The organism is Paenibacillus sp. FSL W8-0919 (assembly GCF_038003785.1).
Classification (GTDB): Bacteria; Bacillota; Bacilli; order Paenibacillales; family Paenibacillaceae; genus Paenibacillus_AQ; species Paenibacillus_AQ lactis.
The window spans coordinates 4,121,562-4,236,904 of the sequence record NZ_JBBOPV010000001.1 but is presented as its reverse complement, the minus strand read 5'-3'; the positions used below and the strand labels follow the sequence as shown (position 1 = coordinate 4,236,904).

Below are 115,343 nucleotides of genomic sequence, written 5' to 3'. Positions count from 1 at the left end.
GCCAGCAGCTCCGTATAGTAGAACACCAGGTAGATGGAACCGATGGTCAGCCCTCCTTGCCCGTTTTTCCATAGCAAAGCGCAGACGACAAAGGCAGCCGCATTGCCAAGCGCAAACACGAGAATCGTTGTACTCCACATCAGAAAAAATCCGATGAAAGCCCTCACCCGGACCGGCAGCATCCTCCTCGCCAGTTCGAAAAAGCGGTTCATGACATAACCCGCCGCCCCGTTGGCCCGGGTATCCTCCGTTCCTTCAAGATGCTCCCCGATGAAGCCGTAGAAATCCGCATTCAGCTCCCGCCACCGTTTCCAGACAGGTATGGCAAACCTGCGTATGTATTGGATGACATAAATACTGCCGATCACAAACGCTGTCATGACCAGGCCGATCCAGAAGCTCTCCCGGAACAAGAGAACCAGGATGCCGATCATTAACAGCAGATTGCCGAACAGGTGGATGATAAAGCTGGAGAAAAAATTGGCGAGCGCATTGACATCGCCGTCCACCCGTTCGATCAGCGAGCCTGACGTCTGCGTCTTATGGAAGCTCATATCCAGCGACAAGCAGTGCTCCGCCAGCTCGGCGCGCAGCTTGTTGGTGGTCGTCCAGCCCAAATTCTCGCTGAAATAAGCGGCTGCAACCGATACGCCCTGCTGCAGGAGTGAAAAGCCAATAAAAAAGCCCGCAGCGTAATACAATGCCGTCAGGCTTCCTTCGCCTTGAGCCGTATCAATAAAATAGCGGATGATCTGCGGGTTGATCAGCTGCAGTCCGATCGACAGTACCAACAGCACGGCAAGGCTCGCAAGCATTTTTTTATGAGGCAGCACATACCTGACCAGCATTTCCTTGTACATCCCGAGACTTGTCGTCCTTCGCTTCGTCCGGAATAACCGGTCCGTTCGCATATGTTCCAATCTCCTTCCCCTTGTTGGATCTTTGAAGCCCCGGATCACCTAGTTCTCCTTGTTAAACCGTAATAACAGCAGCCGCTGACGATTCATATCACCGTTAACTCAGTGTCACTGAGCAATGATATGATAATAATAATGGCTTAGGGAAAATATTACAAGAACATAAGTTCCTGTTCGGTGACGAAATTGACGAGAGAGGAATTTGCAAATTACAGTCGAAAATTATGTGATGGCTTATACCATGATCAAGAGAAGGGGATCCCTTTATGCAAGGATATAATGTGCTTATGATTTTTAGCCCGGATATGAACCGATTGCTCATGTGCAAACGACGTAAGGACCCGTACAAAGGGCTGAGCAATTTCGTCGGCGGCAAAATCGAGCGTGGCGAGTCGGGATTGGAAGCGGCTTATAGGGAGTTGGCGGAGGAAACCGGCATCGTGCAAGATAATGTGGTGCTGCAGCATGTTATGGACTTTACATATTATTGGCAGAATTGCTATGTTGAAGTTTATGCAGGCAGATTAAAGAACGATGTTAACCTGCAAGGAGACGAACACGAACTGTACTGGTCCAGTATGGAGCAGAACTTCTTCGATATGTCCCTGTTTGCAGGGGAAGGAAATATCGGCCACATGGTTGAGCAGGTCAAGATGAACAGAAACAGACTTTGGGAAGATTGATCCCGGGGCTTGCCGGTATGACTTGGAGGAAATGCTTAAAGGCCGCCTTCCAGGAAGGCGGCATAAGTATAAGTGTTCACTAAATCGAAAGCAGACCGCTTTCTCTTTCCTGTATGGGGTATTACGTATCGGAGACCATCGTCAGCACCTGGGCAAGCAGTTTATCGGTATTGCCTGGGTCGTTCCCGGTAATGCCGCGTTGGGCTTTATTGGCGGCATCCGCATGATGGACAGACTTGGCGGGAGTGGTATTGCCGGATGTCCCGGTACCGCTGCTTAGTCCGCTTCCGTATCCGTTTGCCCGGCTTTCCTGAACGACTTGCAAGGTATACCCGGAGGCTCCGCTGCGTGCAGAATCCAAGGCGTTTGCTTGTCCGCCTAATGCGTTTTGACTTCCTGCGAGCATGATCATCAGCAGCGTGCTGCCAAGACCGATCGACCATAAGTTCATGTTATTTGTTTTATTCATTAGTGCTGCTCCTTTCATCACCTATCGGGACATCATTAGTCTAAACGGCCAACCTTAGTGAGAAATGAAGACAACCTTAATTTCCATTTCATATTCATCACTGTTCACAATTGGTTTACATAATATTATTTATGTAATGTTCATTCAACATGCTATTCCCAAACTTGATCAAGCTTATCCGCATAAAACGAAATCGCCCGTCGATAAGACATAATCCCCTCATCATGACTCGTCTCGGCAAGCTCCGTCAGCAGCAGTTCCATCGCATGCTGATAGCTTCCTAAATTGTATAATGTCATCGCGTAAAATACGTTGAATTCCCTGGCTTCGGGGTATTCCTTCTTCGCAAGCTCAAGGACTTCTTTGGACTTGCCATACCGGCCCAGCGTCCGATACGTGGAGCCCAAGCCGAGCAGCGCTCCGCGCCGGTCCGCCCCCGCCAGCCCGGAGGAAATCGCCTTCTCGTAATAAGGGACGGCGGCGCCTTCGAGCCCGAGCATGTCATGGACCCATGCCAGCTGATAATTCAGATCGGGATCATCCGGCGTTTGGCCGTGAAGCGCCAACAACATTTCCTTCGCTTGCTCCGGCTTCCCTTCTTCTCTTAGCTTGATCGCATCCTGCAGCGTTTCCATCCATTTCACCTCTGATTCTGCGCATTTCATTCGCTTCCTCATCTTACCAATCGGTCATTCCCCATGTCAAAGCAAAACCACCCATGATCTCAAGCCTATGTTTAAAAATCGGGTGGCGCTCTAATTAACTTATTCTCACATAACCTCTACCCTCTCGATCTCAAGGCTGCTCAAATCGTGGATCTGTTCCTTCATGGCGCGAAGAAGGCTTAATCGTCCGGGAACTGAACGAACACGTCCCATCCATAAAAAACAGAGGTCTACTGAACTGTAAACCTCTGATTTTTTGCTTCGATGATTTAGTCACGAGCCATTAGTTCATTTCGTTCCAGAAAGCAATATCTTCAAGCGGAAGCCGGACGGTCGGACGAGCCGGCGACGCCGCTTTACCGATCGCGATTAACATAACGCTCCGGTACTGGGAAGGAATTTGGAATGCCTCGACAAATTTTTCTTTGTCATAACCGCCCATCGGCACCGTATCATAACCTCTCGCGCGGGCAACCAGCATGAGCTGCATGGAGATGAGGCCGGCATCGACATCCACAATGCTTTCTTTAACATCCTTATCCATGCCGGCATAAATGTTTTCCGCCGTGTAAATAAAACGCTGCTTGACCTCTTCGGTCATATACCCCGCTTCTTGGGACATCGTATAAATTTTTTCACCCTTCTCATACCATTTCATGTCCCCGAGCACGGCAATGACTGCAGATGCCTGAAGCACATGCGCCTGGTTGTTAGCGATCGGATGCAGCTTCTCCAGCAGCTCCGGCTTATCGATGACGAGGAAGCGCCATGGCTGAAGGTTGCTCGATGACGGTGCCAGCGATGCTTCCTTCAGAATTTCTTCCATTTCTTCTCTTGGGATCTTTACGGTTGGGTCGTAGGCACGAACCGAGTGACGTTCTGCAACAACCGTGTGAAAATCAGGCTTCGTTAGAGTTGACATGGTATTCCCTCCATTTTATATTGTGCAAATTAATGCACAGTTTATACCGCAAGTAAACTGTGATGATTTATGCACAGTATAATTCAGCGATCAATTAATTGTCAACTATTACTTGTGAATGAAAATCATACCGACCGCTCGACGATATCTGCGATCGTGCGGGATCTCAGCACACTCAGCGTGTTCTCTTCAATCTCGGACAGAATATCGGAGAAGGATTCTTTGATCTGATCGGCAAAACAATGCCCTGCCGTTGCGTCCAGCATGCTGTCGCTCAGCGAGCTGTGGACCTGAAGGGCCGTATATACCTCGGCCAGCGTAATCTGCTGGGCGTCCTTCTTCAGCCTATAGCCGCCGTCTCGTCCTTCTCGTGATTCGATCAAATTTTCTTGGGCGAGCGTCTTCAGGATGCGTCTGATTAACGTGGACTCCAAGTGCAGATAAGATGCAAGGTCGCCGCTCGAGCATTTGCCCGAATGGCGCTCAAGCGCTACCAGAGCCTGTACGGCAAGACTAAAGGTTTTATACGTGGACGGGCAGGCCATTGGCGCTTTTTTGTCCGCTGCTTTTTGTATACTCATGATCCTACCCCTTTCTAGTGCTTTCTCCATATTGTATCGTAATGCCGACAACCCTTCAAGCTGAACAGGCGGTAGCTTCATACGCTCTCGCCCTGATCCATGGCTTGCGTTTCGAACAAATTGGCTTCCCGGTAATTCACGTCCATTCTGAAGTGGCTTGCCAGCGTCCGGTCGATTTCCCCCTCCTCGAACTGCCTTTGAATCTCATTTCGCTCCGCCTGGATGGCCTTCAGCTCCAGCTCTCTTCGCTCATTATTCATCTTGCGCACCGTACGGCTCCACATCCGGTCATTGCACAGGTAAAGCTCCATCGCCCGGTAATCCGCCACGACTGCCTGTAATGCTGCCGGTCTCTCTGTTCGTTCCATGCTTTCGAGCTCATCTATAGCCGCATGGATGGCTGCGAGCTTGAGCGCCTTATACTCATCCCAATCCGGATGATCAGGCGACATGGCAGGATGCTTCGGCCGCTCCCCTCCTTTTAAGAGACGCATGACCTGCCTCCACAGTGATTTTATGGTTAAACGGGGCCTGTAACGGCTCGTAAGAAGCAGCTCGACTTTGTTCAAGGAGGCGATAAATTTCTCAGCAACCCTAGGAGCAATCCGCTTTTCCCCCAACCATTGTTCAGCAACGGCGCGCTCGGCCTCCAGTCCCATTTTTCTTATTGCGATCGTAGCTTTCCAGGCACCTTGGATGTCGCCCGTTCCAGCTAATCTCGTATGCTGAAGCTTCCGGGTGTAGACGAGCATTAATTGAAGGGCTTCCTCCTTATTTTCGTCATTCATCTCTTCACGCACCGTCTGCAAGCCTGCTTCCAGGACCCGGATTCTCGCTTCCCGATCATGGGTTTCCTGCCCGGCGGTCGCCTTGTTCTTCTCCCGCGTAAGCAAAGGAAGCAGGCTGCTGGCAAGGATAAGGGTCATTAAAATAACACCTGCGCAAATAAACAGAATGAGCGCCCGCTCAGGGAACGGACTCCCATCCGCAAGCGTTAACGGGATCGAAAAGGCTGCGGCGAGCGTCAAAGCCCCTCTTACCCCGGACAGAGCGGTCAGCACTGCCGATTTGATATTCCGGTTCGTAGAAAGCCATACCCAAACAAGCCGAAGCAGAATAAGGACGGCTGTAATTAAAACGATATACCCGATAACCTGGCCGTTATTGTAAGCGGGATCACTCCAAATCTGATTAATGACCCCAGGAATTTCATGTCCGAGCAGCAAAAAGACAAGGCCGTTTAGCGTATACAAAATGACGGACCAGGTGCTATCCGATACGACACGGAGCCTCATGGAGGCGGACCGCATCCGGTCTCTCTCCACCGCATGGGTAACCCCTGCCGCAACGACCGCCAGAATGCCGGATAGATGAAGTTCCTCGGCGATCAAATAGATGATGAACGGCGTCAAGATGATAACAAGCATATGCAGCGTTACGTCTTCCATCCCGAGTCTTCTCAGCAGCATCCTGAACCAAATGACGGCCAAACCAAGCGCCGCCCCGACCGCCAAACCACCGACCGCAATGACGAAGAAGCTTAAGGCGGCCTTCGGCAGCGAGAAGTAGCCGGTCACCGTTGCCGCAATTGCAAAATTGAAGGCAACAAGCCCGGAGGCATCGTTCATCAAAGCTTCGCCTTCCAGCAAATGCATGATTTTGGGGGGAAGCTTGGCCCTTCCCGATAATGAGCTGACGGCTACGGCATCCGTGGGTGAAAGAATCGCCGCAAGCGCGAAAGCAGCCGATATTGGAATAGTTGGTATCAGCCAATGGATGAACGGGCCGGCAATAAGAACCGTGGCAAAGACCAAGCCGAGCGCAAGCAGCAATATATAAGAGCGGAGCTTCCAGAGTTCCTTGCGAGGCGTTCGCTTCCCGTCGTTAAATAGCAGCGGGGCGATGAAGAGAACCATGAACAATTCGGGATTCAGCGGGACATGGTGAAATGACCGAACGAATGCTGCGGCAATCCCAAGGGCGATCTGGATCAGAGGCACGGGGACAAATGGGACAAACCGGTGGATCATGTTAGAAATGCCGATAAGCACGAGAAACATTAAAATCATCAGAAAAATTTCCATTATCTATCTGCCTCCATCCCAAACAGTACGATCTTTCTCAGGAGCACAACGCTGCTCGTTTACTGCCGCGCCTAGCCACGGAATAGGTTGTGTAGAATAATGGAAATTTATGAATCCGGTCTTTCTATTCTTTAAATTCGATCGGAGAGGATAATACGGTCATCGTTGAAGTGTGTCCATAAGCGCTGCATGTCATAATGAACGCTTCAAGGGATTGCATGGATTCCGTCATGATCTTCATGAGATAGTTATATTGCCCGCTCACCTGATACAGCTCAACAACCTCGTCTGCCTGCCTGCAAAATTCCAGCAGCTTATCGCATGAACCGGCTTGTATGAGAATAAACGCCGTAACGCCCTTTCCCATCTTATCGTGCGCAAGAATCGTCCGATATGCCTTTATGATGCCTTTCTCTTCCATTCTTCGTACCCGTTCCGTCACCGCCGGCTGGGTCATATTGATATGCCGTCCCAATTCGGAATACGACATTCTCGCATTGTTCGCCAGCAATTTTAATATGTTGTGGTCAATCTGATCCATCATCTCGCTCCTTTGCCAGTTGATTAGAATTTCAAATCAGTGGATGCGAATCAACTTTAATTTTCTAACCATTCCACTCCGGATGCCTTGAATTCCTTATGTAAATATATTCGCTTTAAACGTACAATGAATCCACAAGAACATTATTCAATCCATATCCATACTTAAGGAGGAATACGAATATGAGTACAAATGTACATGATCCCATACAGATTGGAAGCTTAACGCTAAGGAATCGAATCATCATGGCGCCGATGCAGCAAAACCAAGGCACCACTGAAGCCTATGCGACCGATTATCACGTAAAACACTACGCTGCCCGCGCCGAGGATGTCAGCCTCGTCATCATCGAGTCGACCGGCGTATCGCCGAACGGCCGTCTTTTTCCTGACGATATCGGCATCTTCACTGACCGGCACGTTGACCCCCTTCGGCGGATCGTGAACGCGGTTCACCAGAAAGGCACCCCCGTCTTTATTCAATTAACGCATGGCGGCCGGAAGTCCTGGCCATCTCTAACGAATAAGCTGATGGGGCCAAGCGCTATCGCCTATGACGATGAATATGGCATCCCCTTGGCGATGAGCTTGGACGATATTAGGACGGAAATCGAGCGATACCGGCTGGCAGCCCGAAGAAGCTTGGAGGCCGGTTTTGACGGAATCGAGCTTCATGCCGCCCATGGACACCTCCTGCATCAATTCCTTTCCCCGTTATCGAACATGAGAGAGGATCATTACGGAGGCAGTCTGGAGAACAGGCTTCGCCTAATTATCGAGGTGCTGGAGGCGATCCGCGCCGAAGTAGGGTCCGAGTATCCGGTGCAGCTGCGAGTATCCGCATCCGATTTTGCGGAAGGTGGACTCACGCCGGTTGAAGTGGCGACGGCATTGACGTACCTGGAATCCAAAATAGATGCCGTGCATGTTTCCTCGGGAGGGCTGGTGCCGAACGCTCCATTAGCGACGCCGGAAGGTTACCAATTGCCATATGCATCGGTGATTAAGCAGTATGTAAACGTTCCAGTGATTGCAGTCGGGAATATTCGCACGCAAGCTTTCGCCAATTTCATTCTAGCAGATCAATTAGCGGATGTAATCGCTGTCGGGAGGCCGTTAATGGAAGATACCCGTTTTGTTGAGAAAATGCTTGTTCATTCTTAATTGCATATCGATAACAGCACAGGGAACGGCTTTTGAAATCCTGCGATTTCAGCCGCTCCCTGCTTCGCTATATATTGAAAGATTCATACATTTAAAACATGACATCCAGCGTGCTCTCGACGATTTGAAGGGCACGGTCGCGATTCAAGGTGGCGGAGTTAAGGACCCGAAGACCGTAATAGCTGCTTAGAAAAAGCTGTGCCAGCTGAAATGCCGAATGCTTGTGGCTGATTTCACCGGACTGAATGCCATCCTCAATGGCTGCGATGATGTGCTCCTCAAGCGTCTGGAGATATTCGCCGAAGGTCCGCTCGACCATCGGATCCCGGCCGGCCCGCTCCATGCTGACATTGACAGCCAGGCATCCCCGGTGATTCGGATCCGCAAAGTCCATATCGATCGCCCATATGAACAGCGCCCGCAGCCGCTCCTTCACCGGAATGGGACGGCCAAGGATCTCGATGGAGCGATCCAGACCGATTTGACTGTATCGCCGAAGCACCTGCTCGAACAGCTCGTGCTTGCTGCCGAAAGCATTGTAGAGGCTTCCCTTGCCCAGCCCCGTCCGCTCGCACAGCTCTTGGGTGGAGCTCGCTTCGTACCCTTTTTCCCAAAATACCTCCATCGCCGCATCAATCACCGCTTCATCCTTGAATTCGCGGGGTCTTCCGTTCGTGCTCATAACACTCATCCCTCTATAATGAAATCGTTTTGTTGATTCGATTATAGGGTTTGTGTACCACTCAGTCAAATATTTAATTCTCTCTAAGTACCTCCCTTACCGTTTCATATGCAAGCTTCGGGCGACGATACTCGTCGACCAGGCCTTTGCTGTTTCGGGTGCATGAGCGGGATAGCAGCCACCCCAGCCCTTCCGTGACCCGGCAGTCGCTGAATTGCCAGATGAACATACCGGAAATGTAGTCACGTCGTATGTACGCCTCGAGGTTGCTGCGCAAAATATCAGCCTGCCGCTCCTCGGAGCCCTTCTCCCGATTCGGACTTCGAAAGCCATAGAAGCCGTCCGCCCCGAATTCGCTCAGTATCATCGGTTTTCCTCTCCCGCCGAGCGCATCGGCCCAAGCCCTTGCCTGATCCGCCAGTTCGCCGGGATCTTCATCTGTATACCATCCAGGATACAGATTAAATGACACGATATCCGCCAAATCAAAACATAGCTCCCGGTCCCGATGATGAGACGCAAAGGAACGGGGGCGGCTGGAATCCAGCTCTTTTATTAGAGTCAGCTGTTTCTCGTAATGCACCCTGCCTTCCTTGGTATCGCTGGCGCATTCATTCAGGACCGCCCAGATCAGAATGGAAGGATGATTGAAGTGCTGCTCCACCATCTCCCGGGTGACCTGCTCGCTCTGCCAAGCAAAATTCGGATTCATCATCTGCTCCAGGCTTAATCCCCGGGCATGGTTCTCCTCCCACACCGCTATACCTCGTTCATCGCACATATCCAGAAAACGTTCATCATACGGATAATGGCTTGTTCGAACTGCATTGCACCCCAGATCAACGATAAGCTCAAGGTCCTTTGCCATCAGCTGCAGCGGAAACGCTGCTCCTGCCAGCGCATGGTCCTCATGCCGGTTCACGCCTTTGAGCACAAGCTCACGGCCGTTCAGTAGCAGTTTTCCATTACAGGTTGTTATTTCTCTGAACCCGATCCGGTCGATCCAATCGTCGCAGTCGGATCCGTCCACCGTTAGGACAGCTCGAAGCTCGTATAGATTCGGTTGCTCCAGCGACCACTCCTGTACATCCGGGTATGACAACGTCACAATTAGTTCTCCACGTTCGCCAGGACCGACCACACAGATGCCCAGCGGCAAATTTGAACCTGCCAGTCTTCCCTGGACATCGGCCTTCCTGGTCACTTGACCGATATTGCGTATGATCACCTTCCATTGCCCTTGCCAGCTGCCTTGCTCTCTGTGAGGAGTGAACATGACGTTCTCGATGTACAGATCACCGATCTCTTCAAGCACGACCGGCCGGATGATTCCTCCGTACGTATAGTAGTCGTTCGGGACGTGAAGCGCAGAGGCCTCGCTGAAAGCATTGTCTGAGTAGACCAGAAGCTCGTGCTCCCCTGGCTCCACATCAGGGATGACCGCATCGAATGCGGTATACGCATTGTAATGACGGGCAACCAGTAGCCCATCAAAGTACACTTGAGCCGTGTGGCTGATTCCTTTAAAAACCAAACGTAAATGGGTCTTCTCTGTTAACTTGATCCGTTTTCTGTAGACCCCCGTCCCCCTGTAGGTTCCGAATTGGGGATGCAATTCCCAGCAGCCGGGAACGGGGAGCTTATAAGGAAAAGCTTCAGGACGTTCCCCCGGAGCGGCAGCAGGCGCAAATTCCCACATCCCCTCCAGCTCCTCGATCTTACGGATATGATGCGTATTAAATAGCCTGATCAACTTGATTCCTCCTCAGCGATTCATTAAGCTCCCAGCACATCCGAAATCATCACTTTACGGCCCGTCTTAGCACTTTCCAAGGCGGCGAGTACCATAGCCATGCTGTAAATGTTGTCGCTGCAATCGGTCTCCGGCTTGGTCCCGTTCAGAAGGGAATCGAACATATGCTCCAGGCATCCATGATGACCGGTCTTCGCCATGTCCGGGAGCACTCCATTTATGCGCTCATATTTCCGGACAAACTGGCCCGCCTGATCACCAGCGGCGACAACCTCCGCATAAATCTCGTCAAGTCCGTCCCAGATGGCGGTGCCCCTCTCTCCCGTCACCCGCCAGGCAGCTTCCCATGAGGTCTGAACCCCTTCCGCGCACCATGAGCCGCGGTAGTTGAACACCGAACCATCCGACATCTCATAGATGCACACGGCCATTGCATTGCCGGCATACCAGGACCCCGGCGGGTTAAATTCGTGACAGTATACGGATACCGGGTCCTCTCCGCTGATCAAGCGTGCTTGGTCGAACGTGTGGATCGCCATATCCAGCAGCAGCGGGCTATCCATGACATCCCGAAATCCGCCGAAATGCGGCCCTAGGAAAAAATCGGCTGCGATAAAACCCGGCTTTCCGATGGAACCGCTGTCAATCAGCTCTTTAAATGCCCGTATGCGCGGATCAAAGCGGCGATTTTGCATGACGGCATGCGTCCTCCCGGTTTCTTGAGCTAGACGCACGATTTCCAGACATTCCGGCATGGATTCAGCGAGCGGTTTTTCACTAAAAACATGACATCCATGCTTAAGGGCAGCCGTGCTGATTGCATAGTGGCTGGCAGGGACGGTTACGTCAAATACTACATTGGCTCCGGTTGATTGGATCGCGTCGGTGACATCGGTAAATACGGGACATACCAGGTCGTGGCGGTCTGCCATGGCACGGGCGAATGATTCCTGGATATCCACCAAACCTACGATTTCCGTATCTGCTCTTCCTTTTGCATAGTCCACCCATGTGTTCGACATATGGCCGCATCCGGCAACAACGACTTTAAATGGCTTGGTCATGATCTCATGCTCCCCACATCAGATTTTTAGGTGCTCCATTGCATCGCCGGGCAGATAAGATCGGACAATCTGTCCGCCTTAGTCGACTTCTCATTGAGATAAGCACCCGGTTGAAATCATTCGAATATTGGCTTACTGTAAATGAAGCAACTTCATTATATAAGCAGATTTTTTGTTAATCTCTATATAACCTTGTGCATTACCACTCTGATCTTGCGGTTTGAGGTGAGCCCATGTCCAATCCGAAAGAGCTGCACGAAAACACCAGGCTTGATTATAAGGCCTACCCGGTACAGGTCTTCCGCAACTTTAGTCCGAACGCGCGAAGTAGAGACTGCATCCTGTATCTTCATTGGCACGAGCACTTCGAAATCATTCGCATGCGGGAGGGGTATGCCGTCTTTCATATCGACACGGCGCCGTATGCCATGAAGCCCGGCGATGTCATGATAATTCCTGGCGGTTGCCTCCATGTCGGCTATGCAAGCGAGGATGGGGATGTTCGATTTGATTGTATCGTTGTCAACGGGTCGCTGTTCAACGACTTCATCCATGACCCGATCCATACCCGCTATGTAGCCCCGTATCTCGAAGGAAAGCTGAGATTCCCTATTAAGCCGTCCGAGGCCAATCCGGTGATCCATGATTACGGTAGACTGATCGAAGAAATCATCGACGAGTTAAGCTCACGTCCTCCCGCGTACCAGTTGATAGCCAAAACCAAGCTTTATACCCTTTTCGTAGAGCTTGCAAGAGCCTTTCTGCCCTCTCATCTGGCGGAGAAGCCAGCGGAGACGTATTTTGCCAATCGTGAGCGTTTCAAGCAGCTGATCAGCCGGATCGAAACCGAAATCGGCGAGAAAATCTCCGTGGAGGAGGCGGCCGCGCAGGTTGGTTTGAATCCTTTCCATTTCTGCAAAATGTTTAAAAGGCTTACCGGCCGGACCTTCGTTGACTTCGTCAACCTCACCCGGATGAACGAGGCTGAGAGGCTGCTTCGCGAGCGCACCTTAACCATCACGGAAATTGCCGGGATTGTCGGCTGCAGCAATCCGAATTATTTTACGAAGCTGTATAAACAGTACAAGGGGATGACCCCCTCTCAGTCCAGGTCTGCAGCGGAATAAGTGGGATGCTGGGCATTTGGAGGGGGACTTTTGGGGGTAACTTTGGAGGGCAATGCTCGGGAGTTACTTTTGGGCGCTCACTAGTCCCTTTTCGGGACTTGCTACGGGCGCGGAGCTGCTTTTCGCGCACACAAGTCCCTTTTCGGGACTTGCTGCGGGCGCGGAGCTGCTTTTCGCGCTCACTAGTCCCTTTTTGCTCTTCTGTCAAGAAAGTAGACACCTCTAAGCTAAGCTATACACTCGTAATAGCACTGCTCAAAACGCACCGGGGACATATACCCAATCGTACTGTTAGAACGTTTTCGGTTGTAAAAAAATTCAAGGTACCGGTACAGCTTCTGCCCGGCTTCCTCTTTTGTTTTAAACTTAGGTTTGCTGTAAATGAATTCTCGCTTTAGGATACTGTGAAACGCTTCAATACAGGCGTTGTCGTAGCAGTTTCCTTTGCGGCTCATACTGGGCTTCATGTTAAATTGCTTCAACTGTTCACGGTACTCTTTAGCGGCATATTGCGAACCGCGGTCGGAATGGTGAATCAATCCCTTCGGAGGCTTCTTAGCAGCATACGCCATCTTTAGGGCATCGAGGGTAAGGTCTGTGGTCATCCGATCGCTTAGCTTCCAACCGACGATTTGTTTGGTGTACAGATCCAGGATGCTCGCAAGGTAGAGTTTCCCTTGGCGGCAGGGGATGTACGTGATGTCAGCGACCCACTTTTCGTTGGGCTTTGTGGCTTTGAAATTTTGTTCCAACACGTTAGGGGCAATCGGGAGATCATGCTTGGAATCGGTCGTAACCACTCGGAACTTACGGGCCATGCATGAACGAAGGCCATGTTCGCGCATAATGAGGCCCACCGTACGTTCCGATACCGTCCATCCTTCCTTCACCAGCTCGTTTCGTATTCGGGGACTGCCGTAGGTTTCATCGGAGTCATAGAAGTGCCATTTCACACGTTCAGCCAGCGTTGCCTTACGTTTTTCCCGTTCAGAAGCTTCAGAGGTACGCCATTTGTAATAACCGCTCCGAGACACGTGAAAGAGAACGCACATCTTCTCCAATCGAAACTCGGAGCGATGATCTTCGATAAACTGGAACCTTAGTTCTTTTCTTTGCTGAAGATGTGCATGGCCTTTTTTAGGATCGCAATTTCTTCTCTCAAATCATCAATTTCGCGTTTCTGATCTTCGATAAGTTGGGTTTGCTGACGTAAGGTTTCCCCATGATTGACAGGCTCGTGCTCGAATGTTCGATACTTTTTGACCCAGTTGCGTAATGTGCCTGGATTAATGTTCAACTCATCGGCGATCTGCTCCAGCGTCTTCGACTGTTCTTGCACGTACTTTACGGTTTCACGCTTAAATGTCTCGTTGTAATGTTGTCTATTGCCACTCATTTTTTTTGACACCCTCTCGTCTGCTTTGTTTCATTATCGTTTTATCACTAAGGGGTGTCCACTTTTTATTCTAGCTGCATTTCGGGACTTGCTGCGGGCGCGGAGCTGCTTTTCGCACTCACTAGTCCCTTTTCGGGACTTGCTGCGGGCGCGGAGCTGCTTTTCGCGCTCACAAGTCCCTTTTCGGGACTTGCTGAGGGCGCGGAGCTGCTTTTCGCGCTCACTAGTCCCTTTTCGGGACTTGCTACGGGCGCGGAGCTGCTTTTCGCGCTCACTAGTCCCTTTTCGGGACTTGCTGCGGGCGCAGAGCTGCTTTTCGCGCTCACTAGTCCCTTTTCGGGACTTGCTGCGGGCGCGAAGCTGCTTTTCGCACTCACTAGTCCCTTTTCGGGACTTGCTCTGACCGCTGAGCTACTTCGGGCGCTCACTAGTCCCTTTTCGGGACTTGCTACGGGCGCGGAGCTGCTTTTCGCGCTCACTAGTCCCTTTTCGGGACTTGCTGCGGGCGCAGAGCTGCTTTTTGCGCTCACATGTCCCTTTTCGGGACTTGCTGAGAGCCTGGACTACTTATCGCCTGGACAAGTCCCTTTTCACCACATCGCCGCAAAGTTTCGCTAATAGAGCCTACTCTTTTACACACGCAAAGGCTCGCTGGAACAGCCGCTTCGCTGCCCATCGAGCCTTTGTTAAAACATGCACGCTCCATCCATGAATCTCATCCTACTATCGAATGAGGTATTTGTGCAGACCACTCGCACTCCGACACCGAATATTACCGATCCACCTGCCACCAACTAACCTGCTATCAGTCTTCTACCCGCACTGTACACCTGTATCCAAGCACAACCGTGGAACCGATACTTACACCGCCGAGTCGCCAGGTTACTGTTGCGTTGACTAGCCCTCGTGACAACCGCATTGCCGATCCACCGGACCATACCTGCAGGCTGCCAATCTCCTGTTCACCTGTACACCAACCACCGACTCTCCACTCACTTATTTCTGTTACCGAATCACCAAACCATCATGCATGGCTTGTCGTCCGAGCTTCGACGCTGATCATCGTGCAGCAGTCATCATTACACCGCGCGTCGGGAGAGGCACGCGGTAAGAAAACTCATCGCTCACTCGATTCCAATTACCGAATCACCAGAATACTAGTTATCTGTTCAATCTCACTTCAGCCTCGTGTCGACCTTTCAGAATGTCCGCCCAATTGTTGACCACCTCCGAGCCGCCTTACACTTGCCCCGTGGTTCACTCAGTATGCTTTTGGGACCACAACGCTTCTTGTCTTCCCGTCCTCGTTTGTGAAATAGAGATGAACGCCGTGATCCTGATCATCAAGAAAATAGGAAACGTACTTATTCTCGTCTTTTTTCATAGGAACGAGCAAAGTTACAATCCGGTGACTCCTCGCCACATTCGTTTCGGCATGCATATGCCACTGCGGGTCCAGCTCTTTAATCTCCTCCGGATCAACGCCGGTAAATTGATTATGCTGCGACAGTGTTAGATCGCCGGATGAACTGTAAACGAACCGGCCTTCCATTTCCGCCTTGATTCCCGCGACTCTGAAGGTCTGACCCGAAAGCTTCATTCGATGCAGCGTATGGAAGAGCCACTCGACGCGGGCCGGCTTAGCCAAGTCCACCGTATCGACAATGACGAAATAAGATTCGTCATAAAAGTAGATTTCCCGCACATACCTCTCCAGGTAAGGAACATGCTCGAAGTAAGCGTCTGTCGCGTTCATACGCGCATATCCGACTCCTTGTGAGGATTGGACCTCTTCTACCTTGCCGCTCGCCTCGATACAGCGCACCTTATCCTTGCCCGCATACTGGCCATGTCCATCGATCAGGATGTTGTTCGTGGAGCGGGTTTGCCGCCGCCAATTCATATGCATCGTGCTGCCATAAGCAATGTAATACCCGCTTTCGATCGCCAGCGGCTCGCCGAAGGCATGCAGCAGAAATCCGTTCTGGTCGCCATGGCTGTGACTGATCGAGCCGTACGGACTGCTTTTTGCCAGCAGCACAATATGCTCATCCGGATCATCCATGCGGTGATGCATGGCAACCCATCCGATGTCGCGGAACCATTTGACGGCGCGAATCGTACCCGTGCCGCTGACTGAATCTTCCCTCGACCACTTTTCAGAATTGTTTCCCTTGCTCCACCTCTCTGAATCTTCGATAACCTCTGCTTCAGACTGCCTTATAGCCTCACCTTCTGATTCCCACACCGCTATAGCGGGGGCTAACGCCTCGATCTGCGGGTAATCATGCCGATACAGCATATCGTCGAACCGGAAGTCCCACCAGCCATAATTGTAAAATTTCGAATCGGCGTCCTTGTCGGCTTTTGCCACCTGCTCAAAATACCATTGATACAACCCGTTACCTGTAATCCCGGCAAATTGGCGAATGTTATATGCTGTTTTCAAGCTGACCGGCTCCCCGAGATAGGACTGGTCGCCGAAGCTCGCCCGAATCGTATCCGGACTGCTGCAATACAGCGGAAAATCTCCCGTTCGCGCAAAGAACGGACGTTTATAGAAATCGATCGATATATAATTGCGGATCAAATTCAACGCATCGATAACAAAGGCCATACCGGTCGTCCAATAGAGCGGACCCTCCGCCCAGCCTCCATCCTCTCCTCCCCACGGGGAGTATAAGCAGGCGTAGTATTCCAGCGTGTAATCCAGCCATTGCTGCGCCTTCGGCTCTTCATGCAGCATGGCGATACAGGCGGGTACCAGCACGGACGATAGCGAGCGGACAGCATGGCTGTCGAAGGGAACATGATGAATTTTAGAGCGTTCCATTACATGATAAGCAACCTGCTCCGTACGTCGCAGTAACGCGCTTCGGACAAGCTTGATTTCTTCGGCTGACAGCATGTCATGCAGCCAGTCATAGCCCCATGCGAGCGCACCGACCATTCTAAACGCAGCCTCGTCGTTATAATCTCTCGACGTCGTCCCCTCCGGATCCCAGCCTGCCGCATGAAGCAGCCACTGTTTCGCTTTTGCAAGGATCTGATCATCCTGCAAAATAACGCCGGCCACGCTCAAATGCCGAATCGCGTACAGCGTCTCCTGGCAATCTATGTACATCCGTCTCCATAAACTCGCCACCCGCTTATGATCCGGATACGGCTTCGGCTCCGGAATGAGCGGCTTCTCCAGCCAGGGTACCACCGACTTCTCGTAAAAAGCTTTCCAGCCGCAATCATCATCCTCGCGCTGCAGCCTCTCGCGGAATGCGGTGATTCCGCTGCGATCCAACCACAAACGGGGATGTGACGCCGAAGTGTTCAGGTAACGGTCGGCTCTGCCAGGCAGAGGCGTTTCCGGTAGCCCCTCAGGCACCTCAAACCGACGGATTCGGCTCCATGAGGATCGTCCTCGCAGATCATCGGTCGGAGCTTCCCCTTCACTTTGGTTCATCAGTGCATATCTCCAGTAATACGTACCGGGGGCAAACACATGATCCGGCGTATACAGATTATACGGGATGTCCGTGAACGTCATCGTCACGCCAGGCTCGAACGACGGCGACGTTGATATTTGCAGAACATAGCAATCGTTGTCCAGCTTCCCCGGCATCCAGGTGAACCTCGGGGGATTTTCGAGCAGCCTGGTCTCTTCGTTCGGCTGATATGGCACAGACAGACGCCCGCTGTGCGGTTCGAATAAGGTCTTCATGATTGCACCATCTCCTTCACTCCTTGGCTGGTCATACGGAAGCTTCTTATAGATTTGCCATCGGACAGCGTCAGCCGACCGCCTTCCTTTGAAGCCTTCCATTGCAGCTCTACGGGCCTATTTCCGCTTCGGTATACTGCTATAAAACGGGACCTCTCTCCTTTCATGCGCAAGAGAATCCCTTCCATCTTCCGGCTTGGATCATCCGCGGTTCCAGGCGATTCCACCTGCACGCATTCCACGCCCTCAAACGGAACGAAGGACACGGAGGCGCTAAGGCCTGTTTCGCTCGTGATCCCCAAATCAAGCTGTTTCCGCCTAATTCTCAATCTTTGCGTGAGCTTTGCCGTAACGTAACCATAGCCATCTTCCGTTCCGAGTTGACGCGGCCAAACATCGTCTTCCGGCTCCTCGTCCGAGTCGCGAGTTTGATGATCGCCCCCGGCGTCGACCAGGTTCCCGCTCCCGATATAATGAAACCACCAATCCACTACCTCCGGCTTCTCCGTCTTCACCTCAAACCAATCCAGAAGCCACCCTTCGGTTAGCAGTAAATGGCGGTCCAGCACGGCATGCTCATAGGCTTCTTGCGTGCGGAGCCAAACGTAGGCGCAGCTTTGCGATGATTCATAGCGCACGCATGCGCCTTTGGATGGGAGCTGAGAACGTTCTCCAATGGATACCGTATTATGGCAGGCTGTATGAAGATACCACGCCTTTTTCAGTTTTGAGCCATAGGGTACGGTCCCACGATCCGGCGATAAAGGTGCTCCGTTGATATGAACCATAAGATTTAATTTGTCAAAATGGCCGTGTGAGCCGCCATGCGGTCCAAAATCGACAAGGGCCTGAATACCGTTCCGAGCCTCCGTTCGTAATAACGCAAATCCGCTGTGCGGAAGGATGATACTAGAGACTACAGGCCCTGCGGAAGCTGCAGACTCAGGTCCGACCATCGTTCCGTTCCAACTGCTTTTACCATAGAGGAGCGCCTCCAGCATGCCGATTCTCCCCTGTTCGCCGTTCATATCGCGATAAGCGGCGGCGAGCAGCCCGCGGTAGCTCCCATTCTCATACACCGTCAGGCCGATCTCCATAATTTCAGCGATTTCTCTGGCATACGGTACCCGCTTATAAGGACCGTCGTGCAAAGCCGGCAATACGCCGTTTCGGTCTGCCAAGCGGACAAGTACAGTCAGCATACCTTCCATGGACTGTCCATCTCCGCCAGTCAACGCATATACATCCTCGCCAAGTCTTGAGCCCATTTCGGCCGCAATGAGATAGGCCCGCAGAACAAAAACGTGATAATACACGCTCCGCTCGAACTCGAGCTGATCCGGCCGGACCGCGATGCTCATATGGTGCTTTAACCCGCCCTCACAGCGGATCAGCTCCCTCATTTTCAGCTTGTCGCCTTGCACCGCGTATATACAAAATAACGCCGCGATAAGCCAAGCGGTGTAATTGTTCTCCGGATTTCCCCGCTCCCGGGTCAACGCTCGATGGTATTCCGTCATGCTGCTCTCCAACATGTGAAGGAACTCGTTAAAGATCCGCGACTCCGCTTTATCGAAGCGCATGCCTTCATCCCGAAGCAGCAGGTAACCTCTTAGAATCGTTGTCGTCCAGATCGCTTCCGTCAGGGCCTGATGGAACGCCCTGCCTTTCAGCATCCAGGGCTGGGCATCCGGATGGACCGGATATAAAGGAAACTGCCTGGCATAACGGAGGAGCAGATGTTTGCCGAATTCGCTGTATCCTCTCTCACCCGTACCCGCGTAAACAGCGGCAGCTTGAAGGATATATCTGGCCATCGCCTGATGCTTAAACACGAACCACGCTCCCCGGTACGGCTCTCCCTCCCATCTGCAGCCATACGGGCAGCCATACACTCGTGCGTTCGCTTCCAGCGGGTCAAAGATCAATTCCGTATGATGAACGGGACACACATATTGATGCCACCAGCCGCCGGGCTCCTCTGGTACCTCCGGATTACTCGCAATGACCTCATCAAGCTCAGCCTTCAGCAGACGGAGGGTCTCCCGGCTCCATTCATACCGCCGCGATTTTTCCTGAATTCCCATAAACTCTCTCATCGCATAAACATGCCGCCGTTGATCTCGATTGTTTCGCCCGTTATGTAGGAGGCCAGATCCGATACGAGAAACAGGATCGATCCCGCCACGTCATCCGGCGTCCCTTCGCGCCCCAGCGGAATGCCTTGAACCGTTGCCTTCCGTGCTTCATCCGAGGTAAACGTGGCATGAAATGCGGTTTGTCCGATAAAGCCCGGGGAGACGGCATTGACGTTAATGCCGCTTGCGGCAAGCTCCTTGGCCAATCCTTTGGTATAGCTGATCACGGCAGCCTTACTGGCTGCATAAATGCTGGCTCCGGGTCCGCCGCCGTTATGGGCCGCCACCGATGTCAGATTTACGATGCGGCCGCCTCCGGCCGATTTCATGCCGGGAATCACCGCTTTACTCACGAACACCGTGCTTTTCATATTGACATTCATCACGTTGTTGTACAGCTCTTCCGTCATTTCGGCATTGGAGAGCCGCTGGACCAAATGACCCGCATTGTTCACCAAGATCGTAATCCTGCCGCCGAATGTGCTCTCCACCTCGCGAACGAGCCCCTCCACTTGCTCGATCTGCGTGACATCCGCACGGAACGCATGCGCCTCGCCGCCGCTGCTCCGAATGTCCATTACCGCCCTTTCTGCCGCTTCCTTGCTGTTCAAGTAATTCAGCGCCACCTTAGCGCCGCTTCGGGCCAGCATGATCGCGGCCGCCCGCCCGATGCCTCCGCTCGAGCCCGTTATTAAGGCAATGTTTCCCGATAAGTTGATTTGCATAAGAATCCCTCCTGATTGGTGTCAAGTTGATCTCCCGTTACCCACTCTGAAGCAGCGTCACGTTTGCAGCTGCTTCAGCCTGCTCTCCTGATCATTAACGCGTTCCATCCGCGGCATCGTCATCACGATCTTGGTTCCCGATCCCGGCTGACTGCGGATCTTGATGCCGTAATCCTCGCCGTACACCATCTGTATCCGCCGATGTACATTCACGATCCCGATCCCGCCTCTGCGGCGGGCATTCCGTCCTTCATCTTCGTCCATGAGACGGTTTTTCTCCAATCGCCGGCGCAGCCGGCCGAGCTTAGCCTCCGGAATGCCGGAACCGTTATCCTCCACGATCACCAGCAGCTGATCCCCTTCGATGCGGGTGTCAATTCGGATATAATGCCACGGCTCAATCCCCTCCGGAAACGCATGCTGAAAAATGTTCTCGACGATCGGCTGCAGGGAGAGCCGGACCATTTTTTCCAGCAGCAGCTCCGGCGGCGTTGCCACCTCGATTTCGAAGTCCCGTCCGATCCGGTGCTTCAGGATGATCATGTAATGGCGGACATGGTTGAGCTCATTCGCGATCGTGATCTCCTCCAAATTCGTCTGAATCGAATATCGGAGCATGAAGGCCATCGACTCCACCATCTCCGAAATTTCATCGGAGTCCTGCACGATCGCATAACAGTTAATCGTTTCGAGCGTGTTATACAGAAAATGCGGATTGATCTGCAGCTGCAGCGCCTGGAACTCCGCCCGCTGCCGCTCCAGCTGAATGTTCTGGAGCTCCAGCTGCGTTTTCTGATTGTGAAGCTCGGTATCGTATACCTGCTCGATCATGTCCGACAGCCGGCTGACCATCAGATTGTAGCTGTGGATCAGCCCTCCGATTTCATCCTCACGCGGCTTGGCGTCCGTAATGTGGGTCCAATTTCCCTTCTCTGTCTGGCGCATGCCGTTCTTTAAGTTCCGTATCGGATCGACGATGGATTTACCGAACCGGTATGCCAGGACAAGCGCTATAATCAATGTGACAAATCCAACAATCATCGTGGTCGATCGGATGCTAGAAATGGGCGCCCTTAGCTCCTCCAGCGGCATCATAATGACCAGGCTCCATCCCGAATAATCCGATTGCCTCGATATGATCATCGTGCGCTCGCCAAGCACCGGTTCAATGAAGCGTTTATCCCCTTCGGCAATAATGCGCTGCGGCAAGCCGCCTGCCGTAATCCCGTTCATATCAACGTGATCCGGTGCATAGACCACCTCACCCTCGCGGTCAAGGATGAAGAAAAAGCCCTGTTCACCCAGATCAACGCCATTCCATAGGCTCGACAGCTGGTTTTCATTAAACTCGATAGCGAGAACGCCCTTTACGTCATACGTGCTCATGCCGCGGATTTTCCGGGCGACCGTAATGACATTGCCGCGATCTTGTTCCAGCAGACTCGTCTTGAGAATGGCGATCTCGCCGTTGTCCGGCGTCTTCTCCATCAGCTCCTGCAGCCGATCCGACGGATCAATCGACATGGCGGAGAAATTTTGATTCTGATCGAAGATCGATCGGCCATGGTACCCCAGGATGTACATCATATGCGTTTGGGTCGGATACTGAATAAAGATTTTCTGAAATACGTCTTTTCGGATCAAATGGGTGAACCGGTAATGCTCGTAGCTGTCGGCCGGGTCCATATCCAGAAATTTTTTTACCGAATCCTGAAGGAGAATGGTATTGCTGATCCGCTCGAACATCTGCAGCTGACTATCCGTCTGGCGTGCGGCATTCGTTATGACAGTCGTCATATATTTCTCCACCTGTTCATCAATGGCTTCGGACGATTTGAGGTAGAAAAACACGCCGACGGTGGTCAGGGAGAATAGTACGACAATTAGGAAATACAGAAAGATTTGGCGGGACAAGCTCCTTCTCATTATTCGATCCCCAACAGCTCCCGGTATTCGGAAGGGGTGTATCCGGTAAATTTCTTGAAGGTTTTCGTAAAATGGGGATGATCCGCATAGCCCACCTCAAACGAGATGTCCGTTATTTTGTAATGCGGGATGGCAAGCAGCTTCTTGGCCATCTCCATCCTTTTCTTAATGCGGTAGTGCACGAAGGTTTCATCCGTCAATTGTTTGAACAGCTGGCTGAAGTAAGACGGATTCAATCCGAGCATATCCGACACCTCGTCTAGCGAAAGATCCTTGGACAAATTGCGCTCGATATAAGCTTTGGCTTCCTCGACGGGCTCTTTGGCATTGCCTTTGCGCTTTGCCCGGATCTGCTGGACGGTCTGCTCCACGGCTTGCCGGAATGCTTGAAACATATTCCCCGGATTGCCGGACTCCGCCTTAAGAAATCCCGCCATTCGCTCAAAAGTGTAGATATCCCTGCTGTTTAGCTGCTTGATTAGTTTCGCATACAGCTCACCCAGCAAATCCTGAAGCTGAATCGATTCGAGCTCTCGTTCCTGGCAGTATTCCTCGATTTCTTGAAGCCTTACCTGGATTTCGTTCATTTGCAAATGCCATACGGCGAGCTCCAACTGCTCAAGCCAAGCTTCCAGCTTGGATAATGGAAAATACCCCCGCTGCTTCTCAAGCAGTGCTTTCCGCTCCGTCATGAGCTTGCTGATCGCATGGTGCACCACTGATTTGGTAACCGGCTTCAGCAAATACTCCTTCACTCCATATGACATGCATTTCTGGGCGTACTCGAAATCCCCGTAACCGGAGACGACGACAACCGTGATATCGCCATAGTGCTCATGCAGCTGCCGGCTAAGCTCCAGACCGTCCATTTTCGGCATACGGATATCCGTGAAGATAAAATCCGGCCGGGCTTGTTGGATCGCTTCCAGCGCCTCGATGCCGTTGCCTGCGGTTTCCGTCAGGATCACGGAAGGATCCGCCTGAGTTATCAGTTTGGTAAGGCCCATTCTTATCATAGGTTCATCGTCAACGACCAGAATGCGGTACATTCCCATTCCCCTTTCGGATTAGCGAGTGTGTATAGGGTTAGCAAGATACTCCCCTGCAATGGATAAGCAGAGGAGTATCTTCCACACTATACTAAAACAAGCTCCACTTATTCGAAAGCGTTTTCTTTTTCGTTATATCGCTTCGTTGCCTCCTCGATGATCTCGCTGCCGCCCTTTGACAGGTACTCCTCCAGCACCTTGCCGTAATCCTCGATCGGCTCCCGGCCGTATACCATTCGAAGCACATGCTCGAGAATCAGCGGCGGGAGCTCGTCGGATTTCGGATTCAGCTCCGGATATTTCACCATGGCTTCCAGCCTCGGATCGAATTCAATTCCCCGGCGCCCTTCGCTTGCAAGCATATGATCGAACGCATCGATCAGCGCTTTGCCGGAATCGGACAGCTCGGATACGCGTTTGTTGTAAGTCGTATCCTGAACCATCCACAGCCAATAGTTTAGATACCGCATTTTATCCGCGCCGGCGGCATCGGTTGGAACCTCGAATATCGGCTTGCCGTCCGTTACTTGATAATCCTCGCCTTCAATGCCGAAGCTGAAGTACAGCTCCGCTTCTTCACTGACCATCCAGTTGAAGAACTTGACGATATCCGCTGCCTTGTCCTTGGCTTTTGCGTTGATGAAGAAGGACCGCGTAACCGGGTTATAATGGGCATATCCGCCCTTTCCGTCCGGGCCGACAGGCGACGGGATGAGCGCAACCTCCGCCTCAGGCACATTTTCTTTAAGCTGAGTCCCCCAAATCGGGAGTTCGTTCGCATTCATGGACCACATGCCAGCTTTGCCGCTCGTGACGATGGATTTGAAATCCGCGCTCTCGATCGTTGCGAACTCCTTGCTGATCAATCCCTCTTCATGCATCGTTTTGTAGATTTGGATTGCCTTCTTCATATTCTCCTCATCGAAGAAGCTAGGCTTTACCTTGCCGTCAGGGAATACTTTGAACTGGTTCAGATAACCCAGCACGTCATAAGCGCCGAAGAAGGTATCGGCATATTTAAAGTTCTGCCGGCCGGCATAAGGCTGCTCCACCCCCGCCTCCTTGAATGCGCGCAGCACATCCAGCGTCTCTTCAACGGTTGTCGGAACCTCCTTCCCGACCTTCTTCAGCAGATCGGTGCGAATCCATGTCGCGCGCCGGGACGGGTTAGACAGGATCTCCGGAATACCGTAGATATTGCCTGTCTTGGAATCCGTCATCCGCTTCCATGCCTCCTCCGGGATGAATTGGAGCAGGTCCTGACCATGCTCCTCGAGCAGATCATTCAGCGGGAGGAACACGCCGTTCTCTACAGCGCCCGCGAGCTCCGGACCGCTAATCCCGCCGGTACCTTGAACGACATCCGGAATGTCGTTCGTCGCGAACATCTGGACCATTTTATCCTGATACTCGTTATGCGGGATCAGCCGGATGTCCAGGTCCGTGTTCGTCATTTTCTCCAGCTCCAGCACGTATTTGTCCTTGTTGATATCCGGATTCTTCTCCACGTAGGATACGTTCAGCGTTCGCATGGAGATCGAGAATTTCGTCGGCCCTCCATCAGTACCCCCTTGCGTTTCGCCGCCCCCTCCGTTGGCTCCGTTACTGCCGCCGTTATTGCCTGAACAGCCTGCCAGCATGGCAAGCACCAGTCCGGCCGTGATCACACGTCTCCAGCGTTTACTCATAAATCCCCCTCTTTTCAAGCTAGAATGTCCGCTATATAATAGCGTTTTCAAACTTAACCTCAGTATAGAGAGCCGATATGGTAGTCACAAGGAATGTCTTTGGCCCGGTTTGTCGTTTTTTTAGAATCATTCTTTAATCGAACCGATCATCATCCCATGGATGAAGAAGCGCTGCAGGAACGGGTACAGGAGAATAATGGGCAGCGTGGCGACAAGAATGACGGCCATCTGAACGCCCTGCACGGATTGGGAGCTCGCTTCAAATGCCATGTTCCCCGTATCCGTCATCCCCTCGTTAACGAGCAGCTCCCTCAGCTTCACCTGGAGCGGATACTTTGCACGGTCGTTGATATAGTAGAGCGCATCCATATACTTGTTCCAGTTGGTCACCGAGTAGAAGATCCCCACAGTGGCAAGCGCCGGCTTAGATAACGGCAGCACGATGCTCCACAGCGTCCTAGCTTCGCTGCACCCGTCGATACGCGAGGAATCGATCAGTTCATTCGGAATTTGAGCGAAGAAGGTCCGCAGCACGAACAGGTTAAAAGCACTTATCGCCGTCGGCAGCATCAGGGACCAGAGGGTGTTCACCAGGCTCAACTCACGCATCAGAATAAATTGCGGAATGAGTGGAGCCGTAAAGATCATCGTCATTAGAATGAACACCATGATCGTCTTTCTTCCCACGTACTCCGGTCTCGAAAGCGGGTACGCAAGGGATGCGGTCGCCGCCAGATTGATGAATGTCCCCAGCAATGTGATGTAGACGCTGATCCCGAACGCTCGCCAGATCGAAACATCTTGGAACACATGCTCATAATACGCCAGCGTAAATTCTACCGGCCAGAACATCACCACGCCCCGATCGATCGCGCCCGGACTGCTGAACGATTGGGCAATGACGTTAAGAAACGGCAGCAGCATGGTCAGCGCGAGAAGGGTCAGGAACATATAATTGCCTGCGAGAAACAGCTTTCTGCCGGGACTATCGTATTTCACCTTCGTCACTCCCCTCTAATACAGCGACTCGCCGGTCGCTTTCTTGCTGATGGCATTGGCTATCGCGATCAGGAACAAACCCACCACGGATTTGAACAGCCCGATCGCGGTCGCGTAGCTGTACTGAAGCTGCTGCAAACCGGCCTTGTAGATATACGTATCCAGAATTTCGCTGGATTGAATGTTGAGCGGATTCTGAAAAACAAAGACGCGCTCGAACCCGTAATCCAGAAAATCGCCGGTCTTCAGCAGGAACAGAATCGTAATTACCGGAAGCAGCGCAGGCAGCGTTATGCTGAGCGTCTGACGCCATCTTCCCGCCCCGTCGATGTTCGAGGCTTCGTACAGGTCGGGGTTGATGCCTGCCAGCGCAGCCAGATAGATGATTGTCCCCCACCCGACATCCCGCCACAAGCCTGAACTGACCAGCACGGACCGGATATAGGAATCTTCGCCGAGGAAATAAATCGGCTCAACGCCGAACCATCCGAGAATGACGTTCACGATTCCCGAGCTCGGTGATAAAATCCCGACGAAGATACCGCTTACAATTACCCACGACAGAAAATGCGGCGCATAAAAAATCGTCTGAATGATTTTTTTGTACAGCACGAGTCTTACCTCGTTCAACAGCAGCGCCAGCACGATCGGTGCCGTAAAAGCAAACAAGATGTCGTACGTTCCCAGCAGAAGCGTATTGCGCAGGATTTTCAAGAAATCATAATGCGAGAACATCCGCTCAAAATGCTCCAGGCCGATCCACGGGCTCTTCGTAACGCCTGCGAACAGATTATAATTCTGGAACGCGATCACGGAGCCGAGAAGCGGCACGTATTTGAACAGGACGAAGAACAAAAGTCCCGGAAGCGAGATCAAGTACAGCGCCTTGTACTTCCACATGAAGCCTAATACGTTCTTGCGTTTATCATTGAGCGTCCCCAATCCAGCCGCATGATTTCGATCGGCCATCCTTCCTCACCTCTTGTTTCTCAAATTGGCCGGCGCATGCTCATCAATCGGAATCTCGTCAAACCGGATGCTGATGAACTCGGGCTCCCGTTCGATAATTCGGGACAGCTCCCTGGTAAAAACCTCGACGATTTCTTCCTTCTGAGCATCCGACCGCCCTTCGTACATTTTGATCGTAATTTGCGGCAACGGCATTCGCCTCCCTTGCTTATGGTGTGAATATGAATACTCATATCCTAAGAGCCCGGCTAGCTATGCAGCAATGGAAGATCATCGGCTCCTTTGTGTTTTTTTTAGGCGAAACCACCGGGCTTGTGTTTTTATAAGACGCGCTTGTCATTTTACTAGAAGTTCGATCGGAAGTATGGAAAAAGAAGGCTGCTTGTGGAACAATGAAGCAAACCCGAGCGATTATGATCGCATCAATCACGATCCGAACGGAGGTAAATCATGAGCGAAAGTCATACAGAGGGCCGCGTAATATCGGAGGCGGGCCGCCTCAGCCCGGGGCATGATGCCCATGCGGGGCTGTGGAGGCTGCTGGAGGATAAGCTGTCGAGAATGGCTGTCCAGCTGGCAAATAAGGTCCCGCACGCAGCAGTGAACGGCAAATACGATTCAACCCGCATTGACTGGTGGACATCGGGTTTCTGGCCGGGCATGCTGTGGATCATGTACGATATGACCAAGGATCCCGCGTATAAGGAACGAGCATGGGAGTGGGACGTCAAGCTGGAGCAGGCTTTCTTTTCACAGAACAACTTCCATCATGATGTTGGCTTTCAATTTCTGCCGACGGCGGTCATTAAGCATAAATTAACCGGTGATCCGGATGCCAGGCGCAGAGGACTACTGGCAGCTACGATGCTAGCAGGAAGGTTCAACCCGGCGGGTCGTTATATCCGGGCCTGGAACACGGTTGATCGGACGGCTTGGAACCACGGCAATGAAGGCTGGTCCATTATTGACTCCACAATGAATCTTTCCCTTCTCTTTTGGGCATCCGAGGAGCTGGGCGATCCGAGATTCGCCCATATCGCCTCCCAGCAGGCCGACACAGTGATCGAGCATTTCATTCGAGCCGACGGCTCTGTCAAGCATATTTGCATCTTCGATCCCGTAACGGGAGACTATATCGGTGCGCTTGGCGGCCAAGGCTTCGGACCGGACTCGGCTTGGAGCAGGGGGGCTGCCTGGGCTTTGCACGGCATGGCAAACACTTGCCGGTATACCGGCGACGCCAAATACCTTGATGCTGCCAAACGGGTTGCGCATTATTTTATCGCCGCGCTCGGTGAGGAGGGAGTTCCTGCCTGGGATTTCCGGACAGAGCTTGTAGAGGCTTCAACATCATCAGATACGGAGCTCGAGTCTCCGGACACCTCCGCTGCCTCCTGCGCCGCCTCGGGATTGCTCGAAATCGCCGCTCTCGTACCGAAGAACGAGGCTTCGCTTTACATACGACATGCCGTAAAAATCATGGACGCATTAACCAAGCGATACGCCGAATGGGACGATCCGGAGTACGAAGGCATTCTGAAAGGGGCAACCGGCCATAAGCCCGCGGGTCAAAATATCAATGTGTCGTTGATATACGGCGATTACTACTATCTGGAATCGGCCGCAAAGCTCATGGGCTGGAAGCAACGGATCTTCTGATCCGACCATGGAATTGTAATGCCAATGCTTCGCTTCCAATCGGCTGCTTCCTGCTTTGATCTTAATGCCTGTCCGATACGCACGATCGCGTCAAAACTAAAAACAGCAAGCGCCTTCCCTGGCGCTTGCTGTTCGTTATGCTTGTATCGGGACGGTACCCGTGCGTTCGATCGGCAATCGAATGGAGAAACAGCTGCCGTGATTCGCTCCTCGGCTCTCAGCCCATACCTGGCCGCCGTGGGCGGTTACCAGGCGCTTCACGATGGCAAGCCCCATTCCGCTTCCGCCGCTGTTCCGATTCCTTGATTTATCCCCACGATAGAATCTTTCAAAAATAAAGGGCAAATCGTCCGGATTGATGCCATGGCCGTTATCCTCGATACGCACCAGTACATGCTTATTCTCGGCTATAAGCTCTGCTCGCACACGTCCCCCCATAGGGGTATGTCGAAGGGCATTGCTCAGCATGTTCACCAGGACCTGGTGGATTCGATCGGCATCGACCATCGCAGGCATCGGCGGTCCGCTGGTATACTTCAGCTTCACCTGTTTTTCAAGATACATGGGCTTGACCAGCAGCACCGCCCGCTCCATCAGCTTCGACATATCCTGCCTGGCTAGGCAAAGGCGGAATTCGGGCGATTCCATATCATGCAGATCCTCAAGCTCGGTGACGAGATCGATCAACCGGTCGATCTCGTGCAAGCAAGTGCGAAACCGTTCAGCCGTCGGCTCCCAGATTCCGTCTTCCAATGCACGGGTATGGCTTTTTAACGTGGTTAACGGCGTACGAAGCTCATGCGCGATATCCTGGGTCATGCTTCTGCGAAGCTGCTCCTGCTTCTGAAGCTGCAAAGCCAACTCGTTAAGCGAACCTCCAAGCCCGGCGAGCTCATCTTCGCCATCTACATGAATTCGGGTGGCCAGATCACCTCGCGTCATCCTCTCAGCCGCTTGCTTCATTTGAACCAGCGGCGCGGAGATACGTCTTGCCACGTAAATGCCGGTCACCGTGGCAAGGGCGATCGACAGTATGCAGGTCAGTATGATCGACTGCATCTGAGCCTGTTCCAGATGGTAGTTCAGCTGGTCGATCCCGTGCCCTTCCGCGGTCTGCTGCTGATACATCGCGATATGATAATGGTTGGTCAAAATGCTGATCCCGGTAAACATAATCAAGATCCCGGTCGTGATGCTGATAATGATGGCAGCCAGCCGCAGATCCAGCCTTCGCTTCATGATTCCTCGCCTCCGAACCGGTAGCCAAAGCCGTACACCGTTATAATAAACCTCGGTTGTTTGGGATCCTGCTCGATCTTATGCCTTAGATTTTTGACATGCTGATCTATGGTGCGGATATCGCCGTCATAATCAAAACCAAGAACCCGTTCAACAAGCTCCTCACGGGAGAAATGACGTCCCGGATATTTCGCCAGCAGTACAAGGAGTTTATATTCGTTTGGCGTCAAGCTCACGGCCTGTCCATGGCAGGTCACCTCGTGCTTGCCCGAATGAATGACAAGGGCCCCGTGCCGATACACCGTAACATCTGACAGCAGCTCGGCATCATCGCCGGACCGTCTCAAGATGGCCTTGACTCGTGCAAGAACCTCCCTCGGATCGAACGGCTTCAGGACATAATCATCCGCTCCGGAGGAAAAGCCCTTGAGCCGGCTGCTTGCTGCGGATTTCGCCGTCAGCATCAGGATCGGAACCGGGCTGAATGAACGGATGTGGGCACAGAGCTGCTCGCCGTCCATGTCGGGCAGCATCAAATCCAGGATGATCAGGTCCACCTTTCCGTCCCGCATATGCTCCAATGCTTCCTTAGCATTTGCCGCCTCCAGCGTCCGGTACTGTTCTCTTTGGAGATACGACACAAGAACTTCCCGGATGTTCGGCTCATCATCGATGATTAATATCGTCCTCATTCCCGACTCTCCTTGCTGGAATTAATCTTCATGCCTTGAGTTGTTCTATTTTTATTTAGGGATGCTCCAGGCGTCCCGGATAATCCGAATCATCCGTTACGTCTGAACCGGTATCGAGGCGGGCTGAGCGGGTCTGCTCAGCTTCTTCATGCTTAAATAATACGCTGTTCCAAGCGGAATAAGCGCCCCCAGCCAAGCCAGCGGATTGGCGAGACATGCCCCGGGGAACCCGATCAGAGCCGACAGGAACATAGCGGCAACGACGCGCATGATCAGCTCCATAATGCCGGCGACGGTAGGGATGAAGCTTTGGCCAAGCCCTTGCAGCGAGAACCGGTAAATGAACAGCAAAGATAAGAGCAAATAGGTTGTTCCGTTCGCTAGGAAATACTGGCCGCTGAGATCCAGCAGCTGCTCCTGTCCCTGACCGACAAACAAAGAGACGGCGGCCGGACCTGCAACAATAACAAGCACCCCCACCAGGATGCTAAACGATCCCGAGAGCAAAATGCATTGCTTGACGCCTAGCCGAATCCGGTCGATCCGGTTCGCCCCGAAATTTTGCGCCGCAAAGGTTGCCATCGTAACGCCGAAGGAGTTCATCGGTTGGGTAGCGAGCATATCGATCTTCTGAGCCGCTGTGTAAGCCGCAACTGACAGTGCGCCAAGACCGTTCAGCGTAATCTGAAGAATAATCGCCCCGATGGCGATGATCGATGCCTGAAAGCCCATCGGGAAGCCCACCCGCATATGCTGGCCAATAAACGTCCAATCGATCGACCAGTCGGCCGTTTTGAACTGCAGCAACGGAACCTTTTTATGGATATAGATCAGGCAGAGCAGACAAGAGAACAGCTGTGAGATGACAGTTGCTAGCCCGGCACCCGCTACGCCCATCTTAAAGACGAGTATAAACACGAGATCCAGCACAATATTCAGAATACTTGCGATAACCAGAAACAATAGCGGAGTGCGGCTGTCCCCGAGCGCCCGAAGCAGGTTGGCCAGCAGGTTGAATAACACCGCTGCGCCGACGCCAGCATTGATTACGATCAAATACGAATAAGCATCATCCAATATTTCAACCGGCGTGTTCATCATGACAAGGGCAGGCTTCGTAAACACGATACTAAGGATGGTCAGGACGATCGTGAAAACGATACTGATCCAAAAGCTCGTGCCGACGCTTTTACGCACACCAGCAATATCCTTTGCCCCGAACCTCTGCGCGGTAATGATGGAGAGGCCTGCCGTCAGGCCTTGCGCAAAGCCGATAATAAAAAACATAATGCTTCCGGTCGAACCGACGGCCGCCAGTGCGTTCACGCCGATCGTGCGTCCGACAATGAGCGTGTCGGCCATATTGTAGAATTGCTGAAACAGATTGCCGATTAACAGCGGGATCGTGAACATGATGATCAGTTTAATCGGACTGCCTTGTGTCATATCTTTCATGAGTGCTCTCCTATGATGTGAAGTTCGCCATTCAACATCTTTTTTCTAATATGTATGGTTTCCTGCTGCACACCGGGTCGCTTATCGGGCGATGGGTCTTCCGGGCAGCACGAATGCTGTTTTCTTGTGTATCTTATCATGAACAACGGCAAAAGTGATGCAGGTTTATATTCAAAATCTAAATAATTTCCATGGCACTGCCTTTCCGATCATCGTATGGCCATTCGTAGATAGGGATCTAACGTATCCTCTTATGGAAAAGAGGCCAGCCGTTGGCAATCCGGCTGACCTCTCGCTATTGGGCAGTATTGCATTCTTCAAATGGATTTGATATCAAGCATAAGCGGATAAGGCGCACTTCGGAAGAAGGCTAACACCGTTATGCTTCTTCCACCCCAAGCTTGTCCAATGCCTGTTTGGCACGAGATCGCGCTTCCTCCACCTCGCCTGCGGTCGACAAGGCCACCGCTACTCTTCTGCCAGCCTTTGTCACAGGCTTGCCGAATAGACGAACCTGTGTGCTCGGTACCGCGAGCGCCTGCTCGGCGCCCGTAATCTTGTAGTTTTCAAGCTCACCCGGTGCTTTCAACGGACGGCTGGCGCCCGGGGTGATCAGCACGATTTCCGGAATCGGGTAACCGAGGATGGCCCGGACATGAAGCGCGAATTCGGACAGATTTTGCGTGACCAGCGTAACTAATCCGGTATCATGCGGGCGAGGCGATACCTCACTGAAATATACTTGATCCTCGGTCAGAAACAGCTCGACGCCGAACAATCCGAAGCCGCCCAATTCATCGGTAATGGCCCTCGCAATGCGCTCGGCTTCCTTCATCTGCTGCTCGGATATCGGATGAGGCTGCCAGGATTCGATATAGTCACCGCTTTCCTGCACATGTCCGATCGGCGGACAGAAGCTTGTCCCGCTCACCGAACGAACCGTTAACAGTGTGATTTCCGACTGGAAGGTGATGAACTCCTCGATGATCACCCGGCCGTTCTGTACGCGCCCGCCTTCCATTGCATTGTTCCAGCATGATTCAATGTCGCTCTCCGATCGGCAGACGCTCTGCCCTTTCCCTGAAGAGCTCATAAGCGGCTTAATTACGCAAGGAAAGCCCATCTCCCTTACCGCGACCTCGAATTGTTCATAGTTATCCGCAAAGCGGTATCCGGCCGTCGGCAATCCGAGCTTCTCCGAAGCAAGCCTGCGGATGCCCTCCCGGTCCATCGTCAGCTTGGCCGCTCTTGCGGTAGGAATGACGCGGAAGCCCTCCTCCTCCAGCTTCACTAACTCGGATGTGGCCAAGGCCTCAATCTCGGGAACGATCAGATCAGGCTGTTCCCGCTCGATGACTTCCCTCAGCTTGGCGCCGTCGAGCATATCGATGACGTAATGGCGATGCGCGACGTGCATGGCAGGCGCGTCGGCATATCGGTCTACCGCCACGGTCTCCAAACCTAACCGCTGCGCTTCGATAATGACTTCCTTTCCGAGTTCTCCGGATCCCAGCAGCAGCATTTTTTTCGTTTTATACATCGTTCTCCAGTCCCCTTTTCAAAATAGAAATATTAAAAAGAGGTAAGGGAAAATAAACTTCCCTTACCTCTGCCCAGGCGTACGGCTGTCGTCATCCATGTGCTCCCTCATGGTTCCCCCATGCAGCGCCAGTCACACATCGACCTACTCATTGTCAGCTAAATCATACTGAATATTGAGCATGAATGCAATATGAATGCAATATGACCGCTCATGACAATCACCGAAAGCGGCCACTGACCAATCCGTTCCATGCGCGCAAGTTACCAAATCTATCGCCCTTTCATTGATGAAAGCGCATCCAGCACATATAATAGGGGGGTGATCAAACCTTACAGTCAATTGAAAGGAGACTTGCCGTGCTCCCCTATTCTGTCCAGCGTCAGGACTTTGCTTTTGAACACGCCATCATCGGAATGGCCATCGTTTCAATCGACGGAGAAGTGCTTCAAGTCAATTCGGCTTTGTGTGAGTTATTGGGCTGCTCCAAACAAGAATTAATGGATGGAGCGCTGAAAGCGACGAACATCGGCGGAATTCAGGAAGTGATTAGGCACAAGACGGGAGATTTCCAGCTCAAGCCTTCTCAGGTGACCGCACTCCAAGTTGGCATGAAATACGAACATCCTGCCGGACGGAATCTGGATTTGAAGCTTCACTTTTCGGCATCCGCTGAAGCGCAATCGCCGTTCCGCCATTGCTTGGTCCAATTTGAGAATCTCACCCCTGTTTACGAGCTCCAGGAACAGCTGACACAGAAGGAGATGAAACTGGTTGAGAAGGAAGAAGGCTTCCAGCAGCTCCTGGAAGAGCTCCCGCTTTCCGCGCTCATTACAAAGTACGGCATGATCCAGTACGCAAATCAGGCGACGCTACGGCTGCTTCACGCCTCGAATGTCTCTGACGTGCTCGGAATTTCAACCGATGTCGTGGTTGATCCCTCTTCGCATCATAAGCTTGCAAGGCGAAGAACGCGTTATGCGGAATATCGGGAAATCGGACCCGTTACATATCTTATCCGCTGTTTGGACGGTCAACAAAAAATCGTCTCCGGTATCACGCTGGTCACCACCTATAGAGGCGAAAAGGCCGCACTTAGCATATTCAAAGATATCACAGAGCAGAAGATGGAAGAGGATCGCATCATGCAGTCCGAAAAGCTGACGACAGCAGGACAATTGGCAGCAGGAATCGCGCATGAGATCCGTAACCCGCTCACGTCAATTAACGGCTTCATTAAACTCCTTCGTTCGTCGGAGCAAAGCAATAAGCTGTATTTCGATATCATCGAATCGGAACTCAAACGGATCGAGCTGATCGTCAATGAACTGCTGGTGCTATCCAAGCCGGAAACCTCCCATGTCAGCAAGCCATTTGACGTGCTCGGCATCGTCGAACAAATCGTTACCCTGATGAAGGTCCAGGCTGCGCTGAACAATATCGAGATCATCCCGCGTTTCCCTGCCGAGCCTGTATACGTTCACGGCGAAGCGAATCAACTGAAGCAGGTATTCATCAATTTGCTGAAGAACGCCATGGAGGCGATGGATCAAGGAGGAACGATCACGCTGACCATTCAGCAAAGCGACAGCGATGTCCATATCATCGTCCAGGATGATGGTATCGGCATGACGCCAGAGCAGATCCGGTCGTTGGGACAGCCCTTCTACACAACGAAGGATAGCGGAACCGGGCTCGGATATATGATTACGAAAAACATCATCCATAATCACGGCGGATCGATCCATGTGGAGAGCTCCCCGGAGCAGGGCACCAGCTTTACGATTCAGCTGCCTGCTTTATAGATATTAGCGAAAAGGCGACAGCACGACATAACCGGTGTAATAAAACATCTCCCGAAGCAGGAATGGAACCTTGCTCCGGAAACTTTGATATGCACTTCGATCCGTTGGTGACGGATATGCCTTCATTCCGTAATCGTCCGCCATCGTCATCGCCCGCTTCATATGAAGCCGGTCGCTGACAATCAAATACGTGGACAAACCTTCTTGTTCACCGACCGCTTGGGCATGGGACAGGTTCTCTTCCGTTATCTTTGACACCGTTTCGATCAGAATGTCTGCTTCCGGAACTCCCCGGGCAATCGCGTAATCCCGGGCAACCTCGGATTCCGCCGACTCAAGGTCCGATCCCCGTCCCCCCGTAAAGATCAGCTTATCCACATACTGATGCTTATACAGCCATAAGGCATGATCAATGCGTCCCTGGAATACGGGGGAGGGTTTATCGCCCCACACGGCCGCTCCAAGTACAATGGCGGCATCGGATTTTACAGGCTCGGTCTTTGCTCCGTAAGTCCATATGGCGACGGCCGCATAAACCATATATGCCATGATAACGGCAGCAGCTGAGAGGACGATTCGCCGGATCGTCTTTCTTCGGCTTCCTACGACTTTGCGAGACCGATTTACATTATTCACAAACTCCCCCCCGATCTTCCTCGAAAGCCTTTTCGCAGCAAAGCGTTGATTTTTAAATTGATAGGAGCTGAATCCGTTCAATACGACTCCATTCTACCATACCGGTTCTCTCCCCCGGTATTTTCATTAGGTTATAAGCTCCTTTACCGGCTTAAGTCCACTAGGTGCGAGGATCAAGGACGGGTTAGATGTAAGCGATCGATGCACGAATTAGATATACGGATTAGATGAATGGGGCAGAGGTAAGATCGAGGTGGAGCGGCTCGAAGCCGGAGCAGCGACTAGATCGAGCTAGCCACGACGCTTGCCACGCAAAATGAAAAAACAGGGATTCAAAGCATCCCTGTTTAACCGTCGCCTTTAGCTGAGATTTATCCTTTCTTCTCATCCGAATACAATTCTTTTCAGCCATGACATTGCTAGCCCACGATCTCGTACTTCGGCTTCACGTTATTAAAGTCGGGATTTTCACCGCTAACCATCAGCCCCATCCCCCAATCAAAGTGAACATTGGCCGTCGGCAGATCCGATGCATCCCGATATTGGAACAACACGTTTCGCCTTGTTCGCTCGCTGCGGTTAACGTCCGACCCATGGATGGTCAGATAGTTGAAGAAGAGTACATCTCCCGCCGATGCCGGACAAGGTGTCCCTGACGATATCGGATATTCCTTGTGGTTCAGGTAATACGAGCCTACATGAGGAAGTATTCCTTCTTTGTGGGAACCGGGAACGACACACAAGCATCCGTTCTCCGTATCCGCATCATCCAGGTGAATGCTTGCCGCAAGCATGGTATGATCACGATGAGGGAAGTAAGGATAATCCTGGTGCATCGGAAAGGCTGCCCCGTTTGAGGGAGGCTTCACCAGCATTTTGGAATGATGAAGCTGCACATTCGGTCCGATAATTTGCTGCAGTACGGCGGTCATTCGCGGGTGGATGGCGGCGCGCATGAAAGCGGCATCATGATAGTGTACGTCATGAAACCCTTTCAGCACCAGCTTCTTCAGCTGCTCGGGAGGCAGATAATCGCCCTGCCAAGCGTGGTTCTGATCCGCCTTGGCGCGCGCCGCCCTCCGGATAATCTTCTCAACCGCTTCCCGCATCTCTTCCACTTCCGCCGGATCGAACACGTTCCGGACCAGCAGATACCCATAATCTTTGTAAAATTGGACATCTTGTTCATTAATCATGCCTTAGAAACCCTCCTCAATCTTGTTTTGGTTCTGGTTTCATTATAGGCAGCTCATGCATCGACGTATTTGCACAGCGAGGACCACAATTTGTACAATTACGCCAAGGAGGTGTTCATAACGATGATTCAATGGACCCACAGCGAGGAGCGGCTCAATCGGTATGCCGGGCATCTGCCGGGCGAGCGTCTTTCCTTTCTCGTACATTATTGGGGAAGCGTCCGGAATTTGGCTACCAATGCGATGCATAAGCATTCCTTCCTGGAGATTTGTTACGTTGACAATGGCGAAGGCATCTATACTGAAGCCGGCGTCGATTTTCCCTTGCGACAAGGCACAGCCTTTTGTTCAAGGCCAGATATTTACCATCGGATCCAAAATGTCGATCAACTGGATTTGTTATTCGTTGCTTTTGAAGTCAGAAACCATCCGGCTGAGGATCACGCCATGAACTACTTGCGTGTCCTGGAAGGAGGGCCGGTATGGATTGAGGATGCCCGCGAAGCGCCGTCAATCCATCTGTGGAAATCGCTGCTCATCCATGAACAGCCAGGCCAATCACTGCCGGTTACGCTCTTGCCGCCCCTCGCGCATGCGCTGCTTGAGTCTTTTTCCGTCATGTTCGGCAAAAAGGACACGCTCCCGAAAGGGCCGGAAATCTCCACCGGTTTCTCCCACTCCGCCCAGCTTGTTCAGCGGGCAAAGCTCTACATCAGGGATAACTTGGGCCGTCAGCAGCTGTCTTTAAGCGAGGTTGCACGATTTTTGAATATATCCCCTCGCCAGCTGTCGCGATTGTTCGCAACCTGCATCCATGAGTCATTTTCCAGCTTCGTCCGAACGGAGCGAATTCGAGCCGCTGAGCTTATGCTGACGATTTCTGATGAACCGATTAAGCTGATTGCCGAGCGTACCGGCTTTTCGTCCGTCCATTACTTCACGAGATTGTTTACCATGACGAAGGGCGTACCACCGGCAGCATACCGCGCTAAATTTAAAGCAGTCTTGGCAGCACGTACCGAATAACAGCTCATCGATTCGGCTTGATCGTTCTGCTGTTAACCCTCTGTATATCCGGTGGTGAACCATTGATTACGGTATGGGGCCGGCTCAGATATGGTTTCTCCCAGCTGCTCGGCTGCCGTCCGTGGCCAGAACGGGTCTTTCAGCAGGGCACGGCCAACCGCGATGAGATCGGCCTGACCTTTGCGGAGGATCTCTTCAGCCTGCTTCCCGCAGGTAATCAACCCGACTGCAGCGGTCGGCATTCCAATCTGACGGCGAATCGCTTCCGCATAGGCAACCTGATAGCCTGGATATACCTCCGGTTTTTGATCGGTTACGCCCCCGCTGCTCGCGTCGATGAGGTCGACCCCTTGCGCTTTCATCCGCTCGGCAAAGTCAAGGTGATCCTCGATATGGTTCCCATGAGGATGGTATTCTTCCGCAGAGATTCTCACGAATAGAGGACCGTTCCAAACCTGCCGCACCTTCTCAAGGGTCCTCCCGAGGAAGCGGTACCGATTCTCCCTTGAACCTCCATACATATCCTCTCTCTGATTGGTCAAAGGGGACAAAAAGTCATTGATGAGGTAACCGTGAGCGCCGTGAAGTTCTATGACGTCAACGCCTGCTCGCCTAGCACGGACAGCCGCGTTCCTGAAGGCCTCGATGACCCTTTCGATCTCCGCAATCGTCATCGGCTTCGTCCTTTTCCCCCGATACGCTGCCCCTGACGAAGAGAAGCCGGTGCCTTGCTCCTTCTTCCTGCCGGCATGACCCAGCTGCATGCCAACAGCCGTCCCTTGCCGGTGCAGCATGCTCACAAGCTCTCGAAGCCGCTGCTCCTGCCCATCATCCCATAATCCCAATCCGCCCGGATCTGCCCCCGTCCTCTCAACGGCCGTTACCTCAATCATGATTAATCCCGCTTGGCCGATCGCCCTCGCGCCGTAATGCAAATACTGCCATTCGGTTAGCTTCCCTTCTTGGTCTGCTGCTAACGTGCCCATCGGCGACATCATGATTCTGTTTTTTAACCGTACGCCGCGGATGGTAATCGGACTGAATAACATGGACATAACTGCTCTCCTCTCCGTTTTTTATGCTTTGCATCTCATGGCTTAATCCTATATGATGAAGGCGCAAGCGAGAATGGAAAGTTAAAGGTTTTTCATTATTTTCACCGCAATTTTCAAGGAAGTTTCGGGATTTACGCTTTATTTTCTAAGGAGGTGCGCATGTGGATCGAACGGATGTCCAAATCCTCGAATTGCTGCAAAATCATGCACGGCTTTCCATGACGGAGCTAGGCAAGCTCATCGGGCTGTCTCAGCCGGCCGTAACCGAGAGGGTCCGCAAGCTGGAAGAGCAGGACGTCATTATCGGATATCGGGCCGTCGTGTCGACTGAGAAGCTGAACAAGCACTGTATGGCGTATTTACTGTTCCATACGAAGCATTGCGAGAATTTCATTGCTTTCTGCGAGCAATCGAACGAGGTTGTCGAATGCCATCGTATCAGCGGTCAACATAATTATCTTATAAAAGTGGTCTGCGACTCGATGCGGGCACTCGAAGCGTTCATTAACCAAACAGGACAATTCGGCGATTCCACGACATTGATCGTCATGTCGTCCCCGATTGAGAACAGGGTGCTGCTGCCCTCACAGGTTGAAGAGTAGCCGGATTTCGGCAAGCGCCGAATCGGTTAATCAGAACCACCCGTCAAACGGGTGGTTTGCTCTTGGGGTATAACCCCTTGTTGCCAAACTGCGCCTAAAGACGCTAGCCTGACAATAAAATTGCTCAGGCTCAGTGTAATTTGTCACTTTCACTTACCAGTTAAACTGGTTTACTTCTTCTTGTTACTGTTTTTGCTGAATGGGTCTTCATACTCTTTCACACTCAGTTTATCAATTGCTTGGTCATGTGCTTCTTGCTCACGGATATATTTTGCCACGGTGGCTTCATTCAAGCCCACTGTGCTGACGTAGTATCCCTCCGCCCAGAATTTTCGATTACCATATTTATACTTCAAGCTAGCATGCTTCTCGAATATCATGAGTGAGCTTTTCCCCTTCAGGTATCCCATAAATGATGATACTGAGATTTTTGGGGGAATTGCTACCAACATATGTACATGATCGGGCATCATGTGACCTTCGATTATCTCCACTCCCTTGTATTTACATAATCGTTTGAATATTTCGATTAAGTCTTTCCTCACTTGATTATAAATCTCTTTCCGTCTATACTTCGGGGTGAACACAATGTGGTACTTGCACATCCACTTCGTGTGAGCTAAACTATAGCTCTTGTTTGCCATCTAAGACCATTCCTTTCATTATTGAGCCTGAACATCTCAATTTTATCGGAATGGTCTTGTTGGTCAAACCTCGATCTCTCCACCCGCATAGCGGGTGGTTTTTTGTTTCGCACGCTTCGCGAGCTCAACTGGCTAAAGCCGCAACAAAAAAAAGGTCTCCATCCTCTGATAGGACGAAGACCTTTTTCAATTGGCATCGTTTATCGGCTTCAAGCCGGTTCTACCATATCGTTAAGTTGATGCTGCATTTCAATCCCCACGCCTTGTGGAACTTCCTACTTCACATCCTTGCTGCTCCGGCTTGAACAGAGTACCCACTCCGACTTCAGCACCGCGTAATAGTATTCGTCCCACCAGGTACCGTCTTCCCTTGGGATGCACTGAATAAAATGCCCTTCCCGGCGCATGCCGATCTTCTCCATCACCCTGTAAGAAGCGATGTTATCCGGCTGACAAGTAGCCACCACCCGGTGCAACCCAAGGTTGGTGAAAGCGTAATTCAACGTGGAAGCAGCGGCTTCCGTTGCGTATCCTTTACGCTGATATCCGGGATGGAATACCCAGCCGATCTCGTACGTGTGCTCGCCGAACCACGGGTGAAATACGATATGACCGATCAGTGCTTGTCCCTCTCGAAGCGTAACCGCATAATTTTTGGCGTTCTTGCCCTGATGGAGCAGCACGAACTGCCTGGCTTTCTCTTCAGTAAATACGCCCTCTGGGATATATTTCATCACAACCGGATCTGCGGTGTATGCCAATACTTGATCCCAATCATCTTCAACGAATTCCCGTATGATCAATCTTTCTGTCACGATATGCATCTTAAAGCGCTCCTTATTAAAGTTATTTAATGATCTAATAACTTCAATAGAGTCGCAAATGCGTTTCGTCGAATAAAGCGATGTGCTTGAATAACTACGAATCAACCCCTTTTGTTCACCCTGCCATTGTTGGCATAACCATCATATTCGACATGAATATGATCATTCCCTTCGTACGCTTTCGCATGCTCATCTAATTTAAGGTAGAATATGTACAAAAGAGTCCTTTGGAGGACTTCTGCTTTGCCTTTTTTAGTACGTTACCCTATTTAGAATCGTCTTGATTTTGTCAAAATGCATGCCTTCATGGTAGAGACAGAAGCTTAGAAATTCTTCCACGGTCGTAAGCTTCAAGCCTTTGGAGGTCGTATACGGGGATTTCACGGTTTCTTGCAAACGATGGGCGTATCGCTCCTCGATCCGTCGAACCTGACCTTCAAGATGCTGGATGATCTCCTCCATCGACGGCCAAGCTGCCTCAATTTCTCTTGGCTTGGTCCCCGAGCGGAACAGCTTTTGGTAGGCCTCCGGCAGCTCCGCCGGTTCACCGTTCACAACGAAAGCAAACGATTCCAGCGTGTAATAAATATGCCCGGCATTCCACTTTATATGGTTGTTGATGCCCTCCGGGATCATCTCGGCTTCCGCGTCGGAAACCTGCCGGATGACATTCAATGTCTGATTCCGTACGAAATCTAAATGCTCAAATATAAAATCTCTCATGTTTGGCACCCCTTCTAAAGGAAAAAATAGTGTGTAGCGTAATTTCGCTTATTTCGATACTGGCGTCGTTTCCCTTCTAACGCTCGAAAAGTCGTATTTTGATGTTGTTATGAATGATCGATATTCTCTCTCCTCCATACTCGTAGTCGGCGCCCCGGTTATCCCGAGTGTATCGTATGGCATGAAAAAAGAATAATATGGATTTCAAGCGGATTCATAAAAAAAATGGATGAATCATAATTATTCGCATCTCATCCTTCGATGGTCTGGTCTGCCGTCCTTATATCGGATTGGATAAAGGAAATGAACGAGCGAATGACGGGCGATTCGGTCCCGTGCTTGCGCGTGCACACCCGAATTGGATGCGGCAGCTTCACACCTTTGACATGAATCCGCTTAAGCTGACCGGAAGCAAGCTCTTTCTTCACGAACAGCGAAGGCAGAAGCGCGATGCCGAAGCCTGATTGAACGGCCTCTGCCGTTTCTTTCAGGCCTTCGATCAGAATCGCACAACGGGGCTGGTCGTATCCGGTGGATCGAAATAACGTGAGCAGCTGGTCACGCGTGTAGCTCCCCTCCTCTCTCATGACAAAAGGCTCCTTCACCAGCTCATCGAGCGTAACCTCCCTCCCGGCAAGCCGGTGGCTGTCCGGGACGGCAAATATCAACTCATCCTCGAGGATGGTGAAATAATCCACGGCTTCATCCTCAATCGGCCAATTGCCGCAAACGATCGAAATATGTACTTGCTCATCCAGCAAGCGCTGCAATGCAGAGCGGGCTTGGCCCTTAAGAAGCTGGATCGCCACTTCAGGATGCTCAAGCTTATAGCCGGTTATCCAGCGATGCAGCAGCGTACGTTCAGGAAGTTCCGTCGCGCAAATTTTCAAGCTTCCTAGAAGGCCTGTTTTCATCGCAGCCATGACGCCCTCGATTTCAGCTTCCATTGCGAATAACCGCTGCGAATGCTGAGCCAGAAGCTCCCCTGCTTCGGTAAGACCGATATTCCTTCCCCTGGCCTCAACGAGCTTCAAACCGAGTTCGCGCTCAAGGTTTCGAATTTGCGCGGTGACGGCCGGCTGGCTTAAGAGCAGGTTCTGTGCTGAACGCGTGATGCTTCCTGTTTTGGATACGTCGTTAAATATTCGAAGAGCATGAAGGTTCATACGAATCCCCCCTTTATAATCCATTAACAGCTCCATAATCAATTAGATATCTTATATCCTACAGCAAGCCGATTTGTAAACCGGAAGTTTTTCAATTGGCATGAGGCCGTCCTAATCACATAAACAAAAAGATGAGGAATTTCGTTTTCCGTTTTTTTAGCGGACTGCAACCTTTGCATTTATTTGCCGTCTATGACTATGAATCCAGCACATTTTACCAAGAAAATCGTGCCTGGTTACTTCCTATCGCGTTAGGACAATCTACATAATAATGGAGGAGACCCGTAATGAACAAAATTTACAAAGTACTAGCAACGACAACACTTCTTGCGATGGCAGCCATGCCGGTTGTTAATGCGCAAGCAGTGTCTCCCGCCCCGATAACTTCCGGTCAAGGAAACTTACAGCAGCAAGTGAAGGTTGTGCCCGGAACGATGGGTTATATCACCGATTATGTAAATGACAGCAATGAAAAATGGATTACCGTAACCGGACGCGGGCTCGGGCCTACCGATCAGAGCGAGATCCGTTTGTCGGTGAACCAAGATACGAAGATCATCGATGCCAAAGGCAATAAAGTACAGCTGCAGTCGATCGTCGACAAGAACAAAGCAATCAAAGCATTTTACAGCCCGAATATCACCAAGAGCCTGCCCGCACAAGGTCAAGCATTGACCATCATCGCGCTGGACAGAGACTTCGCCGCGATTGACGGTACAATCTCTGAAATCAGCAAGGCCGGTATTCTTGTGGAAGGACGCAACCTCTACACATCCGATGAGGAGACCATATTGCTCCATCTGGATCCGAAAGCTAAAATCATTGACCAGAACGGAAATACGCTGGAGGAAAGCGAGCTTAAAGCCGGCATGCAGGTGAAGTCTTTCTATGGCCCGGCCGTTGCCATGAGTCTTCCTCCGCAATCGACAACCAACTATATCCTGGTTAACACCGAAGCTGCAGAACTGCCTGATCTTGACCAGCCTGCGGGAACGACCGGTATCATAACCGACACGACAGATGGCAAAATCACCGTCATTGGTCAGGCTCTTGAGACCGGCGGCGTCAACTACGTCATCTTAACGGTGGATGAAAAGACAGAGATTGTAGACAAGAACGGGGCTGCGCTCAGCCGTGACGTTTTGAAGGAAGGCGTGCGCATTGAGGCATTGTACTCCCAGGTGATGACGCTGATTTATCCTGCCCGGACCCATGCCGACAAGATCGTTGTATCCGATACGAAAGCTCCGAAGATTGAAGGAACCATCGCCGAGTCGGAGCGCAACTCAAAGGAACAGCTCTATATCAATGTGGGATCGGATTCCTCCACCGACAATGACGTGATCCTGAACATTTCGAAGGATACACAGATTATTGCGGGACTTGACCCGGATGCAGAGCTTGCACCTGGTACCAAAATTACGGCTTATCATTCGCCGGTAATGACGAAATCGCTGCCGCCAATTACGGCTGCCGAAGTGATTATCGTTCATCAGAATCAAGAGTAATAGGCCCCATACGTCAAATATGACGAAAGTGGATGGTAGAGTTGCAGTTAATGCAACGATTTTATCCGCCTTGTTCGCCTGGAAGCGCGTCATAACGGATTCGAATTCGGAGATGCCTTTGCTGGATCAACGCATGCAACTTCGCCGTCCAAAACTATGTCATGTGGAAACAGAGCATTAATTGAGCCGTTTATTTCGGGATATTGACGCGTACAATCGTTGTTATTTCGAGTGTATAGGCGAACGGTACCGTTCTGCTGCGAGTAGATCAAGCGGTGACCATCGATTTTAGGTTCGAATATATAGTGCAAGTCCGAGAACGGGGTTTTTGCTGTTGCGAGTAACATCGGTTCAATAAACATAAAAACGCCTCCTTATCGAATTATAGCGTTTTGCTAAACGATAAGGAGGTGGTAAATTTTAGAGATTAAACTTTTTACTTTTTTTCGTATATTAGATCACCATTAGCTGAAAAGGCCTCGAGTTTACTGTCCGCAGAGTAGGGTTCTTCTAATATGAGGTACCAGAAAGTTAGACCATCACTTAAGGTAATTTTATTTGTTACTTCTCCATTTACCTTAATCTGTTCTATATCTCCTTGATTAATTGATCCATAAACAATCCTAAACGGTACTGTTTCTGAATAGTCCCAAACGTAAGAAATTGGAATATCTTTATCAACTAAAGAGGCACTTCCACTACTATTAACCAATTTCCATTTCCCTGAGTTATATTCAATATAGCTCTCATTAAGACTGTCATCATGAGTGTAAAAAACAACAATTCCATTATCTACTACTTCGTAATGCAATATTTTGTCAAAGCTAATACTTGCTTTCTCTAGTACACTTTTTAACTGATTCTCTAGAGCAGGGCTATCTGGTGCTTTTGTGCAACCAGAAAGGATCGAGATTAACAGACACACCAGTAAAGTGAATTTAAGTTGAATTTTCATTTGATGTCAATCTCCTTGATGAAAAGGCGCATATATAGACGCCCGATTCCTTTTAATATGCTCTGCCTGTGCTAGTACGAGGGTAACGATTATTAACCGATTTATATGTGACAGTAAGTTGAGTATCTTTTAAACCTGTTCCTGAGATTGTTGCAGAAGCATCAAGTTTATGAGTTTTCCAGTTGTGTTCGAAGTCGAGAAAAACTTTGTTTGTAGAAGCTGAGCCTATTTTAGTAAAGTATAGCGTTGCTCTACCATGATCCGTATCATAACTTCTAATTAATATCGACTTGTCTGCAGCACTTCCACAAGACCAAGGAATACTAGATGAGTAAGCATTAGTATCATCAATTGTCCAGATAACTCCATTCGCAGTTTCTTTTTGCTTAGTTACTTTAGAATTGGCAATAGGAACTCCATTGTTATCGTAGCCAGATTGACTCTCTTTATATGATATCCTATTTGCCGCAGTAACGCTACCACAATAACGCGCTTCAACTTTAGTAGTAGTTGCGTATGATTTCACTATGCCAATCTGATTATTGCTTCTAATGGCTAAAACATCGTAAGTATCAGCATAATTATCCCATCCAGTGAGGTCCGTGAAGTTAAACTCTCCTGAAAATTGATATTGTTTTGTACTGGAGTTATACAAGATAGTTTCGTCCGTCATTGCCAACTGAGAAGGAGTTGAGAGCGGAGTAACAACATTTTCAGTTTCCGATACTTCGCTCCATCCATTCTCTAAAAGAAACTTTTTGTTCTCCTCTTTAGCTGCTTCCCGATACTTATCATAAATTGCCTTTTCATCTATGACTGCATTGTCTATATTCAAACTAATGCTTTTTCTCGTTTTTTCTTTCTCAATCTCTTCTTCTGCTTTTTTATAAGCATTCTCGTAAATTTGGTCTGTTATTTTTTGCGTTTCCTCAGCTTGTTGAATCTGCTCTTGTGTCGGGAGTTGCTCATTTCCTGCATCTGCAAAAGATATTGCACTTCCGCCGATAGAGAAAGCTAAAAGTACAGATGTCAAAGTGACTGCTATTTTCTTCATTTGAAACCTCCAGTTGTTAGTATGTACATCAATTTACAATTTTTGAGACAAACATACAATAGGAGTATTTAACTGTTTATTCCAATATAAAACCAAAAAATGGGACTTTCGTATCTAATTTGGATGTTTTGGAACTTCTCTATCTTTCACACGCTACTCAATAACCATCGCTATCATAGCGCCTCCATTTTGTAACGAAAATTTTAATTGATTCTCTTCTTAAACATTCAATTATTTCAATGAAAATATAATGCAAACTCTATAAGTTCATTAACGGGCTGGTTGTCTTTGCCAACTCAAGTATCTGCTCATCTTGAATTGACTGTAGATAACGATTAGTGATAACAGTCGACTCATGTCCTAATAATCTACTAAGACTGTAAACATCCAATCCTAATCTTAATTGTTTTTGAGCATAGTAATGTCTAAGTGTATGGGGACTGCAACGAATATGTTCTCGAACCTTAGCCTCCGCTCCAGCTTTTTTGACTATTACCTCAATTGCAACAACTGTAAGAGTTTTACCATTTTGAGATAAGAAAAAATTCGAATCAGTCATAATTTTATCTTTAAAATATGCCTCTTTTACTCTCTCGTATTTGATAATGTACTTTTTCAAAAGAGGTGAAATGTATAAATGTCTTTCCTTATTCCCTTTTCCATGTATCTTTATAACACTATCTCTTACATCAAGAGAACTAAGAGTACATAATTCCAAATTTCTGATTCCTAAGTCCACAAAGAACATCAGAATTAGCTTATTACGTAAACTTAAATAGTAATCCCCTTTAAAAACGTTAAGCATTCTCTTCACTTCTTCATCATTGAAAGTCTGAATCAGAACCTTTGGTTCCTTCATCCACTTCAAACCAAGAACAGGATTTCTTTTTTCAGCAATATATCCTTCTTCAACATTGAAACGGAAAAACGAACGAATGTTTTTTTGTATCCCATTGATGTAGGTTTCAGATAAACCTTTGTCTTTTAAGTTCCTAAGATAGGCTTTGATATGGGAAGTATTAACTTCTTCCACTTCCGTCACGTCATATTCATTAATTAAAAAATTTAAGAAGGCTCTGTTATTATTTCTGTATCCTTTTATAGTTCTGATACTATAATTCTTGATCTCCAAATCAAATAGAAACTCTTTGTAAACATCCTCTAATAACATAAAAAACTCACTCCTTGTATAGTCATACAAAAAGTGAGTTAAAATAGCGAGCACTTCTGGAAAAACGTACATCATCATAAATTTCATCAATCAACAAAATGTATACCATCGCTGATTGAGAAAAACGGTGAAATTCGGATATTTACCCATGTTTGAATCAGCAGTAAGAGCATCTAAACACTGAGTTTAAAGGATTCTTGTATCCTATTCCTCAAATTCCACGTTGTGATATACCTGCTGGACGTCTTCGAGGTCTTCCAACGCATCGATCAGCTTCTCGAACTGGGCTAAGCCATCTTCCGGCAAGGTGACGAAGTTTTGCGCCAGCATCGTCAGCTCGGCGACCGTAAACTCGGTTACCCCTGCATTCTTGAACGCTTCCTGAACCGCATGGAATTGATCCGGCTCTGCATAAACGATAACCGCCTGATCCTCTTCGATAATGTCACGGACATCCAGGTCCGCCTCGAGTAGAAGATCCATAACCTCCTCGGAAGTTTTGCCTTCTACGCCGAATACGGCTGTTTCATCGAACATATACGTAACCGATCCGCTGACACCCATATTGCCGCCGTTTTTATTGAACGCTGCGCGTACAGCGGAAGCTGTACGATTCACATTGTTCGTCAGCGCATCGACAATGATCATGGAGCCATTCGGCCCGAAGCCTTCGTAACGAAGCTCCTCATAGTTCTCATCGCCGCTGCCTTTGGCTTTCTCCAGCGCACGGTCAATGATGGCTTTCGGCACGTTATATGTTTTGGCACGCTCCAGAACGACCTTCAGTGCACGGTTGGATTCCGGATCCGGCTCACCCTTCTTCGCGGCGACATAAATTTCAACGCCGAACTTCGCATACACGCGACTTGTATTCGCATCCTTGGATGCTTTTTTCTCTTTAATATTATTCCATTTACGGCCCATACTTTTCCGCTCTCTTTCATCATTGAATCTGTAGCCGGTATTCAACAAATACCCTCGTCCATTATATCTCTATTAGAGAAGATGAACAAGTTAAGAGCGAAGATTAGGGGATGTGGAAGGATAAGCAGTCCTTCGGTCATCCCCTAGCCGCGTCCGATACCAAACTGGTCAATAGGGCGTAAAGTAACTCGGATATGGATGTTGAAAGTAACGTTAACGATACAAGTCCCTTTTGGGGACTTGCTGCGCCTTTGGAGCTCCGGTTCGCTCGTACTAGTCCCTTTTTGCAGCTAGAATAGAAAGTAGACACCCCTTAGTGATAAAACGATAATGAAACAAAGGAGACGAGAAGGTGTCCAAAAAATGAGTGGCCATAGACAACATTATAACGAGACATTTAAACGTGAAACCGTAAAGTATGTGCAAGAACAATCGAAGACGGTGGAGCAGATCGCCGATGAATTGAGTATTCGTGCACGAGTCTGTCAACCATGGTGAAACCTTACGTCAGCGGGGCAACCGGCAAGCTCTTCTCTTGTCTCCACTCCCACCATCCAATAAGGAAACGACCGTTTCTCCTAAGCGGGAAACGGTCGCTTCTTATTTTTATGGCTCGGTGGTTCTTCGGTCGTTCCTTTTTAAAACTTCAAATTACTTTCCGAACGCTTTTAATGTTAGTGCCAGGCTGTATTCCCGGTTCGCGTACAGGATATGCTCCGGATGAGGCTTTGCTCCCCAGCTGTCGTCACCGCCGACGCCCATTTGCTTCACCATGAGCCGGATAACGGTTTTGTCGGAAGCCGGCAGCTTATAGGCATGATCGCTCGCCTCGATTTCGGACGGCGTATACGGCAGCGCATTAAATTCAAACCTGGTGTTACCTTCGAACAAGAAGCCCGTTCCGGCTTTGTTCTCCACCGATGCCCATCGAACTTCCGTCTTGTTTCCGCATTCCTGCGGCCGCAAATATGGAACCCATTGATCTTTGACGAGCCCTTCATATTTACCGATCTTCGTTCCGCTGTTCCGGTCGGAATAATTCTCAAACGGGCCCTTTCCGTACCACTTGATTAGATCGAACGAGCCTTCCATTGCAAACAGCAAGCCGACTTCCGGGATTTCCGGCAAGCCCTCGCCGGGTGTGAGCCGCATCCGCACATCCATCGTTCCGTCGCCTTGAATGCTGTATTCCAAGGTACAGCTGGACTCCGGTACGGTCGGCAATGCATAGCGAACCCTGACATCTGCCGAAGCCGGAGCTGCACGATAGGAGAACTCGAGCAGCCTCCGCTCCATGCTGGCTGCGCGCCATATTCCGCTGCGCTCCTCCAGATTGTTCCCGCGGTCATTATCCACCATGGCCCGCCAGAAGTTCGGACGGAGCGGCACAGCGATAAGCTCTACGCCTGCGGCTGCGTAAGAAACCAGTTCCCCCGTGATTTTATCAAAAACAACCGCAAACTCCTCCCCTTTTACGGTAACCTGATCCTGTTTCACGTCCAGCTGTACCGGCTTCCCGGCAGGAATCGGGTTCACTCGAGTCTTCTGAACGGCCGGAAGCACAAACTGTCCGAAGGCAACCTCATGCCCTCGTTCAGCCCATGTCGTGCCTTCTTTCAACTGAAATCCGAAGGTTGCGATAAATTCATCACCGGCCGATCCAGCTTCCGTATGCTTCAGGATGTCCGTGACGTCAACCTGGATGACGTCGCCCGGCGCGCAAGGAATCACGCGTTCGCCTTCCGCGACTGGATCGCCGTTACGCATAAGATTCCATACAAAATCAAATTCCGAAAGATCCGTAAACAGATACTTGTTCGTTATGCTCAAGCGGCCTTCCGATAGCTTGCTTCCGTCAAATCGGACGCTTTGATAGCATTTTTTCACTTCAGCGATCTTCGGCGACACGGTTCGATCCGCAAAGATGAGGCCATTGCCGCAGAAGGTGCCGTCATGCGGCGATTCGCCGAAATCTCCGCCATAAGCCAAGTACTCCTCGCCGTCTTGGTTGCGGGTAAGAATGGATTGATCGATCCAATCCCAGATAAACCCTCCCTGAAGCACCGGATACCGGTCGAACAGCTCCCAGTAGGCGCTTAACCCGCCGCAGGAGTTGCCCATAGCATGGCTGTACTCGCACAGGATGAACGGTTTGGGCGGGTTGTTTCGGGCATAGCTCTCAATATAATCGAGCTTCGTATACATATGGCTTTCGATATCAGATGCCGCATCCGACCGGCGATCGTGGAACACGCCCTCGTAGTGCACGATGCGGGACGGGTCATTATCTTTGAAGTAACGGTACATATGAAGGAAATTGTCTCCGCCGAACGATTCGTTGCCTAGCGACCAGATCACGATCGACGGATGATTTTTATCCCGTTCATACATCGACTTGGAGCGGTCCAGCACGTTGCCTAGCCATTCCGGCTTGCTTCCGGGGATCGTATCCTCTTCATCTTTCTGTCCGTAGCGCCAAGTTCCGTGGGTTTCAAGATTCACCTCGTCAATGACGTATAAGCCGTACTCATCGCAAAGATCGTACCATTTCGGATGGTTCGGATAATGGGAGGTCCGGACCGCATTGATGTTATGTTCTTTCATCAGCTTGATATCCGTCAGCATCTCTTCGACGCCGATCGCGCGGCCCTTCAGCGGAGAAAATTCATGGCGGTTGACGCCCTTGAATTCCACCGTCTGTCCGTTAATCTTCATCAGCCCGTCTTGAATCTCAAACCGGCGAAAGCCTACTTTGCAGCTTACGTATTGAACGGGCTCGTTTCGTTCATTTTTCAAACAAACGACCAACGTATACAAATTCGGATATTCCGCGCTCCATAGCTTTGGAGAATCGACCTGGCCAGGCAAAGTGATCGTCTGCGCCTTGTCGGTGCCGAGCGTGAAGCCTTCCGATACGGCATTGCTCCACACCGGCTGCCGATGCTCGTCAAACAGCTGCATTTCCAGCGCCAATTCCCCTTGATGCTGTTCGCTATAATTGTTGATTCGCACGGCAACATTCAGAGAAGCATTCTTATAATCGTCATCCAGCTCAGGGAGCGCTTTAAAATCGTAAATATGGGCATCTGACGCCGTGTAAAGGTACACATCCCTGAATATGCCGCTCATTCTCCAGAAATCCTGATCCTCCAGCCAGCTGGCATCACTCCAGCGGTATACCTCGACGGCGAGCTTATTCTCGCCCTGCACCAGGTAAGGGGTAAGATCAAATTCAGCGGGCGTAAAGGAATCCTCGCTGTATCCAACCATCTCTCCGTTCAGCCAAACATAAAATGCCGATTCAACGCCTTGAAAGCTGATAAAAACAGGTTGGCCGCTCCAGTCGTCCGGAACTGCGAACGTTTTTATATAGGAACCGACGGGATTATATTTCGTCGGCGCGTAAGGCGGTTTCAAAATCTCCTGCTCGACCCAGGGATAACGGACGTTCGTATATTGTGGGTAATCATAGCCTTGAAGCTGCCAATGCCCGGGGACGGTAATCTCTTTCCAGTTCGACGCATCATAATCTCGTTTGTAGAAATCCTTGATCCGCTTCTCCGGATTTTCCGCCCAAGCGAATTGCCATGAGCCGTTTAAACTCAAATAGTTTCGGGAATCCTCGAACCTACCTTCGATAGCTTCCTCCAAAGTGTCATATGTAATGAGCGTGGCATGGGCATCCATACGGTTCAATTGAAAAATTTCAGGGTTATTATTCCATTCGGGATAACCGTTCGCTGGCGGGCTGTAGATCCACTTCGTCTTTCCCAAATTCCGTTCACTCCATTTCTGTTATAATTATATTCACATTATAGAGTGATGAATTTTCTTTTTTCCATTAAACGATATTCAGCATGATTTAAATATTTGAAACCGAGGTGCAGACTTCTATGGATATTATCCATTTCTGCCATCTGAGTGAATCGGACAGACGTCTTCCCGTGTATCTTACGTCAGCGGGACAATGGAACCACCAGGAGCCCGTTCATAGACCTGACGGCTTCGCATCCTACCAGTGGCTCATGATCTTGTCGGGTGAAGGAGCTCTCTATACAGACGACAGCGTTTATTCCGCCAAAGCGGGGCAGGCGATCTGCCTGTTCCCGGATGTTCCGCACCGCTATCACTCACTCCAGGAGCCATGGAAACTGATGTTCATTTCCCTGGAGGGCAGTCTATGCGGGCCGCTTCTCGCCCAAGCCGGAATTACGAAGTCGGGCGTGTATACGATGTTGGACCCGGATAAGATGCAGGCGGTTTTTTCAAGCATCATTGAGAGTGCCGGCTCAAACGACAGCCATGCCAGCGTGGAATGCTCCAAGCTGCTTTACGCTCTGCTCCTGGATATCCCCATGCAAATCCAGGCCAAGCAGCATACCCGGCATCAGCATTTCGAGCGGCTGCAGCCTGTCATTCGATACATTAAGGAATATTGTCAGCATCCGCTAACGCTCGATCTCTTGGCGGAACAAGCTGGCGTCACCCCGCAATATTTGTGCTTGCTGTTCAAAAAAGCTTTCAATTTAAGACCGATGGAATACGTAAATCGGGAGCGCATTCAATTAAGCAAAGAGCTTATGGTCTTGGAGCCGCATCTTAAAATCCAAAAGATTGCCGGCATGGCCGGATTTGAGCACACCAGCTATTTTTGCACGGTTTTCAAACGATTAGAGGGGGTTTCCCCTGAAACATTCAAGAAATCTCAAAGCTATTAGATTTCTGGATCCCGTGTTACTTGCTCGTTGCTGCGAACGCGTCAAGCTGATCCTGCAGCTCGGCCATAAACGTTCTGAAGCCGGCTTGATCCAGCTGCTGTACGGCATTCACCAAATCCGATTCGATATCGCTCGTCATCCCGACCGCTAAAGGCACGATATAACGGGATTTCACCTTCTCCATGGCTGCCATCTCCGCCGTGACTTTCTGCGGGTTCAGGACGAAGCCTGCGAGCGGGCTCAGGCCGTTCGCTTCAGCCCGCTTGAGGCCTTCCTTTTGTAAATACGTACTGATGGCCTGCCATTCATCGGGATATTTCTCCGGAAGGCTCATGTAGCCATCATGCAGTCCCGTCCAACCGGGCTTTTTGTTTTCTGCTTTAATGCCCTCATAGCTCACAAGACCGCCGTCGAGCTTGTAGTTCTCACCTTCGACACCATACATCAGCAAATTGTAATACGTTCGGTCCGTATGGGCTTTCTCGATCAGCTTCAGTGCAAGCTCCACATGCTCGGAGTGCGCACCCACCGAGATCATCGTCGTACTATCCGGGGCCATAAACGGCAAATAGGCTGGCGTATGGTCAAGAAAATAATCGAACCAGCCGTATTCATAATCCGGATGCAGCTCTTTCAGCACCCCTATGTAACCGCTGCTGACGGCTCCGAAATGATTGTTGAATTCAAGCGGCTTCTCGTCGGCTTTCATCCATTCCAGCGTTTCGCTGGTTGCATTACCCTGAGCGGCAAGGATGTCGCGGCTGACGATGCCATCCTCATACCATTTCCGGGCCCGCTGCAGAACCTGCTTGTACTCCGGTGTATCATATATGCTGACGGCTGTGTAAGGATCTTCGACCGAGACAACCGCATAGCCCTTTACCAGCTCGATATACTTGGAGCCTGCCGTCAGGGTCCAGATATTATCCGCGAAGCGTTTATCATTAATCATCGGGGTCTCCGGATATTCCTCTTTGGCCCGGTAAAGATACTGTTCTGCCGTATCCAGATCTTTTATTTCCGACAGTCCCCAAGCTTTGCGCAAATCCTCCCGGTACAACATGCCTTCGCCTCCCCCGCCCGGCTTGTTGTACTGCGGAATGCCATAAAGGCCGCCGTTGATCATGACGCTGTCCAGCGAGCCCTTGTAATGGTCGACCAGATCAGGGACTTGTCCGAGCAAGGGCGCCAGGTCGGCAAACGCATTTTTCAAGGCAAAGGTTGTAAAATCGGACCATGCCCCTCCCACGTAAAGGTCATATTCTTTGGATGCAATCGCTTTGCTGATCTGATTCATTTCATCTCCCCAGGGAATGTAATCGAAACGAATAGTCGCTCCAAGATCCCGGATCGTTAGAGCATCGAGCTGCTTATAGAAATTATCCATCCCATTGGCCGGCGGACGGCCCATGGTAATGGCCCTCAACTCCACAACCGGTGTTCCACCAGGTGTTGTTATCATATCCACCGTATCCACCGTCTGATCGACCGCTCCCGTGCCGGGTCCATCATTCCAGCAAGACGTTAAGACAACGGCGAAAACGGTCGCGAAAACGATGAAACAGGCCGCAGGCAAACTTCTGATCCGTATTGATTTCAATGCATTTCCCCTCCGTAATGACAGCGAAGTATTCTGCTGCCATAATCCATCCTGTACGTTATGAATCCGGTTCTTCCGTACCCTTCATTATGGCCGGAACGTCGATATACACGGTTGTCCCCGCTCCTTGGAGCGAGCGCAAATCAATCCCATTCGGCTCGTTAAAGTAATATTCCAATCGTTTCCGAATATTGTTCAGTCCATATCCGCTGCCGCGATGCTTCGAGGTGCGCGTATCCGCCGTTCCGATCCCCGGTCCGTCATCGCTTACCGTCAACTGCAATCTGCCATCCCGGGTGCTGCCTCGGATAATGATTTGCCCCTCTCCCTCAGGCTTTTCCAAGATCCCGTGCACGATCGCATTCTCAACGAGCGGCTGCAGCGTAATCTTCGGCAGCAGGCACGCTTCAGCGGACTGCTCCACCTCAATGGCAAATCGGATCTTTCCCTTGAACCGCTTCTGCTGAATGGCCGCATACATTTCGCACAGCCGCAGTTCATCCTTCACCGTAACGAAGTCCTCGCCCTTGTTCAGAATCAGCTTATAGTAATCGGACAGCGCATACACCACATGCTGAATGTTCTTCTTCTCATCCTTCTGCGCCATCCACACGATCATATCCAGCGTATTATACAGAAAATGCGGATTGATCTGGGATTGCAAAGCTCTGAGCTCCGCGCCTTTAATCTCCTGTCCGAGGCGGTATTGCGTATCCATCAGCTCCTTGACGCTGTTGATCATATAATTGTAGCTCGAGACCAAATGCCCGATTTCATCCTCTTGGGTCGCGATATCCAAGGTGCTCAGCCTACCTTGCCGGACCTGGCTCATCTTGTTCATTAGCAAGAAAATCCGCCGCGTAATGGATTTGGTTACCGGCATGATGCATACCAGTAGAGCCAGGCATACGGCCCCGTACACGATAAGCACTTGATTGCGAACCTGATTGACCGCTTGAGCGGCCAAATCGGCTGAAATGACGGAATGCAGAAACAGATTCGTCGATCCGATTCTTGAATCCCTAACCAGATACTTCTTGTTATCCGTTGCGACGGGCTCGAACCGCTCCCGTGTCACTTGTTTCGTAAACAACTGCTGCCGATGCTCCAGCTCATCTTGCCCGTTGCTGATCACGACTTCTCCGTCCTCGGTCTCCACGTATATCAGCTGCTCTACGGCCGTGTTCATGACGTAGGATTGAAGCTGGCCCAGCTCCACCCGAATCGTAACAATGCCTACCGGCGTCGAATAATCGTTGACATCCCACAGCACTCTGCCAAGGATCAGCTGCGTCTTTGAAGGCGAAGCCTCATCCTCTGCCAGGACCCACACCGCATCCCCTTTGGCTGCCATGATCTTCTGTGCCCATGGAAGGTCTTCTACTCTCCCGATTGGCCGGTACATAGCCGCCCGGGGACCTGTAACGACAAAGCCGTCATCAATGTAATAGACGATGCCGTTCATCTCCGAATTCGTCTGCAAGATCCGCGTGTAGTCCGTAATCCGCTCGAAGGCGGACAGCTGCTCCCATACCTGCATGTAATCCGGATCCTGAGAGAAGACGGCATTCATCTGCTCATCAATCATAATCATCGACGATACTTCCTCAATATGAGAGAACTTACTCGACAACAAGGAAAGGGTTTGTTCGAAGCTCTGATTCGCGGCATAGCTCTGCCGGCTGATCACGGAATCTCGGAGCTGCCCATAGGTAGCGAAAAACGTGATTACAAGCGGAAGGATACCGGCAAGCGCAAACAGGATCATCAGCTTCTTCTGCAGCGATAAATTGCCAAGCCACGCCCCCAGCTTCATCCGCAGCGCTTCTTTCGATATTCAACCGGCGTCAAGCCGGTGGACGTTTTAAATACTTTGGTAAAATAGCCCGGACTCGCATAACCGCACATTCGAGCTATATCGGCCATTTTGAAGTGCTCCCCCGCAACGAGCCGCTTCGCCAGCTCCAAGCGGTAATCGTTCAAATACTGCTTCATCGTAGTCCCCGTCTCTTGTTTAAAGAGTATGCCGAGATGAGCAGCGGACAGATGGACATGATCGGCAATCTCTCGAATATCCAGATCCGAGTTGCTGCAATGTCTGGATATATAGCACAACACGGTACGGACAACGTGCGAATAGGGAGAAACTTCTTCCGCTTCTTTTTGGTAGGCATGACAGATGCTAAGGATAAACTGCTTGACTTCCTGCATGGACCGGCAGGCATTCAAATGGTTCTCGATCTCTTGGAATTGATACACTTTACCGGTTGTCAGCAGCACTCCGCCTCTTTCGCTTAGCATCGCGTGTGCAAAGGAGAGGATCCATGACATAACCCTCGTTCTGGGCATATATCCGCCATTCATCAGCCGGTCGCAAAAGGATTCCATCCACCCGGTCAGTTCATTCGGGCTCTGCTTCAAATAGTGATAGAATTCCAAATAGATGTCGCCCTTGATCATATAAGGAATCCACGAGGACTTATCGTATACGATGATGCTGGTCCGGTGCCGAAAGAAGATAAGCTCCAGGGCAATCTCAGATTCATGGAAGCTTCTTGGCACTTCATCGAGATGCGAAACGACAGAGCCGACACCGATCCGAATCTCCCTCCCGCTCCCGCATAAGCGTTCTGCCGCATGAAGGACAGCTCCGCGCTCATTCGGGCTACGTAGCGGAACGATCATCAGCTGCCGGTTCTGATCAAGCTGTTCCGTTAAGACAGCTGGAGCATAGGTTCCCCAGTCATTGTCATTCGGACTCGTTATCGCCCATCCTTGGCCCTCTTGATCCCATCGTGATACGACCAAGCATACATAGCTCACATCCGCCGGAAACCTTGCCGCATCGCATATCCGCCTAATTTCATCCCCGCCAAGCGACTGCGTACGCAAGACATTGGCCAGTTTCGTTCGCTCCAGTTCAAGCTTTTGATCCAGCAGAACATGCCGTTCTCGTTCTTGCTGAATGAACCGGATCGTTTTCCGGATGGCCTCCTCCATCTCAGGCAGCTTGATCGGTTTCTCGACATAGTCTACGGCTGCGAGGCGGATCGCGCTTTTTAAGTAAGCGACGTCCATATAGCCGCTTATAAAGAGCACCTTGCTGTCCGGACAGGCTGCAACCAACCGTTCCGCGAATTCAATGCCGTTCAGCTTGGGCATTCGGATATCCGTAATAACAATTTCCGGTCGATGAATGGTCGCCTTCCGAAGCGCTTCAGCCCCATCCTCCACCTGAAGAACCTCGCTGACGCCATAATCCTCCCAGTCAATGGACTCCACAAGCCCTTCCCTCGTGTAAACGTCATCATCTGCAATCAGCACTTTCATGCGGATTCCTCCTAATATCCTATAAATTCTGAGATTTTATAAACTATGGATAGCGCTTTCATATAATTCTAATGAATACGCTCTGCTATTAATATACATGATGAAGCCTGGGTCTGGTATCAGTTCCGGCAGTGACTGGCTTAAGACATGAAAAAGCCGCGATCATCGCGGCTTCCATTCGTAAAAGTCTCAGCTTGGCTTATAAAGTTAATACCACTTTTCCTCGTCCGTGGCCGGTCTCTACCAGGCGATGCGCCTCCTGCGCCAATGCTAGCGGATAGGTTTGTCGGAGATGGATCCGAACGGCCCCTTCCTCATACAGATCGGTCAGCTCTTGGAGCCTGGCTGCGCTTCGCATGCCTTCCAGCGCAGGTACGCCAAGCTCGTCGGCGGTCTCGCTCGCTACCATCGTTCGTATCCGTTTCTTGTCCGGAACAAGCTCTACCGAAGCCCTAAGCGCCTCGGCTCCTGCGGCATCAAGTGCAGCATCTACGCCCTGGGGTGCAATCGCGCGTACCCGTTCCACAAGTCCTTCCCCGTAATGGACGGGGATGACGCCGAGTGAACGCAAATAGTCATGGTTTGCTTCGCTAGCCGTACCGATGACGACCTTGGCCCCCCAGCGCTTAGCCAGCTGGCAGGCCCATGTGCCGAATCCCCCTGCCGCGCCATGGATGATCACGGTATCGCCATGCCCGATGCAGATCGCCTTCAGGGCCATATGCGCTCCTTGGCCGTTGCCGGATAAACCTCCTGCAATATCCCACGGCATATACGGCGGCTTCGTTACGATTTGGTCCGCACTGACTACGATATACTCCGCATAGCTGTTGAATAGGGAGAAGCCTAGCACCTCCATACCGGCCTCGAACCCCTCAACCCCCTCGCCTACCTGATCAATGACCCCGGCAAACTCATTCCCCGGAATGATGGGCAGCGGTTTATTACGGACATAGGATATCGTTCCTTCCCGTACACGGCAATCAAAGGGCATCACGCCGGCAGCTTTCACCCGAACTCGCACGGTGCCGGGACCTGCGGAGGGGTTCTCCATTTCCATCAGGGTTAAGACTTCCGAAGGACCGAAAGTGGATACAGCCATGGCTTTCATATACAACCTCTCCTTTATACGAAATTAATTTTGACAGATATAACTTCCTTCGCCCTTTCCGCACCTGGACTTTCACCCTGTTGAGGAAGCATCGTGAAGCTTCTTCGACCGCCGTATGAACGCTGCTGCATAGATCATGACGACCGCCATCATCAGCATGGCCAGCAGCAAATAAATGTTGCTGAAGGTATTGGCTTCAGCGCTTTTCTCTCCAATCAAAGGGTTCCAGGCGGAACCGATCCCTTGGTCCACCATTCTTCCGTACAGGCTGGCAAAAACAGCTCCTGAAACAAAATTCAGCATCGACATCAACCCCAGGCCAACACCGCTTTGATCCTTCGGAAGGGCCAGCGATATGGTTTTGGTAAGCGAAATCGCCATAAACGCCTGGCCTACAGTGCCAAAGATTAGGAATAAGGCGATGAGAATCTGCGCACCCATTGAAAAAGAAGACATCATCAAGAAGCAGATCATGTATAGCGTCGAGGCTAAGAAGAAAAGAAAGCTGTTGCCCTTGTGATCCGCCGCTCGCCCTCCCGACTTGCTTAAGAGCGCTGCGAGGACAGCAGCGGGTACCAGCACCCAACCGGACCTGCCGTCTCCCATCCCATGCAATTCGAACAGCAGGGTCGGTGTCAGAAATGATAGCGAGTAGCCGATGCCGGTTGTCATAAAGACAATACCCAGGCCCAGCGCATAACGCCTATTCGAAAAAAGCCGGGGACTGATAAAAGGTTCTTCAGAACTCGTTATTCTCAGGAGCAGAGCCGACATAAGCAAAACGAAGCCAATGAATGTCCATGGTGCCACCGACGTTACGAACAGCAGCAGCATGGCAATCGTCCCGGCAAGCAATCCTCCTCCAAGCCAATCCATCCTTACCTTGCGGCCTTGCTGATCATCCTGTAAATATTTGTAGTAAAGCGGCAATAACAGCAGGGTCAGCACAGGCAGCAGGAACAATAGCCGCCAATGCACAACGCTCGACAGCAGGGCTGCCAACGCCGGGCCTGCGGCGCTGCCGACAGCGCCGCCCGTCATCGTAATCCCCAGGGCTCTCCCCCTCGTGGATGACGGAACATAACGAACAGGGATTATTCCTGATACAGCAGGGATTACAGCCGCGCCTGCGGCTTGCAGCATCCGTCCGGCAATGACCATGCCATAGGATAACGACAGCATCCCGACAAGCGAGCCCGCCGCAAAGGTAATGAATCCAAACGTAATCAGGGATTTTAACCGACAAGCATCTGCGAGTTTGCCGTACACTACGCTGCCGACCGCAAACACCAGCAAATACGTGGTGCTCACCCAACTGACCTCTGACATGCTTAGCTTGAATTCATGCCGAATCTCTGGAAGCACAATGTTGAACATCGTTGCATTCATAACCGTAACGGCAAGGGTGAGGGCCACTAAGACCATGAGGCGGTCCGTGGGTGACTTAATTGACCGTTTCTCCATGCATAACACTCCTGACTTAAATGGAATCCCCGATAAATAGAGGAATGACCTTCTGTTTCACTTGTATTTTATATGGCTTCTGGAATAAACTGAAATATATATCCTAACATGTTGATCATATACTTCAGTATATAGGGGGATGAAGATGGAGCTGCTCCAGCTGCGTTATTTTCAGACAGTAGCCAAAATGGAACATATGACGAGGGCCTCACAGGAGCTGCACATCGCTCAGCCTGCTCTTAGCAAGACGATTGCAAGGCTAGAAGCCGATGTCGGCGTCCCTCTTTTTGATCGCTACGGCGGACGGATTCGGTTAAATGCATTTGGTAAATTATATTTGGACAAGGTGGATCGCGCGCTGCGGCTGCTTGAGGAAGGTCAGAAGGAAGTAATGGAGCTGGCCGGTCTCGAGCATGGAAGCATCCACTTGGCAACCTCTACGCTCGACCTGCTGTCCGATCCGCTCAGCCGATTTATTGGACGATATCCCGACGTGAACTTCAAGATCTCCCAGGTCAGTCCGGATGAAATGATCCAACTGGTGGAAGACGGGCGGGCCGATATGTGCTTTACTGCAATAGCCCTGGAGCAGCCCTTTTTGTCCCAGGTTACCGTGCTGAGCGAAGACATCTATTTAGCGGTACCGGCGGGGCACCGGCTGGCGGGTCAAACGAGTGTCCGGTTGTACGAGCTGGGCGGAGAATCGTTTATTGGATATAAAGAAGATTTTATTTTTCAAAAGATGTATGACGAGTACTTTCGTGAAGCGGGAATCCGTCCAAAGTATGTATGCAGGGTGGATGAGCCGCCGGCGGTTGCCAGCCTGGTTCGAGCGGGGATCGGGGTTGCATTGTACGGATGCAAAAGCGCTCAGGACGGTAAGCTTACGCTGATTCCGATCACGGAACCGAAATGCAGGCGCGATTACCGGCTGGTCTGGCATAGCAAACAATATCTGTCTCTGGCTGCCCGCACATTTCGCGAGTTCTTGATGGATTATTTCAAGGATCCCGCTGGAATCACAGCCCTATAAACAAGCACAAAACAAAGAGCCACCCCTATCATCAAGGGAGTGGCTCTTATTTCGTCTATCTGTACGTTTAGGCGTGAAGCTGCAGGCCGTCCAGTACCTCCTGCACATAGCCTGCACGAACGATAATATCGCCGAAGTATACGCCTATTCCTCTGCAGCATCATAAACACGGAAAAATAAAAGCTTGTATTTTTATAGACACTTTATTATTATGTCTATGTATTAAACATCGTTCTGCGCATTCGTTTGTTTGATTACGTTATTTAGCTTGATTCATTCGATAGCCTAGAAAGGAGCCCTATTTCCGTGTCTAACAATCCCTACGTCCGCGTCATTTTGCTGTCGCGGGTGTTTCTCAACCTGGGCATTTGGGTCCGTAACTTTGCGATTTTGCTGTACGTTACGGATTTGACCCAAAATGACCCGCTGTACGTCTCGCTGATATCCGTTGCGGAATATGCGCCGATCTTCCTCTTTGCAATCATCGGAGGAACGTATGCCGACCGCTGGCAGCCCAAACGAACGATGCTGGGGGCTGATATGCTGTCCGCCCTTTCCGTATTTCTCGTATTGGCCGCCGTTCACCTCGGATCATGGCAGGCTTTGCTCGGACTAACCTTCTTCTCAGCGGTCGTCTCCCAATTCTCGCAGCCTTCCACGATGAAGCTGTTTAAACGTCATGTGCCGGAGGAGCAGCTTCAATCGTTGATGGCGATGTTTCAATCGTTGGTGGCTTTCTTTATGGTCATCGGCCCGATCGCCGGAGCTTTCGTCTACCAGCGGTACGGCATCGAAATATCGCTGGTCGTTACGGGCGTGTTATTCAGCGGATCCGCACTGTTCCTATCCCGTCTGCCAAGAGACGAGAAGAATGCCCGGCCATCTCATAAGCCTGATTTTAAACGAGAGTTGACGGAAGGGTTTCAGTATGTCTGGAAACGGCCCGCCTTGCGCTCTCTTGGCGCTACGTTTACCGTCGCCGGGCTGGCGGCAGGCCTGATCCAGCCCTTATTGCTGTTCGTCACGATCGAGAATCTGGGGAAGGACAAAGCGTTTCTTCAATGGCTGCTGACGGCGAACGGTGCGGCTATGCTCGTTGGCGGTGGATTCGTCATGTGGTTGGCGAAGAAGGTTTCCCCTCAAACTCTACTGGCCGCTGGACTTGCCGTCAGCGCCATCGGAACAATCGGTATCGGCTTTTCTACCCATATCCCGCTAACGCTGCTGCTTCAAGCCGTGAACGGTTTTTTCTACCCTTGCATCCACATCGGCATCAATACGCTGATCCTGAAAAATACCGACAGCTCCTTTATCGGCCGGGTAGGCGGCATTCTCACCCCGATGTTCATGGGCATGATGGTCATCGGCATGTCGCTGGGCGGCATGTTGAAAGGCGTCTCCTCCTTGGTTACCGTCTACTCGATCAGCTCCATCCTGTTCCTTGTTGGCGTCCTCTTCCTCCTTCCGTTATTGAAACGAAGCGCGGTTTCCAAAGGAAGCGTTTGATCCCTATCCGAAATAATTCAAGAGCCTCACCCTGGACAGAAGGGTGAGGCTCTTGGTATTTTTCGCGAACCGATTATGCGTGGAACTGCCGGCCGTCCAGTACCTCCTGCACATAGCCTGCCCGAATGACAAAATCACCGAAATGCTCGCCGTCGTGCCGGTCTTGGGCATAGTGGGCGATGATCGGACGAAGGGTATCCAAAATTTCCGCTTCTCCGATGTTCTCCTTGTACAGCTTGTTCAGTCGATGACCGGAAAAGCCTCCACCCAGGTACATATTGTATTTGCCCGGCGCTTTGCCGATAAATGCAATCTCCGCAAGCATCGGCCGTGCGCAGCCGTTCGGGCAACCGGTCATCCGAATGACGATATCCTCTTCGCTCAGTCCGTGCTCCGCAAGCATCGGTTCGATTTTATCCAGCAGCGAAGGCAGGTAGCGTTCGGACTCCGCCATTGCCAGACCGCAGGTCGGCAGCGCCACGCAGGCCATGGAATTGCGGCGAAGCGCAGAGCCGTGTTTGCCGTCCGTCAATCCATAGGTTTGGATGAGTTCCTCGATCTTTTTCTTCTTATGGCTGCTGACATTGGCAATGATCAGATTCTGGTTCGCCGTGAGGCGGAAATCGCCGTTATGAATATTCGCAATTTCCCGCAGACCCGTCATCAGCAAATAATCCGGTTCGTCCTTCACCCGGCCGTTCTGGATAAAGAGGGTATAGTGCCATCGTCCATTGCTGCCTTTTACCCAGCCGTAGCGGTCACCGTTATGGTCAAAATGGAAAGGACGCGCCTCCTCCAGCTCCCAGCCCAGCCGGCTGCTCAGCTCGCCAACGAACCAGCCGATTCCGCGGTCATCGATCGTATACTTGAATCTGGCATGCTTTCGCACGGCCCGATCGCCGTAATCACGCTGAATCGTAACCGTCTTCTCCGCAACATCGATGACCTGCTCCGGCTTACAGAAGCCGATCAGCTTCCCTACCTGCGGATAAGTGAGCGGATCCCCGTGCGTCATCCCCATGCCGCCGCCTACCGTTACATTGAAGCCCTGGAGCTTCCCGTCTTCCACAATCGCGATCAAGCCAAGATCCTGCGAGAACACGTCGACGTCGTTGGAAGGCGGAACCGCGATGCCAATCTTGAATTTACGCGGCAAATAGACTTTGCCATAGATCGGCTCCTGCTCTTCATCCTCACGGCTGTCGACAACCTTTTCCCCATCGAGCCAAATTTCGTGATATGCCCGTGTGCGGGGATCCAGATGATTGCTGATCTTGCGTGCCCATTCGTAGACCTCCGAATGAACCTCGGATTGGTACGGATTCGGATTCAGCATGACGTTCCGGTTCACGTCACCGCATGCGGCCAGCGTGCTCAGCATCGCTGCGTTCACTTCCTGGATCGTGCTTTTCATATTCCACTTAAGCACGCCGTGAAGCTGGAACGATTGACGGGTAGTCAACCGGATCGTCCCGTTGGCATACTTCTGGGCGACGCGATCCATCATCAGCCATTGCTCCGGCGTCACCACGCCTCCGGCGGCTCTAACGCGAAGCATGAATTGATAGGCTGGCTCGAGCTTTTGCTTATGCCGCTCATTCCGCAGATCCCGATCATCCTGCATGTAGCTGCCGTGGAACTTCATGAGCCGGTTATCATCCTCCGGGATGGAGCCCGTGATGCGGTCTTGAAGCGTCTCGACCAGACTGCCTCGCAGATAGTTGCTTCGGCGCTTAATATCTTCTACATCGCTATGCGGTGCACTATTCGGTGATAACAAATGATTATCAGACATGTCCCTGCTCTCCTCTCGCGATCACGGGATATCGCTTCCTAAATTAATAGACATCCCGCTGATAACGTTTCTGTTGCTGCATAAGGGTAAGGTATTCCGATGCCTCTTCCGGACTAAGGCCGCCTTCCTGCTCCAGTATGGTGCCCAGCGCGGCATGCACGTCATGAGCCATCTTCTTCTCATCTCCGCATACATAGACGCAGGCTCCCTCTTGCAGCCACTGATATAACTCTTTGCTGTTCTCCAGCATGCGGTGCTGTACATAAACCTTCTGCTCCGTATCACGGGAAAAGGCCACGTCCATCCGCGTCAGTACCCCTTCCTTCAGCCAGCGCTGCCACTCGATCTGGTACAGAAAGTCCGTTGCGAAATGCTGATCCCCATAGAACAACCATGATTTCCCTGAGGCGCCGGTCTCCTCGCGTTCCCCGAGGAATGCCCGGAATGGAGCAACTCCCGTACCCGGTCCGATCATAATAATCGGCGTGTCCGGATTCGCCGGCAGCTTGAAATTCGGGTTGTGCTGAATGTACACCGACAGTGCATCGCCGGCCTGAAGCCGCTCGGCCAATTGAACGGAGCAAACGCCGTAACGGTTCCGGCCATGTGCCTCATAACGGACCGTTCGTACCGTAATGTGAACCTCGTCCGGATATGCCTTCGGACTGCTTGCAATCGAATACAGGCGTGCTGGAATCTTACGCAGGACCCCTACCAAATCACGGGCTGGCACTTCCCGCAATCCGTAATCCTGAACCAAATCCAGCAGGTCGCGCTCTTGAATGTAATTGCGCAGCTCCTGTTCGTGGCCTGGCTCGAGCAGGCCCTTCAGCCCTTCATGGCCCGTCAGCTTCGCCACTTGTTCAATCAAAGGCTTTGTCAGCACGGTAATCTCATAATGACGCAGCAGCGCATCGCGAAGCTTGCGCACCTCGCCGTTCTTGTTGATCACAACCTCTTCGTCCGCATTCCATCCCATCGCCGTAATCAGCTCATCTACCAGCAGCGGATGATTTTCCGGGTAAATCCCGAGGCTGTCCCCCGGTTCATACTGGAGATTGGAACCTTCGAGGGATATTTCGATATGGCGGGTCTCCCTCTCTGAACCCCGGCCGTTCAAGTTCATGTTTTCCAGCACTTCGGCCTGAAACGGATTGCTTCTCGAATATTCCGATTCCGTACTCTCGCTCAGAGCTACCGCAGCAGCTTCACCCGAAGCAGCCGAAAGCCCGCCGGACTGATTCAAGGATCGAAGAACTTGAGTCATCCACTCGGATGCCGGCTCATCAAAATCTACGTCGCAATCCACTCTCGGCGCCAGCCGTTGTCCTCCCAATTCTTCGAGCCGCTTGTCGAAATCCTTTCCGGTCTGACAGAAAAACTCATACGAGGTATCTCCCAGCGCCAGCACGGAATACTGCAAACCGTCCAATTGCGGAGCACGCTTGCTGTGGAGGAATTCGTAGAAAGGGATCGCGTTATCCGGCGGTTCTCCCTCACCGTGCGTGCTCACGAGAATGAGGAGATGCTGCAGCTTTTTCAGCGTGTTCGGTTTGAAGTCGCTCATGGATGACAGCGTGACCTTCATCCCTGTTTCCTCGAGCTTCTTGGTGAGCTTCTTCGCCAATCCATGACAGTTGCCGGTCTGAGAGCCGAATAATACGGTGATTTCCTTCGGTGCAGCCGCCGCGGGAGCTGCGCTGACCGAAACCGTCGCTTGCGTAGCAGCAGCAGGGATAGCCAAGGCAGCTGCCGTACTTTGGAGAGCTGTAATATAGCCGCTGAGCCAGGTTCTCTGTGCTTCCGTCAATGTCGGCAGCAAACGGTTCAACAGATCAACCTGCTCTTGGTTGAAAGGGCTGTTCGTTACTTGAAGTTCCAACAATATCCACCTCGCAAAAGCATCCGATTTTAATTCCCAGTAATACGATACAATTAATTTTATTACTCCTCTGAACCTATCATAGCTAGGGGAAACGGTCAATTCGAATGTTCTTATAGCAGTTATCAGATCTGCTGATAAATCGATAAGTTCGGGATATGATGCTCTCAAAGTTGACTATTTGGACGTGTTGGGCGGTATTTGCGGGGAGTGGCTTTTACAAGGAGAGGTGTTTGCGTACAGCAGCCATAAGAATATACGGATAGGGGAATAGTAAAGATACCTAAGGATAAGGAGGGAAATTCATGGGATCAAGCACGGAACATTGCAATTTTGCCCCGCTGAAGCACAAGCTTGAGGAGCAGCTCGTCGAGATCGAACAGCAGATCCGGCAGATCATCGAGAAGCTGGATCAGGATCAAACCTGCCTGCTCAATGATCTGGATCTCGTCAGATCCAAATTCCTGGAGGCTGAAGCTCTTTCCTCCACCTATTATTTGAACTGTTTCCTCTATCCTTTTACGAAAAAATACAAAGAAATTGCGACCTCGATCTATCATTTAAGCCAGAAGAAGATGGGCGCGCTGATCGTGATTCAACGAGAAGATGTGCTGGAGCCTTTTATCACCCCAGGAATTCCGTTGTCTGCCGAAATCACGAGCCCGCTGCTCGAGTCCATCTTCATTCAAGGCAGCCCGCTTCATGACGGGGCCGTCCTTGTTCGGCAGGATATGATTCTCTCGGCAGCCAATGTATTGCCGCTAACTGGCCGTACCTACGGAGAACGGAAGCTGGGCACCCGGCATCGGGCGGCCATCGGTTTGACTGAATTGTGCGACGCCCTCGTGCTGGTCGTCTCGGAGGAAACCGGCAAAACCTCTTTTTGCATGCAGGGAACGTTGTATCCATTGTCGATTCCTATCCCCTAATCATGAACCTAGTTTCCGCAAACGCAAAAAACCGCCCTTTGACGGAATGGAAGCGAAGAGCGACCATTTCTCAAAGGAACGGTTTCGATCACCAATACTTGCTTAAGCGAATGTATATGTCCAGAAGCGCTCGGTCCCGAAGCGCTGCTCGATTTCCTTCGTCTTCAGCTGCTTCTTGCCAAGCAGCTCCGCTGCCTGGAACTGCGAGCGATGAGCCTGGATCGAGTTCATCTTCTGCACAATAAACATGGATACGTCATGAATAACGTCCGGCTTGCCGAGCTCCTCCTCACAATTCTTGGAGAATGCCAGACAGTGTACGGCCGGTCTCTCTTCCGCCGGCATCCGCTGAATGGTACGTGTTACGGCTGCGCCGGTTGCATCATGGTCCGGGTGTACGCTGTAACCGGGATAGAACGTGAAGACAAGCGAAGGCTTGATTTCCTCTAGCAAGGATGCAATCACTCCATCCAGCTTATCTTGATCCTCGAACTCGATCGTTTTATCATGGAAGCCCATCAGCCGCAAATCCTGGATACCGATGGCCTTGCAGGATTCCTCCAGCTCGGCTTTACGAATGCTCGGCAATGTAATGCGGTTGGCGAACGGCGGAATGCCCATATTGCGGCCCATCTCCCCGAGTGTCAGACAAGCGTAGGTCACATGCGCGCCTTCAACGATATATTTAGCCAGCGTCCCGGATAAGCCGAACGCTTCATCATCCGGATGCGGCAGGATTACCAGTATGTTTTGCCCCATTCTCCTCAACTCCTCTCTGTATTTAAAAAGGCTCCCGACTAAGCTGCAGTGCGACGACCAGCTTCCCTTGACTGTCATGGCCGGCCATGATCAGCCGCTCCGTATCGGATTGCTCGAAATGCGTAAGCCCTTCGGTGTAAACCCAGCCATGGCTCATCTTCAATCCGACCCGGTAAGGGCCGTTCCCCGATATAGAGCCGTGCTCGTACCGGATCAGTGCATTCGTGATGAAATTCGCTGCAGGATGCTTCGAGCTGTCATAATGAGCCGCATAAGCACCTGTCGTCATTTCAAGATGAATATATAAATCCTGATTCTTCAATGTATCGATCATTCGCTGTACTTCAGCCGGATTTATGAGTTCCATAGTTCCCTCCTGTATTCAATAGATCGTCTCAAATCTCGTAAGGCGTATGGTCCATTCTACCATATTCCTGCACGGGGGCGAAACAAGCAAGCTGTGATACAGTCACTGCGGTCGCGCTTAAACTCAGGCATATTGGCTTTCCGCTCTTGCAATGCCTGATGCCCCTCATTTAAGTATCATGATTCGCGGCGTGATTGTCAACGAACCACCGTTCAGCGATACTGCTCTTAGCGGTGATGACGCCCTTCAATCATGGAGAATAGATAATGGGTACAATCATTTCAAATAGCAAATCCTCCTTAACAGCCTACCGGATGGCCAGAGGCACCTTCTTCAAGAAATGGTCCATGAGCAGCGGCAGCGAGATCAGAATCGGCGGATCATCCAATCTAGGAACGTGCAAGGTTACTTCTAACGGCGGAACCTTGGTATAAGGTGTCACGACAATCGGCTCCCTGGAACGGGTGCGCAGCGTTGTAGATTGGGTAAGAAGAACGTCCACAGGTTGCATGCCCCATGGAACGGAGGTTGCCATCAAGTAATACGTTCCGGGTTTAACATCCGTGAATCTGAAGGGACCCAGCGATGGCAGGAGCGTGCCGTACAGCGGAAGGCCTTCGGGTATGGGCTTTGCGAATAATCCGATCAGAATAACACCCTGAAACGGGGCATGAGCATGTACCGTGCCTTCAATGGTTGCGTTGGGATTTAACACAGGCATCGATTGCCGCCAGTTGCTCAGCTTTTGAAGCGCTAACAAACGCTCGTTCACCTCATCCCTGGAATTGCGAAAATTCGACGGAGATACCCCTACCCTTTCGGTAAAGCGGGTTGTAAAGGTGCCCAGGCTTTGTTGTCCGATCTCAAGCGCGATATCCCGGATGCTCAGATGTGTATGCAGCAGCAAATCCTTGGCCTTCTCAAGTCGGAGTGAGGATACATAATACAAAGGAGGAAGTCCGATGCGCTCCTTGAAGATCCGGGAGAAGTGATATGGGCTGTATCCAATGTAGTTGGCTAATAATGACAATGGTAACGGCTCGTAAATGTTCTTATGTATGTATGCGATGACTTCATCTATCTCGGCGTAACGCTCATTCATGAACGGCTGCACCTTCCTATTGATCAAGTTATGGGATATACAAAATGGTTCTTTCAATTACCCAACAGAACAATCGTTCGCATATGCTGAATGATACCATATTCATGCATATAATGGAAGAACTCCGTCAGATATTTCTTGTCCATATGAAGTGCCGAAAACCATGACGAAATGATCATTTACGAGATGTATGACCCGATTCACCCAAAGCCCAATGCAACAAAAAAGCCGCGCCTATGGCGCGGCTTTCACTCATTCTAATCCAAATCCGGAATCTGGATTTCCACTTCTTTTTTGCTCTGGGAGGAGCGCAGAATCCCGTCCAGAATCGCCTGGTTGCGCAGAACCTGCTCCCCTGGAATCGGTGCGGGACCGCCTTCGCGGACCGCCCGGACGAAATCCTTGATTTTCTCCTCAAACACGTTAATCTGGTGGTTGATCAGCGGAATCGGACTTTCCGTATGATGCCCCTGGATGTCATGGAATACCGAGATCGAGCCTACTCTTCCGTCCCATACGCCGCTCCAAGGTCCCGTACCGGCCGGCGTAATCTTCATCCCCGCATCGGTTCCAAGGAACATAGTAGCGCCCAGCGTATCCATATGCATCGCCCAGGATGTCTTGAAGTTCAGGACTAGGTCCCCTTCGAAGCGCACCATAGCAACCCCGAAATCCTCGACGTCAAACGATCCGGCCTCCGCATGGTATTTCGGATTCGTGCCGAAATGATTGGATGTATACGCCGATACGGTCAGCGGCTTCGGATATCCCATGGCATTCAATGCCATATCCAACGAGTAGCAGCCGATATCGGCCATCGCTCCCGCACCCGCAATTTCCTGGCGGATAAACGTGCCGCCCGGCATGCCGCGCCGGCGTCCGCCGCCCGTCTCCACATAGTAAACCTTGCCAAGCTCCCCGTTCTGGATCAGATCCCGGATGATCCCCATATTCGGGTCATACCGCGGCTGGAAGCCAACGTTCAGCATATTGCCCGTCCGCTTCGAGGTCTGTACCATCTCAATGGCTTCATCTAGCGTAACGGACATCGGCTTCTCCAGCATGACATGTTTACCAGCGGTAAGCGCGTCGATCGTCGTGCGGTAATGCGCGACATTCGGTGTGCAGATGCTCACGCCGTCAAGCTCCAGATCCAGAAGTCTGCGGTGATCATCGAAACCGATCGCGCCTTGCAGCCCCCATCGCTCGATGAACTGATCCGCTCTGCCCGGCAGAATGTCCGCCACGGCTACAATCTGGACATCTTCAATTTGTTTATAATATTTGGCATGCTCTCCGGCGATCCCGCCGCTTCCGATGATGCCGATTCGAATGGTTTTCCCCATGTCTGATGTTCCCCCTACGATTTCACTTTCATCGTTCTATAAGTTGAAGGCGTGAAGCCATAACGTTTGCGGAAGACCGTATGCAGATAGCTTCCGCTGGAGAATCCTTCGTGCAATGCAATTTTGTCGATCGACCAATCCGTATCGAGCAGCCTCCTGCACACGGACTCAAGCCGGACATCCTCAAGGATTTCACTGAAGGAGCGCCCGTCCGCCTGATCCTTGAATATTCGCTGCAGCTGCCTTGAACTGATATGCAGCTTCTCCGCAACATCATCCAGCACAACCTCGCCCGCCGAATTGGCATAAATATATTCCATGGCCAGCTGATAGCGGTACGCCTTCATGTCTCTTGACGGCAGCTCCGCCTCCGTCGGTTTCGAGGCATAAGCTCTTACCGTTCGGATCAGAATCTGAATAATGCAGTGCTTGATGGTCGTATAAAGCCCTGGATATTTCTCCTGGGAGGCTTGATACGCCTCCAGAAAATACGGCATGGCCCGATGGATATCCATCGTCGGCTTCAGCGGCAGCTCCTTCAGCTTCTCCATGCAGTCTTCCGCTTCAGCGATCTCCCACGGATCCGCAGCCGGCAGCGACCGATTCTCCTTATGCAATTCCTGCTCATCCACTTGCGTAATATCCACGTGAAGACAAAGCTCATCCATCGGCTCCACCGGGTCCGCTTCCTGATAATGCAGCACGTTTGGCCCTGTTAGATAGAACATTCCTTCTCGGAGCGAATAGGGCGTTTCTTCCATGATCACGGTTCCTTTACCGCGAGGAATGAAATGGAATTCAAATTCGGCGTGCTTGTGGAAGGAAACGATCTTCCCCGGCGGGAACGTCGTCAGATGAAAACGCAGAACCCGGATTTCATACCGGCCCCAATAAATTTTCAAATCCAGCCGCTCCAAGGCATCCTGTCGTTCCTTCATGCTTTCATATGGAAAATGGGTGCTCATTGCAGGAAACTCACCTTACCCTTACGCTTACGCCTGCAGTTCATCCAATCGGACGGCGCGGCGTTCCTTCGCAGCGCGGTTGGAAGCCTCCATCAGCTTGGTCAGTTCTACGGCGTATTCGATGTTCTCGTCAGCATTTGTGCCGGTCTTAATATGTGTAACCCACTGTTCAAAAGCACTTTCGCGATTCGCAGGTACCGGAAGCTCTACCCAGCCTTCGCTATACTCCTCCTTCTTCGAGGAACGAATGAGCAATTTGCTATCCGGTGTGCCATACAGAATCGTACCGTCCGTACCATGAATTTCAATGGTGAATGGCGAGTAATTGTTCACGAATCCGGCCTCTACGATGCCCACGGCGCCCGATTCGGTCGACAAAGTGGCCACCGCATTATCTTCGACTTCCTTGCCCGTTACGTAACCGAAATTCGCCTGCACATCGACCGGCGCTTCACCAAGGAACAGCCGCGTCAAATACATCGGGTGGCAACCCAGATCAATCAGCGCACCGCCATGGCATTCGGACAGACTGAAGAAATGCTCGGGCAGCCAGCCTGCGGTCGCGCCGTTATGCGACAAACGCACCCGTACCAGCGTCACCTTACCAAGCAAGCCCTCCTCAAGAATTTTTCGGATCGCAAGCGTATAGCCATCGTTTAGTCTTGGCAGCGATACGGTCAGCTTCACGCCATGCTCCTTCACTGCCTCTAGAATTTCATTCACTTCGTGAAGCGTTGACGCAATGACCTTTTCCGTAAAAATATGCTTGCCGGCCTTCGCCGCCTTCACCATAACGTCACGGTGCATGGATGTCGGTGCATCCACAATAACGCCATCGATATCTTCGCGTGCCAGCATTTCATCCAATGATTCATAGAACGGAACGCCCTGCTGCTCTGCGGCTTTGCGGCCGCGTTCCGGATTTTCGTCCCAGACCGCAGCAATTTCCGTGCCCGGATGCTCCTGGGCTTGTTTCGTATAGTCCCAAGCGTGAACATGCCAATAACTGATTTTTCCGATTCTGATCATGATCGTCACCCCAGTATTAAATATTAAGACATCATGCACTAAATCTATCACAGGAAAATCCGGATTTACAGTGTAATATTACGACAATCAAGTTAGATATCACGACATGCATGAATAAAAAACTCCGTCTCAAACGGAGCCATCCGGGAATTTCCTTATATGGCTAATCGCTCGCGCAGGGATGTAATGTGGGCCGTATGATGCTTCCCGTGCCATGCATACATGCCGGTTGCATAATCCAGGCTCATGGTTTTTTGGGATTCGGGATGATAGAAGGTTCGATCGAAATCGCTCGGGTTCATGGCGTTTAGCACAGCCGTCCAGCGGGCATGCAGTCCTTCGATTAATGAAAGGGATACTTGAACATTGACAAGGGTCGCGTCCTGCATCATCGCCCACTTCTGCTCATCGTAGGGCTTAATCGTCGGATTGTCCTCCGTCAGCGCCAGCTTAAAACGGATGTAACTGTTCATATGACTATCGGCAAGATGGTGCACAACCTGTCTGATGGACCAGCCACCTTCGCGATATGGAAGGCCTAGCTGATCCTCGCTTAAACCTTGCACGGCGGCCGAGAGCATTGAAGGCAGCTTCTCAATATCGCTTATCCAACTCTCCCGCTGCTCTGCTGTAGCGGTTCCTTCCCAAGCAAAAGGCCCGATCGGGTATCTCAAGTCCATGGTCTCTCACTCCTGTTCAATATTTAATGTTGCATGGTTGCTCTTTCAGTCGAGGCACATGTGGATTGCCTAGTTGTACGAGATATCGTACAACTCTGATCGAAGTCTACCGTTTTACAAATTCGTTCATATCGTTTCAATCTCCTCCCATCAAAAAATGGAACGAAACGAAATCAAAGAACGCTGCCTTTGGACCCAACCGCATCGCTTTAAATGTAAAGCCCCTGGTACCAGAACCAGGGGCTTTTCCGAAATATCGAATTACATGGAGCGGAGAATATCGTCGATTTCCTTCATTTGCGATTCAGACAGTGGCCCTTGTCCGATCGCGCCTGTCAAATCTTCCACCTGGCTAGTCGTCTTGAATCCCGGGATCGGTATGGCCGCCGGGCTGCGCCCCCAAATCCAAGCAAGCGCCCCTTGGACCAAGGTGCGGCCTCCGCTCGTTAAAATTTCCCTTATGGCCTCCAGCTTGGACAGGAAGGACGGTACCGCCTTCCCTTCATGGAAATAAGTCACCCACTCATGACCGCTTCCTCTTACATCTGAGATCGGAAGCTTGGAGTCAGCCGTAAACTTTCCGCTTAACAGCCCCATGGCCAGCGGCGAGTTATTGATGCTCGCAAGCCCGTAGCGTTCACAAACCGAGATCATCTCCGGGTCGTCCCTTAGCACGTTCAACGGATGCTGAATAGCAGCGGCCACGGATTGCCGAGCGAAACCCTCCGCTTGCGCGGCATCCCAGGTGCTCCAGCCGTAGCTGCGGATCAAGCCCTCTTGCTGCAGCCCATTCAACGTATCGGTGACCGATTCCAATTCCTCTGTGCTCAAAGAGCCGACGTGTATCTGGTAAAGATCAATATAATCGGTCCCGAGCCGTCTCAGGGACCGCTGGCATGCATCCCGAACGTATGCAGGGGAGACGTCGTGTCTTGAATACACTTCTTTGGTTGCCTCGTTGTTGGTGAAACCAAACTTTGTAGCGAGGACGGCCTCCTGACGCCTTCCCTTCACGGCACGCCCCAGCACTTCCTCACTATGTCCCGTGCCGTAAGCGTCCGCTGTATCAAAGAAGGTTACCCCTCTTTCCATCGCCGCGTGAATAGCCTTTATCGATTCTTGATCATCGACCTGCCCCCATCCATCCGGAAGACCATCCAGCGTAAAATGTCCCCCGATCGCCCAGCAGCCTAAACCGAGCGGGCTTACGGGAATGCCCGATCTGCCTAAAGTGTGATTCATGCACATTTTCCTCCCTTTTCGGATTGGTATGGCTTCATTATAATAAGGAAAATGGTTGATCATTAGATCCAATTCGGATGTATTTGGAGGAACCAATAAGGAGCTGAATCACAATGTACGGCATCTATATCGACCGAAACTCCTCCCTACCCGTAACCCGGCAGCTATGTCATCAACTGCGTGAAAGGATCGAATCCGGCCAGCTGGCCGCCGGCACTAGACTGCTCCCGACCCGGGTAATGGCCAAGGAGTGGGGAATTGCACGCAATGTCGTGATTGAGGTGTATGAGCAGCTGACCGCCGAAGGCTATTTAGACTGCCGCGTCGGTTCTGGCACTTACGTCGCCGGCGGAATTATGCCGAATGCGGCAGCCCGGGTACATCAAGTCCCGGCGAAGATGGAACCCGCCATAACATCGCCAGCATCTCCTGATCGGACCATCATCGATTTTGCAACCGGCATCCCCGATCTAGCACGGTTCCCCGGAAAGAGTTGGGCCAAATATTTAAAGGAAGCGGCGGGATCGAGCCCTCATGATTATAATTACGGCGATGTAAAAGGAAGCCCGTCCCTTCGCCTTGCCCTGCGTGACTACCTATTCCGTTCCAAAGGCATCAGCTGCTCTGCGGATCAGTTGTTTATCGTTTCCGGCGCCTCCGAAGGATTCCTTCTATTGGCCAAAGCCTTATCCGCTCAGTTCAATTCCATATACATAGAGGATCCGACCATCGATATTACTCGCGATATTTTTCGCATGATGAATTATTCACTGGTTCCGGTTCAAGTGGACTCCAACGGCATGCAGGTTGATGCGATACGAACGTTCCTGCCCGGACATTTACTGCTGCTGACACCGTCACATCAATTCCCTTCCGGCAGTCTGATGCCGATTCAGCGGAGGCATCAAGCCATTCGCATGGTGGAGGAGGCGGATGCCTATGTGATCGAGGACGACTATGACAGTGAATTTCGGCTCAAAGGCATTCCGGTTCCTCCGTTGCAAACACTCTCGCCTTCCAGGGTGATCTATGTCGGCACCTTCAGTAAGACCTTGTCTCCGAGCCTTCGCATCGGATTTCTGATCGTGCCCCCGAGTTTGATCGATACCATTACCATGACGAAGGACAGGCTCAATCTGCATACCCCTGCCGTGATTCAGAAAGCGCTGGCTGCATTCATACAGGACGGCCAGCTGGAACGCCATATCCATACCGTGAAGAAGGTGTACAAAAAGCGGCGAAACTTGCTGACGGAACGGCTCGCACAGATCTTCGGAGACCGGATCTCCATAACGGGGGATGAAGCCGGCATGCATCTTCAGGTCCTGTTTCATCATGAAAGGCATATTGAGCTGCCATGGAACGATACGAGCGCTTTCGGCTTCCGGGTGGAACGCTCTGATGATTACAGGATAGCGGATCGAAACCCTGAGGGTGGCATCGTGCTTGGATACGACAACCTGACTTCGGAGCAGATTACGAAAGGAGTATGCCGAATACACAGGTTCGTCTCAACTTTTGATGACTCTATGTAAATTTAAAATCGCCATATCTATCATTTGAACGCAGCTCAAGAATCGCCCCACTCAAAAAAACGGTTCGCTTGCCGATTAAGCAAACGAGCCGTTTCTCCATCAAGTTCCCGGACATCTATCTTACATTCTTTTATCCGCGCTACTGAACCGTTTCTATCCGTTTAAAGTTTCGCAGCGTTCGCAAGGCGTTCAGCGTCAGGATTCCCTTCCACTCTTCCTTCGCCAACGGCCACACCTCATCGTATTGGTACCACGTCCAATTCGGCTCCCACGCCCCGTCCTCCCCTTGCGTCTCCACAAGCAAATCCAGTTCTAAGGGCAGCATATTTTTATACTTCTTATAATAAGGCGAATTAGGGGAATCCATGATGCTGAGCGCTGTCGCACCGTATCCTTCGCGTTCCGCGGTATCGCTGCTGATACAGTTGTCCAGATAACGTTCTAACAGCTCCTGAATTTCAAGGGCTTGCTCCTCCGGCAGTCGCTCCTTGAAACGCAAATAGCAGAATAACTCATGCATCTCCGTCAGATCGCAGGCTTCCCGCAAATAATCCAATGCATAGCGGATGACCGAATCCAGCGGACCAAACGGGCACAACGCCCGATAGTCCATGAAATAAGCAGCGATATCTGCATTCGGGTTGCCCCAATGGTCAGCAAAAGCCCCGTACTTCCACCAAATGGCCCTCGGCGATTGCTCGGCCTCTTTCGGGATGATATCCCACCCGAACCGTTCCGGAATATACGTACGTTCAAGATAACCCAGCGTCCGGATAACCATTTCTTCGCCCTCGCCAGTACCATCCAGCCGAAGCAGCTCCAGCGCCCGGGTTGTGGCAAGCGCAGATGATTCTTTGCAGCGAAGATCGGGCTCAAGCCCATGACCAAATCCGCCGTCATCATTTTGATACCGGCTGAGCTCTTCAAGCACTTCGGAAAAGCTCCCGCCTTCGAATTCATATCGATATAGGGCGGCTTCAAGCGCTCTGGCTTGAGTCAGCATGTACTGTTTCGCCCGGTCCGTTTGCTCGTGTGACAGCAGCTTCATGACGGTTCCAACTCCTCATAAAAAGTGATTCTATTGCCGAAGGGGTCGGTTACGCACACCTCTTTGCTGTTCCAAGGTGCCGTCTCAACGGCAGGTCGTGCATATGGATAGTTCTTCGAGTGGAGCTCCGCGTGATATTGCTCGATCTCCGTCATTTCAATGCGAACAGCCGACCCGGGCGTACAGTCCCCATGATGCTCGGTCAAGTGAATGGAAACCTCTCCCTTGGTTACCTGCATGTACAGCGGAGCTCCATCTTCAAAACGATGCTCCCAATCAATCTGAAAGCCAAGATAATGAACATAAAATTCCTTGGCCTTGTCCACATCAAATATTCGAAATAATGGAATAATGCCCAGCATGGGATGGTCCCTCCTAATTCTAATAATCGTTATTATGCTTATTTGCTCCATTCGTCCGATCTCAAGCTCAACTAAGCGGTTTTAATCGCATCCGCCCAATTCGCATCGGGGTTGAGATATCGAAATCACTTCAATTCTCATAACGGCCCCCTTCTAACTTCCGTTCACCAAAACTACTGAAAAAACCCAGCTCAAGAAGATCCTTTCTTTCAGCTGGGTTTGTATTTCATGGATGTATACCTTCGATTATACAATGGGGAAGGTCGCTATGGAATCCTTGTTTAGTTCATCCGCATTATCTGCAAGGGAGACCGAATGAAGTAAACAGTACCCTATTCCCCAATTTTGCGAACCTGCTTGATTTTTTCACCTTCGGCAAGCTTTTGCGCCCGCGCGCGCTTTACACGACTCCATACCAGCAGAATCAACAACGAACACCCTAGGCAGATGAAGATGACCTTCAAATAGTGTTCAACCAGGTTCAGAATAACCTGCCACTGCTCCCCGAAGATAAAGCCGATACTGAAAAAGCCGATGACCCACGAAGCAATGCCCAAGTAACCGTACAGGCAGACCGTCCGGAACGGGACACGGATCATCCCGATAAAGTACCCGATAAATTGCCTGACGCCGGGAATGAAAAAGCTAATGAGCAATAGCTTATTGCCGTATTTGTCGTAGTAGGCCTGCGTCTTCTCTACCAGGGACGGCTTCAGAAACAACCACTTCCCGTATCGCTCGATGAGCGGCATGCCCAGCTTGTAGCCCAGCACATACGTAATGGTTAGGCCGATGGCTGCGCCGCAGAAGGCAAACAGGAGTGCCGGAGCAAAGCTAATGACTTCCTTGTACGCCAGGAAGCCGGTATACGTCAGTGTGCTGTTACCCGGAGGAATCGGAAGCGCAATAAAATCAAGGGGCAGCCCGATCAGAAGCACCATATATCCATATTGTTCAAATAATCGTTCAACGACTTCGAATAAATTCATCGGTCTGCTCCTTCATCTTTTAACGAAAGCTGTCTGCGTATTGCCCCTCGTAATCTTGCAGGTAGGCTTCTCTAGACATTAATCCATAAGCACGGGGATCGAGCTCATGCAGCCAGTTCCGCTGTGCGGAATGGCTTTGCAATACCGTCATTAATGCTGATAACACGGAAAGCGCGGAATCTTTATGACCGTATCGCGCAGCGCTGCGTTTCATCTCTGCCAGAATGGACGCATGATGCAGCATGTGGAGAAGCCGGTCCTCAAGCTCTCCCTCGTCCGCCTGCTGGGCAACCCCGATCCCGACCAAATAATCCGCATTATCCTGTTCTTGACCCGGAACCGGCTTGAAGAGCAGCATCGGCAATTCCATCGTTAGCGCTTCGGATATCGTGAGTCCGCCCGGCTTTGTTATCATGAGATCGGCAATGGCCATTAATTCGTGCATTCGGTTTACATACCCCATGACCATAACCTGCTGGTGATCCGCAAATTCTTCCTGCAGCGATTGATACAGCTTATCATTGCGTCCGCATACGACGATAAACCGGACATGCTCGGGATATGCCCGCGATTGAAGCAGCTTCACGATCTCGCTGTCGATCATACCTTCGCCGCCTCCCATCATGAGGACGACTTGCTCAGACGGGCTCAGCCGGTAGCTCTCGCGAACCCGATCACGATTCACCGGCTGCGTATACAGCGGATGGACCGGTATGCCCGTGACCGATATTTTCTCGCCGGCTATTCCTTTACGCTGCAAGGCCTCCTTGACCTTACCCGATCCCACCATATAGTGATCGGTATGCTCATGAATCCAGTAGCTGTGATCCGTATGATCGGTAATCACCGTGACGACAGGTACATCGGTGAGGCCCATCGATTTCAGCAGCGACATGCCTGCAGCCGCAGGCGGAAACGTGCTGATCACAACGGACGGTTTCTGATCTTCTAGCAAACTGCCCAGCTTTTGCAGGCTGAACGTGCTCAAACGCTTTAGGAGCTGGATGAGGGTGTTTTCCTCCCTCGTCTTTTGAAACAAATAACCGTACAACGAAGGAAAGTGCTTTACCCATTGAATAAAAAAGTATTGGCCTGCCACATGCAAACGTGGATGCGTCAGCTCCATATAATCAATGACTTTAACGCTTAGATGCGGGGAGTTTCTCTTGGCTGACTCCACAATGGCCCTGGCTGCCTGGTTATGGCCTTCGCCCAGACTGCCGGTTAATATTAAAATTTGGTGCTCATTCATGGATTTCATCGATACGACTCCTTATCAGACGTTAAGATATTCCTACAGCATTCATTAGGTACACGACCAGCCAGCCGGTTCCGAATCCAATAGCGCCGCCCGCCAAGCAATCCGTCGGGTAATGATACCCCCAATAAATTCTGGAAAGTCCGACCAATGCGGCCAGAGCAAGCAACAAACAGGTGTACAGCGGGGACACGAGAAACAATACCGGTGTTATGACCGCAAAAATAGCTGAGGTATGTCCCGATGGAAACGAATAGTCCTTGAGCGGGAAGTTCCCGACCTTCACTTGCTCCAAAGCCCGGAACGGCCGGTTTCTCCGCACTCCTTTTTTGATCAATACGACAATAATGTGACTGACGAGCAGTGCGATTGCGCTTTGGTACGCCGATACATCCCACGCCTCGTAAGCAAACCAGGCGATCAGCAGTGCGCTGGCGATGGTCGAAATGGCACCGCCCAGATGTGTGATTCCGCCGAACAACCGGTCAAATATCCGGCTGCTGATCGATTGGTTGCACCATACGAACAATTGATGATCCCATCGTTGAACGCGTTCCAGCATATTAGTTCCCACCTGCCGATACTTGATCTTGATGTGTTGCTTCTGTTTCTGCCGGAGCTTGAAGCTCCTCCGCCTGCTTCTTCTTTCGTTTCTTCACGGTATGGATCGTAAACCAAATGCCCCCGATGAGTGCGCCGGCAACCAGCAGAATGATGGTCAGCACATGATCAACCATATGCTCGGCGGCTCTGCCGTATATATAGAACAATACGCCAACCGTGTAAAATTTGAACGCCCGCCCGATCGCGGCATAGCTGAGGAGCTTCCACAACGGGTAATTCATGCAGCCCGACAAAATCGTAAAGATTTTGAATGGGATGGGCGTGAATGCGCCGACAAGGATCGCGGCCTCTCCGTGCTTCTTAAACAAGCTTGTTGCCGAATCATACCATTTCTTCTTAAGCATCTTGCTCAGAACAAGCTGCCCGGAAGCTTTGCCGATGCCGTAACCGATCGGCGTTCCGAGAATACATCCGACAAATCCGATGGTTGCCAGCCAAATCGCCCGCTCCGGGGTTAGGACGCTCAAAGATAATTGCGAAAATAACGCGGGGATCGGAAAAATAATGGCATCGATCATCGCGTGAATAAATAAGCCGATATCGCCTAAGTTACGTAAAAACTCCATTCAACACGTGCTCCTCTGCATGGTTACTTGTGTTACAGCCGGGTAATATGAGTTCGCTTAAATTCGCGGGCACTCCGAATGATCGAGGCAATACTTCCTGACCACGCCTCTGTCCTGTTCAAGTTAATGAAAGGATACCATGAACGAGTGGCGATAGCTTCCGTCTCCAGACGATAATCATCCTAGACTTAGGTCTAGCTATTAGTAGCTGCTATTATATTAACGAGAACCACCCCGGATAAGTTGGTCCCATTCAACCAAGCCTCAAAAAATAAAGCCCAGCCCTTACAAGGACCGAGCTGTTACGACCTAACTCTTCAGCTGGCATATTGCGCTCACTTCTGCAATTGAGCGGACTACATAATCTGCGGCGGATAGATCCTGGTTACCCGAATTTGGATTAACGAAACCGATACACTGCATGCCGGCTGCTTTGGCCGCAGCAATGCCATGGCGCGCATCCTCCAGCACCATGCAGGAAGCAGGCTCCGAGCCAAGCAATTCAGCTGCCTTCAAATATACATCAGGCGCAGGCTTGCCTCTGTCGACCTCTTCCCCGCTTACGATACAGTTAAAGGCATCCAGCAGACCGAATTTGTCCAGCACCGCTTGGATAAATACGGGGGGCGATGAGGATGCGATCCCAACGGGGATGCCGCTGGCTTTCAAATCCGCGAGCAGCTCGCGAATTCCGTCAATCGGTTCCATTTCGCGTGCGGTCAATATTTTAATTTTATTGGATAATTGATAATCGATGATTTCGGATACCGTCCGCTGCAGCTGATATTCTTCCCGGATCAGCTTCCACATTTCGGGATTGGTCATCCCTACATATTTCTCGAGCTGCTCCTGCGTGATAGCAGCCCCAAAATCCTTCATAACCTGAATGTCCACTTCGAAATGAAGCGGCTCGCTGTCAATAATGACACCATCCATATCAAAAATAAAAGCCTGAATCATACATGCTCCTCCTTTGAACGATTTCGGTTCAGCTCCCGAATCTTTTCCCTATTCTGAGAGCGTCTTTGCTCCCTATGATATTTAACGATTTCCATCTGCTGTATGAGCGTTTAGAGCGAGCAATGTAATCATTACACCTGCAGCAAAGATCAGCGTGCCCCATCCATCCATTGTAAATAATAGAATGAGGATCAGCTCCACAACGATGAAGATTCCTGCGCCTATAGCCAAGTTTTTCATAGCTCCGTCAAATCCCTCTTCATCTGAATCGTAATCATCGCGGCATCTCCATTGAGCGTGGTAATGTTTACTTCATACGGCTTGAACCCCTGTTTGTGATAAAAAACCAGCCCCCGCGTGTTGGTATTATGGCAGCTGAGATGCAGGCTGTTCACCCCGTATTTCGTTTTCGCCAATCGCATCATTGTTTGAAGCAGCTCTTTCGAAGCGCCTTTCCCCCGATGGTCCGGGGCAACGATGACATTGCCGAGCCATGCTGAACCGTCCTTCACATCATAGAAATTCGCGTAAGCGACTGGCCGATCAGTGGAGGCCTCAACGATAACCGTAGGCTCTAACCGATTCTCGAGCAAGTCCATCACTTGCTGCGGCGTCAAAGGAAAGCCGGACCTCGGACTCATGTAAAAAAGCTCCTCCGGCGTTTGCGGAAAGCCGCATATCAACTCGAGATCCAGTTCATTTAGCGGCCTGTATGTATACAAAATTGAACACTCCTTTACGTTCGGATGCCAAAGCAAGCACAACATACACACATCCATCCCCCCCATCATTGGTCCCGATGGCATGGCATGGTCAACCACGGCTGACTTGAAATAAAGACCCGGCTTAGACAGCTTATCTAAGACCAGGTCTTCAGGTTAGCTTCACCCATGATTATACAACCGATCGGCCGATAGAGTAACCCCTTGGCGATCAAGCCTTGGACTTGCTGCCATACTCTACATGCAAAAATCCGCATAGACTGGTAATGGTTTATCATTCAACATGTTTCGCCCGATACCAATAAGTGTATATTTCCCGGTAGCGCAGCCGGTCGTATAGCCGGTTAGCCGGCAGATTCGCTTGCACGACTTGGAGATAGCTGCTGGTCGCCCCTTGTGCTCTCGCCCATTGAAGAATATGTAATAAAATCTGTGTGCCATAGCCTCGCTTCCTATAAGCAGGTGCGGTTGCAATATCAAATATCCCCACAACGTTCTCCTCTAGAGCACCGATTCCGCAGGCCGCCGGCCTGCCTTGATCATATAAGGAAAAGAAGCCGTAAGGAACGGAAGAGCGGCTGAACAGCTGCTGCTTGATGTCCCTGTTTTTTGCCGTGAGCCCCGTAACCACCGTCAGATCATCAAGCCATTCGTTGTTCAACTGTTCATAGACGGACACATCCCGATATGTCGGGGCCGGCACGTGGTCCAGACAATCCAGCACTTTGAGGCTCGTGGGGTCGAGAAAGGAGTAACCTTGGTCATCCAGAATCGAATCGAGTTCAGGGGGATTGAACGGCGTAACTTTAAATACAACGTCAAGACCTTCTCTTGCATATATGCGTTCACAATATTGAATCTGTTCATACAGATCAACCGACGGCTCCGTGTAGAGCGCGCTGACCGAGTTGGAACGCTTCGTGAAGCCGGCCGCTAACCGGAGCAGCCAGCCGTTACGGACGATCGTTTGGAATGCGGGCCAGGCATTCAATGTCATTTCCTCAATCCGCATATCATCCATATCTACCACCCCCACCTTCATAGAATAGGATTAAAATACACTATATCGTATATTCATGCAACACCTGAACAAGCATGATATGTTACGAAATTTCCTTTATGAAACACTGTTTCCATAAATATTGCTTCTATCTTTATGAAAAAAAAGTAACCATCTATTTTAGATGGTTACTGACGTTCCTTTAATTTTTAATCTCGCAGATTACACCGGATTCGGTATGAAGTCTCCGCCTCGGCATCGCTTCAAATAATGAAGCGCATGAACCTGTCCGGTCATTTCAAGCTCCCCGTTATATACGGGATCGTGCCAGCCTTCAATATCGATCGTTCCCTGATAGTTGCCCTGACGCAAAATCGTGATGATATCGGTCCAGTTGGTGTCGCCGAATCCGGGAGTACGGTGCCATACATAAGGCTTCGGCCCGTGAATGCCATATTCCCTCACGATATCCCAAGCAATCGTTGCATCCTTGCCATGGACGTTGAATACTTTATCCACCCATTTCCGCAGCTGCGGAATCGGATCGATCAAAGACACCATCTGATGGCAGGGCTCCCACTGCAGGCCGATATGGTCCGACGGGATGGCGTTGAACATCATCTCCCACGCCGTCGGGTTATGGGCAATATTCCAATCCCCCGTCTCCCATGTCCCGCCCATGTCACAGTTCTCGAATGCAATGCGGACGCCTTGATCTGCCGCTCTTTTGGACAGCTCGCCGAACACCTTCGCATATTGCGGGATCGAGGCGTCGATGGATTCGCCCGTCAATCGTCCGGTAAAACCGGAAACGATGTCGGTGCCGAACAGATGGGCATGATCGATCAGACGCTCCCAGCTCGCCAAGGTATCGGCATTACTGCCTTCCCCGGTCAGCGGATTGCCGAAAATCCCGAGCGTCGACACGATAAAACCGTGTTCTGCTTGCAGCTCACGAACCCGCTTTGCCGTCTCCACAAGATCGGTATCGCCTGTCGTCTGCCAGAAGGTAAGGCCGAACGATTCAAAGCCGTGGGGCGCGATCTGAGGGATGACCCGTACAGCGTCCCCGCCGCCAACCAGCGTTCCGATGCGCAATAATTTCGTCATGTTGATTTACCACTCCCATTTGACGTTTAGTATGCGTTTGCAAGTTCAGTATAACTGGGTTTCCCTGCCTTTTCTCGTCTTATCTTGTGCTTTCCTAGTTCAATATTGCGGGAGTTTCTTGTCTCGATCCCCAGCCTGGTCATCGGATTCCATGGTATAGCGGGATGTCTCGAAGAAAGACCATCCATTTATCGATCCACTGCCGTCTCTTTGCTAAAGAACGTATAAGAACGTCCAGTCTCGCCCACAAACACTACGGGTTCGAAGCCGGGAGCCTCCAATCGGCAAGGGCCTGAAGCTGCGCAAGTGACGACGGCTTCCGTAACCTTGCCCTCTGCCCAAACGAAGTCGACGGTATAACCTCCCCTGGCTCGCAGCCCCTTCACGCTCCCCTCGCTCCAGCAATCGGGCACTGCGGGAAGGAGCCGGATTGCCCCGTCATGGCTTTGCAGCAGCATCTCGGCGATGCCTGCCGTACCGCCAAAATTACCGTCGATTTGAAATGGCGGATGATCATCGAACAGATTAGGCAGTGTGGAGTGGTCCAAGAGCGCCCTCACATTCTCGTAAGCTGTGGCTCCGTCCTGCAGACGTGCCCAGAAGTTAATGATCCATGCACGGCTCCAGCCGGTGTGCCCCCCGCCGCTGGCAAGCCTGCGTTCCAATGTCGTCTTGGCGGCCTCAGCCAAATCCGGCGTTCGCTCCACGCTAAAGCGTTCGCCCGGGTAAAGGGCAAACAGATGGGAGATGTGACGGTGTCCCGGCTCCACCTCTTCGTAATCCTCCATCCACTCCTGGATTTGGCCGTATTTACCGATTTGCGGTTGGGGCAGCCGCTTCAGCGTGCCCGTGAGTTCATCGCGGAACGCCTCATCCCGTCCGATGATTTCCGAAGCCCGAATGCAGGCATCAAACAGCGCTTCGATGATCTGAAAATCCATCGCGGCTCCGACGCAGAGCACCCCCGTCTCGCCGTTTGGCAGCTTATACCGGTTCTCCGGTGAGACGGAAGGGCAAGTCACCAGCCGTCCTTCGGCGTCTTCGATCAAATAATCCAGCAGAAACAACGCCGCTTCCTTCATTGTCTCATACACCCGCGCCAGAAAATATCGGTCCTGACCGAACCGGTAATGCTCCCACAAATGCAGGCACAGCCAGGCAGCGCCCATCGGCCAGAAAGAAGCCGGAAGATACGTATCCTGCGGCGCCGTGTCCGCCCAAATATCCGTATTGTGATGGGCGGTGAAGCCCCGGCAGCCGTACATGACATGTGCTGTCACCCGACCGGGCTCGCGCATCCGTTCGATCAGCTCGAACAACGGCTCATGGCATTCGGCCAGATTGCAATTTTCTGCATGCCAATAATTCATCTGTGCATTGATATTAATCGTGAATTTACTATCCCACGGCGGGGTGAAGTTGTCGTTCCAGATGCCTTGAAGATTCGCGGGCAAAGAGCCCGGCCGGCTGGAAGCAATGAGCAGGTATCGGCCGAATTGAAAATAAGTCGCGATCAGGCCGTGATCCTCTCCTCCTTGTTGAAACTGCATCAACCGTTCGTCGGTCGGCAGCACGGTTTTGTCCGGGCTCTCGGGCAGCTTCAGATCGACCCGTCCGTACAGCTCGCGGTAATCGGCGACATGCCGGGCTAGCAGCTCAGCATATGGAACCCGGCTCAGCATCTCCAGCCGCCGTTTGCCATCAAGCTCCGGATCGGGATGGCGGAACGTTGTTCCGGCAGTGATCAGCAGCGTTACCGAGCTTGCGCCATCCACCAGCAAATACTCCCCAAGGGTACGGCAGACGCCGCCATCCGGAACCGCTTTCAGGACGGCGCTAAACGAGCTGCCTCCTTCGCCGCCGCAATCCCCGCGCATGGCAAGCCCGCTTTCCTTCCATTTGTCCGTCTTCTCCAGGTATCTCCAGTTTCGGCGATTGAACCGGGCTTTTAACGAGACTGTCCCCTGTTTGTCGGCGGATATCCGGATGACGATCGCCTGATCCGGATAGCTGGCAAACAGCTCGCGCGTATACCTGATCTCGCCGATCCGATAGCTGACCCGGGATATGCCGTTCTCCAAATCAAGCTCCCGCACGTAGTCGACGGCAGGAAGGTCGTGATGGCTAAACGACAACAGCAGATCGCCGAGCGGCATATAGTGCCGCTGCGCTTCGGGCAGCCCCGCCATCGTCATCGCTGCCAGCTCCTCGGCCTCCCGCAGCCTTCCCTCCATAATCAGCTTTCGAATCTCTGGCAAATGAGGCAGCGCGTCTTCGTTGTTGCGGTCGCGGGGGCCACCATACCATACGGAATCCTCGTTGAGCTGCAGCTTCTCCTCAGCCGTGCCGCCGAAAATCATCGCCCCCAGCCGGCCGTTTCCGATCGGCAGCGCCTCGTTCCATTCGGCCGCCGGTTTCCTATACCACAAGCGATGCTTCTGTTCCTTGCTAACCAAGCTTGTCATGGCTTCTCCTCCAATCCGCTTTATAAATTGCACTAGTTCAGTTCCATCACATGTCGAAAGGCAAATCGCCAAGGTAAAGCACCGGAAAATCGGGCGTAATCCATCCATTTAATCGTTGCGGTCGATTCTCCAATAATGCTGATGGGCTTCAATGCGCATCCAAGCCACCTTCATTCCAACTTATTGTAACGATCCGATATAAGAATAAAAATTGCCTAATCCCGCATATTTGTACCTTATTTTGATATCACGGCCCCATATCAATGATCACTTATAACGAAAAAGCCCGCAGCGCGAGCTTTCCGTCCTTCCATCGCAATGCTGACCTCAAAAGCGCTTCGGGCACGCAAGCCTTGCCTCGAACCGCATTGGTTTCGACTCGTCTGAAGTGCCGTTCACAATTGGACATTCGCTTCGACAGTCCCGCGTCCTGAGCACAGAATCATGCCCCAAAGAATCCGAGCTTATCGCGCCGCGGTCTACTTCGATATCGTCGATGAATCGTAGGCAGCCTGCATGATTTCAAGATAACGCTGCATGTTCAGACCCTCCAGCCCTTTCACGTAATCATCCCAATCTTTATCCAGACTCTTGGCGCCGGTAATGAACAGCAGAGCGTTCTGGTCGACATAGTCTTTGATGTTGGTCTGCATCATGCTGGCTTCATCGGCGACCAACGGGTCGACCCATAGCGCCCAGTGCGGGAATATTTCTTTCGGCTCCTTGCCTTCCATCAATAACGTTGCCTCGTAAAGACGGCGTTCGTAACCATCGTTAGCGTAAATATCCGTGCCCTGAACCTCGGAATCGCGGTATGCCCGGTGGTGATTATATTGGGTTAGTGCCCCCCAGCTGTCATTGCGGGGCTGCTCCCCGGATTCAAGCGGGATCGATTTATAGAGCGGCTCCACTTTGTCGTTCAGCGCGATTTCTCCATCCTGCGGCTTGCGCCAGCTCTTGCCTTCTTCACCGAGATAGGAGAGCATTGCCCCTTCTTGCGTATAGAAATAATCCAGCATTTTAATGGCGGCGATCTGCGCCTCTTTGCTCGCTTTATTCGTCAGAACGAAGGATGCGCCCGGATCGATCGGATAGTTGAACGTTGCATAATTGGCGTGCGGTCCTTGCAGAGGCGGAAGCGGGTTGTAGTCCTTGCTGTAGGGTGCATCTTCTCCTGTGGTTAAAAACAGGGCGGGATGCATGCCTGCTCCGGCACCCAAAAGCTGTGCGTCGGCGTTATCCCCGATTTTTTTGTACGCGCCTGCATTTTGTGTAAACGCCCCCGGGTCAATGAGTCCGCCGTCATACAGCGATTTGATGTAGGCCAGCGCTTCCCGCCATTCCGGTTTGTTCGCCGCGGTGTCGACCTTGCCCTCCTTCATGATGAGATACGTCCTGTCGTCGTTGTAAATAAAGCCGTTCATGAGATACGGAATCACGTGAACGCCGAAATTTTCGACGGATCCGCTGAGCGGCACTTCGTCCGCCTTGCCGTTTCCGTTCGGATCCTGCGTCTTGAAGGCTTCAAGGACCGCTTTGAATTCTTCCGGCGTCGTCGGCTGCGCAAGTCCGAGCTGATCAAGCCACTTCGTATTGATCCACATTTTATTCGGGTATGAGCAGTGGAAGCATTCGTTTAAGCCGGTCAATCCGTAAATCTTGCCGTCAGGAGCAGTGTTCATGGCCTTATAATATTCGTTGTTCTCCAGCACTTCCTTAATGTGGGGAGCATGCTCCTCGATCAGGTCGTTAAGCGGAACGATCACCCCCTGCTGCCCGAACTTCAGCAAGTCCGTCTGCGAGAAACGGTCCACCCAAGGAATAAGCATATACAAATCCGGATAGTCGCCGGACGCAAGCGAAATTTGGCGTTTTTCGGCCGCGCCGTCGAACGGAACGGTTGTCCAGTTGAACTTGATGCCGAATTGCTCTTCCATTTTTTTCGTAAACTTATTGGTTTTCAGATCCACATCCGAGCTTTGATGGGCAAATACGTTGATCGTTACCTTCTCACCGGAATCCTGTAAGCCGCCTTCTGTCCCTTCGCTTCCTTCGTTGTCGTTTCCGCCGGAGCATCCGGCAAGCACCAAACTAAGCATCAGTATGAGAACAAGCAGACGGGTTCCCGTTTTTCTCAAATCAATCTCCCCCTCATGAATTGGTTATCACTATAACGGGCGATGCCCGGGATCAGCCCTTCACGGAGCCAATCAGCATGCCTTGTACGAAATAGCGCTGCACAAACGGATAGATCACCAGCACCGGGAGGCTTGCCACCACAATGAGCGAGTATTTCATCAGCTCGGCCATTTGCTGCTGCTTAACCATCTCCCCGGCATCCATATTGCCCGTTCCGCTGCCCAGGATGAGAATGCTGCGGAGAATGAGCTGGAGCGGATAGAGCGATTGCGATTTCAAATAGATCAGGGCATCGAAGTAGGCGTTCCACTGCCCCACCGCGTACATGAGTGAGAGCACGGCGATAATCGGTTTGGCAAGCGGAAGAACGACGCTGAAAATGTAGCGGATGTCGCTGCACCCGTCGATGTCTGCCGCCTCGGAAAGCTCATCCGGGATCGAGGTCTGAAAGAAGGTTCTGGCGATAATGACCTGCCATACCCACACGGCGTTCGGAATGAGCAGCGCCCAGCGCGTGTCGATCATGCCCATCGATTTGACGACCAGATAGGTCGGGATCAAACCGCCGGAGAACAGCATGGTGAATGTAATGAAAACCATAAGCGGCGTGCGGCCGAAGAATGACTTTTTCGATAACGGGTATGCGACCATGATGGTCAGGGATACGCTGATAAACGTACCGGCAACGGTATAAAACAGCGAATTGGCATAACCCGTCAGCACCTGGCCGTTTCGGAACACCGCTTCATACCCCGCCAGCGATACGTCGACCGGCCACAGCCACACCTTGCCTGCAGAGACGGCGCTTGGACTGCTCAGGGACGAGCTTACGATGTAAATAAGCGGATACAGGACGGCAATTAGAACCAAGGTCAGCAAGATATAGGTCACGCTCAGAAAAATGCGGTCCCCCAGCGACTCCTTGATCTTGATCCTCGTGCTCCGTCGGCTTCCTTGATGGGTTTGCAATGCGTTCATGTCACTCCCCCCTTTTCGCGAAATTTACCAGAGACTGGTATTAGAAGCCCGCTTGGCAACGGCATTGACAACCAGGAGCAGCACCAGATTGATCAAGGAATTGAATAGCCCGACCGCCGTGGCGAAACTGTAATTCGCGTTCAGCAACCCGATTTTGTACACATACGTGGAGATGATTTCCGACGTGGACAAGTTCAGCGGATTTTGCAATAAGTACATTTTCTCGAAGCCGAGCGCCATGATGTTGCCTACGCTGAGAATCAGAATGATGACCGCGGCCGGCAGAATGCCGGGGAGATCGACGTTCAGAATTTTCTGTAACCGATTGGCACCGTCCACCTTGGCGGCTTCGTATAATGACGGGTCCACTCCCGCCAGCGCAGCAAGATAAATTACGGCGGAGTAGCCCATCGTTTGCCATACGTCGGACAGCACGTAAATCGTGCGGAACATGCCTGGCTCTCCAAGATAATTGATCGCTTCGAAGCCAAGCGCGCCGGCAATGGTATTCACGATCCCAAGACGTGGGGACAGGAACAGCATGATGATGGACACCATGACCACTGTGGAGATGAAATATGGCGCATAGGTGACCATCTGCACGGTTTTTTTGAACCTTGCGCTCTTCACCTCGTTCAAGGCCAACGCCAGCAGAATCGGGATCGGAAACCCGACGATCAATTGATAGAACGAAATGTACAGCGTATTTTTGATCAGCGTCGCGAACGCCGGGTTGCGAAAAAACATCTCGAAGTACTGCGTGCCGACCCATGGACTTCCCCAAATCCCTTTCACCACGTTATAGCTCTTGAAGGCAAGCACGGCGTTTGCCATCGGCAAGTACTTGAAGATGATGAAATACAAGACCGGCGGAATGACCAGCAGATACAGCTGCCAATGTCTTCTGAAGCTTCGGGAGGCAAATCTCCCGATTTCCGAGCGTGTATTGCTCGGGGCTCTGACTGTTTTGGACTTGGAAAATAGAGTACTCAGTTCCATCCCTCCTTCGATGAGCAGCTGCCAATGAAGCAGGAACTCTGTTTGGCAGCGCTTTCTTGTGCGTAATCATAAAATTGCACGCTCGGCGCCGTAAAGGCACACTTTCTCCCTCACCGTACAATTTCGGAAACGGATACTTTCCAAGCGTTGATTTTCCTCGTTTTTTTCATTTGACGGATTCGATAAAAAAACGTCACTCGACACGTCCGATCCATTCGTTTAATGAGGTGCCTGACTCCCCTTCCGTAAAAGACGGCTAGGTCGCCGTCTCCTTAATCGGCCATTTGCCGGAACGTGCTCGGCGACACGCCGCGAACCCGCTTGAAGGCCCTCCGAAATGAATGGGCGCTGTTATACCCCACCTGCGCAGCGATTTCGTCAATCGTCAATAGGTTCTGCTGCAGCAACTCGGCCGCCTTGCCGATCCTCACCAGTTCAACGTAGTCCGAAGGATTCGTTCCCGTATGCTCCTTGAACATTTGGGAGATATATTTTTCTGGCTTGCCAATATGCTCCGCGATACGATAAAGCGTCAGCTCGGCGTCGGAGTAACGCTCGTGGATATAGCGGATGATCTCACTTACGGTCTCGGCATGCATGTCGCATTTTTTCTTCCGGACGTCCATGCATATATCATGAATAAGCTTTCCGAATCTGTCCCTGAGCTGATCGACCCCGTCCGTTGACGAAACGGCAGCGATCTGTTCCTTGATATGGTCGGTCAACGACTCGTCGTGGAATATTTTTTGTTCGGCCAGCTTTAAAAAGGTTCCCTTCAGCTCCGTCACAAACTGCTGCGTCATATCGTACGACAACTCCCTTTCTTCAAAGTTCCGGCTGAACAGCTGGTCAAGAAGACGGTAGGTTTCCTCCAGTTCACCCGCCTTAAGCGTATTGAGCATTCGCTGTTCGGATTCAATCGGATAATAGTACAGCTCCGTTGCTTTCATCGCATCCTCGAACCGGGTGATGCCGACTGCCCCGGTGTGGACGGCATATTCCAGTGCTTGCTGCGCTTCGTTGAACGAGTCGGCTACGCCGTTCCACGCGTCGAACGCCGAACCCAGCCCGATCGTGATCGACAATCGATGCTGCCGATATACGGCATCGACCAGTTCGAGCAAACCGTCTTCCAGGCGGCGATTTAGCTCTCCGGCAAGCACATGCACGAAAGCGATCTGGTCCGAACCCCAGTCCGTAACCAGCACATCGGGTTCCAGCCGGCTCAAGGCCTGCCGGACGATCAACCGGGCGACGCTGAGTTCCTGGATGATTTCCTCACTGTCGGCGCTGCCATATCCGGCAACTTTCAGAATGCCTGCACGTCCATGCTCGCCGCGGAGCCGGACTCCGGTTTGACCGGAAACCGCCTCGAGCTCGCGCAGCGTATAGAAGTCGCCTGTCAGCAGCCGCTTGATGAACGCATCCCTAAGCAGCGGGAGCTGATCGTTCAGTGAAGACTCCAGCAATTTATTGTTTGCGATCAGCGCCGCGATATTGCCGGCCAGAAAATCATACTCGTTGCCGATCTTTTCCCGAGAAACGTGGTTTTGTTCGCGAAATACGGACAGTAGCGAATGGACCTTAGCACTGTGCCGGTACGCGAGCACAAGTCCGATCAGCAAACCGATAACCAGCGCTGCCAGCGTAAATGTCGTCGTAACCTTCTGGATTCTGTCGGCCTTCGTCATCAGCGCCTGCTCGGGTATTCCGGCCATATAGGTCCAGCCGTTCAGGTCGGACCGGATGGAGATCAACAGCCGTCCGTCGCCCGTGGGGCTGACCTCGCCGTTCTCATCGGAGGAAGCTTCGGTGAAGCGCTTGGCCTCCTCTTCTCCGATGCCGCGGGACAGAATCAATCTGCCTTCCCGGTCCGCAACCAACGCCCAGCCCCCGTATTGGTCCACGATATTTTGCAGCAGGCTGCCCATATGATCTTCATCGATCAGTACGCCGATCATCGCCTGCGGATTGTTAAAGCTGTTAAGCGGGATCGATTGCAGAAACGTGACGGCCGGCGTCTCGACAAACACCGTATCGCGGATTTCTCGCCTATATTTTTTAAGCGGAACCATCTCATTCAGATGAGGTTTCTTTAATACAGCCTCCTCCCATTCCTCAAACGTCATTCCTTCAAGCCGATTCGCCTCGTAATAATGCTCGGGCCGGTAATAGACGGTATTCGGCGTAATAATCGCGTTATAATTACGTATGTAGATGAAGAAATTGGAGAGGTAATCATTCGTGCTGCTGTACATGGACAGGCTGCGCTGCATGCGTCCCAAGCCGTAAACGTTGTTGCTGTCGAGCGGCTTGGGATCAGCGATCAGACGATATAGATCCTGATTGATCGCAAGCTGCTTCGTGAAGGTTTCCACCTCCACCAGATGACGCTCGATGATCTCTTTTCCCAGATTCAAGGAACTCAGACTGTTTTCAATTGAGCTTGCTTTCGCCACTTCAATCGAAGTCCTGTACGATGCATAGCCCGCAATTTGGGGGATCAGGAGCACGATCAAGTAGGAAATCAGAAATCTGCGGAACACCGGGGAGAACTTGGACCATAAACGCTGCATATGTACCCTCCTCAATAGAAAGCGTTTTCAAAGTAAGGCAATACGATGATACACTTGACTGTTCGCAAGAAAAAGGTACAATTCCTTCCTCGGGGTACAATTGCTTACCATGGCTATAGGCTGGGAGCGAAATGACATCCAACCGTTTAGGGCTGAAATTGCGGATCAAATCCAGCCCAGAACAAAGAGCTGTCCGTCCAAGTCGCCTGCAAGACCTGGAGACAGCTCTTTGTTAAAACTGCTGCTTATTATTGAAACCAGTACCGTGGACGATAAATTACCGCCCGAGTTCGCCTACAAAGGTCGTAACGCTCTGCGCGGGAAGATGGGCCCAGAAGTTGCTCCCCGTTACATTGAGAGTCGTACCGGGTTGAAGATTGCTGCTGCCGCTCGTGATCCACCTTGATACCTGCGAAACCGATCCGTTTTGCAGCACAAAGTTCTGATTGACCCCGGCGCTGCTCCGGTTAATCGCAACGATAACGATTTTGTTGTCACCTTTATAGGCTGATACGTAAACGTTGGATTCAGGATTTTTCGTGGCATCCACCCTGACATAGCCGGGGCGGACAAATTTGGAGAAATGAGCCATATTGTAGCCGCGTTTGCTGATCGTGCCGTCCTCCTTCATCGGACCGTAAGATCTGCGGATATACCACCACACGTAGGCTTGAAAATCGCCTTCTACCAGCGCATTGTGGATGTGATAGGACACGTCAAGGGCTTCAGGCCAGCGATCCGCCGAGTTGTTGTCGCTGTTCGGGTAGTATACCTCCGTCATCCAGAGATCTTTTCCCGCTCCTTTTTGTTTGAATAGCGGATAAGCGAAATTGCTAATCGGGGTCCCGTACAGATGAGCGCCGAGAATATCCATATTGGCAAGCGCCTGGGGATCATTCAAAATCGGATCCGACATATTTTTCAGATACTGGAACGATTCCGGCGCGATGACTCTCGTGTTGATCGATCCGGCATTTTCTTTCATAAACCGAAGCATTTCCTGCGGTGTCCACCACGTCCAGTCATGTGCATAATCGGGCTCGTTTTGGACGGATATCGCATGCAGATCGACGCCATTGTTTCTCATGTACGTCACGAAATCGTTAAGATGCTGGGCATACGCGGCATACTTGTCGTAACGAAGCCGCTTTGCCGACGTATCGCCGTTGTGGTTAAAGGTCTCGACCATATCGGCCGGCGGATTCCAAGGGGAAGCAAATACGATGGCTCCAAGGGCAATGGCCCGTTTGGCCGTCTCCAGCTCACGATGCCACTGATTTCGGTCTTCATGCACGTAGATTCTTAATATTGAGAAACCTAACTGATTCGCCCCGTTTCCGAATGCGGTATCTCTCTGTGCTGCCGTCAAATCGCCGATCCATGCCGGGTGGTTGATGCCTCCGAAGCCGCGAATCACTTGCTTCTCCGAGGAAACATTGATGACGGCATCGCTGGCTGCGGCAATATTGCCAGGTGCAACCAGAATGGACAAAGCGATGGCAAGAGACAAACATACGCATAAGTATTTATTAAACCGTAAACTCATGAGACTGCTCCTCTCGAATTTTTTTGGCTCCTCAAACCAAGGTCACGCGTTGAATAAATATTCAGCCGGTCAATTCCATTCCATTGCTTGCTCCGCTAACAATCGCTTTATCGCTTTGGATGCCACAACGAAAAGCTCCGGATTCGTGAATCCCTCGAATTTTCCGGCGGCGCGCAGATGCGGCTCCAACGACATAAACCCTGAAAATCGCCTGCGGCTGAGCTCATGAATGAGCTCGCGGAGCTCACCGTCGCCATCGCCTGCCGGTACGACGGTCCCCTTCCCCATGATGGCGTCTTTCACATGAATATACGACGCATACCCGCCTACCAGTGGATAGGCCTCATTGAAGGGGTTCACGCCGCACTGCACGAAATTCGCCGGATCAAAGGCTGCCCGCAAATGAAAGGATGAAACCGTTTGAAGCAGATCCAAACATCGCTCGCCGGTGTCTCCATAAATATGGCTTTCATTCTCATGAAGCAGGACCACGCCTTCGCGTTCAGCCAATTGAGCGAGTCGTTGCATGCGCCGTATCACTTCAGGCCGATGCTTCTCGTAGTCCCCGTCCGGAATGTAAAAGGAGAACACGCGTACAAAAGGCGCCTGGAAAAACTTGGCTAGACGTACGGCGCGCCGAGCGTCCTCGAGATGGGTTTCAAAGTCGTCGGTGATTTGGATTTTCCCGATCGGCGAGCCGATCGAGGAGACTCCGACCCTCCGCTCCGCTAATCGTTCTTTCACGGTCAACGCTTCCTCTTCCGTCAGCTGCAGCACATTTTTGCCCCAAACGCCTCGAAGCTCAAGATAACGGATGCTTTCGGATTCCAGGACATCCAGCTGAACATCCAAATCCGGGGATATCTCGTCTGCAAATCCGGTTAACGTAATCATTGGACCCTTCCCTTTCTTAATGGATGATTTCACATGATCAAGCGGCGATACATTGGGAAATGACCATCCAACCACAGGTTGTAAATGTTCATGTGGACATTACAATTTGTTTAAAAAGGAGGCGATATCCGCATGGAGCTTGAATATCACCCACATCTCGTACCGAATATTTTTCTGTTCGTGGACCGCAAATGTTATCCGGATTGGAGAATACAGAAGGCCCGGATCGGGTTTCACGATTTGACGTTCGTCGTTGATGGCCGGGCAAACTACTACATTGACGGCAAAAAATTTGCAGTTGAGGCGGGCGATCTGGTGTACGTTCCGGGGGGAAGCGTACGGGAAGCCCATACGTGCAAGGAATCTCCCATGCATGCGTATCCTTTCAATTTTTTCTGGGCCGAACCGCACAATCATATCCGGCTTCCGTTTGGCGTCGTAACGAAGAAATTGATCACCAAGGAGATACTTGCCTACATCCGGGAGTTCAACCACGTGTGGATGAATAAACAACCGTTTTATATGATCCATGCCCGTGCATTGTTCGAACTCATTCTCCACCGGCTGCTTCACGGCATGCATCGCCAAACGATCATGCATATGGACCCGCGGATCAAGAAGCTGACCGCCATCATCGAAGAACACTATGCGGAAGACTTGTCGTTTAACGACTTCGCCGAGCAGTTCAACCTCCATCCCGTTTATTTAGGGAAACTATTCAAAAAGAATACCGGTTCGACCTACAAGGAATACCTGCAGCGGATACGCGTGAATAACGCTGAGATCATGCTGATGGCCGGCGGCGTTACCGTGACGGAAGCCGCCGAATCCTGCGGCTTTCAAGATCTTTCCTATTTCAGCAAAGTGTTCAAGGAAGCGAAAGGCTATCCACCGTCTGCCGTTAAGAAGCATTGACTTGGAATCGCTTCCATCTGTAGCGCCGTACCTGACTCATCCCTTCAAAATGACGGGAGGACTGGCTGTGATTCCATTTGAGACCACGTTTATTTTTTCCAAACCGCATCAATCGCTGCCTGGAACGGCCCTTTATATTTCTCGACGACCGTCGATACCGGGATGCCTTCCATGATTTCCCCTATAAATTCGTAATAAGGCATCGATGGGTATCCGCTCTCGGTATCGATCACTTTAATGCTCTCACCGGCCAGCTTGGCATTCTGAATATCGTCCTCGTTGCTGAATAAAGTCTCCAGCGTAGATTGTTTCGGATAGTCGTAGATCGAGTCGATATCGTTGATTTTCTCGTAAATATAAACCAGACGTTCGGGATGCTCCACGGCGCTTGGAATCGTCAGGTAATTCGGGATCGTATTATGCGAATGATAGCTTGATGCGCTTGGCCCTTTCGGAAATGGGAGAAATCCGATATCGTAATCCGGCATGTCCTGCTTGAAGTTTTCCATTTCATAATCGCTGCCTGCAACCATCAATGTGTTGCCTTGGCGGAAAAATTGGCCCGGCTCGGTCCAGTCTCCCCCTTCCGTTGGTCTCCCAACCGACTCGGTTGCGAGGCGCGACAAGAAGTTCAGCACCTCCAAGGTTTTGGGATCCTCAAGACCTTGCTTATCTAGAATGACCAGATTCGCTTCGTTCGAGGCCATTGCGGGAACCAGCAAGGAAGCGGATGCAAGCCCCCAAATATCCAATTTGCCGTCGTTATTGGAATCTTTGTTCGCTTCTTTCGCGACCTGAATGAACGTATCCCAGTTCCAGTTGTCCTCGTTGACGTATTCCTGCAATGGCTTCATGCCCAATTGATTCATTAACGTGCGGTTATAGAAAATGCCGGATGACGCGCCGTTGATGCCCGTCCTGAACCCGTAGCCCCTTCCTTCGTATTGGGAGTACTCGTTCGTGTACTGCTGGATGAATACCTTCTCGTTCTTCGTGTATTCATCCACCGGCGCGAACAGACCTTGATTGACCAGCGTCGGAATCATCCATGGCCTCGCTACCCGGATAATGTCGCCGATCGGTTCGCCCGCCACCAGCGAGGCTGTCACCTTATCCTGGTACTCGCCGAAATCCACGATCACGTATTCCATTTTAAAATTATGTTTTTTCATCAGCTCTTCCAAGTTACGTTTCCGTTTAATGTTGTCAGGATTGTCTTCCTGAATCGATTCATCATACCAGGACACCCATTTGATGGTTCGGCCTCCCATATCAAATTCCATTTCCGGCGTGCCGGTTAATTCTTCCTCGCTGCTTGATTCGTTTGTCGGCTGCTCGTTTGTCGCTTCCGCAGGCGCGTTGACGGCCTCTTCCGCTTTGCCGGGCTCGACTGTCTTCGCGTCGCCGCCCGAGCCGCTGCTGCATGCCGTCATGATCACCAGAATCAGGCTGCAGAACAGCAGACTGATCTTACGCATCCACATGCGTTAATTCCCCCCTTAATTTTTGGCTGCATGAATATGCAGCGCTTTCATTTTGATGCTCACCAAGATCATATAACTGCTTGCGAAAACGAACCATAGAGAAACTAAACACGATTTGTAATTACTAAAAGTGTTGATGCTCTGGGCAACGCAAAGGGTCGGAAAGTGGAAAGCGCATGAGCGTCGGCTATACGGTGTGCCCGATCTGAATCCATCATTGGAAAGGATTAACCTCGGGTTCACGTCGTCAAAATGCAAAAGAAGCGCTGCGTACCCGCACACGGGAACACGGCGCTTCTTTTGTTCTTCATGCTCTTGTCAATTCGCACACAGAAAAGTTGTTGTTCCGTCAGCCTTCCGCCAATGCTTCCACCAGCACATCCAGGTATACGGACACAAGCGCTGGATTCAGGTCCTTCTCTTCCGTCAAGCCCAGCATCGGTTCACCGTCAACGTCGAAATGCACGCGACGGAGACCCGAGCAGCGAGGCTCTCCGATGCCTGGACGAGCGTGATATACGCTCCAGATCGTTCCTTCCTCGTCCTTCACATAAGAATTGTGTCCCGGTCCGTATTCGCCCGGCACGCTTCTTGAGGTTAGCAGCGGGTAATTTCGCTTCGTCCATTGGTTCGGATCAAGCAAATCAGCGTCAGAATTGACGCTGAGCATGCCGACGCAATACGTGGCATCGACCAGAGCACCGGATATCGTCACGAAGATCTTCCGGTCTGTCATGAGTGCAAAGGGCCCTTCCTCCACGAACGTTTGATTGTTCGCCCAGCCGTATTCGGGCTTGGACAGCAGGACAGGCTCCGATATCAGTCTCCACGGTTTCCTCGGATCCGCCTCGGCGATATAGATCCACGAGCCCAGGTCATGCGGTACCAATTCCCTTTGCGCCCAGAGCACATATAAACGGCCTTTCCGCTCTAATACGGTCATGTCCAGCGTTATGCCGGCTTGAAACAGCGGGCTTCCGTCATGCCTGGCGACCCGGATCGGCGTCCCCCAATCCGCAGCAATTCTCGGATTGCCGCCCTTCTTTAACCGCATAACATGCGATTGAATGTCTTTGAACTCGCCGCTGCTGCCGGCAAGAAAAATATACAGCTCGCCGCCGATGCCATGAAGTTCAGGCGCCCACAGAAATCGCTTCAGATGATCATGCATGCCTGTATCCAGGATTTTGGTTTCTTCTGCCGAGGCCAGACCGATGATGGAATCCGACTCCCGGATCGATATCGTATGGTTGCCGTCGGCATCATTGGTCGCGACAAAATAATACCTTCCGTCCCACTGCGCAATGCAAGGGTCGGCACGGTTCGTCGCCATCGGAAATGTATAGCGATCCTGCCGAATGCTTCCTGAAATGCGATAAGTTCCGGGACGGCTCCAATCGATTTCGGACGCATCCCACTCAATCGGCTTGATCGCGGTTGTGCCGTCACTGTATATCGCCGTCACTTTAACGGCTTGCAACTGTTCTTTGGACGAAACCGTAACGCGCTCCGGCAGTTCATTACGCACATGAACCGGTACCGTAAGCTTATGAATCAGCCTCTGAGCCACGCCTCGCGGTACACGTATCGCATTGCGGGCCACTGCTCCTTCAATGGCGACGCGTCTTGGGCTTAGCGTGAAAGCTTCGCACGGCTTCGGCTTGGCAGCGTCGTCCGGGCATGTCACGTCCACCATTTCCCTTTGATAATACCTTCCGTCTTCTTCACGCCAACGTAGGATATACTTTCGGGAAGCATGTTCATATTCGCACATGATATCTTGTACATGAAGCCCGTTCGTTAGGTTCAACAGACCGAGCTCCCGATACTGCAGCAAGTCCGGGGAAGTGAACAAAAGCACCGAGCCCTTGCTTTGCTGATCGGGAGAACCGTCCGCTTCCGTCCGAATGGCCAGTACGCCAAAGCTTCCGTCAGCCATGTGGAACAGGTACGGATTCTTCAAACTCTTGGCGGACAGCGTGCCGTTTGAGAGCTCGGCGGCTTTAGCGAACAGTACCCCCGAGTTATGATTAAGCTCCCGATAAATCATCCCGTCATCGGTGTAAGCGAGATGCATGCTGTATGCAAGCTTCGGGGAATAGATTTCCGGTTCAAGCGGTTCTCTCGTATAGCAGACAACGCTGTGAATTTCATTTTCCATACGCTGCTCCTTCCCTCCTAACGGATATTGTATTTCAAGCTTTCTCCTAAGATGAGCATCCAGATTACCTGCACAAATTCATTGCAATGCACTGCAACCCTTGTGTTGGCGGCGTTATACCACCGCGGAAGGATCGCTCTTGCGGGACATGCCGCGCTGGGCGGAGATCAGATTGTAGTAAATTCCCTGCTTCTTCATCAATTCGCGATGCGTGCCGATTTCGGCGATCCGCCCCTTGTCAAGGACGATAAGCCGGTCGGCATTTCGCAGCGTAGAGAGACGATGCGCGATAGCGATCGTCGTGCGATTCTTCGTCACCCGTCTCAGTGCCTCCTGAATGGACTCTTCCGTCTCGATATCAAGCGAAGCCGTCGCCTCGTCCAGAATGAGGATTCGCGGATCGTTCAGCACGGCCCTCGCGATGGCGATCCGCTGACGCTCGCCTCCCGACAGATTGTTCCCGTTCTCTTCCAGCCTCGTGTCGTAACCGTCAGGCAAGCTGATGATAAAATCGTGCGCGTTGGCGATTTTGGCCGCCTCGATAACCTCTTCCGGCTTCGCGCCCGGCTTCGAGTACTGAATATTCTCCGCGATCGTCCCGCTGAACAGGAACGTCTCCTGCAGCACGACGCCGATTTGCGAGCGCAAATCCTCCTGCCGGATCTTCCGGATATCGATGCCGTCAATCCGAATCTCCCCTTCGTTTACATCATAGAAACGGGAAATCAGATTGATCGTCGTCGATTTGCCCGATCCGGAATGGCCGACGAGTCCGATCATCTCCCCCGGCTTCACGGTGAGGTTGATCTCCTTCAGAACAGGCTCATACGATCGATATCCAAAAAAAACGTCGCGGAACTCGATCAAGCCCCGAATCCGGTGGCCCACCGCGTTGTTTGCATCCATGACTTCCGGCTGCTCGTCGATTACCGAGAATACGCGATGCATCGAAATGACCGCATTCGCGATCCAGCGCGGCATGAACATCAGCCAGGAAATCGGCCCGAAAATCATGGCGGCATAAGCGCTGAACTGGATCAGCTCGCCTACGTTCATCTCCCGGCCGATAATCATGTAGCAGCCGATCAGAAGTACGAGATATTGGCCGATCTGAATCAAATAATTCGAGATCGGCGATAAAATGCTGTACAACTTCTCGCTTTTCAACGCAGCAGCAGCGAATTCGCCGTTATATGTCCGGAATCTGCGAATCTCCCGCTCTTCCTGGCCGAAAGCCTTCACGACCCGAATGCCGCTGAGGACATCGTGAAGAAACGAGTTTGCCTTGTCGGAGATGCGCCACTGCTTGTGAAACAGCCTGTTTAGGACATGCCTCCAAATATAGTAGTGCAAATAACCAACGAATGGAGCCGGAAGCAGCACGATCAGCGCCAGCCGCCAATCGGCCGAAAAAAGCAGCGTCGCTGAAGCGATCAGGATGAGCAGTTGGTGGATGGCCGTCGTGCACATTTCCTGAATCAAGTGGCGGATGCGGTCCGTATCGGCCGTCACTCTGTTCATCAGGTCTCCCGCTCGCTGGGACGTCAAAAATCCGAGCGACATGCTCTGAATCCGATCGAACACCGTTTTGCGCAAGTCGGCCGCAATGCCCGTACTGACGCTGGCCATGATCCGGTTTCTGGCAATGCCGAGCAGCTCCCCGAAAGCCATGGTGAACAGCATCCCAAGGAGTGCAAGCCAAAATACCCTTACGCTGGCCTCTTGTCCGGAAGGGGGGAGCAGCGCCGCGTTGACCAGCAGCTTCTGGAAGTAAGGCCCGGCCATCGCCAACGCCGAGGCAGCGATAAGGACACCTAGTCCAAGCATCAAGCTTCGCCAGTGTCTTTTGGATGTGAGAAGCAGTCGTTTGAATGCAGCTGCCTTGCTCATGCATCTGGGACACACCCGCGTACCCGGGACGAGCGCGCTTCCGCATGCCGCGCAAACCGGATCCCCTTCGTCACGATAAATCCGGACGGGGCGATTGGCGGCCATATCGTTCAGGATTTGAGCGATATAGCCGTACCTGGACGCATGCTGCATCGTCACCCTGACGATGATTCGTTTCGTCCCGTTCTCCGTGGCTTCAAGCACCGCATTGCCAACGAACGGCACCAGATGATAATCGCAGGCGTCCGCGATGTTCCCGTGATCCCGCACTTGGCCATCCCGCACATGCGCCCACCTGCCGCTGCCGATCGCCAGGTATCCCTCCACCCGCCGCCCATCCAGCGACAGGTCGGCAGGGACGCAATAGTCGATCTCCTCTCCGATGACTTGCCGTGCTGCCGCGAAATTCTGCTCCGAAAGCGTGAAGTTTAAATTCATCGATATTCCTCCGTTGCCGCCGTCTACAATCTCGTTTCGATCATGCGGTATTCCTTGTCGCTAAGCTGATCCACGTGCGGGATGACGAACCGGTTACCGTCGACGTCGATGATCAGCAGGCGGTTCTCCGCTGCAAACTTGACGCTGCCGCTGCCGTTCCGCACCGTGAACCGGCACCGTCCGGCAGTCGTTTCAACTTCCCAATAGGAATAGCCGAACTCCTCGCTTACGGCAATCACCTTGGTAATTTCCGGCGTAAAATAACGGATCTTCAGCTGCCTTTCAATGATAGAAGCCGTGCTTTGTGGAAAATCGTCAAGATAGCGGATCAAACCGATCTCCTTGTTGTCCGCCGTTCGAATCGACAAGAAAGAACGCTGGTTCGTATGCGGGAAGGAACAATGAACGTAAACCGGCGAGTGCACCTCGCCTTTGGTCCAGACGGACAGCAGATGGCCCGTCGTCTCCGCAAATTCCGAATTGCTCGGTGTCAAATATCGGATGCCCGCGGCATCCGCCAGTTCCATTCCCCGGTGCTCTTCAATCCTCATGCGATGATTTCCCCTTTCATTTTAAGCGCTTCATCATGTTTGCGAACAAGCTCCCGATAGATGCCCTCTCTCGCCATCAGCTGGTCATGCGTGCCCGCTTCAACGACGGCGCCCTTGTCCATCACGACCAGATAATCGGCTTGCCTTAGCGTGGACAGCCGGTGGGCGATCGCGATCGTCGTCCGTCCTTTGACGAGCGAATCGAGCGCCTCCTGGATTTGCAGCTCCGTCTCGGTATCAAGCGAAGCGGTTGCCTCGTCGAGAATGAGCACCTTCGGGTTGTGCAGCACGGCCCGCGCGATCGACAGCCGCTGCTTCTCCCCGCCGGACAAGCTGTAGCCGCCCGAGCCGATCTCCGTATCGTAGCCGTCCGGCAGCTTTTGAATAAAATCGTGCGCGTTCGCGATTTTGGCCGCATGCAGAATGTCCTCCATCTGGCAATCGGGATCGGCGTACGCGATATTTTCTGCGATGGTGCCAGTAAATACATAGATATCCTGAGAGACGATGCCGATATGACGACGCAGTGAAGCAACCGAAAGCTCCTTGACATTGACGCCGTCGATCCGGATCTCTCCCGCGGTTACGTCGTACAATCGTGACACGAGATTGACCAGCGTCGACTTCCCAGCCCCTGAATGGCCGACGACGCCGATCATTTGCCCGGGTCTCGCGCGCAGGGACACCTGCTTCAAAATCGGTTTGTTCGGCTCATAGCCGAACGAAACGTTGTCGATCTCGATGTCGCCTTTCATTGTCACTAATGAAACGGCTCCGGGACGCTCTGCTACGCTAGGTACGGCGTCCTGGATCTCGAAGATACGCTGCGCAGCCGCCATGCAATTGGACCACCAGCCGATAATATTCATGAACTGAATCGGCCCGTACAGCATCATCATATAGTTGACGAACGTAAGCACTGAGCCAAAAGACATCCGGCCTTGCATCACGTACCAACCGCCGAACGCCCAGATCAATATTCCGCCCGCCTGCGTTAGAAAATTGAGAATCGGAAACACGGTTCCGCTCCATTTATTAAAGCGCTGCTCGGCTCCGGAGAATGCATCGTTTGCCTGCTGAAAGCGGCCGATCTCTACCTGTTCTTTACCGAATGCCTTGACGACTCGCGAGCCGCGAACCGAATCGCTGATGATCGAATTCAGAGCGCTTACCTTGCGGTGCCTCCGCCATGACAAGCGCCACAGCTTCGGGAACGCAGTCCGGACAAGCCAGAAGACCAGCGGCATTGGCAGCAGGCAGATCAGCGTAAGCCGCCAATCCATCCACAGGAGCACGGCAATGATGCCGATTATATTCATCGCATTCACGATGAAGTAGGAGAGCCCGTCGACGAAAAAATATTGCAATTCCTGTGCATCGTTGTTCACGCGAGTCATAAGTTGGCCGGTCTGCCTTCGCATAAAAAAATCGAGCGACAACCGCTGTAACGAGGTAAATACCGCCGCTTTCAAATCGAAGGCAACCTTTGCCGCCAGCTTTGCGATGATGGTGCCGAACAAGATGCCGAACAACAGCGACAGCGTTCGGAATGCGAGAATGATCACGATGACCAGACCGATCCGCCCCGCAAAAGCGCCATTGCCGGCAAGCGCCTGGTCAAACAGCACGGTGCCCTGGAAATAAGGAATGACGAGACCGGTCGCCGAGTTCAGCAGCATAAACAACACGATAAAAAAGATGGACAGCCTATACTTGCCCGCAAATGACAGCAAACGTGCGAATACCGCATGCCGCTTCATGCATTTCGGACAGAATGGCCTGCCTTCTTCGGGGTACATCAATCCGCATGTCGGGCATGAGGCCCCGTCCGATTTTCCGTCAATTTCGAAGGCTTCAAACGGCTCGTTGTTCTTCAATTTATCGAAGGCTTGCGCAAACCGGACGGCCTGATTCATATGACCGTTTGTGAATGCACCGATCACTCGCTCCTCCTTCTCCTTGGCAACGACCATGCCGGAAGCGACCAGATTAACGATGGTCAAGGCTTCGAGTCGTTCGAGGGGAATGCGTTCCCAAGCCCAATCGCCGGAACCCTCTTGCTCCGGCTTGCCGGCAGCTTTGCGCCGGCCGGCTGCATAACCCGAAAACGTCTTCTCCTTCGTAACGCCGCTGCCGCAAAAGATGTGGAGGTGTTTTCGGGACAATACGAGATAGCTTTCTGAAAAACCGCCGTCCGGCAGCCGGTCACACTCCATCCCGTGCAGGAGATCAGCAGCTTTTATACCGTTTTGGTCCAAAATGGACACAATGTCCTTCGGCAATAACGTCATGATTTTACCCTTTCGTTTTTGGCTGAAAGTAAAAAGCCCGGCCAAAATGGCGCAAGGCTTCCTTCAACATCAGTTATCTTTAAAAATGAGCTGGGAAAAATGATACAAATCGTTCTTCCATACGGGCCAATCGTGTCCACCGCTTTCCTCATACCAAACGTGAGGAACCCGATGCTCCGACAAATACGCGTGCGTCCGGTCGCTTATCTGCTTCAGATTGTCCTCGTTGCCGCATGACAGCCACAGCAATTTGAGCCGTGCCGACGTTTCTTCCGGATTCGGGACGAGCTGCTCCGGAGATTTCGTATTCGGAGCCGGGGAAAAAGCGCCAATCCATGCGAAGCGGTCAAGATGCTTCAAGCCGATATTCAGGGATTGCCCCCCGCCCATGGACAGCCCCGCAATCGCACGGTTTTCCCGGCCTGTCGATACCGAGTATCGCGACTCGATAAAGGGAATCAGATCGCTTAGCAGATCGATTTCGAACGTCTCGAACGCTTTTATTTTGTCAGGAGCAAACAGGTCCCCTTCCGCCCGATCATTCGGCATCGCACGGCCATTTGGAAACACGACGACCATGGGCGCGAGTTTCCCGTCCGCATATAGATTATCTAGAATCGTCTGCGGATCGCCATGACGGTGCCATTCCGATTCATCACCTCCGATGCCATGCAGCAAATAAAGAACGTTGTACACGTTGTCTTCCGCATATCCCGGAGGCGTGTAAATCATCGCCTTTCGATCATTGCCTACCGTTTCGGATGCATATTCCACCGTTTCGATTTTCCCCCTGGCGATCTCCCGCGGAACGTCGTATCCAGCCGGTGCCGTCTCCTTCATCTTCCTCTCCCCTTCATCTTTTTGATTGAGCGCCGCTTGATGTCCAATCAAGCTTACCCATGGAGCGTGAAGCTATCTAATGCAATTCTATGGGACGTAACCGAAGCCCAGGATCGTAAATCGCTTATCCTCGTGGCCTTCCGCCATCTGGATCTCTACTTCATGTTCTCCTGACTTCGACTCATTGTACAAAATCACGGCGCTGCAGTGCGTCCAATTGACTTCATGCGGATCGGCGGTCTTCTTCAGCTTCCCGTCTACCCATATCTTCGCGGTCCCGAATGCCCGGCTTCCCGAATCTTTATAAACAAGGATAAGACGCTTGCTCCGGATAGTCATCTTAAAGCTGTGCTCGCCGGAATCGGCCGTGTGCATCCAGTTGTGCGGAAATTGCGGCGTCCCGTATGCATGATCGTCCAGCTCCGCCATTTGCAGATCCGTGTCGGTGTCCGAAAAACCGCCAGGATCAATGCGGGCGATGCGATCGCCATTCCTGCGATCGAGCAGCTTCGTTAAAGCGAAGTCATTTCCGATCAGCGGAGGCTGTTCATCCGTCAGGTCCTCCTCGTCGAGGGAGGAACGATCGGTTACTTCGAATAACCAGTCCAAACAATCGGCCATCACCCGATGGCCAGCATTGGTTGGATGATAAATGTCGTAGAAAAACTGTCTTTTCGTAATCACGTTCCCTTGCTCCTTGGTCCATCGGAACTGCTCCGTGACCGCATCCTTCACGCTGACCATCGGAAGATTGTAATGCCAACCGACCGGGGCCAGACGGTCTTGAAGATTCCAGTCGTTCACGAATACGCTGAACAGCAAAATCACCGCGGGTTTGTGATCGGCGCAAAGAGCCTTGAGTACCAGGCTCTCGTAACAATTTCCTTTCGTTTCGTCGCCTGCGTCGTTGACGGCAAACTCAACGATCACGATATCCGGCCGTACCTCCCCTTCTCGAAGCACATCCCGATCATAGCGGACGATGCCGAGCTCAGACGGCGTACCGCCTACGCCAGCTTTGACAAGACGAATCGGGCTGTCGCCGGCGGGTGCAAACCTTCGCTTGAACAGGTCATAGGATTGGTATGCGTAGCATTGAGAATGGAGGGGGACAGCGCCGGCCCCTTGGGTAATGGAACCGCCGATGTAGGCGATGGTTACGGGCTCGCCCCGCTTCGCTTTTTCGATTGCCGCCTTTAATCGTTTGTTATGACCCGGGCTTATGAGCGATTTCTTAATCATGTCTTGATATGCTTGTGATTCCACATCGACCGGGGGGTCGACTGCAGCCTCGGGGATTTGGTAACCGTCACGAAGATAGAATACGATGCTGACCGTTGCCAACACGCCCTCTCGTTCAAACTCGAAGACGAATTTGCCTGGAACATCGTCATCCGGATATCGATCTTCGTCGTTATCCAGAACCAGGAGCGTTTCCGTGCCGTTCGCTGGACAGGTTATACTCTGCCGGGATCCCGTTTCGTATGGATTCGCATTTCCCCAATTCCAAAATGTGAACAGAACGCTCGATACGTCCCGTTCATGCGCATGAACGGATATTCCGATACTGTCCACCAGCCGGCGAAGACCCCTGCTGCTCTTTAGCAGCTCAAGAATGGCTTCATCCGTCACACCCCCGGTAAATCGGGCTTTATCGACGAGCTGACTCCCGTCCAGGTATATCTCTTGCGTGTACTTCCCATCGGGACGAGTCGTCGCTTCGATGATCGTCTCATACAGGATGTACAGTCCGCGGCGTTTGACTGCAGGATCCTGCGGCGCCACTGGACCTTCCGTTTCATTTCCCGCTGGCGTGAAATGGCCTGCCATCGTTCTTCATCCTCCTCACCTTGCCGCTCTCCACCTGTACGGCAGCGTCAATTTACGTTGATCAACTGCCATTGCTGATGCAAATCCCCTCGATAAGGATTCTGCTGGAGCTTCGCTCCGTCCGCGGACGAACCATCCGCCACTTCGACGGCTTTATTGCTGTTCGCGTTAAGGATGCTCCAGTATCCGTTGCTTAGCTTGATCAGACGGAATCGCTGTGCTTGATTCCCATAATCCTGCATGAGCTGTATTGCTTCCCCGTTGTTTGTGGAACCGTTTCTAACATCCATCACCTTGCCGTCGCTCGAACTGACGCTGCGAAGCCGGTATACATTGTTGTATGCTCCCATATCGTCCGCAACCCATCGCTGGGCCGTGGCGTTATTGTCCGGCCATTGCTGCAGCTGCAGCGAATTGCTGTTTTGTCCGCCCGGGACGTCGATCACCTTCCCTGAGGCACGGTTCACGATTTTATAGGTTTCTCCCGATAAAATACCGTTCCATATGCCGTTCCATGGATGAAGCTGCGCACGTTCGTAATACCATTCGAAGATGAAGCGGGCCATGCCGTCCCGTGCCGGATCGCCGTCGAAGAGCAGCCCTGCCGTCGGATCGGCAAACGTGCTTCTTGCCCCCGGCTGCAGAAGAAAACCGTTCATGTGGACTGCGATGCTGACGTTCCCGGCTGCCGTAAATATGGCCTTGGTGTTTTTGCCGAAGCCTTCATTCGAGCCGTTGAACAGCTCCCAGTACTCCGAGTCTCCCGGCAGCCGTTTGAACCAGGTCGTTTCCGTAATATTGATCGGATAGTTGTCCGCGCAGGGCTTAATGTTGGTATCCCATTGCTGCTGGAGTATCGAGCCGTTATCCTTTGCTCCGTAGCCCGGGTACCAATGCACGGCATATCCGATGTTGTTCAGCGGATCGGTTAGCGGACGCGTGGCGCATAACTGATAATATTGATCCCATCCAAGGCCGGCGGCCCATATCACGTTATCTGCCCCTTGACTGCGGATCGTGGAAATGATGGAATTTTGAAAATTGCGCAGCGAGTCCCAAAACGCCGGAAATTCGGGGTCGGACGGATGTCCTCCCCAGCGACCGTTCGCATAAGACAGCACCGGTTCATTGATGATCTCGAACATGACGTTGTCCGCGCTTTTGATCGCAGGCTGTGCCGCAAGATATCCCCAGATTTGATTAAATTTCTCGAGATTGGCTTGCGTCGTTGCCTGATTATCCTGGAGCGTGAAGTCGAGGCCTAGCGTAACGTAGATTCCCTTGGTCTTTGCATACTGGATATAAGGCACCACGACGTTCTGCGTAAAGGACTGGAGACCGGCAAAATTATACGTTCCGGCCGCCACGTCGCCCATGTCTTCACGGTCGATAAAGAGCCTGACCTGGTTCATATACCAGCCGTGACTGTTGCCGTACTTCGGAGAGGTATCGGAAAATGTGTCGGTAATATCCTTTAAATACGCCAAAATGGCAGCATGGCGATTCCCTCCGCTACGGTTCAGGTAGTAATCGCTTCCCTGATACGTCCAGTACGAGCCCCCGGGCTGGTGCCACCCGCTGAGGACAACGGGCTGCCCCTCGCTGTTTACCAGCTGGTTGCCGCTGACGCGAAGCTTGGACATCGGCATGCCCGACCATGCGTCGGCTGCGCCATTATGGAGGCCCAGCGTAGCTGGCAGCAGGAGCAGCGCGGCCAATAACAGCTTGAGCGTCCATCCTGTTCTTTTCATACATCGATCAACTCCTCTTCACTTCGGTTACGCGCTCTAACGCTCGGCTTTTTCGTAACGAAAATAATCGAAGTCGGCATGGCCGCCGGTATGCCTGGTCGCATAATAATAAAGCCCGATGCGATAACCCATAAAGTGATCCAAGGTATACCGCATGTTCAGCTCACCGCCGATCTGCATCCATTCGGCCCCATCGACAGAATAATGAAAGGAGGCCACATCTTTGCTGTTCTCAAAATCAAAATCAATTCTCAAATGCACTTCACTGCCGCGATACCGAATCGTTTCCAGCTCCTTCTCCCTGCCGCTCCCATCGTTCACGCTCATCGCAATGAACTTGTGGCCGTTCTCCGCGACCTTGACGCCGACGGTGCCGAAATGGCTTTGTAGGGCAACAAGCCCTGCATGATCGCCGGGCTTCATATGCTCCGTGTCCAATAAGACAGTCCCCGTGCATGCCGGCCCTTCCGTGCGCTGCGTCAGCGTATTCCGGGCCTGCAGCACGCCAGCCGGTGCCAGGCTTCCTGTTGTCAGCCTTAGGAAACCGGGACGTTCGGTCACGGACCATAACCGATGATCCGGGTTGTGGTTCCATTGCCAATTCAGAGCCAGCTTATTCGATTCGTATTCGAATTCATCGCTGATCACGAGCGGCTTCACAACGGCTTGCGGCAAGTCGACCTCAAACCGTTCCGGCACCTTGCCTTCGATGCCGAACACGGGCCAATCCTCCTCCCAGGCTACCGGGACCAGGCAAGGGATTCTCCCGACGGCATCATGATCCTGGAACAGCATCGCGTACCACTTGCCATCCGGCGTATCGAACATCCCGCCTTGGGCGATTCCCTTGTTATGGTAGCCGAGATCATCATCCAATACGATTCTTCGTTCATAAGGGCCGAGCAGTTCCCGTGACCGGTAACAGATTTGTCTGCGCCGGCCGTTGCCGAACCCTGCCTTCGGCCATTCAATGAACAGTAAATAATAGTAACCGTTGATTCGATAGGCATGGCAGCCTTCGCAGCGCAATCCGATGCCCTCCGTTTCCGTTTCAAAGAGCCGCTGATGAATTCCGTCCGACTTAAGGGCCGCTGCATCGGCAGTCAGCTCGGTAATGTAAATATCCCCGTTGCCGTAGATCACGAACACCCGGTCATCATCAAAAAGCAGGCCCGGATCATGCCGTAGTCCATCGATGACGGAACGCTGCCACGGCCCCTGAACGATATTATCTGTGCGGTACACGTAAAATTTCCTGGTATCGTTGCTGGAGAAGCAAACATAGAATGTCCCCCGGTGATGGCGCAGGCTTGCCGCCCAAGAGCCTTGCCCGTAGATATTCTTGCCGCCTTCCAAACGATGGGCCTCGTTGTCTTCGAACGTATCGTATACGTAACTAACGACTTCCCAATGCATCAGATCCTCGGACCTCATGATCGGGCAGCCCGGCATCGAATGCATGCTCGTACTGACCATATAATAGGCGTTCCCTACACGGATGGCATCCACATCCGGCACGTCCGCCCAAATGATCGGATTCGTGACCTGCGTCTTGTTCATCTGATGGATTCCCCTTTCAACCTATGGCGACAGCCGAAATACGACTTACGAACGTATCTCTTGGAATGTTCTTTCGGGATTGGCTTCCTTCAACAGGTTCCAATAGGATTCCTTCGGAAGATGGTTCTCGTCGAAGACGAACGGCCAATTTTTGCGGCCCCTTACCGGAAAATGATCCAGCCAGGTATAATCGTCCGCCGCTCCCCAGAAGGTCACGGAAGTGACGCTGCCGCTGTACTCTTTAAGCAGACGGAACAATTGACCGTAACGCTCCGCCTGGCGCTCAAGCATTTCTTCGGTCGGCGCCGCCAGATCGGTCCGCTTATCCTCATGCGCGAATACGGATACGTCAAGCTCCGTGATATGCAAGATCATGCCAAGGCTTGCATACCTTTCGATTGCCCTGCGGATATCGTCAAGCGATGGAAACTCCAAATTCCAATGGGCCTGAAGCCCGACGCCGTGAATCGGCACATCCTGCTCCTTTAACGATTTAAGGAGCGTGTAAATCTTCTCCCGCTTCTCGGGCACGGATTCGTTGTAATCGTTATAAAACAGCAGCGCTTGCGGGTCTGCTTCGTGCGCATATTCGAAAGCCTTGGCGATAAAATCCTCCCCGATCGACGCAAGCCACGGGGAGGAACGAAGCAGATCGCTTCCACTGTCGGCAATGGCTTCGTTTACGACATCCCAAGCATAGATATCTCCGCGATAACGGCCAACGACCTCATCGATGTGCGATTTCATCCGAGCGAGCAGCAGCTCGCGGCCGGCTGTCCCACCGGAACTGTCTTGAAACACCCATTCCGGCGTCTGATTATGCCATACGAGGGTATGTCCTCTCACCGACATTCCGTTCGATTTGGCAAACGATACGATCTGGTCGGCTTGCTCGAATGTATACACCTCTTCCGATGGGTGCAATCGCTCGAATTTCATTTCATTTTCTGCCGTAACGCTGTTGAAGTGGTGTGACAACAATTCCTTTTGGGTCACCATCGTAATTGGATTCACGGCAGCGCCGATCTTGAAACTATTGCCGTAAGCTTCATGGAGCTTGGGCAGCCTTTCCATGCTTCTTCTCATCACTCGGTCTCTCCTTATCAACGTTATTTCGTAAGCGACATAAAGCTATGGGCATTAAATCCATAAATGTTAGCCCGGCTATACGGAGACGTCCGTTTATCACTCCGTCCTAGCCGCCTTAACAACGGCCCAAAACGCCGGTTTGGGCTGATGCTGTCGGTCGAACAGCAAAGGCGCATTGGTACGTGCGACCGGAAAACCATGAAGCCAGGTATGGTCGTCGGCGATGCCCCAAAAAACGACGCCGCTGAGGATGTCCTTGTTTTGACGGAATGCTTTGAATAGCTCGCCATACCGATCGGCTTGCAGGTTCAGGATTTCTTGCGGGAGATCTTGGCCGTAATCACTGCGGTCATTCCACGCATAAATGCTCATATCGAGCTCGGTGACGAGATTGTCGAGGCCCAGCTCCGCGAATTTTCGCATCGAGGCGATGATGGAATCCACCGATGGACCATAAATGTCAATATGCGTCTGATGTCCAACCCCGTCGATCGGAACACCTTGCTCCAGCAAATCTTTCACCAGCTGAAACAAAAGGTCCCTTTTCACAGGGTTATCCGTGCCGTAATCGTTAATATATAGCTTTGCTTCGGGTCCTCCGGCTTCCCGAGCAGCTCGAAATGCCGTTGCGATGTAATCGGTACCTGCTATTTTATACCATTCGCTCGCGCGCATTCCGTCCGGATCCCCCGGTTCAATGACTTCATTCACTACGTCCCAAGACGTAATGTCGTCCTTATATCGGCCGACGATCGTCCTTACGTGGGTATCCAGGCGTTCAAGC

The 115,343-nt window shown here is 51.6% G+C and carries 96 protein-coding genes and 1 riboswitch (2 of these 97 cut by a window edge); of the genes, 14 read left to right on the top strand and 82 right to left on the bottom strand.

Translation table 11 applies throughout. The features are described from left to right. On the bottom strand, nt 1–911 hold the 5' portion of the coding sequence (locus NST44_RS19220; RefSeq protein ID WP_340900407.1) for an ABC transporter ATP-binding protein. It extends 877 nt beyond the left edge of the window; 911 of the gene's 1,788 nt are visible here — the first part of the coding sequence; its start codon is at nt 909–911; the stop codon falls past the left edge of the window. Between the two features lie 272 nt (nt 912–1,183). Here NST44_RS19220 and NST44_RS19215 point away from each other — a divergent pair, with 272 nt between their 5' ends. Further along, nucleotides 1,184–1,600 (top strand): NUDIX hydrolase, encoded by a 417-nt coding sequence (locus NST44_RS19215; protein WP_340900406.1) that lies wholly within the window; start codon nt 1,184–1,186, stop codon nt 1,598–1,600. 121 nt (nt 1,601–1,721) lie between these two features. On the opposite strand, the gene NST44_RS19210 is transcribed toward NST44_RS19215, so the two are convergent. The 6 genes from NST44_RS19210 to NST44_RS19185 all read right to left on the bottom strand — a co-directional run bounded on the left by NST44_RS19210 (nt 1,722) and on the right by NST44_RS19185 (nt 6,862). Next, nucleotides 1,722–2,069, bottom strand: coding sequence for a hypothetical protein (locus NST44_RS19210; protein WP_340900405.1), 348 nt, complete (start codon nt 2,067–2,069; stop codon nt 1,722–1,724). Between the two features lie 152 nt (nt 2,070–2,221). Then, nucleotides 2,222–2,704 carry a tetratricopeptide repeat protein gene (locus NST44_RS19205; RefSeq protein ID WP_340901454.1) on the bottom strand — a complete coding sequence of 161 codons (483 nt, stop codon included), beginning with the start codon at nt 2,702–2,704 and terminating at the stop codon, nt 2,222–2,224. A gap of 313 nt (nt 2,705–3,017) precedes the next feature. Further along, a complete protein-coding gene (locus tag NST44_RS19200) occupies nt 3,018–3,656 on the bottom strand; it encodes a nitroreductase family protein (RefSeq protein WP_007130091.1) in 639 nt (212 codons plus the stop codon). 125 nt (nt 3,657–3,781) lie between these two features. Next, nucleotides 3,782–4,237, bottom strand: coding sequence for an RrF2 family transcriptional regulator (locus NST44_RS19195; RefSeq protein ID WP_028407278.1), 456 nt, complete (start codon nt 4,235–4,237; stop codon nt 3,782–3,784). A 77-nt stretch (nt 4,238–4,314) separates the two neighbouring features. Then, a complete protein-coding gene (locus NST44_RS19190) occupies nt 4,315–6,321 on the bottom strand; it encodes a Na+/H+ antiporter (protein WP_007130093.1) in 2,007 nt (668 codons plus the stop codon). 124 nt (nt 6,322–6,445) lie between these two features. Further along, nucleotides 6,446–6,862, bottom strand: coding sequence for an Lrp/AsnC family transcriptional regulator (locus NST44_RS19185; RefSeq protein ID WP_007130094.1), 417 nt, complete (start codon nt 6,860–6,862; stop codon nt 6,446–6,448). Between the two features lie 182 nt (nt 6,863–7,044). Between NST44_RS19185 and NST44_RS19180 the strand changes: the two genes are divergently transcribed. Then, nucleotides 7,045–8,025, top strand: coding sequence for an oxidoreductase (locus tag NST44_RS19180; RefSeq protein ID WP_213615494.1), 981 nt, complete (start codon nt 7,045–7,047; stop codon nt 8,023–8,025). Between the two features lie 91 nt (nt 8,026–8,116). Here NST44_RS19180 and NST44_RS19175 read toward each other — a convergent pair whose 3' ends face one another. The 3 genes from NST44_RS19175 to NST44_RS19165 form a co-directional block, all read right to left on the bottom strand. Then, the gene (locus NST44_RS19175) at nt 8,117–8,707 is read right to left on the bottom strand and encodes a TetR/AcrR family transcriptional regulator (protein WP_007130096.1); all 591 of its coding nucleotides are present in this window, start codon (nt 8,705–8,707) and stop codon (nt 8,117–8,119) included. A gap of 73 nt (nt 8,708–8,780) precedes the next feature. Then, nucleotides 8,781–10,460, bottom strand: coding sequence for a glycoside hydrolase family 2 protein (locus NST44_RS19170; protein ID WP_340900401.1), 1,680 nt, complete (start codon nt 10,458–10,460; stop codon nt 8,781–8,783). A 23-nt stretch (nt 10,461–10,483) separates the two neighbouring features. Further along, on the bottom strand, nt 10,484–11,524 hold the full coding sequence (locus tag NST44_RS19165) for a Gfo/Idh/MocA family protein (RefSeq protein WP_340900400.1): 1,041 nt from the start codon (nt 11,522–11,524) through the stop codon (nt 10,484–10,486). A 233-nt stretch (nt 11,525–11,757) separates the two neighbouring features. Here NST44_RS19165 and NST44_RS19160 point away from each other — a divergent pair, with 233 nt between their 5' ends. Further along, the gene (locus NST44_RS19160; protein ID WP_340900398.1) at nt 11,758–12,651 is read left to right on the top strand and encodes a helix-turn-helix transcriptional regulator; all 894 of its coding nucleotides are present in this window, start codon (nt 11,758–11,760) and stop codon (nt 12,649–12,651) included. A gap of 227 nt (nt 12,652–12,878) precedes the next feature. Here NST44_RS19160 and NST44_RS19155 read toward each other — a convergent pair whose 3' ends face one another. The 11 genes from NST44_RS19155 to NST44_RS19105 form a co-directional block, all read right to left on the bottom strand. Then, entirely contained in the window at nt 12,879–13,739 is an 861-nt protein-coding gene (locus tag NST44_RS19155) for an IS3 family transposase (RefSeq protein WP_244152709.1), read from the bottom strand. An 11-nt stretch (nt 13,740–13,750) separates the two neighbouring features. Then, nucleotides 13,751–14,047: a transposase gene (locus NST44_RS19150; protein WP_007131733.1), complete on the bottom strand. Its 297-nt coding sequence runs from the start codon at nt 14,045–14,047 to the stop codon at nt 13,751–13,753. 1,261 nt (nt 14,048–15,308) lie between these two features. Then, a complete protein-coding gene (locus tag NST44_RS19145) occupies nt 15,309–17,762 on the bottom strand; it encodes a DUF4962 domain-containing protein (protein ID WP_340900397.1) in 2,454 nt (817 codons plus the stop codon). Beyond that, nucleotides 17,759–19,849, bottom strand: a complete 2,091-nt coding sequence (locus NST44_RS19140; protein WP_340900396.1) for a heparinase II/III domain-containing protein — start codon at nt 19,847–19,849, stop codon at nt 17,759–17,761. The genes NST44_RS19145 and NST44_RS19140 overlap by 4 nt, the downstream gene beginning before the upstream one ends. Before the next feature lie 8 nt (nt 19,850–19,857). Next, complete coding sequence (locus NST44_RS19135) at nt 19,858–20,625, bottom strand: SDR family NAD(P)-dependent oxidoreductase (protein ID WP_007130104.1); 768 nt, start codon at nt 20,623–20,625, stop codon at nt 19,858–19,860. A gap of 57 nt (nt 20,626–20,682) precedes the next feature. After that, the gene (locus NST44_RS19130; protein ID WP_028407272.1) at nt 20,683–22,554 is read right to left on the bottom strand and encodes a cache domain-containing sensor histidine kinase; all 1,872 of its coding nucleotides are present in this window, start codon (nt 22,552–22,554) and stop codon (nt 20,683–20,685) included. After that, nucleotides 22,551–23,600, bottom strand: coding sequence for a response regulator (locus tag NST44_RS19125; RefSeq protein WP_340900395.1), 1,050 nt, complete (start codon nt 23,598–23,600; stop codon nt 22,551–22,553). The genes NST44_RS19130 and NST44_RS19125 overlap by 4 nt, the downstream gene beginning before the upstream one ends. Nucleotides 23,601–23,707: 107 nt before the next feature. Continuing rightward, on the bottom strand, nt 23,708–25,288 hold the full coding sequence (locus NST44_RS19120; RefSeq protein WP_340900394.1) for an extracellular solute-binding protein: 1,581 nt from the start codon (nt 25,286–25,288) through the stop codon (nt 23,708–23,710). A gap of 126 nt (nt 25,289–25,414) precedes the next feature. Then, the gene (locus NST44_RS19115) at nt 25,415–26,287 is read right to left on the bottom strand and encodes a carbohydrate ABC transporter permease (protein ID WP_007130108.1); all 873 of its coding nucleotides are present in this window, start codon (nt 26,285–26,287) and stop codon (nt 25,415–25,417) included. A gap of 15 nt (nt 26,288–26,302) precedes the next feature. Next, the gene (locus tag NST44_RS19110) at nt 26,303–27,256 is read right to left on the bottom strand and encodes an ABC transporter permease (protein WP_340900393.1); all 954 of its coding nucleotides are present in this window, start codon (nt 27,254–27,256) and stop codon (nt 26,303–26,305) included. Between the two features lie 6 nt (nt 27,257–27,262). Continuing rightward, nucleotides 27,263–27,445: a tautomerase family protein gene (locus tag NST44_RS19105; RefSeq protein ID WP_028407270.1), complete on the bottom strand. Its 183-nt coding sequence runs from the start codon at nt 27,443–27,445 to the stop codon at nt 27,263–27,265. A gap of 372 nt (nt 27,446–27,817) precedes the next feature. Here NST44_RS19105 and NST44_RS19100 point away from each other — a divergent pair, with 372 nt between their 5' ends. Next, nucleotides 27,818–28,915 (top strand): glycoside hydrolase family 88 protein, encoded by a 1,098-nt coding sequence (locus NST44_RS19100; protein WP_340901453.1) that lies wholly within the window; start codon nt 27,818–27,820, stop codon nt 28,913–28,915. A gap of 135 nt (nt 28,916–29,050) precedes the next feature. On the opposite strand, the gene NST44_RS19095 is transcribed toward NST44_RS19100, so the two are convergent. The 4 genes from NST44_RS19095 to purT all read right to left on the bottom strand — a co-directional run bounded on the left by NST44_RS19095 (nt 29,051) and on the right by purT (nt 33,841). Next, nucleotides 29,051–30,154 carry a sensor histidine kinase gene (locus NST44_RS19095; RefSeq protein ID WP_340900392.1) on the bottom strand — a complete coding sequence of 368 codons (1,104 nt, stop codon included), beginning with the start codon at nt 30,152–30,154 and terminating at the stop codon, nt 29,051–29,053. After that, entirely contained in the window at nt 30,151–30,846 is a 696-nt protein-coding gene (locus NST44_RS19090) for a response regulator transcription factor (protein ID WP_007130113.1), read from the bottom strand. Before NST44_RS19090 ends, NST44_RS19095 begins: the two co-directional genes overlap by 4 nt. A gap of 96 nt (nt 30,847–30,942) precedes the next feature. Further along, nucleotides 30,943–32,301, bottom strand: a complete 1,359-nt coding sequence (locus NST44_RS19085; RefSeq protein WP_007130114.1) for an MATE family efflux transporter — start codon at nt 32,299–32,301, stop codon at nt 30,943–30,945. 379 nt (nt 32,302–32,680) lie between these two features. Next, on the bottom strand, nt 32,681–33,841 hold the full coding sequence (gene purT, locus NST44_RS19080) for a formate-dependent phosphoribosylglycinamide formyltransferase (RefSeq protein ID WP_007130115.1): 1,161 nt from the start codon (nt 33,839–33,841) through the stop codon (nt 32,681–32,683). A 64-nt stretch (nt 33,842–33,905) separates the two neighbouring features. Beyond that, nucleotides 33,906–33,987, bottom strand: a riboswitch (ZMP/ZTP riboswitch). 213 nt (nt 33,988–34,200) lie between these two features. Between purT and NST44_RS19075 the strand changes: the two genes are divergently transcribed. Beyond that, nucleotides 34,201–35,646 carry a PAS domain-containing sensor histidine kinase gene (locus tag NST44_RS19075; RefSeq protein WP_007130116.1) on the top strand — a complete coding sequence of 482 codons (1,446 nt, stop codon included), beginning with the start codon at nt 34,201–34,203 and terminating at the stop codon, nt 35,644–35,646. 3 nt (nt 35,647–35,649) lie between these two features. On the opposite strand, the gene NST44_RS19070 is transcribed toward NST44_RS19075, so the two are convergent. Next, a complete protein-coding gene (locus NST44_RS19070) occupies nt 35,650–36,282 on the bottom strand; it encodes a YdcF family protein (RefSeq protein ID WP_034275186.1) in 633 nt (210 codons plus the stop codon). A gap of 419 nt (nt 36,283–36,701) precedes the next feature. Further along, complete coding sequence (locus NST44_RS19065; RefSeq protein WP_007130118.1) at nt 36,702–37,478, bottom strand: phytanoyl-CoA dioxygenase family protein; 777 nt, start codon at nt 37,476–37,478, stop codon at nt 36,702–36,704. A gap of 123 nt (nt 37,479–37,601) precedes the next feature. On the opposite strand from NST44_RS19065, the gene NST44_RS19060 reads away from it, so the two are divergent. Next, a complete protein-coding gene (locus NST44_RS19060; RefSeq protein ID WP_007130119.1) occupies nt 37,602–38,504 on the top strand; it encodes an AraC family transcriptional regulator in 903 nt (300 codons plus the stop codon). A gap of 32 nt (nt 38,505–38,536) precedes the next feature. Here NST44_RS19060 and namA read toward each other — a convergent pair whose 3' ends face one another. Next, complete coding sequence (gene namA / locus NST44_RS19055) at nt 38,537–39,559, bottom strand: NADPH dehydrogenase NamA (protein ID WP_007130120.1); 1,023 nt, start codon at nt 39,557–39,559, stop codon at nt 38,537–38,539. A 161-nt stretch (nt 39,560–39,720) separates the two neighbouring features. Between namA and NST44_RS19050 the strand changes: the two genes are divergently transcribed. Next, nucleotides 39,721–40,161 carry an Lrp/AsnC family transcriptional regulator gene (locus NST44_RS19050; RefSeq protein ID WP_007130121.1) on the top strand — a complete coding sequence of 147 codons (441 nt, stop codon included), beginning with the start codon at nt 39,721–39,723 and terminating at the stop codon, nt 40,159–40,161. 170 nt (nt 40,162–40,331) lie between these two features. Here the strand turns inward: NST44_RS19050 and tnpA are convergent, their stop codons facing one another. From tnpA to NST44_RS19030, 4 genes are all read right to left on the bottom strand, one after another. Beyond that, complete coding sequence (gene tnpA, locus NST44_RS19045) at nt 40,332–40,805, bottom strand: IS200/IS605 family transposase (protein ID WP_007127619.1); 474 nt, start codon at nt 40,803–40,805, stop codon at nt 40,332–40,334. Between the two features lie 275 nt (nt 40,806–41,080). After that, nucleotides 41,081–41,629: a GNAT family N-acetyltransferase gene (locus NST44_RS19040; protein ID WP_007130122.1), complete on the bottom strand. Its 549-nt coding sequence runs from the start codon at nt 41,627–41,629 to the stop codon at nt 41,081–41,083. Nucleotides 41,630–41,881: 252 nt separating this feature from the next. After that, nucleotides 41,882–42,352, bottom strand: coding sequence for a DinB family protein (locus NST44_RS19035; protein WP_007130123.1), 471 nt, complete (start codon nt 42,350–42,352; stop codon nt 41,882–41,884). A 251-nt stretch (nt 42,353–42,603) separates the two neighbouring features. Then, a complete protein-coding gene (locus NST44_RS19030; RefSeq protein WP_040738675.1) occupies nt 42,604–43,518 on the bottom strand; it encodes a LysR family transcriptional regulator in 915 nt (304 codons plus the stop codon). A gap of 287 nt (nt 43,519–43,805) precedes the next feature. Here NST44_RS19030 and NST44_RS19025 point away from each other — a divergent pair, with 287 nt between their 5' ends. Continuing rightward, nucleotides 43,806–45,026, top strand: a complete 1,221-nt coding sequence (locus NST44_RS19025; protein ID WP_007130125.1) for a hypothetical protein — start codon at nt 43,806–43,808, stop codon at nt 45,024–45,026. An 89-nt stretch (nt 45,027–45,115) separates the two neighbouring features. Here NST44_RS19025 and NST44_RS19020 read toward each other — a convergent pair whose 3' ends face one another. The 6 genes from NST44_RS19020 to NST44_RS18995 all read right to left on the bottom strand — a co-directional run bounded on the left by NST44_RS19020 (nt 45,116) and on the right by NST44_RS18995 (nt 52,904). After that, nucleotides 45,116–45,388 (bottom strand): ATP-dependent DNA ligase, encoded by a 273-nt coding sequence (locus NST44_RS19020; protein WP_007130126.1) that lies wholly within the window; start codon nt 45,386–45,388, stop codon nt 45,116–45,118. A 74-nt stretch (nt 45,389–45,462) separates the two neighbouring features. Beyond that, on the bottom strand, nt 45,463–45,981 hold the full coding sequence (locus NST44_RS19015; protein ID WP_210095190.1) for a hypothetical protein: 519 nt from the start codon (nt 45,979–45,981) through the stop codon (nt 45,463–45,465). A gap of 52 nt (nt 45,982–46,033) precedes the next feature. Then, nucleotides 46,034–47,035, bottom strand: coding sequence for a hypothetical protein (locus tag NST44_RS19010; protein WP_007130128.1), 1,002 nt, complete (start codon nt 47,033–47,035; stop codon nt 46,034–46,036). A 259-nt stretch (nt 47,036–47,294) separates the two neighbouring features. Continuing rightward, nucleotides 47,295–48,206: a tyrosine-type recombinase/integrase gene (locus NST44_RS19005; RefSeq protein WP_007130129.1), complete on the bottom strand. Its 912-nt coding sequence runs from the start codon at nt 48,204–48,206 to the stop codon at nt 47,295–47,297. A 204-nt stretch (nt 48,207–48,410) separates the two neighbouring features. Continuing rightward, on the bottom strand, nt 48,411–49,130 hold the full coding sequence (locus NST44_RS19000) for a YebC/PmpR family DNA-binding transcriptional regulator (RefSeq protein WP_040738722.1): 720 nt from the start codon (nt 49,128–49,130) through the stop codon (nt 48,411–48,413). Nucleotides 49,131–49,781: 651 nt separating this feature from the next. Next, entirely contained in the window at nt 49,782–52,904 is a 3,123-nt protein-coding gene (locus tag NST44_RS18995) for a glycoside hydrolase family 2 TIM barrel-domain containing protein (protein WP_340900388.1), read from the bottom strand. 119 nt (nt 52,905–53,023) lie between these two features. On the opposite strand from NST44_RS18995, the gene NST44_RS18990 reads away from it, so the two are divergent. Further along, entirely contained in the window at nt 53,024–53,848 is an 825-nt protein-coding gene (locus NST44_RS18990; protein WP_340900387.1) for an AraC family transcriptional regulator, read from the top strand. Between the two features lie 16 nt (nt 53,849–53,864). Here NST44_RS18990 and NST44_RS18985 read toward each other — a convergent pair whose 3' ends face one another. The 5 genes from NST44_RS18985 to NST44_RS18965 form a co-directional block, all read right to left on the bottom strand. Continuing rightward, nucleotides 53,865–55,448, bottom strand: coding sequence for an extracellular solute-binding protein (locus NST44_RS18985; protein WP_144865942.1), 1,584 nt, complete (start codon nt 55,446–55,448; stop codon nt 53,865–53,867). Nucleotides 55,449–55,506: 58 nt separating this feature from the next. After that, nucleotides 55,507–57,264, bottom strand: coding sequence for a cache domain-containing sensor histidine kinase (locus NST44_RS18980; protein WP_028406553.1), 1,758 nt, complete (start codon nt 57,262–57,264; stop codon nt 55,507–55,509). Next, nucleotides 57,261–58,778, bottom strand: a complete 1,518-nt coding sequence (locus tag NST44_RS18975) for a response regulator (RefSeq protein ID WP_340900386.1) — start codon at nt 58,776–58,778, stop codon at nt 57,261–57,263. Before NST44_RS18975 ends, NST44_RS18980 begins: the two co-directional genes overlap by 4 nt. A 199-nt stretch (nt 58,779–58,977) precedes the next feature. Next, nucleotides 58,978–59,889 (bottom strand): NADP-dependent oxidoreductase, encoded by a 912-nt coding sequence (locus NST44_RS18970; protein ID WP_340900385.1) that lies wholly within the window; start codon nt 59,887–59,889, stop codon nt 58,978–58,980. A gap of 72 nt (nt 59,890–59,961) precedes the next feature. Beyond that, on the bottom strand, nt 59,962–61,353 hold the full coding sequence (locus tag NST44_RS18965; protein WP_340900384.1) for an MFS transporter: 1,392 nt from the start codon (nt 61,351–61,353) through the stop codon (nt 59,962–59,964). Between the two features lie 145 nt (nt 61,354–61,498). Here NST44_RS18965 and NST44_RS18960 point away from each other — a divergent pair, with 145 nt between their 5' ends. Together NST44_RS18960 and NST44_RS18955 are read left to right on the top strand one after the other, a co-directional pair. Then, a complete protein-coding gene (locus tag NST44_RS18960) occupies nt 61,499–62,386 on the top strand; it encodes a LysR substrate-binding domain-containing protein (RefSeq protein WP_144865957.1) in 888 nt (295 codons plus the stop codon). A 306-nt stretch (nt 62,387–62,692) separates the two neighbouring features. Then, nucleotides 62,693–63,892 carry an MFS transporter gene (locus NST44_RS18955; protein WP_340900383.1) on the top strand — a complete coding sequence of 400 codons (1,200 nt, stop codon included), beginning with the start codon at nt 62,693–62,695 and terminating at the stop codon, nt 63,890–63,892. 73 nt (nt 63,893–63,965) lie between these two features. Here the strand turns inward: NST44_RS18955 and cysI are convergent, their stop codons facing one another. Both cysI and NST44_RS18945 read right to left on the bottom strand, forming a co-directional pair. Then, a complete protein-coding gene (gene cysI / locus NST44_RS18950; protein ID WP_144865963.1) occupies nt 63,966–65,687 on the bottom strand; it encodes an assimilatory sulfite reductase (NADPH) hemoprotein subunit in 1,722 nt (573 codons plus the stop codon). A gap of 43 nt (nt 65,688–65,730) precedes the next feature. Continuing rightward, entirely contained in the window at nt 65,731–67,569 is a 1,839-nt protein-coding gene (locus NST44_RS18945) for an assimilatory sulfite reductase (NADPH) flavoprotein subunit (protein WP_007130142.1), read from the bottom strand. Between the two features lie 305 nt (nt 67,570–67,874). Between NST44_RS18945 and cdaS the strand changes: the two genes are divergently transcribed. Then, nucleotides 67,875–68,498 carry a sporulation-specific diadenylate cyclase CdaS gene (gene cdaS, locus NST44_RS18940; RefSeq protein WP_007130143.1) on the top strand — a complete coding sequence of 208 codons (624 nt, stop codon included), beginning with the start codon at nt 67,875–67,877 and terminating at the stop codon, nt 68,496–68,498. 102 nt (nt 68,499–68,600) lie between these two features. On the opposite strand, the gene bshB2 is transcribed toward cdaS, so the two are convergent. The 8 genes from bshB2 to NST44_RS18900 form a co-directional block, all read right to left on the bottom strand. Continuing rightward, nucleotides 68,601–69,257, bottom strand: coding sequence for a bacillithiol biosynthesis deacetylase BshB2 (gene bshB2, locus NST44_RS18935; RefSeq protein WP_007130144.1), 657 nt, complete (start codon nt 69,255–69,257; stop codon nt 68,601–68,603). Nucleotides 69,258–69,279: 22 nt separating this feature from the next. After that, on the bottom strand, nt 69,280–69,624 hold the full coding sequence (locus NST44_RS18930; RefSeq protein ID WP_007130145.1) for a YojF family protein: 345 nt from the start codon (nt 69,622–69,624) through the stop codon (nt 69,280–69,282). A 307-nt stretch (nt 69,625–69,931) separates the two neighbouring features. After that, nucleotides 69,932–70,726, bottom strand: a complete 795-nt coding sequence (locus tag NST44_RS18925; protein ID WP_007130146.1) for a helix-turn-helix transcriptional regulator — start codon at nt 70,724–70,726, stop codon at nt 69,932–69,934. A gap of 257 nt (nt 70,727–70,983) precedes the next feature. Further along, the gene (locus NST44_RS18920; RefSeq protein WP_007130147.1) at nt 70,984–72,072 is read right to left on the bottom strand and encodes a Gfo/Idh/MocA family protein; all 1,089 of its coding nucleotides are present in this window, start codon (nt 72,070–72,072) and stop codon (nt 70,984–70,986) included. A 14-nt stretch (nt 72,073–72,086) separates the two neighbouring features. Beyond that, the gene (locus NST44_RS18915) at nt 72,087–73,037 is read right to left on the bottom strand and encodes an AraC family transcriptional regulator (protein WP_007130148.1); all 951 of its coding nucleotides are present in this window, start codon (nt 73,035–73,037) and stop codon (nt 72,087–72,089) included. A gap of 27 nt (nt 73,038–73,064) precedes the next feature. After that, nucleotides 73,065–74,066: a Gfo/Idh/MocA family protein gene (locus NST44_RS18910; RefSeq protein WP_040738678.1), complete on the bottom strand. Its 1,002-nt coding sequence runs from the start codon at nt 74,064–74,066 to the stop codon at nt 73,065–73,067. Nucleotides 74,067–74,221: 155 nt separating this feature from the next. Beyond that, nucleotides 74,222–74,746: a YfiT family bacillithiol transferase gene (locus tag NST44_RS18905; RefSeq protein WP_007130150.1), complete on the bottom strand. Its 525-nt coding sequence runs from the start codon at nt 74,744–74,746 to the stop codon at nt 74,222–74,224. A 261-nt stretch (nt 74,747–75,007) separates the two neighbouring features. Then, complete coding sequence (locus tag NST44_RS18900; RefSeq protein ID WP_007130151.1) at nt 75,008–75,988, bottom strand: aldo/keto reductase; 981 nt, start codon at nt 75,986–75,988, stop codon at nt 75,008–75,010. A gap of 113 nt (nt 75,989–76,101) precedes the next feature. Between NST44_RS18900 and pdxR the strand changes: the two genes are divergently transcribed. Then, on the top strand, nt 76,102–77,523 hold the full coding sequence (gene pdxR / locus NST44_RS18895; RefSeq protein WP_007130152.1) for a MocR-like pyridoxine biosynthesis transcription factor PdxR: 1,422 nt from the start codon (nt 76,102–76,104) through the stop codon (nt 77,521–77,523). A 139-nt stretch (nt 77,524–77,662) separates the two neighbouring features. On the opposite strand, the gene NST44_RS18890 is transcribed toward pdxR, so the two are convergent. The 18 genes from NST44_RS18890 to NST44_RS18805 all read right to left on the bottom strand — a co-directional run bounded on the left by NST44_RS18890 (nt 77,663) and on the right by NST44_RS18805 (nt 97,759). Then, nucleotides 77,663–78,571: a hypothetical protein gene (locus NST44_RS18890; protein WP_007130153.1), complete on the bottom strand. Its 909-nt coding sequence runs from the start codon at nt 78,569–78,571 to the stop codon at nt 77,663–77,665. Continuing rightward, nucleotides 78,568–78,933: a glyoxalase superfamily protein gene (locus NST44_RS18885; protein ID WP_007130154.1), complete on the bottom strand. Its 366-nt coding sequence runs from the start codon at nt 78,931–78,933 to the stop codon at nt 78,568–78,570. Before NST44_RS18885 ends, NST44_RS18890 begins: the two co-directional genes overlap by 4 nt. Nucleotides 78,934–79,265: 332 nt before the next feature. Further along, nucleotides 79,266–79,922 (bottom strand): DedA family protein, encoded by a 657-nt coding sequence (locus tag NST44_RS18880; protein WP_007130155.1) that lies wholly within the window; start codon nt 79,920–79,922, stop codon nt 79,266–79,268. A gap of 19 nt (nt 79,923–79,941) precedes the next feature. Then, on the bottom strand, nt 79,942–81,183 hold the full coding sequence (locus NST44_RS18875) for an MGDG synthase family glycosyltransferase (RefSeq protein ID WP_007130156.1): 1,242 nt from the start codon (nt 81,181–81,183) through the stop codon (nt 79,942–79,944). Between the two features lie 22 nt (nt 81,184–81,205). Continuing rightward, nucleotides 81,206–81,742: a phosphatase PAP2 family protein gene (locus NST44_RS18870; protein WP_007130157.1), complete on the bottom strand. Its 537-nt coding sequence runs from the start codon at nt 81,740–81,742 to the stop codon at nt 81,206–81,208. Between the two features lies 1 nt (nt 81,743). Then, nucleotides 81,744–82,370 carry a YqaA family protein gene (locus tag NST44_RS18865; protein WP_007130158.1) on the bottom strand — a complete coding sequence of 209 codons (627 nt, stop codon included), beginning with the start codon at nt 82,368–82,370 and terminating at the stop codon, nt 81,744–81,746. Nucleotides 82,371–82,679: 309 nt separating this feature from the next. After that, nucleotides 82,680–83,330 (bottom strand): HAD family hydrolase, encoded by a 651-nt coding sequence (locus NST44_RS18860; RefSeq protein ID WP_007130159.1) that lies wholly within the window; start codon nt 83,328–83,330, stop codon nt 82,680–82,682. Nucleotides 83,331–83,411: 81 nt separating this feature from the next. Continuing rightward, on the bottom strand, nt 83,412–83,570 hold the full coding sequence (locus NST44_RS18855) for a hypothetical protein (RefSeq protein WP_007130160.1): 159 nt from the start codon (nt 83,568–83,570) through the stop codon (nt 83,412–83,414). Next, on the bottom strand, nt 83,567–84,052 hold the full coding sequence (locus NST44_RS18850) for a GNAT family N-acetyltransferase (RefSeq protein WP_007130161.1): 486 nt from the start codon (nt 84,050–84,052) through the stop codon (nt 83,567–83,569). The genes NST44_RS18855 and NST44_RS18850 overlap by 4 nt, the downstream gene beginning before the upstream one ends. Before the next feature lie 274 nt (nt 84,053–84,326). After that, nucleotides 84,327–85,073 carry a GNAT family N-acetyltransferase gene (locus NST44_RS18845; protein WP_007130162.1) on the bottom strand — a complete coding sequence of 249 codons (747 nt, stop codon included), beginning with the start codon at nt 85,071–85,073 and terminating at the stop codon, nt 84,327–84,329. A gap of 201 nt (nt 85,074–85,274) precedes the next feature. Further along, on the bottom strand, nt 85,275–86,162 hold the full coding sequence (locus NST44_RS18840; RefSeq protein ID WP_210095192.1) for a sugar phosphate isomerase/epimerase family protein: 888 nt from the start codon (nt 86,160–86,162) through the stop codon (nt 85,275–85,277). A gap of 188 nt (nt 86,163–86,350) precedes the next feature. Continuing rightward, nucleotides 86,351–88,627, bottom strand: coding sequence for a glycoside hydrolase family 95 protein (locus NST44_RS18835; protein ID WP_007130164.1), 2,277 nt, complete (start codon nt 88,625–88,627; stop codon nt 86,351–86,353). A 479-nt stretch (nt 88,628–89,106) separates the two neighbouring features. Further along, complete coding sequence (locus NST44_RS18830) at nt 89,107–90,765, bottom strand: ABC transporter substrate-binding protein (RefSeq protein ID WP_007130165.1); 1,659 nt, start codon at nt 90,763–90,765, stop codon at nt 89,107–89,109. A gap of 52 nt (nt 90,766–90,817) precedes the next feature. Further along, nucleotides 90,818–91,744 (bottom strand): carbohydrate ABC transporter permease, encoded by a 927-nt coding sequence (locus tag NST44_RS18825; RefSeq protein ID WP_007130166.1) that lies wholly within the window; start codon nt 91,742–91,744, stop codon nt 90,818–90,820. 24 nt (nt 91,745–91,768) lie between these two features. Continuing rightward, nucleotides 91,769–92,743, bottom strand: a complete 975-nt coding sequence (locus tag NST44_RS18820) for an ABC transporter permease (RefSeq protein WP_340900379.1) — start codon at nt 92,741–92,743, stop codon at nt 91,769–91,771. 272 nt (nt 92,744–93,015) lie between these two features. Next, nucleotides 93,016–95,319 (bottom strand): helix-turn-helix domain-containing protein, encoded by a 2,304-nt coding sequence (locus NST44_RS18815; protein WP_007130168.1) that lies wholly within the window; start codon nt 95,317–95,319, stop codon nt 93,016–93,018. 277 nt (nt 95,320–95,596) lie between these two features. Continuing rightward, nucleotides 95,597–96,865, bottom strand: a complete 1,269-nt coding sequence (locus NST44_RS18810) for a glucuronoxylanase (protein WP_340900378.1) — start codon at nt 96,863–96,865, stop codon at nt 95,597–95,599. Between the two features lie 69 nt (nt 96,866–96,934). Further along, complete coding sequence (locus NST44_RS18805) at nt 96,935–97,759, bottom strand: sugar phosphate isomerase/epimerase family protein (protein WP_007130170.1); 825 nt, start codon at nt 97,757–97,759, stop codon at nt 96,935–96,937. Nucleotides 97,760–97,891: 132 nt separating this feature from the next. Between NST44_RS18805 and NST44_RS18800 the strand changes: the two genes are divergently transcribed. Beyond that, on the top strand, nt 97,892–98,674 hold the full coding sequence (locus tag NST44_RS18800; RefSeq protein WP_007130171.1) for an AraC family transcriptional regulator: 783 nt from the start codon (nt 97,892–97,894) through the stop codon (nt 98,672–98,674). Nucleotides 98,675–98,763: 89 nt separating this feature from the next. On the opposite strand, the gene NST44_RS18795 is transcribed toward NST44_RS18800, so the two are convergent. The 11 genes from NST44_RS18795 to NST44_RS18745 all read right to left on the bottom strand — a co-directional run. Further along, nucleotides 98,764–100,158 carry an ABC transporter substrate-binding protein gene (locus NST44_RS18795; RefSeq protein ID WP_007130172.1) on the bottom strand — a complete coding sequence of 465 codons (1,395 nt, stop codon included), beginning with the start codon at nt 100,156–100,158 and terminating at the stop codon, nt 98,764–98,766. Nucleotides 100,159–100,507: 349 nt separating this feature from the next. After that, nucleotides 100,508–102,319, bottom strand: a complete 1,812-nt coding sequence (locus NST44_RS18790; RefSeq protein WP_007130173.1) for a family 43 glycosylhydrolase — start codon at nt 102,317–102,319, stop codon at nt 100,508–100,510. A gap of 114 nt (nt 102,320–102,433) precedes the next feature. After that, nucleotides 102,434–104,647: an ABC transporter ATP-binding protein gene (locus tag NST44_RS18785; RefSeq protein ID WP_007130174.1), complete on the bottom strand. Its 2,214-nt coding sequence runs from the start codon at nt 104,645–104,647 to the stop codon at nt 102,434–102,436. Between the two features lie 23 nt (nt 104,648–104,670). Beyond that, nucleotides 104,671–105,198 carry a DUF1854 domain-containing protein gene (locus NST44_RS18780; protein ID WP_007130175.1) on the bottom strand — a complete coding sequence of 176 codons (528 nt, stop codon included), beginning with the start codon at nt 105,196–105,198 and terminating at the stop codon, nt 104,671–104,673. Then, nucleotides 105,195–107,489, bottom strand: a complete 2,295-nt coding sequence (locus tag NST44_RS18775; protein WP_340900376.1) for an ABC transporter ATP-binding protein — start codon at nt 107,487–107,489, stop codon at nt 105,195–105,197. The genes NST44_RS18780 and NST44_RS18775 overlap by 4 nt, the downstream gene beginning before the upstream one ends. A gap of 69 nt (nt 107,490–107,558) precedes the next feature. Continuing rightward, nucleotides 107,559–108,329 (bottom strand): alpha/beta hydrolase, encoded by a 771-nt coding sequence (locus NST44_RS18770; protein ID WP_340900374.1) that lies wholly within the window; start codon nt 108,327–108,329, stop codon nt 107,559–107,561. Nucleotides 108,330–108,416: 87 nt separating this feature from the next. Beyond that, nucleotides 108,417–110,159, bottom strand: coding sequence for an SGNH/GDSL hydrolase family protein (locus NST44_RS18765; RefSeq protein ID WP_340900372.1), 1,743 nt, complete (start codon nt 110,157–110,159; stop codon nt 108,417–108,419). Between the two features lie 47 nt (nt 110,160–110,206). After that, entirely contained in the window at nt 110,207–111,910 is a 1,704-nt protein-coding gene (locus tag NST44_RS18760) for an RICIN domain-containing protein (protein WP_251534520.1), read from the bottom strand. Nucleotides 111,911–111,946: 36 nt separating this feature from the next. After that, nucleotides 111,947–113,470, bottom strand: a complete 1,524-nt coding sequence (locus tag NST44_RS18755; protein WP_340900367.1) for a glycoside hydrolase family 43 protein — start codon at nt 113,468–113,470, stop codon at nt 111,947–111,949. A 45-nt stretch (nt 113,471–113,515) separates the two neighbouring features. Next, nucleotides 113,516–114,556 carry an endo-1,4-beta-xylanase gene (locus NST44_RS18750; RefSeq protein WP_340900366.1) on the bottom strand — a complete coding sequence of 347 codons (1,041 nt, stop codon included), beginning with the start codon at nt 114,554–114,556 and terminating at the stop codon, nt 113,516–113,518. A gap of 99 nt (nt 114,557–114,655) precedes the next feature. Next, on the bottom strand, nt 114,656–115,343 hold the 3' portion of the coding sequence (locus NST44_RS18745; protein ID WP_007130182.1) for an endo-1,4-beta-xylanase. 617 nt of this gene lie beyond the right edge of the window; 688 of the gene's 1,305 nt are visible here — the last part of the coding sequence; the start codon falls outside the window, past its right edge — the gene reads right to left on this strand; it ends in the stop codon at nt 114,656–114,658.

Bases quoted from the DNA above. Each gene is read 5' to 3' on its own strand.
- NST44_RS19205 (WP_340901454.1), bottom strand. From the start codon at position 2,704: ATGGAAACGCTGCAGGATGCGATCAAGCTAAGAGAAGAAGGGAAGCCG.
- NST44_RS19195 (WP_028407278.1), bottom strand. From the start codon at position 4,237: ATGAGTATACAAAAAGCAGCGGACAAAAAAGCGCCAATGGCCTGCCCG.
- NST44_RS19010 (WP_007130128.1), bottom strand. From the start codon at position 47,035: ATGAAGAAAATAGCAGTCACTTTGACATCTGTACTTTTAGCTTTCTCT.
- NST44_RS18810 (WP_340900378.1), bottom strand. From the start codon at position 96,865: ATGAGTTTACGGTTTAATAAATACTTATGCGTATGTTTGTCTCTTGCC.
- NST44_RS18755 (WP_340900367.1), bottom strand. From the start codon at position 113,470: ATGAACAAGACGCAGGTCACGAATCCGATCATTTGGGCGGACGTGCCG.
- NST44_RS18905 (WP_007130150.1), bottom strand. From the start codon at position 74,746: ATGGACTTGAGATACCCGATCGGGCCTTTTGCTTGGGAAGGAACCGCT.
- NST44_RS18925 (WP_007130146.1), bottom strand. From the start codon at position 70,726: ATGAATGAGCGTTACGCCGAGATAGATGAAGTCATCGCATACATACAT.
- NST44_RS18835 (WP_007130164.1), bottom strand. From the start codon at position 88,627: ATGACAAGCTTGGTTAGCAAGGAACAGAAGCATCGCTTGTGGTATAGG.
- NST44_RS18910 (WP_040738678.1), bottom strand. From the start codon at position 74,066: ATGATCAGAATCGGAAAAATCAGTTATTGGCATGTTCACGCTTGGGAC.
- namA (WP_007130120.1), bottom strand. From the start codon at position 39,559: ATGTCCATGTTATTCAGTCCGATTACCATCCGCGGCGTACGGTTAAAA.
- NST44_RS18890 (WP_007130153.1), bottom strand. From the start codon at position 78,571: ATGAAGCTGCTGTCACACGAGCAAACGGACCGGGCGAAACAGTACATG.
- NST44_RS18825 (WP_007130166.1), bottom strand. From the start codon at position 91,744: ATGAACGCATTGCAAACCCATCAAGGAAGCCGACGGAGCACGAGGATC.
- NST44_RS19035 (WP_007130123.1), bottom strand. From the start codon at position 42,352: ATGAGAGATTTTATATTTGAGCATTTAGATTTCGTACGGAATCAGACA.
- NST44_RS18780 (WP_007130175.1), bottom strand. From the start codon at position 105,198: ATGAGGATTGAAGAGCACCGGGGAATGGAACTGGCGGATGCCGCGGGC.
- NST44_RS18820 (WP_340900379.1), bottom strand. From the start codon at position 92,743: ATGGAACTGAGTACTCTATTTTCCAAGTCCAAAACAGTCAGAGCCCCG.
- NST44_RS18990 (WP_340900387.1), top strand. From the start codon at position 53,024: ATGGATATTATCCATTTCTGCCATCTGAGTGAATCGGACAGACGTCTT.
- NST44_RS18865 (WP_007130158.1), bottom strand. From the start codon at position 82,370: ATGGAGTTTTTACGTAACTTAGGCGATATCGGCTTATTTATTCACGCG.
- NST44_RS18965 (WP_340900384.1), bottom strand. From the start codon at position 61,353: ATGGAGAAACGGTCAATTAAGTCACCCACGGACCGCCTCATGGTCTTA.
- NST44_RS19025 (WP_007130125.1), top strand. From the start codon at position 43,806: ATGAACAAAATTTACAAAGTACTAGCAACGACAACACTTCTTGCGATG.
- NST44_RS19030 (WP_040738675.1), bottom strand. From the start codon at position 43,518: ATGAACCTTCATGCTCTTCGAATATTTAACGACGTATCCAAAACAGGA.
- NST44_RS18845 (WP_007130162.1), bottom strand. From the start codon at position 85,073: ATGGATGATATGCGGATTGAGGAAATGACATTGAATGCCTGGCCCGCA.
- NST44_RS19190 (WP_007130093.1), bottom strand. From the start codon at position 6,321: ATGGAAATTTTTCTGATGATTTTAATGTTTCTCGTGCTTATCGGCATT.
- NST44_RS19215 (WP_340900406.1), top strand. From the start codon at position 1,184: ATGCAAGGATATAATGTGCTTATGATTTTTAGCCCGGATATGAACCGA.
- pdxR (WP_007130152.1), top strand. From the start codon at position 76,102: ATGTACGGCATCTATATCGACCGAAACTCCTCCCTACCCGTAACCCGG.
- NST44_RS18915 (WP_007130148.1), bottom strand. From the start codon at position 73,037: ATGAGCACCCATTTTCCATATGAAAGCATGAAGGAACGACAGGATGCC.
- NST44_RS18760 (WP_251534520.1), bottom strand. From the start codon at position 111,910: ATGAAAAGAACAGGATGGACGCTCAAGCTGTTATTGGCCGCGCTGCTC.
- NST44_RS18960 (WP_144865957.1), top strand. From the start codon at position 61,499: ATGGAGCTGCTCCAGCTGCGTTATTTTCAGACAGTAGCCAAAATGGAA.
- NST44_RS19120 (WP_340900394.1), bottom strand. From the start codon at position 25,288: ATGAGTAAACGCTGGAGACGTGTGATCACGGCCGGACTGGTGCTTGCC.
- NST44_RS18750 (WP_340900366.1), bottom strand. From the start codon at position 114,556: ATGAGAAGAAGCATGGAAAGGCTGCCCAAGCTCCATGAAGCTTACGGC.
- NST44_RS19000 (WP_040738722.1), bottom strand. From the start codon at position 49,130: ATGGGCCGTAAATGGAATAATATTAAAGAGAAAAAAGCATCCAAGGAT.
- NST44_RS19020 (WP_007130126.1), bottom strand. From the start codon at position 45,388: ATGTTTATTGAACCGATGTTACTCGCAACAGCAAAAACCCCGTTCTCG.
- NST44_RS19180 (WP_213615494.1), top strand. From the start codon at position 7,045: ATGAGTACAAATGTACATGATCCCATACAGATTGGAAGCTTAACGCTA.
- NST44_RS18930 (WP_007130145.1), bottom strand. From the start codon at position 69,624: ATGGAACTCATAAATCCGGCTGAAGTACAGCGAATGATCGATACATTG.
- NST44_RS19125 (WP_340900395.1), bottom strand. From the start codon at position 23,600: ATGTACCGCATTCTGGTCGTTGACGATGAACCTATGATAAGAATGGGC.
- NST44_RS19150 (WP_007131733.1), bottom strand. From the start codon at position 14,047: ATGAGTGGCAATAGACAACATTACAACGAGACATTTAAGCGTGAAACC.
- tnpA (WP_007127619.1), bottom strand. From the start codon at position 40,805: ATGGCAAACAAGAGCTATAGTTTAGCTCACACGAAGTGGATGTGCAAG.
- NST44_RS18765 (WP_340900372.1), bottom strand. From the start codon at position 110,159: ATGGCAGGCCATTTCACGCCAGCGGGAAATGAAACGGAAGGTCCAGTG.
- cysI (WP_144865963.1), bottom strand. From the start codon at position 65,687: ATGTCTGATAATCATTTGTTATCACCGAATAGTGCACCGCATAGCGAT.
- NST44_RS18770 (WP_340900374.1), bottom strand. From the start codon at position 108,329: ATGAAGGAGACGGCACCGGCTGGATACGACGTTCCGCGGGAGATCGCC.
- NST44_RS19095 (WP_340900392.1), bottom strand. From the start codon at position 30,154: ATGAAGCGAAGGCTGGATCTGCGGCTGGCTGCCATCATTATCAGCATC.
- NST44_RS19135 (WP_007130104.1), bottom strand. From the start codon at position 20,625: ATGCAAATCAACTTATCGGGAAACATTGCCTTAATAACGGGCTCGAGC.
- NST44_RS19090 (WP_007130113.1), bottom strand. From the start codon at position 30,846: ATGAGGACGATATTAATCATCGATGATGAGCCGAACATCCGGGAAGTT.
- NST44_RS19140 (WP_340900396.1), bottom strand. From the start codon at position 19,849: ATGGGAATTCAGGAAAAATCGCGGCGGTATGAATGGAGCCGGGAGACC.
- NST44_RS18855 (WP_007130160.1), bottom strand. From the start codon at position 83,570: ATGAAAAACTTGGCTATAGGCGCAGGAATCTTCATCGTTGTGGAGCTG.
- NST44_RS18920 (WP_007130147.1), bottom strand. From the start codon at position 72,072: ATGGGGAAAACCATTCGAATCGGCATCATCGGAAGCGGCGGGATCGCC.
- NST44_RS19210 (WP_340900405.1), bottom strand. From the start codon at position 2,069: ATGAATAAAACAAATAACATGAACTTATGGTCGATCGGTCTTGGCAGC.
- NST44_RS19165 (WP_340900400.1), bottom strand. From the start codon at position 11,524: ATGACCAAGCCATTTAAAGTCGTTGTTGCCGGATGCGGCCATATGTCG.
- NST44_RS18900 (WP_007130151.1), bottom strand. From the start codon at position 75,988: ATGAATCACACTTTAGGCAGATCGGGCATTCCCGTAAGCCCGCTCGGT.
- NST44_RS18875 (WP_007130156.1), bottom strand. From the start codon at position 81,183: ATGAAATCCATGAATGAGCACCAAATTTTAATATTAACCGGCAGTCTG.
- NST44_RS18980 (WP_028406553.1), bottom strand. From the start codon at position 57,264: ATGAAGCTGGGGGCGTGGCTTGGCAATTTATCGCTGCAGAAGAAGCTG.
- NST44_RS18975 (WP_340900386.1), bottom strand. From the start codon at position 58,778: ATGAAAGTGCTGATTGCAGATGATGACGTTTACACGAGGGAAGGGCTT.
- NST44_RS18860 (WP_007130159.1), bottom strand. From the start codon at position 83,330: ATGATTCAGGCTTTTATTTTTGATATGGATGGTGTCATTATTGACAGC.
- NST44_RS19085 (WP_007130114.1), bottom strand. From the start codon at position 32,301: ATGAAAGATATGACACAAGGCAGTCCGATTAAACTGATCATCATGTTC.
- NST44_RS19110 (WP_340900393.1), bottom strand. From the start codon at position 27,256: ATGGCCGATCGAAATCATGCGGCTGGATTGGGGACGCTCAATGATAAA.
- NST44_RS18785 (WP_007130174.1), bottom strand. From the start codon at position 104,647: ATGAATTTAAACTTCACGCTTTCGGAGCAGAATTTCGCGGCAGCACGG.
- NST44_RS18790 (WP_007130173.1), bottom strand. From the start codon at position 102,319: ATGGAAAATGAAATTCACAGCGTTGTCTGCTATACGAGAGAACCGCTT.
- NST44_RS18805 (WP_007130170.1), bottom strand. From the start codon at position 97,759: ATGATTACGTTAACCGGATTTGCAGACGAGATATCCCCGGATTTGGAT.
- NST44_RS19200 (WP_007130091.1), bottom strand. From the start codon at position 3,656: ATGTCAACTCTAACGAAGCCTGATTTTCACACGGTTGTTGCAGAACGT.
- NST44_RS19185 (WP_007130094.1), bottom strand. From the start codon at position 6,862: ATGGATCAGATTGACCACAACATATTAAAATTGCTGGCGAACAATGCG.
- NST44_RS19065 (WP_007130118.1), bottom strand. From the start codon at position 37,478: ATGATTAATGAACAAGATGTCCAATTTTACAAAGATTATGGGTATCTG.
- NST44_RS18880 (WP_007130155.1), bottom strand. From the start codon at position 79,922: ATGAATTTATTCGAAGTCGTTGAACGATTATTTGAACAATATGGATAT.
- cdaS (WP_007130143.1), top strand. From the start codon at position 67,875: ATGGGATCAAGCACGGAACATTGCAATTTTGCCCCGCTGAAGCACAAG.
- NST44_RS19015 (WP_210095190.1), bottom strand. From the start codon at position 45,981: ATGAAAATTCAACTTAAATTCACTTTACTGGTGTGTCTGTTAATCTCG.
- NST44_RS19005 (WP_007130129.1), bottom strand. From the start codon at position 48,206: ATGTTATTAGAGGATGTTTACAAAGAGTTTCTATTTGATTTGGAGATC.
- NST44_RS18775 (WP_340900376.1), bottom strand. From the start codon at position 107,489: ATGACGTTATTGCCGAAGGACATTGTGTCCATTTTGGACCAAAACGGT.
- NST44_RS18840 (WP_210095192.1), bottom strand. From the start codon at position 86,162: ATGACGAAATTATTGCGCATCGGAACGCTGGTTGGCGGCGGGGACGCT.
- NST44_RS18870 (WP_007130157.1), bottom strand. From the start codon at position 81,742: ATGCTGGAACGCGTTCAACGATGGGATCATCAATTGTTCGTATGGTGC.
- NST44_RS18970 (WP_340900385.1), bottom strand. From the start codon at position 59,889: ATGAAAGCCATGGCTGTATCCACTTTCGGTCCTTCGGAAGTCTTAACC.
- NST44_RS19145 (WP_340900397.1), bottom strand. From the start codon at position 17,762: ATGAAGACCTTATTCGAACCGCACAGCGGGCGTCTGTCTGTGCCATAT.
- NST44_RS18795 (WP_007130172.1), bottom strand. From the start codon at position 100,158: ATGTGGATGCGTAAGATCAGTCTGCTGTTCTGCAGCCTGATTCTGGTG.
- NST44_RS19060 (WP_007130119.1), top strand. From the start codon at position 37,602: ATGATTCAATGGACCCACAGCGAGGAGCGGCTCAATCGGTATGCCGGG.
- NST44_RS18800 (WP_007130171.1), top strand. From the start codon at position 97,892: ATGGAGCTTGAATATCACCCACATCTCGTACCGAATATTTTTCTGTTC.
- purT (WP_007130115.1), bottom strand. From the start codon at position 33,841: ATGTATAAAACGAAAAAAATGCTGCTGCTGGGATCCGGAGAACTCGGA.
- NST44_RS19100 (WP_340901453.1), top strand. From the start codon at position 27,818: ATGGCTGTCCAGCTGGCAAATAAGGTCCCGCACGCAGCAGTGAACGGC.
- NST44_RS19175 (WP_007130096.1), bottom strand. From the start codon at position 8,707: ATGAGCACGAACGGAAGACCCCGCGAATTCAAGGATGAAGCGGTGATT.
- NST44_RS19040 (WP_007130122.1), bottom strand. From the start codon at position 41,629: ATGCATATCGTGACAGAAAGATTGATCATACGGGAATTCGTTGAAGAT.
- bshB2 (WP_007130144.1), bottom strand. From the start codon at position 69,257: ATGGGGCAAAACATACTGGTAATCCTGCCGCATCCGGATGATGAAGCG.
- NST44_RS19160 (WP_340900398.1), top strand. From the start codon at position 11,758: ATGTCCAATCCGAAAGAGCTGCACGAAAACACCAGGCTTGATTATAAG.
- NST44_RS18815 (WP_007130168.1), bottom strand. From the start codon at position 95,319: ATGCAGCGTTTATGGTCCAAGTTCTCCCCGGTGTTCCGCAGATTTCTG.
- NST44_RS18885 (WP_007130154.1), bottom strand. From the start codon at position 78,933: ATGCTGGGCATTATTCCATTATTTCGAATATTTGATGTGGACAAGGCC.